At 73.6% G+C, this 115,343-nt stretch carries 90 protein-coding genes (2 of these 90 only partly in view); 55 read left to right on the top strand and 35 right to left on the bottom strand.

The genetic code is table 11. The features are described from left to right. Both SCA03_RS02795 and SCA03_RS02800 read right to left on the bottom strand, forming a co-directional pair. Nucleotides 1–846: the 5' portion of a lysozyme gene (locus SCA03_RS02795; protein ID WP_030874833.1), read on the bottom strand. Its footprint begins 6 nt before the window's first position; only the first 846 of its 852 coding nucleotides appear in the window; it begins with the start codon at nucleotides 844–846; the stop codon falls past the left edge of the window. Between the two features lie 439 nt (nucleotides 847–1,285). Beyond that, nucleotides 1,286–1,753 (bottom strand): hypothetical protein, encoded by a 468-nt coding sequence (locus tag SCA03_RS02800; protein ID WP_051855503.1) that lies wholly within the window; start codon nucleotides 1,751–1,753, stop codon nucleotides 1,286–1,288. Nucleotides 1,754–2,835: 1,082 nt separating this feature from the next. On the opposite strand from SCA03_RS02800, the gene SCA03_RS02805 reads away from it, so the two are divergent. Together SCA03_RS02805 and SCA03_RS02810 are read left to right on the top strand one after the other, a co-directional pair. Further along, on the top strand, nucleotides 2,836–4,563 hold the full coding sequence (locus tag SCA03_RS02805) for a BCCT family transporter (protein WP_212767192.1): 1,728 nt from the start codon (nucleotides 2,836–2,838) through the stop codon (nucleotides 4,561–4,563). Nucleotides 4,564–4,773: 210 nt separating this feature from the next. Further along, nucleotides 4,774–5,607 carry a DUF8017 domain-containing protein gene (locus tag SCA03_RS02810; protein ID WP_230988452.1) on the top strand — a complete coding sequence of 278 codons (834 nt, stop codon included), beginning with the start codon at nucleotides 4,774–4,776 and terminating at the stop codon, nucleotides 5,605–5,607. A 57-nt stretch (nucleotides 5,608–5,664) separates the two neighbouring features. Here SCA03_RS02810 and SCA03_RS02815 read toward each other — a convergent pair whose 3' ends face one another. From SCA03_RS02815 to SCA03_RS02830, 4 genes are all read right to left on the bottom strand, one after another. Further along, complete coding sequence (locus tag SCA03_RS02815) at nucleotides 5,665–6,648, bottom strand: aliphatic sulfonate ABC transporter substrate-binding protein (protein ID WP_086817455.1); 984 nt, start codon at nucleotides 6,646–6,648, stop codon at nucleotides 5,665–5,667. A gap of 74 nt (nucleotides 6,649–6,722) precedes the next feature. After that, complete coding sequence (locus tag SCA03_RS02820) at nucleotides 6,723–7,502, bottom strand: ABC transporter ATP-binding protein (RefSeq protein WP_030874823.1); 780 nt, start codon at nucleotides 7,500–7,502, stop codon at nucleotides 6,723–6,725. Next, on the bottom strand, nucleotides 7,499–8,314 hold the full coding sequence (locus SCA03_RS02825) for an ABC transporter permease (protein ID WP_030874822.1): 816 nt from the start codon (nucleotides 8,312–8,314) through the stop codon (nucleotides 7,499–7,501). Before SCA03_RS02825 ends, SCA03_RS02820 begins: the two co-directional genes overlap by 4 nt. A 112-nt stretch (nucleotides 8,315–8,426) precedes the next feature. Next, complete coding sequence (locus SCA03_RS02830) at nucleotides 8,427–9,689, bottom strand: ROK family transcriptional regulator (RefSeq protein ID WP_030874818.1); 1,263 nt, start codon at nucleotides 9,687–9,689, stop codon at nucleotides 8,427–8,429. A 270-nt stretch (nucleotides 9,690–9,959) separates the two neighbouring features. Between SCA03_RS02830 and SCA03_RS02835 the strand changes: the two genes are divergently transcribed. From SCA03_RS02835 to SCA03_RS02845, 3 genes are all read left to right on the top strand, one after another. Beyond that, nucleotides 9,960–11,480 carry a sulfatase family protein gene (locus SCA03_RS02835; protein WP_230988453.1) on the top strand — a complete coding sequence of 507 codons (1,521 nt, stop codon included), beginning with the start codon at nucleotides 9,960–9,962 and terminating at the stop codon, nucleotides 11,478–11,480. Next, nucleotides 11,480–12,436, top strand: a complete 957-nt coding sequence (locus SCA03_RS02840; RefSeq protein ID WP_086816067.1) for a formylglycine-generating enzyme family protein — start codon at nucleotides 11,480–11,482, stop codon at nucleotides 12,434–12,436. The genes SCA03_RS02835 and SCA03_RS02840 overlap by 1 nt, the downstream gene beginning before the upstream one ends. A 122-nt stretch (nucleotides 12,437–12,558) precedes the next feature. Further along, nucleotides 12,559–12,837, top strand: a complete 279-nt coding sequence (locus SCA03_RS02845; protein ID WP_030874813.1) for a metal-sensitive transcriptional regulator — start codon at nucleotides 12,559–12,561, stop codon at nucleotides 12,835–12,837. 26 nt (nucleotides 12,838–12,863) lie between these two features. Here SCA03_RS02845 and SCA03_RS02850 read toward each other — a convergent pair whose 3' ends face one another. Together SCA03_RS02850 and SCA03_RS02855 are read right to left on the bottom strand one after the other, a co-directional pair. Beyond that, a complete protein-coding gene (locus tag SCA03_RS02850) occupies nucleotides 12,864–13,865 on the bottom strand; it encodes a CobW family GTP-binding protein (RefSeq protein ID WP_141275182.1) in 1,002 nt (333 codons plus the stop codon). A 25-nt stretch (nucleotides 13,866–13,890) separates the two neighbouring features. Next, on the bottom strand, nucleotides 13,891–15,315 hold the full coding sequence (locus SCA03_RS02855; protein WP_141275183.1) for an amidohydrolase family protein: 1,425 nt from the start codon (nucleotides 15,313–15,315) through the stop codon (nucleotides 13,891–13,893). Between the two features lie 323 nt (nucleotides 15,316–15,638). Between SCA03_RS02855 and SCA03_RS02860 the strand changes: the two genes are divergently transcribed. The 5 genes from SCA03_RS02860 (at nucleotide 15,639) to SCA03_RS02880 (ending at nucleotide 23,150) form a co-directional block, all read left to right on the top strand. Further along, nucleotides 15,639–17,141: a nucleobase:cation symporter-2 family protein gene (locus SCA03_RS02860; protein ID WP_086814467.1), complete on the top strand. Its 1,503-nt coding sequence runs from the start codon at nucleotides 15,639–15,641 to the stop codon at nucleotides 17,139–17,141. Between the two features lie 16 nt (nucleotides 17,142–17,157). Further along, complete coding sequence (locus tag SCA03_RS02865) at nucleotides 17,158–17,898, top strand: GntR family transcriptional regulator (protein WP_051846324.1); 741 nt, start codon at nucleotides 17,158–17,160, stop codon at nucleotides 17,896–17,898. 136 nt (nucleotides 17,899–18,034) lie between these two features. Then, a complete protein-coding gene (locus SCA03_RS02870; RefSeq protein WP_086814465.1) occupies nucleotides 18,035–20,278 on the top strand; it encodes a molybdopterin cofactor-binding domain-containing protein in 2,244 nt (747 codons plus the stop codon). A gap of 96 nt (nucleotides 20,279–20,374) precedes the next feature. Continuing rightward, nucleotides 20,375–21,310 (top strand): amidohydrolase family protein, encoded by a 936-nt coding sequence (locus SCA03_RS02875; protein ID WP_051855498.1) that lies wholly within the window; start codon nucleotides 20,375–20,377, stop codon nucleotides 21,308–21,310. Between the two features lie 430 nt (nucleotides 21,311–21,740). Beyond that, a complete protein-coding gene (locus SCA03_RS02880; protein WP_086814469.1) occupies nucleotides 21,741–23,150 on the top strand; it encodes a UbiD family decarboxylase in 1,410 nt (469 codons plus the stop codon). Nucleotides 23,151–23,196: 46 nt separating this feature from the next. Here the strand turns inward: SCA03_RS02880 and kilB are convergent, their stop codons facing one another. After that, a complete protein-coding gene (gene kilB / locus SCA03_RS02885) occupies nucleotides 23,197–23,664 on the bottom strand; it encodes a plasmid transfer protein KilB (RefSeq protein WP_030874800.1) in 468 nt (155 codons plus the stop codon). A gap of 229 nt (nucleotides 23,665–23,893) precedes the next feature. Between kilB and SCA03_RS02890 the strand changes: the two genes are divergently transcribed. From SCA03_RS02890 to SCA03_RS02905, 4 genes are all read left to right on the top strand, one after another. Then, the gene (locus SCA03_RS02890; RefSeq protein ID WP_086814464.1) at nucleotides 23,894–25,990 is read left to right on the top strand and encodes an aconitate hydratase; all 2,097 of its coding nucleotides are present in this window, start codon (nucleotides 23,894–23,896) and stop codon (nucleotides 25,988–25,990) included. Between the two features lie 141 nt (nucleotides 25,991–26,131). Further along, nucleotides 26,132–26,914, top strand: a complete 783-nt coding sequence (locus SCA03_RS02895) for a dienelactone hydrolase family protein (RefSeq protein WP_086814463.1) — start codon at nucleotides 26,132–26,134, stop codon at nucleotides 26,912–26,914. A gap of 50 nt (nucleotides 26,915–26,964) precedes the next feature. After that, entirely contained in the window at nucleotides 26,965–27,636 is a 672-nt protein-coding gene (locus tag SCA03_RS02900) for a phosphoribosyltransferase (RefSeq protein WP_230988454.1), read from the top strand. A gap of 187 nt (nucleotides 27,637–27,823) precedes the next feature. Continuing rightward, on the top strand, nucleotides 27,824–30,199 hold the full coding sequence (locus SCA03_RS02905) for an ATP-binding cassette domain-containing protein (RefSeq protein ID WP_030889864.1): 2,376 nt from the start codon (nucleotides 27,824–27,826) through the stop codon (nucleotides 30,197–30,199). A gap of 78 nt (nucleotides 30,200–30,277) precedes the next feature. On the opposite strand, the gene SCA03_RS02910 is transcribed toward SCA03_RS02905, so the two are convergent. Together SCA03_RS02910 and SCA03_RS02915 are read right to left on the bottom strand one after the other, a co-directional pair. Next, nucleotides 30,278–30,778 carry a DinB family protein gene (locus SCA03_RS02910; RefSeq protein ID WP_086818440.1) on the bottom strand — a complete coding sequence of 167 codons (501 nt, stop codon included), beginning with the start codon at nucleotides 30,776–30,778 and terminating at the stop codon, nucleotides 30,278–30,280. A 165-nt stretch (nucleotides 30,779–30,943) separates the two neighbouring features. Beyond that, the gene (locus SCA03_RS02915; protein ID WP_030874787.1) at nucleotides 30,944–31,690 is read right to left on the bottom strand and encodes an HAD family hydrolase; all 747 of its coding nucleotides are present in this window, start codon (nucleotides 31,688–31,690) and stop codon (nucleotides 30,944–30,946) included. Between the two features lie 294 nt (nucleotides 31,691–31,984). On the opposite strand from SCA03_RS02915, the gene SCA03_RS02920 reads away from it, so the two are divergent. Next, entirely contained in the window at nucleotides 31,985–33,037 is a 1,053-nt protein-coding gene (locus tag SCA03_RS02920) for a lactonase family protein (protein WP_141275184.1), read from the top strand. 91 nt (nucleotides 33,038–33,128) lie between these two features. On the opposite strand, the gene SCA03_RS02925 is transcribed toward SCA03_RS02920, so the two are convergent. From SCA03_RS02925 to SCA03_RS02940, 4 genes are all read right to left on the bottom strand, one after another. Further along, a complete protein-coding gene (locus tag SCA03_RS02925; protein WP_170298221.1) occupies nucleotides 33,129–34,085 on the bottom strand; it encodes a sirohydrochlorin chelatase family protein in 957 nt (318 codons plus the stop codon). Nucleotides 34,086–34,204: 119 nt separating this feature from the next. Then, nucleotides 34,205–35,239 (bottom strand): N-acetylglucosamine kinase, encoded by a 1,035-nt coding sequence (locus SCA03_RS02930; RefSeq protein ID WP_230988455.1) that lies wholly within the window; start codon nucleotides 35,237–35,239, stop codon nucleotides 34,205–34,207. Further along, the gene (locus SCA03_RS02935) at nucleotides 35,236–35,913 is read right to left on the bottom strand and encodes a uracil-DNA glycosylase (RefSeq protein WP_030874779.1); all 678 of its coding nucleotides are present in this window, start codon (nucleotides 35,911–35,913) and stop codon (nucleotides 35,236–35,238) included. Before SCA03_RS02935 ends, SCA03_RS02930 begins: the two co-directional genes overlap by 4 nt. Before the next feature lie 49 nt (nucleotides 35,914–35,962). Further along, nucleotides 35,963–36,739, bottom strand: coding sequence for a WD40/YVTN/BNR-like repeat-containing protein (locus tag SCA03_RS02940; protein WP_086814601.1), 777 nt, complete (start codon nucleotides 36,737–36,739; stop codon nucleotides 35,963–35,965). Between the two features lie 200 nt (nucleotides 36,740–36,939). On the opposite strand from SCA03_RS02940, the gene SCA03_RS02945 reads away from it, so the two are divergent. Next, nucleotides 36,940–37,608, top strand: coding sequence for a DUF6214 family protein (locus SCA03_RS02945; protein WP_230988456.1), 669 nt, complete (start codon nucleotides 36,940–36,942; stop codon nucleotides 37,606–37,608). A gap of 55 nt (nucleotides 37,609–37,663) precedes the next feature. Here SCA03_RS02945 and SCA03_RS02950 read toward each other — a convergent pair whose 3' ends face one another. Then, on the bottom strand, nucleotides 37,664–38,365 hold the full coding sequence (locus SCA03_RS02950; protein ID WP_078874127.1) for a TetR/AcrR family transcriptional regulator: 702 nt from the start codon (nucleotides 38,363–38,365) through the stop codon (nucleotides 37,664–37,666). 331 nt (nucleotides 38,366–38,696) lie between these two features. Here SCA03_RS02950 and SCA03_RS02955 point away from each other — a divergent pair, with 331 nt between their 5' ends. After that, complete coding sequence (locus SCA03_RS02955) at nucleotides 38,697–39,503, top strand: SAM-dependent methyltransferase (RefSeq protein WP_030892028.1); 807 nt, start codon at nucleotides 38,697–38,699, stop codon at nucleotides 39,501–39,503. A 132-nt stretch (nucleotides 39,504–39,635) separates the two neighbouring features. After that, nucleotides 39,636–40,445 (top strand): thioesterase family protein, encoded by an 810-nt coding sequence (locus SCA03_RS02960; RefSeq protein ID WP_030889836.1) that lies wholly within the window; start codon nucleotides 39,636–39,638, stop codon nucleotides 40,443–40,445. Between the two features lie 33 nt (nucleotides 40,446–40,478). Here SCA03_RS02960 and SCA03_RS02965 read toward each other — a convergent pair whose 3' ends face one another. The 4 genes from SCA03_RS02965 to SCA03_RS02980 all read right to left on the bottom strand — a co-directional run bounded on the left by SCA03_RS02965 (nucleotide 40,479) and on the right by SCA03_RS02980 (nucleotide 43,504). Then, the gene (locus SCA03_RS02965) at nucleotides 40,479–41,192 is read right to left on the bottom strand and encodes a phosphatase PAP2 family protein (RefSeq protein WP_086814596.1); all 714 of its coding nucleotides are present in this window, start codon (nucleotides 41,190–41,192) and stop codon (nucleotides 40,479–40,481) included. A gap of 38 nt (nucleotides 41,193–41,230) precedes the next feature. Beyond that, on the bottom strand, nucleotides 41,231–42,169 hold the full coding sequence (locus SCA03_RS02970; protein WP_030889830.1) for a M56 family metallopeptidase: 939 nt from the start codon (nucleotides 42,167–42,169) through the stop codon (nucleotides 41,231–41,233). Nucleotides 42,170–42,363: 194 nt separating this feature from the next. Then, nucleotides 42,364–42,963, bottom strand: coding sequence for a DUF5134 domain-containing protein (locus SCA03_RS02975; protein WP_086814599.1), 600 nt, complete (start codon nucleotides 42,961–42,963; stop codon nucleotides 42,364–42,366). Nucleotides 42,964–43,111: 148 nt separating this feature from the next. After that, complete coding sequence (locus SCA03_RS02980) at nucleotides 43,112–43,504, bottom strand: VOC family protein (protein WP_030889823.1); 393 nt, start codon at nucleotides 43,502–43,504, stop codon at nucleotides 43,112–43,114. A 41-nt stretch (nucleotides 43,505–43,545) separates the two neighbouring features. Here SCA03_RS02980 and SCA03_RS02985 point away from each other — a divergent pair, with 41 nt between their 5' ends. After that, entirely contained in the window at nucleotides 43,546–44,097 is a 552-nt protein-coding gene (locus SCA03_RS02985) for a GNAT family N-acetyltransferase (protein ID WP_030892017.1), read from the top strand. 43 nt (nucleotides 44,098–44,140) lie between these two features. Here the strand turns inward: SCA03_RS02985 and SCA03_RS02990 are convergent, their stop codons facing one another. Next, complete coding sequence (locus SCA03_RS02990) at nucleotides 44,141–44,824, bottom strand: glycerophosphodiester phosphodiesterase (RefSeq protein WP_086814595.1); 684 nt, start codon at nucleotides 44,822–44,824, stop codon at nucleotides 44,141–44,143. A 400-nt stretch (nucleotides 44,825–45,224) separates the two neighbouring features. On the opposite strand from SCA03_RS02990, the gene SCA03_RS02995 reads away from it, so the two are divergent. The 6 genes from SCA03_RS02995 (at nucleotide 45,225) to SCA03_RS03020 (ending at nucleotide 51,712) form a co-directional block, all read left to right on the top strand. Next, a complete protein-coding gene (locus tag SCA03_RS02995; protein ID WP_030889814.1) occupies nucleotides 45,225–46,625 on the top strand; it encodes a DUF6421 family protein in 1,401 nt (466 codons plus the stop codon). Nucleotides 46,626–46,665: 40 nt separating this feature from the next. Continuing rightward, complete coding sequence (locus tag SCA03_RS03000; protein ID WP_030889811.1) at nucleotides 46,666–47,448, top strand: SDR family NAD(P)-dependent oxidoreductase; 783 nt, start codon at nucleotides 46,666–46,668, stop codon at nucleotides 47,446–47,448. Beyond that, complete coding sequence (locus SCA03_RS03005) at nucleotides 47,427–48,554, top strand: threonine aldolase family protein (RefSeq protein ID WP_230988457.1); 1,128 nt, start codon at nucleotides 47,427–47,429, stop codon at nucleotides 48,552–48,554. Before SCA03_RS03000 ends, SCA03_RS03005 begins: the two co-directional genes overlap by 22 nt. Before the next feature lie 81 nt (nucleotides 48,555–48,635). Next, the gene (locus SCA03_RS03010) at nucleotides 48,636–49,217 is read left to right on the top strand and encodes a transglutaminase-like domain-containing protein (RefSeq protein ID WP_086814594.1); all 582 of its coding nucleotides are present in this window, start codon (nucleotides 48,636–48,638) and stop codon (nucleotides 49,215–49,217) included. Between the two features lie 180 nt (nucleotides 49,218–49,397). Further along, nucleotides 49,398–51,239, top strand: coding sequence for an asparagine synthase (glutamine-hydrolyzing) (gene asnB, locus SCA03_RS03015; RefSeq protein WP_086814593.1), 1,842 nt, complete (start codon nucleotides 49,398–49,400; stop codon nucleotides 51,237–51,239). 29 nt (nucleotides 51,240–51,268) lie between these two features. Continuing rightward, nucleotides 51,269–51,712, top strand: coding sequence for a MarR family winged helix-turn-helix transcriptional regulator (locus tag SCA03_RS03020; protein ID WP_030889802.1), 444 nt, complete (start codon nucleotides 51,269–51,271; stop codon nucleotides 51,710–51,712). Between the two features lie 248 nt (nucleotides 51,713–51,960). Here SCA03_RS03020 and SCA03_RS03025 read toward each other — a convergent pair whose 3' ends face one another. Then, on the bottom strand, nucleotides 51,961–52,680 hold the full coding sequence (locus SCA03_RS03025; RefSeq protein WP_030891280.1) for a lysophospholipid acyltransferase family protein: 720 nt from the start codon (nucleotides 52,678–52,680) through the stop codon (nucleotides 51,961–51,963). A 343-nt stretch (nucleotides 52,681–53,023) separates the two neighbouring features. On the opposite strand from SCA03_RS03025, the gene SCA03_RS03030 reads away from it, so the two are divergent. The 3 genes from SCA03_RS03030 (at nucleotide 53,024) to SCA03_RS03040 (ending at nucleotide 55,367) form a co-directional block, all read left to right on the top strand. After that, nucleotides 53,024–53,344: a TlpA family protein disulfide reductase gene (locus SCA03_RS03030; protein ID WP_086814592.1), complete on the top strand. Its 321-nt coding sequence runs from the start codon at nucleotides 53,024–53,026 to the stop codon at nucleotides 53,342–53,344. 196 nt (nucleotides 53,345–53,540) lie between these two features. After that, complete coding sequence (locus tag SCA03_RS03035; RefSeq protein ID WP_030891274.1) at nucleotides 53,541–54,326, top strand: electron transfer flavoprotein subunit beta/FixA family protein; 786 nt, start codon at nucleotides 53,541–53,543, stop codon at nucleotides 54,324–54,326. A 78-nt stretch (nucleotides 54,327–54,404) separates the two neighbouring features. Then, nucleotides 54,405–55,367, top strand: coding sequence for an electron transfer flavoprotein subunit alpha/FixB family protein (locus tag SCA03_RS03040; protein WP_030891271.1), 963 nt, complete (start codon nucleotides 54,405–54,407; stop codon nucleotides 55,365–55,367). A 46-nt stretch (nucleotides 55,368–55,413) separates the two neighbouring features. On the opposite strand, the gene SCA03_RS03045 is transcribed toward SCA03_RS03040, so the two are convergent. Beyond that, the gene (locus SCA03_RS03045; protein ID WP_086814591.1) at nucleotides 55,414–55,914 is read right to left on the bottom strand and encodes an FBP domain-containing protein; all 501 of its coding nucleotides are present in this window, start codon (nucleotides 55,912–55,914) and stop codon (nucleotides 55,414–55,416) included. A gap of 198 nt (nucleotides 55,915–56,112) precedes the next feature. Between SCA03_RS03045 and SCA03_RS03050 the strand changes: the two genes are divergently transcribed. After that, nucleotides 56,113–56,598 (top strand): hypothetical protein, encoded by a 486-nt coding sequence (locus SCA03_RS03050; RefSeq protein WP_371863890.1) that lies wholly within the window; start codon nucleotides 56,113–56,115, stop codon nucleotides 56,596–56,598. 54 nt (nucleotides 56,599–56,652) lie between these two features. Here SCA03_RS03050 and SCA03_RS03055 read toward each other — a convergent pair whose 3' ends face one another. Both SCA03_RS03055 and SCA03_RS03060 read right to left on the bottom strand, forming a co-directional pair. Then, nucleotides 56,653–58,398, bottom strand: coding sequence for an adenine deaminase C-terminal domain-containing protein (locus SCA03_RS03055; RefSeq protein WP_030896477.1), 1,746 nt, complete (start codon nucleotides 58,396–58,398; stop codon nucleotides 56,653–56,655). A gap of 93 nt (nucleotides 58,399–58,491) precedes the next feature. After that, nucleotides 58,492–59,874 carry an NCS2 family permease gene (locus SCA03_RS03060; protein ID WP_030891259.1) on the bottom strand — a complete coding sequence of 461 codons (1,383 nt, stop codon included), beginning with the start codon at nucleotides 59,872–59,874 and terminating at the stop codon, nucleotides 58,492–58,494. A gap of 165 nt (nucleotides 59,875–60,039) precedes the next feature. Between SCA03_RS03060 and SCA03_RS03065 the strand changes: the two genes are divergently transcribed. The 9 genes from SCA03_RS03065 to SCA03_RS03105 all read left to right on the top strand — a co-directional run bounded on the left by SCA03_RS03065 (nucleotide 60,040) and on the right by SCA03_RS03105 (nucleotide 71,869). Then, nucleotides 60,040–61,023 carry a LacI family DNA-binding transcriptional regulator gene (locus SCA03_RS03065; protein ID WP_086816683.1) on the top strand — a complete coding sequence of 328 codons (984 nt, stop codon included), beginning with the start codon at nucleotides 60,040–60,042 and terminating at the stop codon, nucleotides 61,021–61,023. Between the two features lie 635 nt (nucleotides 61,024–61,658). After that, complete coding sequence (locus tag SCA03_RS03070) at nucleotides 61,659–63,065, top strand: cytosine permease (protein ID WP_051846995.1); 1,407 nt, start codon at nucleotides 61,659–61,661, stop codon at nucleotides 63,063–63,065. Next, on the top strand, nucleotides 63,062–64,381 hold the full coding sequence (locus SCA03_RS03075; protein WP_086816682.1) for a M20/M25/M40 family metallo-hydrolase: 1,320 nt from the start codon (nucleotides 63,062–63,064) through the stop codon (nucleotides 64,379–64,381). Before SCA03_RS03070 ends, SCA03_RS03075 begins: the two co-directional genes overlap by 4 nt. Nucleotides 64,382–64,561: 180 nt before the next feature. Next, nucleotides 64,562–66,127 carry a hydantoinase/oxoprolinase N-terminal domain-containing protein gene (locus SCA03_RS03080; RefSeq protein WP_086816681.1) on the top strand — a complete coding sequence of 522 codons (1,566 nt, stop codon included), beginning with the start codon at nucleotides 64,562–64,564 and terminating at the stop codon, nucleotides 66,125–66,127. Further along, on the top strand, nucleotides 66,120–67,184 hold the full coding sequence (locus tag SCA03_RS03085; protein ID WP_030891244.1) for an S-methyl thiohydantoin desulfurase family protein: 1,065 nt from the start codon (nucleotides 66,120–66,122) through the stop codon (nucleotides 67,182–67,184). The genes SCA03_RS03080 and SCA03_RS03085 overlap by 8 nt, the downstream gene beginning before the upstream one ends. A gap of 25 nt (nucleotides 67,185–67,209) precedes the next feature. Then, nucleotides 67,210–68,346, top strand: coding sequence for an S-methyl thiohydantoin desulfurase family protein (locus SCA03_RS03090; RefSeq protein WP_086816679.1), 1,137 nt, complete (start codon nucleotides 67,210–67,212; stop codon nucleotides 68,344–68,346). Beyond that, a complete protein-coding gene (locus SCA03_RS03095; RefSeq protein WP_086816677.1) occupies nucleotides 68,343–69,917 on the top strand; it encodes a helix-turn-helix domain-containing protein in 1,575 nt (524 codons plus the stop codon). The genes SCA03_RS03090 and SCA03_RS03095 overlap by 4 nt, the downstream gene beginning before the upstream one ends. A gap of 38 nt (nucleotides 69,918–69,955) precedes the next feature. Continuing rightward, on the top strand, nucleotides 69,956–70,723 hold the full coding sequence (locus SCA03_RS03100; protein ID WP_051846997.1) for an HpcH/HpaI aldolase family protein: 768 nt from the start codon (nucleotides 69,956–69,958) through the stop codon (nucleotides 70,721–70,723). A gap of 84 nt (nucleotides 70,724–70,807) precedes the next feature. Further along, the gene (locus SCA03_RS03105; protein WP_086816675.1) at nucleotides 70,808–71,869 is read left to right on the top strand and encodes a threonine aldolase family protein; all 1,062 of its coding nucleotides are present in this window, start codon (nucleotides 70,808–70,810) and stop codon (nucleotides 71,867–71,869) included. Nucleotides 71,870–71,936: 67 nt separating this feature from the next. Here the strand turns inward: SCA03_RS03105 and SCA03_RS03110 are convergent, their stop codons facing one another. Then, nucleotides 71,937–72,659, bottom strand: coding sequence for an aspartate/glutamate racemase family protein (locus SCA03_RS03110; RefSeq protein WP_086816672.1), 723 nt, complete (start codon nucleotides 72,657–72,659; stop codon nucleotides 71,937–71,939). 212 nt (nucleotides 72,660–72,871) lie between these two features. Further along, nucleotides 72,872–73,972 (bottom strand): tetratricopeptide repeat protein, encoded by a 1,101-nt coding sequence (locus SCA03_RS03115; protein ID WP_086816670.1) that lies wholly within the window; start codon nucleotides 73,970–73,972, stop codon nucleotides 72,872–72,874. 723 nt (nucleotides 73,973–74,695) lie between these two features. Here SCA03_RS03115 and SCA03_RS03120 point away from each other — a divergent pair. After that, the gene (locus SCA03_RS03120) at nucleotides 74,696–75,457 is read left to right on the top strand and encodes a hypothetical protein (protein ID WP_030891223.1); all 762 of its coding nucleotides are present in this window, start codon (nucleotides 74,696–74,698) and stop codon (nucleotides 75,455–75,457) included. Between the two features lie 245 nt (nucleotides 75,458–75,702). Next, on the top strand, nucleotides 75,703–76,266 hold the full coding sequence (locus SCA03_RS03125; RefSeq protein WP_086816668.1) for a hypothetical protein: 564 nt from the start codon (nucleotides 75,703–75,705) through the stop codon (nucleotides 76,264–76,266). A gap of 85 nt (nucleotides 76,267–76,351) precedes the next feature. On the opposite strand, the gene SCA03_RS03130 is transcribed toward SCA03_RS03125, so the two are convergent. Further along, nucleotides 76,352–76,861: a DinB family protein gene (locus tag SCA03_RS03130; RefSeq protein ID WP_030891219.1), complete on the bottom strand. Its 510-nt coding sequence runs from the start codon at nucleotides 76,859–76,861 to the stop codon at nucleotides 76,352–76,354. Nucleotides 76,862–76,939: 78 nt separating this feature from the next. Continuing rightward, complete coding sequence (locus SCA03_RS03135) at nucleotides 76,940–77,365, bottom strand: pyridoxamine 5'-phosphate oxidase family protein (protein ID WP_086816663.1); 426 nt, start codon at nucleotides 77,363–77,365, stop codon at nucleotides 76,940–76,942. 193 nt (nucleotides 77,366–77,558) lie between these two features. Here SCA03_RS03135 and SCA03_RS03140 point away from each other — a divergent pair, with 193 nt between their 5' ends. Next, entirely contained in the window at nucleotides 77,559–78,236 is a 678-nt protein-coding gene (locus tag SCA03_RS03140) for an ArsR/SmtB family transcription factor (protein WP_086818471.1), read from the top strand. A gap of 39 nt (nucleotides 78,237–78,275) precedes the next feature. Next, a complete protein-coding gene (locus SCA03_RS03145) occupies nucleotides 78,276–78,527 on the top strand; it encodes a hypothetical protein (protein ID WP_030892298.1) in 252 nt (83 codons plus the stop codon). Between the two features lie 62 nt (nucleotides 78,528–78,589). Here SCA03_RS03145 and SCA03_RS03150 read toward each other — a convergent pair whose 3' ends face one another. Both SCA03_RS03150 and SCA03_RS03155 read right to left on the bottom strand, forming a co-directional pair. Beyond that, complete coding sequence (locus tag SCA03_RS03150; protein WP_212766974.1) at nucleotides 78,590–79,045, bottom strand: NIPSNAP family protein; 456 nt, start codon at nucleotides 79,043–79,045, stop codon at nucleotides 78,590–78,592. Then, nucleotides 79,026–80,750: an amidase gene (locus tag SCA03_RS03155; RefSeq protein WP_230988458.1), complete on the bottom strand. Its 1,725-nt coding sequence runs from the start codon at nucleotides 80,748–80,750 to the stop codon at nucleotides 79,026–79,028. The genes SCA03_RS03150 and SCA03_RS03155 overlap by 20 nt, the downstream gene beginning before the upstream one ends. Before the next feature lie 153 nt (nucleotides 80,751–80,903). On the opposite strand from SCA03_RS03155, the gene SCA03_RS03160 reads away from it, so the two are divergent. From SCA03_RS03160 to SCA03_RS03195, 8 genes are all read left to right on the top strand, one after another. Beyond that, on the top strand, nucleotides 80,904–81,980 hold the full coding sequence (locus tag SCA03_RS03160) for a GlxA family transcriptional regulator (protein ID WP_086814737.1): 1,077 nt from the start codon (nucleotides 80,904–80,906) through the stop codon (nucleotides 81,978–81,980). 61 nt (nucleotides 81,981–82,041) lie between these two features. After that, nucleotides 82,042–82,488, top strand: coding sequence for a TIGR03618 family F420-dependent PPOX class oxidoreductase (locus SCA03_RS03165; protein WP_030892289.1), 447 nt, complete (start codon nucleotides 82,042–82,044; stop codon nucleotides 82,486–82,488). 279 nt (nucleotides 82,489–82,767) lie between these two features. Next, complete coding sequence (locus SCA03_RS03170) at nucleotides 82,768–83,619, top strand: endo alpha-1,4 polygalactosaminidase (RefSeq protein ID WP_086814738.1); 852 nt, start codon at nucleotides 82,768–82,770, stop codon at nucleotides 83,617–83,619. 332 nt (nucleotides 83,620–83,951) lie between these two features. After that, the gene (locus SCA03_RS03175; protein WP_030892283.1) at nucleotides 83,952–85,289 is read left to right on the top strand and encodes an ABC transporter substrate-binding protein; all 1,338 of its coding nucleotides are present in this window, start codon (nucleotides 83,952–83,954) and stop codon (nucleotides 85,287–85,289) included. A 9-nt stretch (nucleotides 85,290–85,298) separates the two neighbouring features. Then, complete coding sequence (locus SCA03_RS03180) at nucleotides 85,299–86,381, top strand: carbohydrate ABC transporter permease (protein ID WP_078874141.1); 1,083 nt, start codon at nucleotides 85,299–85,301, stop codon at nucleotides 86,379–86,381. Then, entirely contained in the window at nucleotides 86,378–87,283 is a 906-nt protein-coding gene (locus SCA03_RS03185; protein ID WP_086818371.1) for a carbohydrate ABC transporter permease, read from the top strand. The genes SCA03_RS03180 and SCA03_RS03185 overlap by 4 nt, the downstream gene beginning before the upstream one ends. A gap of 53 nt (nucleotides 87,284–87,336) precedes the next feature. Beyond that, entirely contained in the window at nucleotides 87,337–88,410 is a 1,074-nt protein-coding gene (locus SCA03_RS03190; RefSeq protein ID WP_176602524.1) for a carbohydrate kinase family protein, read from the top strand. Then, the gene (locus SCA03_RS03195; protein ID WP_030884560.1) at nucleotides 88,410–89,732 is read left to right on the top strand and encodes an alpha-glucosidase/alpha-galactosidase; all 1,323 of its coding nucleotides are present in this window, start codon (nucleotides 88,410–88,412) and stop codon (nucleotides 89,730–89,732) included. The genes SCA03_RS03190 and SCA03_RS03195 overlap by 1 nt, the downstream gene beginning before the upstream one ends. A 465-nt stretch (nucleotides 89,733–90,197) precedes the next feature. Here SCA03_RS03195 and SCA03_RS03200 read toward each other — a convergent pair whose 3' ends face one another. After that, on the bottom strand, nucleotides 90,198–90,902 hold the full coding sequence (locus tag SCA03_RS03200) for a ribonuclease H family protein (RefSeq protein ID WP_230988459.1): 705 nt from the start codon (nucleotides 90,900–90,902) through the stop codon (nucleotides 90,198–90,200). A gap of 197 nt (nucleotides 90,903–91,099) precedes the next feature. Further along, nucleotides 91,100–91,726: a TetR/AcrR family transcriptional regulator gene (locus tag SCA03_RS03205; RefSeq protein ID WP_086815663.1), complete on the bottom strand. Its 627-nt coding sequence runs from the start codon at nucleotides 91,724–91,726 to the stop codon at nucleotides 91,100–91,102. A gap of 159 nt (nucleotides 91,727–91,885) precedes the next feature. Between SCA03_RS03205 and SCA03_RS03210 the strand changes: the two genes are divergently transcribed. Both SCA03_RS03210 and SCA03_RS03220 read left to right on the top strand, forming a co-directional pair. Further along, the gene (locus tag SCA03_RS03210; RefSeq protein WP_086815665.1) at nucleotides 91,886–93,340 is read left to right on the top strand and encodes an amidase; all 1,455 of its coding nucleotides are present in this window, start codon (nucleotides 91,886–91,888) and stop codon (nucleotides 93,338–93,340) included. A gap of 831 nt (nucleotides 93,341–94,171) precedes the next feature. Continuing rightward, entirely contained in the window at nucleotides 94,172–94,720 is a 549-nt protein-coding gene (locus SCA03_RS03220; RefSeq protein WP_030884571.1) for a hypothetical protein, read from the top strand. A 67-nt stretch (nucleotides 94,721–94,787) separates the two neighbouring features. Here the strand turns inward: SCA03_RS03220 and SCA03_RS03225 are convergent, their stop codons facing one another. Both SCA03_RS03225 and SCA03_RS03230 read right to left on the bottom strand, forming a co-directional pair. Then, nucleotides 94,788–95,207: a hypothetical protein gene (locus tag SCA03_RS03225; protein WP_230988461.1), complete on the bottom strand. Its 420-nt coding sequence runs from the start codon at nucleotides 95,205–95,207 to the stop codon at nucleotides 94,788–94,790. A gap of 363 nt (nucleotides 95,208–95,570) precedes the next feature. Next, nucleotides 95,571–95,819: a hypothetical protein gene (locus tag SCA03_RS03230; RefSeq protein ID WP_030884576.1), complete on the bottom strand. Its 249-nt coding sequence runs from the start codon at nucleotides 95,817–95,819 to the stop codon at nucleotides 95,571–95,573. Between the two features lie 720 nt (nucleotides 95,820–96,539). Here SCA03_RS03230 and SCA03_RS03235 point away from each other — a divergent pair. From SCA03_RS03235 to SCA03_RS03245, 3 genes are all read left to right on the top strand, one after another. Beyond that, nucleotides 96,540–97,313 carry an FkbM family methyltransferase gene (locus SCA03_RS03235; protein WP_030884579.1) on the top strand — a complete coding sequence of 258 codons (774 nt, stop codon included), beginning with the start codon at nucleotides 96,540–96,542 and terminating at the stop codon, nucleotides 97,311–97,313. Nucleotides 97,314–98,345: 1,032 nt separating this feature from the next. Beyond that, nucleotides 98,346–106,889 (top strand): SDR family NAD(P)-dependent oxidoreductase, encoded by an 8,544-nt coding sequence (locus SCA03_RS03240; protein WP_086814605.1) that lies wholly within the window; start codon nucleotides 98,346–98,348, stop codon nucleotides 106,887–106,889. Nucleotides 106,890–106,905: 16 nt separating this feature from the next. Beyond that, nucleotides 106,906–115,343: the 5' portion of a non-ribosomal peptide synthetase gene (locus tag SCA03_RS03245; RefSeq protein ID WP_086814604.1), read on the top strand. 1,033 nt of this gene lie beyond the right edge of the window; 8,438 of the gene's 9,471 nt are visible here — the first part of the coding sequence; it begins with the start codon at nucleotides 106,906–106,908; its stop codon lies beyond the right edge, outside the window.

A 115,343-nucleotide genomic window follows, 5' to 3' on the forward strand; every position in this document is an offset into this window, starting at 1 on the left:
GTTGGCGAGCGCCTTCAGCCGGTCCATCGACCCGTTGAAGCTGTTGTGGTCGCCGACGATGGGCCCGGTCGAGGTGTACTGCCAGAAGGTGTAGAAGCCCCACCCGGCGGGCAGTGCGCCGGGGCCGCTGGCGTACCGCGCGATCCACAGCGGGTTGGTGGAGCCGAACCCGGCGTTGTTGCCGGTGCACTGGGTCCACCAGTCGGTGGTGGTGTAGATGACGGCGTCCCGCCCCGTACGGCTCTTGTAGGTGGCGGTGAAGTCCTTGATCCAGTTGACCATCGCGGACTGGCTGAGCCCGTAGCAGGTGGCGCCGTAGGGGTTGTACTCGATGTCGAGCACACCCGGCAGGGTCTTGCCGTCCTTGCTCCAGCCTCCGCCGTAGTCCACGAAGTAGTTGGCCTGGGCGGCGCCGCTGGAGCTGCCGGGCAGCGCGAAGTGGTAGGCGCCGCGGATCATTCCGATGTCGTAGGAGCCGTTGTACTGCTGGGTGAAGTACTCGTTCCGGTAGCCGGTGCCCTCGGTGGCCTTGACGTACGCGAAGCGGGAGCCGCTGTCCCACAGCGACTTCCAGTTGACGTTGCCCTGGTGTCCGCTGACGTCGACGCCCTCGACGGACGCGGCCAGGTCGGGGCTCCGGTCGTTCTTCCATCCCTTGTGCACGGCGATCCCGGCGCCCATGTACGCCTCGCCGGGCTGGAGTTGACGGTCCGGACCGGGCTGCGCCGCGCCGGCGGCACCGGCGGACAGCCCGCACAGAGCGAGGGACAGCGCGGCCGCGAGGAGGACGCGCTTGCCGCGTGGGGTACGGGCGGTGCGGGTGACGCGGAATCTGTCACTGGGCATGCCTGTCTCCAAGGCTCGTTGGTGGGGGGCGCAGTGGCGGACCGGACGGGTATCCGGCGGCCGGGAAGACCGCACGGCATCGGCCTGCCACGTGCATGCCAACAATGAGGCATGGTTCGCACCGGTGAGAAGAGGGCCAGACCACTGCCGTTGGTCCAACCTTTGGCAGAAGCTGCCGGGCCGCCGCGCGGCGGTGACGGCCCGGCAGCGGAGGCGGTTCCTCCGTCACCCGATGTTCATCCCGAACGTGGACGTCGTGTCCCCGGAGTCCTCCGCGTCGTTCCGCGGGGCCGGGCCCGGGCCCGGGAACGACCCGCGGGGCCGGGCCCGGGAAACGTCGTCCCGCGGGGCCCGTCCGGGGGCGTCGCGGCGCGGGGCCGGTCCGCGGAACGACGCCGGATCGAGGGCCGCCGGGCCTCGGTTCCCGGGGGCCGGAGGGCTACCGGACGAGCCCCGCCGCCAGTGCCGCCGCGGCCAGGGCGAGCACCACCCCGGCCGTCCACCGGGCCCGCCTCCTGCGGGAGTCGCCCGACCGGGCCGACCGGCGTGCGCCGCGCTCCGCACGGTCCGGCGCCGGATGCCGGGCCGGCGCCTCCGGCGCCCCGCCGCCGGCCGTCTCGGCCAGTAACCTGCGGCAGACGCCCGCCAGTTCGCCGAGGCCGCACTCGCGCGGAACGACGGCCTCCGCGCGGGCGGGGGCCGTGGTGCCGCCCTCCAGCAGACGCCCGGCCCGGACGTGCAGTTGCCGGGTTCCGCCGGCCGAGAGGCTGATCCACCGGGCCACGTGCTCACCGCGGATGACGATGCCGCCGTTGCGCTCCCGGTAGATGCTGTGCTGCCGCCACAGCAGTCCGGCCAACTGCCCGCCGAGGGTGCGCAGATCCTGCGCCCGGGTGCCGCCGCTCATCCGCGCACCCGTCCGGCCCGTCCGGCCTGCCCGGCGCCGCCGCGTGCCGCACGGCCTTCCGCCGGGGCGCGGCCGGGCCCGCCCGCGCGGCCTCGGACGGCACCGGGAACGGCGCAGCGGCCGGGGCCCGCCGCGGAAGGGTGCGGGGCCGCGGCCGCCGCGGGACGGGCAGGGTGGCGCGTGGTGCGTCGTCGCACCCGTATCGGGGTGTGCTGCTCGGACATCGTCGTTCCTCTGTCGTCGGTGCTCGGATGGGTCGGGCCGCGGCGGGGCCGCCGGGCGGGCGGCCCGGCGGACACGGCCCAAGGCGTACGCCGTCCCCGGACGGCGTGGGGCGGACGGGGCGGCGGCCGCAGGAGCCGCACCGGCGCGGCGGAGCCGTCACAACCCGTGCCGCACGGGAGGGCGACCCGTCCGGGCCCCGCTCGCAGGTCGTCGCCCGCGCCGGCGGGACGGCACAGCGTATGCCCAACACCCGGATTCCGCCGAAAGTTTGACGGGCAGTCACAGGTGCGGTGGCCGCCCGCGGGGGCACCGCGCACCGGGCCGTGTCCGCGCTCTCCCCGCTCTCCACGTTCTCCGCGCTCTCCGTGCGCTGCCCGCGCCGTGCACACCGGGCGTGCTCTCCCGGTTCTCCGCGCCCTCGCCCTTCCCTGCGTTTCCTGCGTTTCCCGCGTTCCTCGCGTTCCCCGTGCTCCCGGCGGTCTTCGTGTTCTTCTGTGTCCTCTTCCGGCAGGCACCCGGTTCCTCTCGACAGACTGGTGTCGCGCCGCGAGACTTCCTGGGGCGCCGTGAGATCGCCAGGAAACCGGACATGAGCGAACAGGTAACCCATGTCGTACATGGCGGACGTGAACCTGATCACAGTTGTCCGCAGAATGATCACGATCGCATTCCGGAACTGGGCGCGCATATCCGGCCCGTTCGCCGTCGAAACCGCTCTGACCTGGGCGTTTGACCATGCCGCCGTTGGCTAGCAGCCTTCCCCTTCGGCCCGCGCACCGGCGGTCGGCGCCTTCCGAGCGCGGGCGTCCTGTTGGTGTGCCGCTGCCCGCAAGCGCAACCCACCAGCAAGGAACCTCATGCCGACCCTCCCCGCCCGATCCGCGACCGGCCCGGCCGCCTCCACCGGAACCGAGCCGTCAGCGGACAGCGACGACGAGTGCCATACCGCGGCCGGACCGCCTCCGGCCGGCCGGGGACGTACCGACATCCCGGTGCTCGCCCTCAGCGGCGGACTGCTGCTGGCCTTCGTACTCGCCTCGCTGATCGCGCCCACGGCCACGGGCGACGCCGTGGACACCGTGTGTGCCTTCGTGGCCCGCTGGTTCGGCCCGATGTGGCAGGTGCTGCTCCTGTGCACGTTCGGCGTCGCCCTGTGGCTGGGCTTCTCCCGGTACGGAAAGGTGCGGCTGGGCGGCGCTGGTGCCCGCCCCGAGTACGGCCGGTTCCAGTGGGTCGCGATGATCATGTCGACGCTGCTCGCCGGCGGCGGTGTCTTCTTCGCCGCGGGTGAGCCCGTCCAGCACTACATCGAGACCCCGCCCTTCTACGAGGGCGTCAAGAGCGGCACCCACCAGGCGACCGAAGCGGCGCTCTCCCAGAGCTTCGCGCACTGGGGCTTCCTCGCCTGGGCCGTCCTCGGCACCCTCGCCTCGATCGTGATGATCCGCGGCCAGGAGCGCGGTATGCCGCTGCGGCCCAGGACGCTGCTGTACCCGCTGCTCGGCGAGCGGGTGCGCCACTCCCGGCTGGGCGCGGCCGTCGACATCGTCTGTGTCATCGCCGTCGTCGCCGGGACCGTCGGCCCGATCGGCTTCCTCGGCCTCCAGGTCTCCTACGGGCTCTCGCAGGTGTTCGGCATCCCCGGCGGCTACCCGGTACAGCTCGGCGTCATCGTCCTGCTGACCGCCGTCGCCGTCCTGTCCGTCGCCAGCGGCGTCAGCCGGGGCATCCAGTTCTTCAGCCGGGCCAACGTCTGGCTCGCCGTGGCGCTGATGGCGGTCTTCCTCGTGCTCGGCTCCGTCGGCTTCGTGCTCGACTCCTTCCTCGGCGGGCTCGGCCAGTACGTGAGCGACTTCGTGCCGCTCGCGCTCAACCGGAGCGACCACGCCTGGCTCGGCTCCTGGACGGTCTTCTTCTTCGGCTGGTTCCTCGGCTACGGGCCGCTGATGTCGATCTTCGTGGCCCGTATCTCCAAGGGCCGCACGGTGCGTGACCTCGTGGTCTCCACCGCGATCATCCCGCCGTTGGCGACCATGTTCTGGTTCACCGTCTTCGGCGGCACCGGCATCTTCCTCGAACAGCAGCACCCCGGCGCGATCTCCGGCCCGCTCAAGGAGGTCGGCATGGACGCCGCCGTGATCTCCATGGCCGAACGGCTGCCGATGGGCGCCGTCGTCGCGGTCGCGCTGCTCCTGCTGACCGTCACGTTCGTGGTGACCACGGCCGACTCGATGTCGTACAGCATCGCCGCCGCCGGCACCCGGACCGGCGAACCCACCCCGCTGGTACGCGCCTTCTGGGCGCTGCTCATGGGCGCCGCCGCCGCTGTGCTCATCCTCGTCGGCGACGGAGGCATCAGCGCGCTCCAGTCGTTCATCGTCGTCACGGCCGTGCCCGTCGGCTTCCTCATGCTGCCGACGCTGTGGACCGCGCCGCGCGTGGCGAAGGAGATGGCCCGGGAGCAGGGCGTCGTCCCCGCGCCCGCACAGCCCGCGGCCCCCGGCACGGAGGACGACGACGAGCAGCGGGCCGGGCGGCCCGAGCCCGTCCCCGCGCCGGCCGGGGCGGACGGTCCCCGGAGCTGACCGCTCCCGGGCCCCGTGCCCCCGCGCACGCCTGCCGGCGCGCACCCGCGCCCGGCCGCCGTGCGCGGGTGCGCGGGGACACCTCCCGCGGGTCCGTGAGAGATCCCGCGGCGGCCACGGCCGCCGGGATGTCACGGCCCGGTGTACGTCCCGTCGCGGACCGTCCACCTGGTGCGGGGGCCCGGACAGCGGTCACCTAGAGTGCCGATCATGTCTCGACCCACGCTCTTCTCCCGCACCACCCCGCAGCCCCGGCACACCCGGACCCCGTTGCGCCGCACCCGGCGGACCCTGGTCGCGGCCGTCGCTCTCGGTATGGCCGTCGCACTGAGCGGCTGCAACGACGACAGCGGCGATGCCGGGGCCGCGAAGGACAAGGACACCGACGCCGCCGCCTCGCAGTCGCCGGCGGACGGCTCGTCCTCCGGGGCCCGCACGGACGACAAGCCGTTCGTCCAGGGCTGGCAGACGCAGACCTCCAAGAAGCACCGCTTCCGCTACGACGTGCCCGGCAAGGCCGACAAGTGGAACGTCCTCGACGAGGACACCGCCCTGTCCTACACCGACGGCAGCGGCAAGCCGATCGTCGTCATGACCTCGGGCGCCCACTACCGCGAGGGCGGCTGCCCGTCGAGCCCCAACCCGAAGGCGTTCGGGGAGGCCGGCAAGGGCCAGATCGCCACCGTCGGCACGACCGGCGGCGGCAAGGACGGCTCCCTCAAGGAGAACGCCCGCAACTGGGCGGGCAATTGGGGCTTCGCCGCCTACGGGGGCGAGGACCACAAGCCGAAGATCAAGGTCGGGGAGCCCGAGCCGTGGAAGCAGAACGGCATCGAGGGGTACACCGCGACCGCCGAGGTCACCGTCACCCACCGCCCGGGCACGTGCGTGCCGCCCAAGGCGGTCGTGCACAGCATCGCCCAGAAGCTGCCCGACGGCACCATGCACGGCTGGGTGCTCTACGCGGATCAGGGCGTCCCGCACGCGCTGACGTCCGACGACATCAAGCAGATCATGAACACCGTGCGCACCACGGGCAGCTGACGGCCCCGGCAGGCCGCGCGGGACCGCCCGGCGAACGGGGCGCACGGTGCCGGGCGGTCAGCCGCCGTGCACCTTCCGGTAGAGGTCGCCGGCGTAGTAGTCGGACGGGTCGGGGTTCTTCTCCAGCTGCTTGTTGCGGACGAAGAAGTCGCCGAGCTTCTTCAACCGGCGGTCCATGGCACCGCTTTCGGTCTGCGCGGCCAGTTCGTCGGTCGACAGGGTGCGCACGTGCGAGGCGTCGGCCGTGGCCTGCTCCCGGGTGACGTGCAGCATCTTCGCCGCGAGCGCGATGGACTCCTCGGGGTGCTGCGCGCGCCAGTCGTTGGCCTGCTGCAACACCTTGATCACCTTGGTGTTCTTCTTCTCCGGCACCCGGTTGCCGGCGACGAACGCGGTGGGGAAGACGTCCCCGGTGTCCTTCGTGCTGGCCACCTCTTCCATCTTCGGGACCTTCTTCTTGATGGTGTCGATGGAGGGGTAGAAGATGCCGGCGCCGTCGATCTTCCCGGAGGTGAAGGAGGAGACGACGGTGGACGGGTCCATGGCGATCTTCTGGATGTCCCCGGTGGTCATCCCGGCCTTCTCCAGCGCGATGTTGAGGATCATGTCGCCGGAGGTGCCCTCGGGCACCCCGACCCGCTTGCCCTTGAGGTCCCGCATCGAGGTGATGCCGGGCTGGGCGATGACGCGGTCGGCGTAGGTGAAGGTGTTGACCGCGACGACCTTCGCCTTGCCGGAGGCGGGCAGCCACATCGCGCCGGGGCCGATGTAGCCGTAGTCGAGGTCGCCGGAGCCCAGCGCCTGGATCTGCACGGGGCCGTTGTTGAACACCTTCGTCCGCGCGGTGAGGCCCTGCTTCTTCCACAGTCCCTGCTCCTGCGCGATGGCCAGCAGGCTGGCGCCGTTGTAGTCGCTGATGTAGCCGAAGTCGACGGTGTCGTCGTCCTGTCCGGCGCCGGTGGAGCAGGCGTTCGTGGCGAAGGTGAGCACCGTGGCGGCGAAGAGCGCGGACAGGGTGCGGCGGATGGTGCTTCCGGGCATGGCGGGGTGTTCCTCTCGGGGAGGGCCGGGGCCGGAACGCCGGGGCCGGGCCGGGCGGCTGCGGCGGGCAGCGCTCAGGCGGCGGGGGCGGCGGGCTCCTGGTGGTAGACGGAGGTCCACACCGTGTTGCGGATCTTCCGGAACTCCGCGGAGAGCCGGATCTCCTCGGTGCGGGGATAGGGGAGGTCCACGTCGACGACGCGGTGGATGCGGCCGGGCCGGGCGGCCATGACCACCACCCGTCCGGCCAGGTGGACGGCCTCGTCCACGTCATGGGTGATGAACAGCACGGTGCGCCTCTCCCGGCTCCAGGTCGCCAGGAGCTGCTCCTGCAACTGCACCCGGGTGAGCGCGTCCAGGGCCCCGAACGGCTCGTCCATGAGCAGCACCTGCGGATCCACCGCGTAGGCGCGTGCGATGGCGCAGCGCTGCTTCATCCCGCCGGACAGCGTCTTGGGCAGCGCGTCCGCGAACTCGTCGAGGCCGACGAGCGCGATCGCCCGGCCGGCCCGGCGGTGCCTCTCGGCGGCCGGTACGCCGGCGAGCCGCAGGCCGAACTCCACGTTCTGGCGCACCGTCAGCCAGGGGAAGAGCGCGTACTGCTGGAAGATCACGCCGCGGTCTGGGCCCGGCCCGGTGACCTGCCTGCCGTCCACCAGCACCCGCCCCGAGGTGGGCTCCTGGAGGCCGGCGGCCATGCCGAGCAGGGTGCTCTTGCCGCAGCCCGAGGGGCCGACGACGGTGACGAACTCCTCCTCGGCGATGTCCAGGGACACCCCGTCCAGGGCGGTGAACTCCGTGTCCTTGAGCGGGAAGGACTTCACCACGTCCTGAAAGCTGATCTTGCTGTTCATCGTCGCTCCTGCCAGCCGGTGAGCCGTCGTTCGGCGAGCAGCAGCAGCCGGTCCATGAGCAGCCCGAGCACGCCGATGGTGATCAGGGACACGAAGATCGTGTCCATCTCGAACCAGGTGGACGCCTTCTGCATCCGGTAGCCCAACCCCTCCTGGGCGCCGATCAGTTCGGCCGCGACCAGCGTCGCCCAGGAGGCGCCGAGCCCGATACGCATGCCGACCAGGATGAACGGGGTGGAGGCGGGGACGACCACCCTGGTGAACAGGACCCGGTTCGAGGCGCCCAGGACCCGGGCGGCGTTGATGAGGGTGCGGTCCACGTCGACGACGCCCTGGAACGAGGAGACGACGCAGGCCATGAAGGAGGCGAGGCAGATCACCGCGATCTTGGGCAGCTCGCCGATCCCGAGCAGCACCACCGTCAGCGGAATGAGCGCCAGCGGCGGGATGGTGCGGAAGAACTGGATGTAGGGCTCGACCACGGCGCGCACCGCCGGGTACCAGCCCATGAGGAAGCCGACGGGCACGGCCACGACCACGCCGAGGGCGTAGCCGAGGAAGACCCGGCGCAGGCTGGCGAGCGTATCGGTGGCCAGGGTGCCGTCGGCGGCCATCTCCCCGGCCTTGTCCGCGACGGCGAGCGGCGTCGGCAGGTTCTCCACCCAGCCGAGCGCGGCCACGCCCGCCCAGACGAGGACACCGGCCACCACCGCGAGCGTCCCCAGGACGAGCGGCCGCCGCCGGGAGCGCGGTGCGGTACGCCGCGGGGCCTGTCCGGCGGCGCTCTTCTCCTCGGGCACGATCACGGCCATCACCGGCTCACCGGCCCCATCGGACGTACCGGCCTCTCGGGCCCCCGGGACGCCCCGGGCCTGGGCCTCTCGGGCCTCTCGGGCCGCCTGGGCCCCACTGCGGTCACTGCGGTCACGCGGGCTCCTCGGTCACGGGCTGCGGGTAGCGGGAGAGCAGGGGCGATTCGTGCAGGACGAGGGCGATGCCGCCCAGCGCGCTGCCCGCCTCGCCGAGGGCGGCACGGCGCACCTGCACCCGGTCGCGGGCCCGCGGCATCACATGGGCGTGCAGCGCCCGTTCGACGGGCTCGGTCAGCGCCGAGCCGGCCTCGGCCAGCTCGCCGCCCAGGACGATGACGCCCGGCCCGACGGCGTTGCACACGGCGGCCAGCACCGTGCCGACCTCGGTCCCGGCCTGCTCCAGCACGGCGTGCGCACACCGGTCCCCGGCGGCGGCAGCGGCCAGGAACTCCGCGAAGTCCCCGGCGTCGCCGCCGGCGGCGCGGTGCCGGCGCAGCACGGCGTCGAGGGAGGCGACCGTCTCCAGACAGCCGGTGCCGCCGCACTCGCACGGCGCGCCCTCCGGATCGACGGTGATGTGCCCGAACTCGCCCGACATGCCGTCCGTTCCCCGGTGCAGCGAACCGCCGACGACCAGCCCGCCGCCCACCCCGTGGGACAGCCGCAGATACAGCACGTCCCCGCCGTCCCGGGCGGCACCCCACACCGCCTCGGCCAGGGCGGCGAGCCGGGTGTTGTTGTCGAGCAGCACCGGGACGCCGAAGCGCTCACGCAGCACCCCGGCCAGCCCGTCGGCGCCGTCCGTGCCGTCCACCGGGGCGTCCGCGGTGCCGGGGTCGGTGACCGGGCCGACGACACCGACGCCGATCGCGCTGAGCGAGCCGAGCCGGAGCGTGCCGCGCCGCGGCCCGCGGCCGGCCGCCGCACCGGCGGGGGAGGACCCACCGGACGGGCCGCCGAGCGAGGCGAGGAGGCGTTCGGCGATATCGGCGCGTTGCGACCAGGTGAGCCCCGGCGGGTGCGCCTCGCTGGCCGAACCGACCATCTCGTGGGCGACGTTGAGCGCCGAGACGTGCACGGCCCGGCGGGCGAAGTCGATGCCGACGGCCTCGCCGGCGTGCGGATCGAGACTGAGCTTCTCGACCGGCCGGCCGCGCCTGCGGACCTGGGCCCGCGGGGTGGCGGCGACCACGACGCCGTTCTCGACGAGTCCGGCGACGATGTCGTACAGGGTGGTGCGCGACAGTCCGCTGTGCGTGCCCAACTCGGCCCGGCTGAGCGGGCCGTGCCTGCGGAGGAGATCCAGCACGGACTGCTCGTGGCTCCTGCGCAGCCGCGTCAGCGGACCGTCGTGTGCCTGCATGCCGCACAGCATGGGGAGCCCCGGGTTTTTTCGTCAATGAGCCGGAACAAAGGAATTCCGGGCCCGCTCGGGTGCCAACAAGCCCTTGCTGCCGCTCTGTTCAGGGCCATTGCCGCCGCGGCCGGAGAGGTGCGCTGCTCTCGGCACGGCATTTTGTTCGCACCATTGACATAAATCTCGCACGGGCCGGAGCATTCCTCGCACGGCACCGGCCGTGGTGCCCACCGGCCCCGGGCCGGCCGAAGCGAAAGGGTCCCCGTGCGCCCCAACATGCTCTTCCTGATGACCGACCAGCACCGGGTGGACACCCTCGGTGCCTACGGCAACCCGCACGTCCGCACCCCCCACCTGGACCGGCTCGCGGCCGAGGGCACCCGGTTCACCCGCTGCTACACCCCCACGGCCATCTGCACCCCGGCCCGCGCCAGCCTGCTCACCGGCGCCGCACCGTTCCGCCACAAGCTGCTGGCCAACTACGAACGCAACGTCGGCTACCAGGAGGACCTCGCCGAGGACCAGTTCACCTTCGCGCAGCAACTGCGCCGCGAGGGCTACCGGCTGGGCCTGCTGGGCAAGTGGCACGGCGGAGTGCGGCGGACCGCAGCCGACTACGGCTTCGAGGGCCCCGACCTGGCCGGCTGGCACAACCCCGTGGACCACCCCGACTACCTCGCGTACCTGTCCGAGTCCGGCCTGCCGCCCTACCGCATCACCGACCCCGTGCGCGGCACCACACCCAACGGCAGCCCCGGCAACCTCCTCGCGGCCCGGCTGCGACAGCCCGTCGAGGCGACCTTCGAGCACTACCTCGCCACCCGCACCATCGAGATGCTGCGCCGCTGGGCGGCCGAGGGCACCGGGGTGCCGCCACAGCAGCCGGGCGCCGCGGCGGACCGGCCGTTCTTCCTGGCCACGCACTTCTTCGGCCCGCACCTGCCCTACATCGTGCCGGACGCCTACTACGACATGTACGACCCGGCGCTGGTCGAGCTGCCGGCCTCGGTGAGCGAGACCTTCGCCGCCAAGCCGCCCGTGCAGCGCAACTACAGCAGGCTGTGGGCCTTCGACACGATGCCGCTGGAGGAGAGCCGCAAGCTGATCGCCGTCTACTGGGGCTATGTGACCCTCATCGACGAACAGATCGGCCGGATCCTCGACGCGGTGCGCGAACTGGGCCTGGAGGAGCACACCGCGGTGTTCTTCACCGCCGACCACGGCGAGTTCACCGGAGCCCACCGGCTGCACGACAAGGGCCCCGCGATGTACGAGGACATCTACCGGATACCCGGCCTGCTGAAGGTCCCCGGCGCACCGGCCGGGCAGGTCCGCGACGAGTTCGTCTCGCTCACCGACTGCACCGCCACCATCCTCGACCTCGCGGGCAGCGACCCCGGGCCCGCCGTCGACAGCCGCAGCCTGCTGCCGCTGGCCGCCGGCGAACGGCCCGAGTGGGCCCCGCACCACCTCGCCGAGTTCCACGGCCACCACTTCCCGTACCCTCAGCGGATGCTGCGCACCCACCGCTACAAGCTGGTGGTCAACCCCGAGTCGCACAACGAGCTCTACGATCTGCACACCGACCCCGACGAGCTGCACAACCGCTACGGCCACCCCGAACTGCGGGACGTGCGGGCCGAGTTGGTGCGTACCCTCTACCACCTGCTGCGCGAACGGGGCGACAACTTCTACCACTGGATGACACCCATGTACGACGTGGAGACCGACTACGACACCACGCTCTCGGCGTTCGAGAGCGCGCCCGGCACCGCTCCCGGGTCCGGCCGCGCGGGCGCCGGACGTTGATGCCCGCCGCGGACCCCCGGCCCGGCGCCCCCTCGTGCTGCGCCCCGGCACGCCGGCCGGACGACGCCGGGACGCCGGAGCCCGGCGCGCACACACCGGTACCCGGCGTGCCCGACGGTGCGGCCGCGGCCCACCGCGAACGGATCCCGCTGCCCGGCGGCACCTTCCGGATGGGCAGCGAGGACGACGACGCGAACCCGGGCGACGCCGAGGGCCCGGTGCGCGAGGTCACCGTCGCGCCCTTCGCCGTCGACGCGTACGCCGTCACCAACGCGCGCTTCGCCGCCTTCGTGGCGGCGACCGGCCACCGCACCGAGGCCGAACGCTTCGGCTGGAGCTATGTGTTCGCCACGTTCCTGCCCGGGCGCCTGCGCAAGGTGTCACCGCGCCCGGACGCCACTCCGTGGTGGTGCGGGGTGGAAGGAGCCCGCTGGGACGCGCCGGAGGGGCCCGGCTCCGGCCTGGAGGGGCGCTGGGACCATCCCGTCACCCACGTCGGCTGGGCGGACGCGCGCGCCTTCTGCGCCTGGGACGGCGGGCGGCTGCCCACCGAGGCGGAGTGGGAGTACGCCGCCCGCGGCGGGCTGGACCAGGCCCGCTATCCCTGGGGCGACGAGCTGACCCCCGGCGGAGCGCACCGCTGCAACATCTGGCAGGGCAGCTTCCCGTCCCGGAACACCGCGGAGGACGGCCACCGGGGCACCGCCCCGGTGCACGCCTACCCGCCCAACGGCTTCGGGCTGTACAACGTCGCCGGCAACGTCTGGGAGTGGACGGCGGACACCTGGCGCCCCGGCGACCCGGGGCAGCGGGCGATGCGCGGCGGCTCCTATCTGTGCCACGCCTCCTACTGCAACCGCTACCGCGTCGCGGCACGTACCGCCAACACCCCGGACAGCACCACAGGCAACGTCGGCTTCCGCGTGGTCCGCGACGTGCCGCCCGACCGCAGCTGAATTGCGCACGGCCCCGCCGCCGGCACCGGGCGGCCAGGTCCCGCGGCAACGGCGGCAGGCGTCGTCCCGGGCGGTCCGCAGCACCCGTTATGATACCCGCCGGGGTATTCATGGGAGGTTGCGTGGAACTGGACATGTCCGCCGACGAGCTGAAGTCGGCGCTGAACCGGCTGCGCCGTGCGCAGGGGCAGCTCGCGGGCGTCATCAGGATGATCGAGGAGGGCCGGGACTGCGAGGACGTCGTCACACAGCTGGCCGCCGTCTCCCGGGCGCTGGACCGGGCCGGCTTCTCGATCATCGCGACGGGCCTCCAGCAGTGCATGGCCGACGGCGACCCGGCGGCCCGGGACTCCGCACAGATGCGGGCCCGCCTGGAGAAGCTCTTCCTGTCCCTGGCCTGAGCCCGGCCCGCGCCCGGGGCGCGGTCTCACCCGGCCGGGACGCGGCCCCGTGCCGCACAGCCGAGCAGCCCGGAGGTCAGCTCCTCCCGGTCGAGGCCCTTGCCGATGAACACGGCCCGGCTGACGCGGGGCTCCCCGCGCCACGCCGAGGCCGGTTGCAGCTCGAACATCCGGTGGACGCCCTGGAGGACGAACCGGCGCGGATGGTCGTCGAGCGCGACGATGCCCTTGAGCCGGTACAGATCCCCGCCGCGCGCCCCGACCAGCCCGGACAGCCAGCTCTCGAAGGCCGCACGGTCCAGCGCGCCGTCGAACTCGACGCTGACGGAGGCCACTTCGGGATCGTGGTGGTGCTCCCGCTCGTCCTGCCAGCCCGGGTCGACGGCCATGGTGTGCGCCAGATCGAAGGCCCCCACACCGAGGATCGCGGTGAGGTCGACGTCGGCGTGGCTGGAGGTGAGGACCTCGGCCGTGGCGTTGATGCCCCGCAGCCGCTCCGTCAGCGCGGCGATGTCCGCCGCGTCGACGAGATCGGTCTTGTTGAGCACGATCCGGTCGGCGAAGGCGATCTGGTCGACGACCTGGTGCCCCACCCCGTCCGCCGTGTGCCGGTCGAGATGCGTACCGACGTGCTTGGCGTCGACGAGGGTGACGACGGCGTCCAGCGCGTAGTGCGCGCTCACCTCCTCATCCACGAAGAAGGTCTGGGCGACCGGGTTGGGGTCGGCCATGCCGCTGGTCTCGATGAGGACCCGGTCCACGCGGTCGCGTGCGCGCAGCGTGCGCAGGATGTCGATCAGGTCGGTGCGCGCGGTGCAGCACAGACAGCAGCCGTTGGACATCTCGAAGATCTCCTCGTCGGTGTTGACGACGAGCCCGTTGTCGATGGGCACATCGCCGAACTCGTTCTCCACGACGGCGATGCGCTGTCCGTGGTGCGCGGTGAGGATGTGGTTGACCAGCGTCGTCTTGCCCGCGCCGAGAAAGCCGGTCAGAACGGTCACGGGGGTCTTCTCGCTGCTGCTCATCGGCGTCCTTCCGAGGGCGTCGGACTCATCGGGTGGGGCGGGGCGCGGGGGAGGGGCCGGCCGGCCCGGCCGGAACGCCGGCGCGTGCGAGCAGCTCCCCGGCACGCTGCCGCACCTCGGCCGCCGCGGCCCGCTCGTCCACGCGGACGCAGTGCCCGTCCCGGTGGACGATCCGTCCGTCGACGACGGTGAGCACCACGTCGGAGCCGCGCGCCGCGTAGACCAGCGTGCTCTCCACGTCGTGCACCGGCTGGAGATGCGAGCGTTCCAGATCGACCGCGATCACGTCGGCCAGCCGCCCCGGCTCCAGACGGCCCGCGTCGACGCCCGCGTAACGTGCCCCCTCCCGGGTGGCCATCTCCAGCGCGTCCCGGGCGCGGAGCACGGTCGGATCGAGGGTGTGCAGACGCTGGTTGAGCACCGTCTGCTTCATGCATTCGAACAGGTCCTGGCGGTGCCCGCAGGCCGGGCCGTCGCTGCCGAGCGCCACGGTCGCGCCGGCCGCCCGCAGGGCACCCAACGGGGCCGTGCCCGAGGCCAGATAGGCGTTGGAGACCGGGTTGTGCGCGACGCCCGCGGCGGCGGCGCCCACCTGCGCGATCTCCCGCTCGTCGAGCCACACCGCGTGCGCCAGCGTCGCCCGCGCGTCCAGCAGGCCCTGCGCCGCGAGCCAGGCGACGGGCCGGACCCCGTACTCCTCGGCGTACCCGGCCGGATCGCCGCTGCCCTCGCAGCAGTGGGTGTGCCAGCGGGTGCCCAGCTCCTCGGCCAGCTCCACGGCCGCCCGGACCAGGTCCTGGCCGACATAGGTGAGGTTGAGCGGCGCCGGCCAGACCTCCACCTTCGAGCCGGGCGGATGCCGGCGCACGGCCTCCCGGGTCAACTCCAGCTCCTCGGCGGACGAGTGGCGGAAGAGGGCGTCCGGCTGGCCGCGCCGGGCGGCGAGCGGGGTCCGCTCGCCGACGATGCCGCGCGCCACCGCCCCGCGCAGCCCCGCCTGTTCGACCACGGCCGCCACCCGCAGCACCGTGGCGAGGTCCGTCGGCGCGTAGTGGTTGTCGACGACGGTGGTGATGCCGGCGCGCAGTGCCTCGGCGGCGGCGAGCCGGGCACCGGCCTCCGCGTCCTCGCCGGTGACGGCGATCGAGACCGGCCACATGAACGTGCACAGCCACGGGACGATCGACAGCCCCTCGCCGAGCCCGCGGAACAGGGCCTGGTAGAGGTGCGTATGGCCGTCGACCAGGCCCGGCAGCACCGCCTGCCCGCGGCAGTCGACGACCTGGCGGGCCCGCAGCCCGGCCAGGCGGTCGGCCGGGCCCACGGCGGTGATCCGGTTGCCGGTGACGGCGACCGCGCCGGGCCGGTGGATCGTGTGCCGTGCGTCGACGGTGACGACCGTGCCGCCCGTGAGCAGCAGATCGCAGTCCGGGTCTTCCGTAGCAGTCATGCGGCTCCTTCGCTGGCGCCGGGGCGCGGGCTCGGCCGTGCATCTGCCTGAAACATGTAATGCGCCGGTGCGCGACGGTGTCAAGGGAGCGGGAGCGTCGACAAACCGGCTTCGTGTGTACCGAGTTGACGGCCTGCCAGGGCACACGGGCAGCGGAAAACGCACGTCAGCAGGGGAGTTCGGGCCGGTTGCCGGGCATGCGGCCACACATGGGGCCGGTGCGCGACGCCTTGACAGACCCCGGGGCGACCCTATGTTGCATGCAATGTTTCGGGCGCGACAAGGGGCATCCGCCGCCGTGCGGTGGAGGAGGGAGAACCCGTATGTTCCGCTTCCGACCGGGCCGCACCGCACGGCCCCGTCCCCTCCCGGCAGAGGGCCGCGACCCCGTCGAGGAGGTGCCGCCCGTCTGGCGACTGGCCGTCTACGGGTTCCAGCACGTGCTCGCCTTCTACGCGGGGGCCGTCGTCATGCCGCTGCTGGTGGCGGAGGGCATCGGGCTGCGGGGCGCCGACGTCGCCGCCCTGATCAACGCCTCGCTGCTGGCCTGCGGCATCTCCACGATCCTCCAGTCCGTCGGGCTGCCCGGGGTCGGCATCCGGCTGCCGGTGGTGCAGGGCATGTCGACCACGGCCGTGCCCTCGCTCGTCTCCGTCGGAGTGGCCGCGGGCGGCGCGCGGGCCGGGCTGCCGACCGTCTTCGGCGCCGTGATCGCGGCGGGGCTCGCGATGTTCCTGATCGCGCCCGTCTTCAGCCGGCTGGTGCGGTTCTTCCCGCCCGTGGTCACCGGATCGATCCTGGTGGTGATCGGTGTGACGCTGCTGGCGGTGGCCGCACGGCAGGTCGGCGGGGGAGACGCACAGGCGCACGACTTCGGCAGCCCGGCCCATCTGGGCTTCGCCGCCGTCCCGTTGGCGGTCATCGTGCTGCTGAACAAGGTCTCGCGCGGGTTCCTCGCCACCGTCGCGGTCGGCATCGGGCTGGCCGTCGGCACCCTGCTCGCCGCGCTGGCCGGGCGCGCCGACTTCTCCGGGATCGGGGACGCCTCCTGGATCGGCGCGAGCGCGCCCCTGCACTACGGAGCGCCCCGCTGGGACACGATGGCGGTGCTCTCCCTGCTGCTCGTCATGGTCATCATCGCGGCCGAGAGCATCGGGCAGTTCTTCGCGGTCGGCCGGATCGTCGGCCGGGACCCGGACGGCCGCCAGATCGTCCGGGCGCTGCGCGCCGACGGGCTGGCCACGGGCGTCGCCGGGGTGCTCAACTCCTTTCCGACGACGGTCTATTCGCAGAACATCGGCCTCATGCGGCTCACCCGGGTACGCAGCCGCTGGGTCGTGGCGGCCTCGGGTGTGCTGATGCTGGTGCTCGGGCTGATGCCGAAGATCGGTGCGGTGATCGCCGCCATGCCCGCCTCGGTGCTCGGCGGCGCGACCCTCGTGCTGTTCGGGACGATCGCGGTGGTGGGCGTGCAGATCCTGCGCCGCGCCGACCTGGCGGACCAGCGCAACACCATCCTCGTCGCCGCCAGCCTGGGCATCGGCTTCCTGCCCACCGCCTATCCGCAGTTCGCACAGCGGATGCCGGGGGAGCAGCTGCATGCGCTCTTCGAGAGCGGCATCATCCTGGGCACCCTCTCCGCCGTCCTGTTCAACCTGTTCTTCCACCATGTGCCGGTGCCGTGGCGGCGCGGGAAGCCGGACCCCGAGAGCGCCGCACAGGACGAGGCGGACCCGGCAAGTACACCAACCGGCCCCGTACGTACGGGCATTGACGCCCCCGAGGATTACATGCAACATGAAACCCCAGTGCGAGAGAAGACGTGACCCGAGGATGGCGACCATGCCGACGGAGCGAGCCGTCAACCCCGTCACCGGGGGGAGCCTGCTGGCGGACCGTGCGTACGAGGAGATGAAGGGGGCCGTCCTGGCGAACCGCCTGCGGCCCGGGGACTCCCTGTCCGTGCCGGCCCTGGCGGTGCAGATGGGGATCAGCCGCAGCCCGGTGCGGGAAGCCGTGCAGCGCCTCATCCACGACGGCCTCGCCACCCATGTCCCGCACCGCGGTGCCGTCGTGGCCACGGTGGACCTGGAGGACGTGCGCCAGCTCTACACCGTGCGCGAGGCCCTGGAGGGGCTGGCGGCCCGGCTGGCGACCGAACGGCTCGACGCCACGAAGGTCGCCGAACTGCGGGCCCTGCTGGAGGAGCACGAACGCCTGGTGGCCTCCGGATACGACGAGAAGCGGCACATCGAGATGGACATGGCCTACCACCGGCTGATCCGCGAGGTCGCGGGCAACACCCATCTGAGCGCCGCCCTGGAGAACATCCACGGCAAGGCGCATCTGGCGCTGCACTCCCTGTGGCGCAGCCCCGAGGCGGCACGGCTCGCGGTCGAGGAACACCGGCGCGTCTTCGCCGCGATGACCGCGGGTGACGCCGAGGCCGCCGAACGGGCCGCGGGAGAGCACATCCGCCGGCTGCGCATCCGGCTCTCCCAGGCGGTCGCCGCCGGCCCGGAACCCCGGCCCGACCGCTCCACCGTGCGGCCCCTGCCCGAGGAGGCCGCGCCGGAGAGCTAGACACGGCACGGCACGACACGGCACAGAAAGATGTAATCCGGCGGTCGGCCTCGCGTCGCCGTCCGGGGTGCCTCCCGCCGTCTCCCGCTCAGCGCACCACCCGTATCACCGCCAGTGAGAAGGGAAGTGACCGCCAGTGAGCACCACCACCGGGGTCCGCGCGCCCGCCGGGGCCGTGGGCGGGAACGCGCTCCGGCCGGACGGCGCCCTGAAGGTCACAGGGGCCTTCGCCTACGCCTCCGACATGCGGTGGGACGGCATGGTGTGGGGCGCCACCCTGCGCAGCCCGCACCCCGCTGCGCGGATCGTGCGCCTGGACACCGCACGCGCCCTGGCGCTGCCCGGTGTGCTCGCCGTCCTCACCCACCGGGACGTGCCCGGCCGGCCCCGGTACGGGATGAAGGTCGCCGACCAGCCCGTGCTCGCGGCCGACCGGGTCCGCCACCAGGGCGAGCCGGTGGCCCTGGTGGCGGCCGACCACCCGGAGACCGCACGCCGTGCCCTGCGGCTCATCGACGTCGAGTACACCCCGCTGCCCGCGCTCACCGACCCCGAGGAGGCCCTGCGCGGCGCGGGCCCGCTCGTCCACGAGGAGCGCGTCGACGGGCGGCGCGGCAACATCGTGCGGCACGTCCGCATCCGGCACGGGGACACGGCCGGGGCCCGGCGGCGCGCCGAGGTCGTGGTGAGCGGCGTCTACGAGGTGGGCATGCAGGACCAGGCGTTCCTGGGCCCGGAGTCGGGCCTGGCCGTGCCCGGCGAGGACGGCGGCGTCGACATGTTCGTCTCCACGCAGTGGCTCCACGACGACCAGCGGCAGATGTGCGCCGCGCTCGGACTGCCGCCGGAGAAGGTCCGGTTGACCCTCTCCGGCGTCGGCGGCGCCTTCGGCGGGCGCGAGGACGTCTCGGTGCAGATCCACGCGGCGATGCTGGCGCTGCACACCGGGCGGCCGGTCAAGATGAGCTACAACCGGCAGGAGTCCTTCTTCGGCCACGTCCACCGCCACCCGGCGAAGATGTGGTTCGAGCACGGCGCCACCCGCGCGGGCCGACTGCTCTTCGTACGCGCGAAGTTGCTGTTCGACGGCGGCGCCTACACCTCCACCTCGCAGGTCGTCATCGCCAACGGCTCCTACTTCGCGGCGGGTGCCTACGAGGTGCCGCACGCCGAGATCGACGGCTACGCCGTCTTCACCAACAACCCGCCGTGCGGCGCGATGCGCGGCTTCGGCGCCGTTCAGTCGTGCTACGGCGTCGAGTCCAATCTCGACAAGCTCGCACACGCGCTGGGCACCGACCCTGTGGAACTCAGGCTGCGCAACGCCATGACGACGGGCACCGTGCTGCCCACCGGCCAGCCGGTGGACGGCCCGGCGCCCGCCGCGCGGCTGCTGCGCCGGCTGCGCGACCGGCCGCTGCCGCCCCGGCCGGACCCGGCGGCCGACCCGTTCGGCCTGCCGGGCGGGCAGGGCCGCACCACACGCGGCGAGTCCGTGCACCGCGGCGTCGGCTACGCCCTCGGCGTCAAGGCCATCGGCTTCTCCGGCGGCGTCGACGACAGCTCCACCGCACGGGTACGGCTGTCCCTGGCCGGCGGCGAACCCGTCGCCGAGATCCACACGGCCGCGGCCGAGTGCGGCCAGGGCATCGTCACCGTGCAGGCCCAGATCGCCCGTACCGAACTGGGCGTGGAACGCGTCGTGGTGCTGCCCGCCGACACCACGGCGGGGGACGCCGGATCCTCCTCCGCCTCGCGCATCACCTGGATGAGCGGCGGCGCCGTGCAGGGCGCCTGCAAGGTCCTGCGGGAGAAGCTCACACACCTGGGGGACGGGCCCGTCGCGGCCGTGCTCGCCGAACACGGCCCGCTGGAGGCCGAGTTCACGTACCGGCACCGGCGCACCCACCCCATCGACGACGAGCGGGGCCAGGGCGATGCACACATCGCCTTCGCCTTCGCGGCGCACCGTGCCGTCGTCGAGGTCGACACCGAACTCGGCCTGGTGAAGGTCGTCGAGCCGGCCACCGCGCAGGACGTCGGCAAGGCCGTCAACCCGCGTGCCGTGGAAGGGCAGATCGAGGGCGGCAGCGCGCAGGGCCTCGGGCTCGCGCTCATGGAGGAACTGCACGTGTCCGGCGGCCAGGTACGCAACCCCTCCTTCACCGACTACCTCATCCCGACCATCGCCGACATGCCGGCGGTCCCCATCGACCTTCTCGAACTGCCCCACCCCGACTCCCCGTACGGGCTCAACGGGGTGGGCGAGCCACCGACCCTGTCCTCCACACCGGCCATCGCCAACGCCCTGCGCGCCGCGACGGGCCTGGAGCTGGCCAGGGTGCCGGTGCGCCCCGAGGACATCGCGGAAGGGAGGTGAGGCGGGCCCGCAGGGTTCACCGGACGGTTCGGCACGGCCCCGCCACGCGGGGGGCGACCGCGCGCACCGCGGACCAGACCCAGGGAAGGACAGCACATGATCATCGACACCCATCTGCACCCGACGAACGTCGTCGACCAGGCATGGCGCCACGACGGGGAGCCGTTCACCGGCGAGCGGATGCTGGAGATGATGGACAAGCCGTACCTCATCAACGGCAAACCCCGCCGCATCGACTACGGCTGCATCATGCCGCCGCCCGGCAACAGCGTCTGGCAGGAGGGGATGCGCACCGGCCGCGAGGGCATCCGCGACTACATGGCGTACATCACCGAGCTGGTGACGACCTACCCCGACCGGTTCATCGGCAACTTCATGTACAACCCGCGCTTCGGACCGGAGAACGGCGCCAAGGAGCTGGCCTTCCATGTGAAGGAGTACGGCTACAAGATGCTCAAGCTCCACGCCAACATGCACGCCTACCGGCCGGACCGGGCGCTGGACTGGCTGCGGCCCGTGCTGCGCGTCTGCGACGAACTCGGCGTCGTCGTGCTCATCCACACCGGCGACGGCCCGTACTCCATCCCCACGCAGTTCTACCCGATCATCCGGGAGTTCCGGAACGTCAACTTCATCCTGGCCCACTTCGGGGTGCAGACCGGCGGCGTCTACTGCTTCGAGGCGCTGTACATGATCCTCGACAGCCCGAACGTCTACGGCGAGTCCGGGTGGCTGCTCCAGTCGCGCATCGTGGAGTTCGCCCAGCAGATGGAGCGCCACCAGATGGTCTTCGGCACCGACTCGCCGCCCAACGAACCCGGCATGTGGGCACGCGAGCTGGAGGTCCTGTGCGGGCCGCCGCCCCAGGGCATGCACCTGTCCGAGGACGACCTGGAGGGCTACCTCGGCAACAACATGGCCAGGCTGCTCGGTATGGAGCCGACACCGCCGCCGCGCGACCAGGCCGAGGCGCAGCTCCGGCTGAAGGACACCTACGCGACGGCCGGACCGGCGTCCACCGCCCGGACCTGACCCCGCCCTCCGGCGCGCCCGGAGAACGGGGGCGCGCCGGAGCCCGCTTGCCGGAGCCCGGAGTCATGTGCCGGAGTCCGGAGTCCGGAGCCCGTCTGCCGGGGTGTGGGAGCCCGGAGCCCGCTTGCCGGAGCCCGGAGTTCACTCGCTGGCCCGGAGCCCGGAGCCCGGAGCCCGGAGCCCGGAGCCCGGAGCCCGGAGACCAGAGCCCCGAACCCGCTTGCCGGCGCCCGGAGTTCACGTGCCCGGGCCCGCGGAGCCCGTCCGCCGGGATCGCGGGGAGCCGGGAGCCCGCACACGGGGCCCGCAGCGGGCCTGCCAGGTGCCCGGCCCGGCGCCCGGTCCCGGCGCTCCCGCCCCCGGCGTCCGCGCGCTCCCGCCCTCGGCGTCCGCGCGCACCGTCGCGGCCGAACCCCAGGAGCCGATGCCCATGCGCCCCAGCCGTAGCGACCCCCAGGATCTGCACACCTTCCTCGACGAGAGCACCGGCCCGGGCGGCGCGGAGGTGCTGACCGTCCGGGAGCGGATCGCGGGGGAGGACGTGGCCGCGCTCGTCCTCGAACTGGCCGCGCGTGGACGCACCGACATGCTCGTCTGCCCCGACGTCGAGGGCCTGGACGGCACCGTGCTCGTCACCAACGTCTTCGCCTCCCGCAGCCGTGTCGCCCGGCTGCTGGGCACCGGCCCCGCCGGGCTGCACACCGCCTACCAGGCCGCCGCCGCACGGCGTACCGAGCCCCGGGTCCTGCCGCACGGACCCGTGCTGGACCACCGCACCGAGGGCGCGGACATCGACCTGGCCGCGCTCCCGCTCATCCGGCACTTCGCCTCCGACCGGGGCCCGTACCTCACCAGCGGCATCATCGCGGCCGAGGCGCCCGCCGGGGTGCCCGGGCGTGCCGGGAACCTCAGCTACCACCGGGCCATGGTCGACGGCCGCGACACGCTCGCGACGAGTCTGCACTCGCGCGGGCACCTGTGGCAGCTGCTGCGGCTCGCCGCCGAGCGGGGCGAGCGGCTGCCCGTCGCCATGGTGATCGGCGGCCATCCGCTGTTCATGCTCGCGGCCTCCGCCCGCGTCGGCCCGTCCACCGACGAACGCGACATCGCCGGCGGCCTGTTCGGCGCGCCGCTCGACGTGGTGCGCACCCCGCGGTACGGCATCCGCGTCCCCGCGAGCGCCGAGTGCGTCCTGGAAGGCTTCATCGATCCCGAACTCCACGCCGAAGAGGGTCCGTTCGGCGAGTTCTCCGGCTACTCCTCCGACCGCTCCACGCACAACGTCCTCACCGTCGAGACCGTGCTGCGCCGGAACGACGCCGTGCTGCTCGACGTCGTGGGCGGGAACAGCGCCGAACATCTCAATCTGGCCCGGATCCCCCGCGAGTCGGAGATGGCCGAGAAGCTCACCGCACGCTTCCCCGAGGTCACCGCCCTGCACTATCCGACCTCCGGCACCCACTTCCACGCCTATGTCGCCCTGCGGCCGGGACGGCCCGGCCAGGCCCGGCAGATCATGCTCGGCCTGCTCGGCTGGGACCCGTATCTGAAGACGGTGGTGGCCGTCGACGACGACGTGGACGTCACCCGGGACGAACAGGTGCTCTGGGCGATGGCCGCCCACACACAGCCGCACCGCGACGTGTTCGTCGTCGACGGCCTGCCCGGCAGCCCGCTCGACCCCTCCTCGACGGTCGACGGCACCACCTCCCGCATGGCCGTCGACGCCACCCGCGGCCCCGGCTTCGACGGCACCCGCATCACCGTCTCCCCGAGCAGCACCCGCACGGCCCGGCGCCTCCTCGACTCTCCCGCGGGACCGGCGCGCCCGCCCGGCTGAGCCGCCCGCGCCGCCTCCCGGGCACGGCGCACCCCGGCCCGCCGGCTCAGCGGACCAGCGGCGACGCCCGCGCGACGAACGCCTCGACGGCGCTCCGGGCGCGGGCGTCCCGTTCGTTGCGCTCGCCCCGGTCCCGGGCGTGCGAGACGTCACGCGCGCACGCGTAGGCGTGCTCCGCCGCGGCGATCACCTCCCGGTCGGCGGTGAGCAGCTCGACCCGGTAGAGCGCCTGCCGGGCCACCGTGCGCAGCCGGTGCGCCTCGTCCCTGGCCTCGGCGTACGCCTCGGCCGCCGGGTCCTCCTGCAAGCGGAACCAGCGCTCCGCCTGGCCGCGCCGGTAGTCCTCCACGGCTCCGGCGAACGCGCTGAAGGTGGTGAGGCGTTCCTGGCGCAGCGACTCGGCCCGGGCGAACGCCTCGCCGCGCCGGGACTCGACACGCTGGAAAGCGTGTGTGATCACCGCGCCCAGCAGCGTGCCCGCGACCGCGACCACACTCGTCCAGATGGCTTCCACGCACCCAGCCGACCACACAACCGGCCCACCGCGCCCCCGAGTTCGGGCGTCGCACCGCGCGGCGGCGGACCCGGTCCGGAGGTGCCCGCCGACTCCGGTACGCACAGTGGCCACCGCCCTGCGGACCGTGGCGGTGCGTCGTCCGCCGCGGCACGGGTACCCGGACGGCGCCGACGCACGGAGCAGCAGGACGACCGTGCGCGACGGTGCGAGAGCGGGAGGTGGCCGTATGCAGGAGCGGGACCGTCGGCAGCCCGGGCAGGGCCGCGAGCAGGCAGCCGGCGCCAACGGCAGCGTGGCGCATCAGCTGATCGCCGCGCACCTGGTCGAGGGCACCCTGGAACCGGGCGGCGACATCGGGCTGCGGGTGGACCAGACGCTCACCCAGGACGCCACCGGCACCCTGGTGATGCAGGAGCTGGAGGCCATCGGGCTGGACCGGGTGCGCACGGAGGTCAGCGTCCAGTACGTGGACCACAACATCCTCCAGACCGACGAGCGGAACGCCGAGGACCACGCCTTCCTGCGCTCGGCGGCCCGGCGCTTCGGGCTGTGGTACTCCAAGCCCGGCAACGGCGTCTCGCACCCGGTGCACATGCAGCGCTTCGGCATCCCCGGCAAGACGCTGGCCGGCTCCGACTCGCACACCTGCGCCGCCGGCTCGCTGGGCATGTTCGCCGTCGGAACCGGCGGCCTGGAGGTCGCCCTGGCCATGGCGGGCCGGCCGCTGCGGCTGACCATGCCGCAGATCTGGGGCGTCCGGCTGACCGGCCGGCTGCCCGACTGGGTCAGCGCCAAGGACGTCGTCCTGGAGATGCTGCGCCGCCACGGCGTCAAGGGCGCGGTCAACCGGGTGCTGGAGTACCACGGCCCGGGGCTCGCCTCGCTCAGCGCCATGGACCGGCACGTCATCGCCAACATGGGGGCCGAACTCGGCGCCACCACCAGCGTCTTCTCCGCCGACGACACGGTACGGGCCTTTCTGCGCAGCGAGGGCCGCGAGGACGCCCACCGGGAGATCACCCCCGCCGCCGACGTCCGCTACGACCTCACCGAGGAGATCGACCTCTCCTCGCTCGAACCCCTGATCGCGCGGCCCACGTCCCCCGGCAACGTCGTCCCCGTGCGGGAGGTCGCCGGTGAGCCCTGCGACCAGGCCGTCATCGGTTCCTCGGCCAACCCCGGTCTGCGCGACTACGCGGTGGCCGCCGCCATGGCCAAGGGCCGCCAGACCCCGCCCGGCGTCAGCTTCGACATCAACCCCACCTCCCGCGAGACGCTCACCGACCTCACCCGCGCCGGCGACATGACCGCCCTCATCCAGGCCGGCGCCCGCGTCCACCAGGCGGGCTGCCTCGGCTGCATCGGCATGGGCCAGGCCCCCGCCGCCGGACGCAACTCCCTGCGCACCTTCCCGCGCAACTTCCCCGGCCGCTCCGGTACCGAGGACGACGCGGTGTGGTTGTGCTCGCCCGAGACCGCCGCCGCCTCCGCGCTCACCGGAGCCGTCACCGACCCGCGCGCCTGGGCCCGGCAGGCGGGGCTCTCCCCGCCCGACGTCCCCACGCTGCGCCGGGAGCCGGTCAACCGCACCATGCTCCAGGAACCGCTGCCCGCCGAGGAGGCCCTGCGCGTGGAGCTGGACCGCGGCCCCGGCATCTCCGCCCTGCCCGAACTCGGGCCGCTCCCGGACGAGTTGGAGGTCCCGGTGCTGCTGAGGACCGGCGACGACGTCTCCACCGACGAGATCTCACCGGCCGGTGCCCGCGCCCTGCCCTACCGCTCCAACATTCCCAAGCTCGCCGGATTCACCTTCACCCGGATCGACCCGACCTACCCGGAGCGGGCGGCCGGGCACCGCGACTCCCACCCCGCCGACGAGGCCCGGGGCGGCCACGCCGTCGTCGGCGGCGACAACTACGGGCAGGGCTCCTCACGGGAGCACGCGGCGCTCACCGCACGCTATCTCGGCCTGCGGCTGGTGATCGCCAAGTCGTATGCCCGGATCCACTGGCAGAACCTCGCCAACTTCGGTGTGCTGGCCCTGGAGTTCGAGGATCCGGCCGACCACGACCGCATCGAGCAGGGCGACGTCCTGCACCTGTCCGGCCTGCACGCCGCGCTCGCCCCCGGCGCCGAACCCCGGCTGGTCGCCCGGAACACCACCCGCGGCGAGGAATACCGGCTCCGCCACCGGCTGCCCGCCGGGCGCCGCGCCTCCGTCCTGGCCGGCGGCATCATCCCCGCGCTCGCCGCCGAGGAGGCCGGCGACGGCAGCACCGGCGCACAGCCCGGCGCCGACCAGGCAGCGGACCCGGACGCCTGACCGCCCCGCCCCCCCCCGCGTCCGTGGTTGAGCCGCGCACCCGCTGGGCACCCGCGTCGGGACGTGGGCGCAGCCCCGCGACGGCGGCAGGCGCGCCGCCGGGCCCGCCCGCGCACCCGGACCCGGCGAGGGGAAACAGCGATGGCCGAGGAAGCCCCGGAAGGGAAGAGCGGCGCCCAGGCCGACGAGGCCGGCCGGGCGCAGAGAGCCGGCGGAGCCGACCGAGCCGCTGGAACCGACGGAGCCGCGCCGGCCGACGGCGCCCGGGAGGCCGAGGAGACCGTGCACGTCGACGCCGACGGCGCCCTGCTCACCGGCGACCTGGAGCTACCGCCCGGCGCACGCGGCTGTGTGCTGTTCGCCCACGGCAGCGGCAGCTCGCGGTTCAGCCCCCGCAATCGCGCCGTCGCCCGGACCCTGCGCGAGGCGGGCCTGGGCACGCTGCTGCTGGATCTGCTGACCGAGGACGAGGAGCGCGCCGACGCCCGGACCGGCCGGCACCGCTTCGACATCCCGCTGCTGGGCCGCCGCCTCGTGGCCGCCGTCGACATGCTGGTGCACGACGCGCGCACCGCCGCCGTGCCGGTCGGCCTGTTCGGCGCGAGCACCGGCGCCGCCGCCGCGCTCACGGCCGCCGCCGAGCGCCCCGAGGAGGTACGCGCGATCGTCTCCCGCGGCGGCCGCCCCGACCTGGCCGGGGACGCCCTGCCCCGGGTCAGGGCGCCGGTGCTGCTCATCGTCGGCGGCGACGACCAGCAGGTGCTCCGGCTCAACGAGGCGGCCGCCGCCCGGCTCACGGCCGGGCACCGGCTGCACGTCGTCCCCGGGGCCACCCACCTGTTCGAGGAACCCGGAGCGCTGGAAGCCGTGGCGGCCGAGGCGGCCGGCTGGTTCACCGCACCGCCGCCGCGGACCGGCCCTTGACCCCGCACCCGTGCCCCGCCCGCCCCGGCGGAGCCAGAAAGGAGCCGGACATGACAGGCATGACGGGGAATCTCCGCTACACCGACCGCACCGAGGGAGGCCGCCGGCTGGCCCGGGAACTGGAGGAGATGCAGCGCGCCGACGGCCTGCCCGATCCGCTGGTCCTGGCGCTGCCCCGCGGGGGCGTACCCGTCGCCCAGGAGGTCGCCCGCGCGCTGCGGGCCCCACTGGACGTGGTCGTCGCCCGGAAGATCGGCCTGCCCGGCCGTCCCGAGTTCGGCATCGGCGCCATCGCGGGCGAGGACCCGCCCGTCTTCGACGCGGACGCGCTCCAGATGCTCGGCCTGACCGAGGACCGGCTCAGCGCCGAGGTGGCACACGAACGCGGCGAACTCCACCGGCGCGAGAGGCTCTACCGCGGCGACCGCCCCGCACCCCGCACCGCACAGCGGACCCTGGTCGTCGTCGACGACGGTCTGGCCACGGGCGTCACGGCCCGCGCGGCGCTGCGCCATCTGCGCCGCCAGCGCCCGGAACGCCTCGTCCTGGCCGTGCCGGTCGGCGCGCCCCAGTCGGTGACGGCGCTGCGCGAGGAGGCCGACGTCGTGATCTGCCCGCAGCAGCCGGAGCCGTTCGAGGCGGTCGGCCTGTGGTACGAGGACTTTCCGCAGACGTCCGACGAAGAGGTCGTCGCGGCGCTCCACCCCACCACGGCCCGGTGACCGGGCGCCCCGCGGCCGCGGCCCGGCCCCCGTGCGGAACCGGTCAGGAACGGAGAAGCGGCCGGCCCCCGGTGCCCGTACCGTAGGGCCCGCACCGGACCACCGAGGGGGAGCGCCGGACGACCGTCGGGCGGTTCACCCGGCCTGGTGGGAAGCGCGTCCGGTCCCGTGAGCAGAAAGAGACACGATGACGGACCCGCAGCCGCCCGCCGCGCACCCGGCCGACAGCCACGACCTGATCCGCGTCCGCGGAGCACGCGTGCACAATCTCCGCGACATCTGCGTCGACCTGCCCAAGCGCCGGCTGACGGTGTTCACCGGCGTCTCCGGTTCCGGCAAGACCTCACTGGTCTTCGGCACCATCGCCGCCGAGTCGCAGCGGCTGATCAACGAGACCTACAGCGCCTTCGTACAGGGCTTCATGCCCACGACGGCGCGGCCCGAGGTGGACGTCCTCGACGGGCTGACGACCGCGATCGTCGTCGACCAGGAGCGGATGGGCGCCGACCCCCGCTCCACCGTCGGCACCGCCACCGACGCCAACGCGATGCTGCGCATTCTCTTCAGCCGGCTCGGACAGCCGCACATCGGCTCGCCCAACGCCTTCTCCTTCAACGTCCCTTCCGTCCGCGCGAGCGGCGCCATCACCGTCGACCGCGGCGGCAAGAAGACCGAGAAGGTGAGCTTCACCCGCGCCGGCGGCATGTGCCCGCGCTGCGAGGGCCGCGGCACGGTCTCCGACATCGACCTCACCCAGCTCTACGACGAGACCCGTTCGCTCGCCGACGGCGCCTTCACCATCCCCGGCTGGAAGTCGGACAGCTTCTGGACCGTGCGGCTGTACGCCGAATCCGGCTTCCTCGACCCGCACAAGCCGATCCGCGACTACACCGAGCAGGAGATGCGCGACTTCCTGCACCACGAGCCGGTCAAGGTGAAGGTCGACGGCGTCAACCTCACCTACGAGGGCCTCCTCCCGAAGATCCACAAGTCGTTCCTGGCCAAGGACCGGGAGGCGATGCAGCCGCACATCCGGGCGTTCGTGGACCGCGCGGTCACCTTCACCGCCTGCCCCGAGTGCGACGGCACCCGGCTCAGCGAGGCGGCCCGCTCCTCGAAGATCGACGGGGTCGGTATCGCCGACGCCTGCGCCTTGCAGATCAGCGACCTGGCCGCCTGGGTGCGCGGCCTGGACGCACCGTCCGTCGCCCCGCTGCTCACCGCGCTGCGGCGCACGCTCGACTCGTTCGACGAGATCGGCCTGGGCTACCTCTCGCTCGACCGCCCCGTGGGCACCCTGTCCGGCGGCGAGGCGCAGCGCGTCAAGATGATCCGCCACCTCGGCTCCTCGCTCACCGACACCACCTACGTCTTCGACGAGCCCACCGTCGGCCTGCACCCGCACGACATCCAGCGGATGAACGCCCTGCTGCTGCGCCTGCGCGACAAGGGCAACACGGTGCTCGTCGTGGAGCACAAACCGGAGACGATCGCCCTCGCCGACCATGTCGTCGACCTCGGCCCGGGCGCCGGCACGGCGGGCGGCACCGTCTGCTTCGAAGGCACCGTCGAGGGACTGCGGTCCGCCGGCACGGTGACGGGCCGCCACTTCGACGACCGCGCCGCCCTCAAGAAGACGGTGCGCACCCCCACCGGCCGGCTGGAGATCCGCGGCGCGACGGCGCACAATCTGCGCGACGTCGACGTCGACATCCCGCTCGGGGTGCTCACCGTCGTCACCGGCGTCGCCGGCTCCGGCAAGAGTTCGCTCGTGCACGGCTCGATGCCCGCCGACGCGGGCGTGGTGTCCGTCGACCAGAGCCCCATCCGCGGCTCCCGGCGCAGCAACCCGGCGACCTGGACCGGCCTGCTCGACCCGGTCCGCAAGGCGTTCGCCAAGGCCAACGGCGTGAAGCCGGGGCTGTTCAGCGCCAACTCCGAGGGCGCCTGCCCGAACTGCAACGGCGCCGGCGTCGTGCACACCGATCTGGCGATGATGGCCGGGGTCGCCACCACCTGCGAGGAGTGCGAGGGCAGACGCTTCGAGCCGTCGGTCCTCGAACACCGCTTCGGCGGCCGCGACATCAGCGAGGTGCTCGCGATGCCCGTGGCCGAGGCCGAGGAGTTCTTCGGCACGGGCGGGACCCGCGTCCCGGCCGCGCACCGGATCCTGCGCCGGCTCGCCGACGTCGGCCTCGGCTATCTCACCCTCGGCCAGCCGCTCACCACCCTGTCCGGTGGCGAGCGGCAGCGGCTCAAACTGGCCACGCACATGGCCGAGCAGGGCGGCGTCCTCGTCCTGGACGAGCCGACGAGCGGGCTGCACCTCGCCGACGTCGAGCAGCTCCTCGCCCTCCTCGACCGGCTCGTCGACTCCGGCAAGTCGGTCATCGTCGTCGAACACCACCAGGCCGTCATGGCGCACGCCGACTGGATCATCGACCTCGGCCCCGGCGCCGGCCACGACGGCGGCCGGATCGTCCACGAGGGCACCCCAGCCGACCTCGTCGCCGCCCGCTCCACCCTCACCGGGGAGCACCTCGCGGCCTACGTCGGCGCCTGACCCGGGACGGGCGGCCCGGCGCCGGGAGGGCGGGGGAAGGGCGGGGGGAGAGCAGGGCGGGAGGCGGACAGCGGGACGTCAGCGGCCGGTCGCGCCGTCGAGCTGCTCGCGGAGGATGTCGGCGTGACCGGCGTGCCGGCCGGTCTCCTCGATCAGGTGGGTGAGCGCCCAACGGACGCGGGGCGCCGGGCCGTTCGGGCGGGGGACCGGCGCGCCGAGGTCCGTGCACCCGTCGAGCACCTTGTTCGCCTGCCGCACCGCCTCCCGGTAGCGGGCGACGACCTCGGCCACGCCGTCACCGGGCGCCGCCCGGAACGTCTCCTGCCAGTCGGTGATCCGCTCGCCCAGGAACGTGGCCCGCTCGACGCATGTGAGGTGGTGGAGCAGCCCGAGCAGATTCGTCCCCGAGGGCACCCCGGGGGTGCGGACGCCGGGCTCGGGCGCGCCCTCCGTCTTCGCGGCCACCGAGGCCCGCAGATGGTCGAGGAAACCGCGCAGGACCTCGGCCTCGCTGTTCCGGGTGCGGGGCGGCGGGGCGTCGCCCGTGCGGGCGCGGCGGGGAGTGGCGGACGTGCTCATCGAAGGACTCCTTCGGCCGGGGACGGCGTCCGGCGAGTCTCACCCGGCCCGCCCCACCGGGCACGGAACCATGCGGTTCCGGCAAAACAGCCCGCCCGGCCCGCCGGAGCGTCCGGCCCGCGATCCCGGGGGAGCGACGCCCCGCCGCGGCCGGGCGTCCGGCCCTCACCCGTCCCCGGTGCGCCCGTCTTCCGGCTCCGCGCACGCGCCCCGGCCCGCGGACGGCAGCTGCTCAGCGATCCAGTCGAGCACGCGCTGCGCGTCGAACTCCCGCTGGCCGCCCGGGAAACACAGCCCGGCCGAGGCGAACGCCGGGTCGGACACCGTCCCGTGCACATACGGGACCGCCACACACCGCATCCCGGCCCGCCGGGCGGCCTCGGCGCCGGGCGGTGCGTCCTCCAGGACGACGCACCGCTCCGGCGGAACCCCCAGCCGGCGGGCGGCCTCCAGGAAGACGTCCGGCTCGGGCTTGCCCGCGCGGACCTCCTCGGCCGACACCCGCACGGGGAACAGACCGTCGAGCCCGCCGGCCGCGAGCACGGTGTCGATGGCGGCACGGGACGAGCCGGAGGCGACGGCCAACGGCACCTCCGCCGCGTGCAGCCGCTCGACCAACTTCCGCATCTCGGGGAAGACCTCGGTACCGTCGGCGGCCAGATCGAGGTAGTGCCGGTTCTTCTCGGCGAGCAACTCCTCGACGGGCGCGGCCAGTCCGTGCTCCCGGCGCAGCGTCTCCAGGGTCTCGCGGGTGCCGATACCGATGAAGCGCGCGTGCTCCTCCCAGGTGAAGCCGGGCACCCCGTGCGCCGCCAGCAGCCGCCGCCCCGCCTCGAAGTAGAGGGGCTCGCTGTCGACGAGAGTGCCGTCGAGGTCGAAGAGAACAGCGGGACCGCCCGGCGCGTGGATCATGCCCCCAGCATGCCAAACCGCCCCGCCCCACCGAGCGCCAGGGCAGCCGCGGACCCGGGCCGCACCCAGCCGGTACCGGCCCCGCGCCGCCCCGCCTCCGGGCCGCCCCGCCTCCGCACCGTGCGGCGCCGCCCCGACCGGGCGGGCCGGGCCGGTGCACCGCCCGCCCGGCGCCCCGTTCCCGGGCAGGCCGCGTGCCGTGCCCGCCCGTACGGAGCCCCGGCGGGGAGGGCGGGCCAGGGGGCCTGCTGCTAACGTCGTGCCTCCATGCGGACCGGCGAAGGGGGCGGCGCGATGGCCGACCGAGCAGACAGCCGACACCGGGCCTTCATCGGCTCCTTCACCTCGGCGGGCGGCCGGGGCATCACCACCGCCGCTCTCGACCCGGACACCGGAGCCCTGACGGTGCGCTCCCACACGGACGCCGTGGCCGACCCGTCCTTCCTGGCGGTCGATCCCGCGCGCCCCCTGCTGTACGCGGTCTCCGAGACCGATCCCGGGGCCGTCGCCGCGCTCTCCACGGCGGACCCCGCACAGCCGCGGCTGCTCGCCGAGCCGGCCCCCGTGGACGGCGCCGGCCCCACCCATGTGACCCTGGCCGCCGGAGCCGTGTGGACCGCCGACTACGTCTCCGGCAACGTCAGCGCGCTGCCCCTGGACGGCGCCGGCGTGCCCGTCCCGCCCGCCCGCACCCACCAGCACCGGGGGAGCGGCCCGGACAAGGAGCGCCAGGAGGGCCCGCACGCGCACGCGGTCGTGCCCGACCCCTCGGGCCGCTGGCTGCTGTCCACGGACCTGGGCACCGACTCGGTGTGGATCCTCGATCTGCGCGGTGCCCCGGGCGACGCCCTGCGCCCCCACGGCGAAGTGCCCCTGCGTCCCGGCACCGGCCCCCGGCACCTGGCCTTCGCCTCGCCGGACCGGGCTCTGATCGTCAACGAGCTGGACTCCACCGTCACCAGCTGCCGTTGGGACGCCGACGGCGGCACGCTGGAGCCGGTGGAGGAGACACGGGTGCTGCCCGCGGGAACCCCGGGCGGGGACAACTTCCCCTCCGCGCTGGTGATCTCACCCGACGGCCGCTTCGCGTGGGTGGCCAACCGGGGGGACGACAGCATCGCCGTGCTGGCCCTGGACACCGCCGGACGCGCCGAACTCCGCGGCACCGTCCCGTGCGGCGGTCACTGGCCCCGGGACCTGGCCGCCCACCCCTCCGGCCGGCTGCTGTACGCCGCCAACGAACGCTCCGGCGACGTCACCTGGTTCACGGTCGACGAGGCGACCGGAACTCCGCGCCGGGCCGGCTCCCTCGCCGCCCCGGCCGCCTCCTGCGTGGTCTTCGGCTGACGGGCACGGCCCCCGCGCCGCGCGACAGCGGGGAGGGGGCACGCCTCCGGCACACGGAACGGGCCGCCCGGACGGCGGCCCGGACGCGGGCTCACCGTACCGGCATGCCCTCGCGTGCCTGCTGCCGGCCGATGCCCGCCTGCGCGGCGAAGGTGGAGGCCACCAGCTTGCCCAGCGCGGTGTAGGCACCGAGCGGCTCGGCGGTCGCGCAGCCCGCCTCGGTGGCGGCCGCCTCCAGCAGCCCCTCGGGCACCTCCGGCCCGATCAGGCAGGGAGCGATGGCCAGTTGCCGCGACCCGGAGGAGCGCAGCTGCTCGGCGATCCGGCCGACGGCGCCCTCCTCGTCCAGCGCGGCGGCGAGCACCGGCACCGCCAGCCGCGCCGCCAGCAGCATGCCGGTGATACCGGCCGCCTGCACGGCCTCCTCGCCGCCGACGGTGGCCAGGATGATGCCGTCGGCCGCCGTCGCCACGGTGAACAGCCGCGCCCGGTCGGCACGCGCCAGCCCGGCCTCCGACAGCCGGACGTGGACGCCCTCGGCCAGCAGCGGGTGCGGACCGAGCACATCGGTCAACTCGGCGCCGCAGCCGCTGTCCAGGACCTCCTGCCGGATGCGCCGCATGTGCGAGGCGTCGGGCCCGGCCAGCAGCGGAACGACGACGGCGGGCAGACCGTCGTCCTGCCGGGCCTCCTGCGGTTGTGCGGCCTCCGCGCCCTCGGGGGCGGGGGACTCGCGCAGCATGCGCAGCCGTGCGTCGCGCTCGGCGACCGCCTGGATCAGCGCGGACCGGATGCCCGGGAACTCCTCGTCGTCGCCCTCGGTGAAGGCGATACGCGCGTCGAGCCCCGGCAGTTCGGAACGGGCGATGCTCAGCGTCTCCTCGGCGAGACCGCGACTGCTGCCGGAGGGTGCGCCGGGCACGGCCAGGACCAGCGCGGGGGCGTTCTCGGGTGCCACGACGGGCTCCGGCCGGCGGTGCCTTCCGGGCTGGCGTGGACGCGGCATTCGTACTGGCAGGCCGTTGTCCGGCCCTGTGGGGGAGCTCATGCGCCCGCATGCTAATGCCTTGCCCGGCGCGCCTGTTCGGCCGGGGGAGACCGGTGGGTGTATGTCCCGATTCGCCCGGGCGTAATGCGGCGGTCTGCGCCCCCGGCCGCCGGGGGGCGTCAGCCCTGCCGCGCGCCCGGCCCGGTCACCGTCAGCAGTGCGGGGTCCCGGGGCAGCGCGAGCCGGTCCGCCGCCAGCTCGTGTGCGAGCAGCACCGCGCCGTCCAGCGGGTCACCCGCCGCCTCGACGACGTCCACGCCCGGCAGCCGCGCCGCCAACCCCGCACGCACCGGCCCCTGAAGCACCTCGCCCAGCCGGAACAGCCCCCCGGTGCACGCCACGACGGCCGTACCGGTCGCGTCGGTCGCGCCGCCCCCGCCGTCCTGTGCCGGGCAGACGGCGGCGGCGCTGTCCGCGATCTCCTCGGCCGCGGCCCGCACGATGCGGGACGCCACCGGATCGCCCTCCGCGCAGCCGTCCGCGACGTCCGGCGCGAACGAGGCCAGCACGGCCGCCCGGTCGGCGCGGGGGTACAGCTGTGCGGGCAGCCCGGACAGCGGAGCCCCGAACCGTTCCTCGGCCCGGGCGCGCAGCGCCGCCGAGCCCCCCGGCCTGCCGTCGACGGCGCGCAGCGCGGCGTCGAGACCGGCCCGGCCGATCCACGCCCCGCCGCCGCAGTCGCCGAGCAGATGCCCCCAGCCGTCGGCCCGCCGCCAGCGGGACAGATCCGTGCCGGTGGCGACCATCCCGGTGCCCGCCGCGACCACGGCGCCGGGCCGCTGGCCGAGCGCCCCGGCGTACGCCGTCACAGCGTCCGCGGCCAGCACCAGCGCACGCACCCCGCAGCCCTCCCGAAGGAGCCCGGGCAGCCGGGTGCGCAGCGACTCGCCGAGCGTCGCCATCCCCGCCGCGCCCACACACGCCGCCGCCACCGGTTCGCCGCCGGCCCCGGCCGCCGCACACAACTCCCGTACGGCCGGGAGCAGTTGCTCCGCCATGTGGTCCGCGTCGATCCCCGCGGGCCCGGTACGCACCGGCTCAGCGCACCGGACGCCGCCCAGCACCCGCGGGCCCTCGGCGCCGGGCGACCGCCGTGCCAGGGTCACCCGCAGCCCGGAGCCGCCCGAGTCCACACCGAGCACCAGGGCGCTCACGGCAGACGCCAGTCCACCGGCGCCGCGCCCTGCTGCATCAGCAGTTCGTTGACCTTGCTGAACGGCCGGGACCCGAAGAAGCCGCGGTCCGCCGACATGGGGGAGGGGTGCGGGGACTCCACTGCGGGCAGCCCGCCGAGCAGCGGACGCAGATTGCGGGCGTCCCGCCCCCACAGCACCGACACCATCGGCCGCCCCCGCGCCACCAGCGCGCGGATCGCCTGCTCGGTGACCTCCTCCCAGCCCTTGCCCCGGTGCGCGGCCGGCTGGCGCGGCGCCGTCGTCAGCGCCCTGTTGAGCAGCAGCACCCCCTGCCGCGTCCACGGCGTCAGATCGCCGTTGGAGGGCCGGGGCAGCCCCAGGTCGTCGTGCATCTCCCGGAAGATGTTCTCCAGGCTCTTCGGAATCGGTCTGACGTCCGGCGCGACGGCGAACGACAGCCCCACCGCATGCCCCGGCGTCGGATACGGGTCCTGGCCGACGACGAGGACCCGCACCTCGTCGAAGGGCTGCTGGAACGCCCTCAGCACATTCGCGCCGGACGGCAGATAGGTACGCCCCGCGGCGATCTCGGCACGCAGGAAGTCGCCCATGGCGGCGACCCGTTCGGCGACCGGCTCCAGCGCCTTCGCCCAGCCGGCTTCGACAATCTCGTTCAACGGTCGTGCAGTCACGGGCCGTCACTCTACTGGTCCAGTGACCGCTCCGCCGGGCCCCGTTCGCTCAGCCGAGCACCGCCGCCCGTACGCACAGCACATCCGGCAGATGGGACGCCAACTGCTGCCAGCTGTCGCCCTCGTCGGCGCTCGCGTACACCTCGCCGTTGCGGTTGCCGAAGTAGATCCCGGCCGGCTCGGCGTCGTCCGTGCACAGCGCGTCCCGCAGCACCGGACCGTAGTGCGCGCCCTGCGGCAGCCCGCTGCCCGGCGCCTCCCAGCTCTCCCCGCCGTCCCGTGTGCGGTAGACCCCGCCCGTGGAGACGGCCACCGTCACACGCCGGGCGTCCCGGGGGTCGACGAGGACCGTGTGCAGCCCCAGACCGCCCCCGCCGGGCGCCCAGTCGCGGCGCGTCGGATGCTCCCACAGCGGCCGGACCAGCTCGAAGGACTCCCCGCCGTCCACCGAGCGGAACAGCCCGCCCGGCTCGGTGCCCGCGTACACCACGCCCGGCTCGCTCTCCCCGCCGGGCTGCAACTGCCAGACGCGCTCCAGCGAGGTACCGGTGTCCCGCGGGTACCTGATCGGAGGGTCGGCCGGCTCCTTCCAGGTGGCGCCCAGATCGTCGGAGTGGAACACCGACGGGCCCCAGTGCGCGCTGTCCGCACCGGCCAGCAGCCGGGGCGGGCCGTCGCCGCGCCGGTCGATGCTGAACGCGTACACCGCCTGCGCTTCGAAGTGCGGGCCCGTGAACTCCCAGCCCCGCGCCGCCCGCTGCCCGACGGGCCAGCGGGAGAGGAACAGACCCTTGCGCGTACCCACCGCCAGCAGCACTTCCGCCATGCCGGTCACCGCCTCCAGGACGTCGTTGTCTCGGTAGGCGGACAGTCTGCCCCGGCCCTCTGACAACGCCCGGGCGACGTGGCGCGATCGGCCCGGGCGTTGTCAGAGGGGAGGTGGCGCAGTGCGGCATTGGGGGACAGCTGGGCACACCGGTGCGTGCCCCGGCGGTGCGGACGGCGGGCCGGGCTACGGTGCCGAAGGTGTCGGAGAGATCCTCTTGTTCGTCGCACCGTCCCCGCCGGCCGGGCCTCGTCCCGCCGCCGCCCGCCGGCCCGGCCCGCGCCCGCCCCGTCTGGGAACTGCGCGCCTACGGCACCGGCGTCCCGCCGCGTGAGAGCCCGCGGACCGCGGCGCACCCGCCGCACGGTCCGGCGCACGAGGGGCTGCCCGGCTGGTTCGACGTCCGGTTCACGCTCGACGACGGGACCCGGGTCGATGTGTTCGCGGCCGTCGTCGAAGGCCGTGTGCACGTCGAGGAGTTGCGCACCGAGCGGCCGCTGCCGCCCCGGGGCCTCGCCGGGCTCGCGGCCCGCCTCGGGGAGTCGCTCGACGCCGCCTGCCCCGCCGCGCTCCGCCCCCGGGGCACCGCGCCGACGGTGCGCGGTCTGGGAGCCTGCCCGCTGCCCGTGGCGGCCGCGCCCCGCGCCGCCGACGCCCGCCGCGAGACGGAGCACCCGGCGGCCGGCCGGCTCCGGGGGCGTGCGGCCGTGCAGCGGGCCGCCGCCGAGGCGTACCGCCGGGCCCGGGCCCGGGGCGGCGACCCCGTCGAGGCGGTGATGTCCGCCACCGGGTACGGCCGGCGCAAGGCGCTGCGCACCATCGCCGGTGCCCGGGACGCCGGTCTGCTGCCCCGGCACGCGCGCCGCTGACGGCCGCCCGCGCCCGGTGCGCGCGGCGGGAGTTGCCGCCCCCGGCGTGCACCGGTCAGGGACGCTCCGGGCCGGGTGCCTCCCGCTCCCTGCTCGCGGCGCCCGTCATGGCAGCGCGCGCCCGCGCACGGGGCAGGACGGGCGCGGCGTCGTGCCCCGGGGGCGGGACGCCCAGCTCCCACTCCAGTTCGTAGCGGGCGAACAGCTCGGCGCGGAGGTGCTCCAGCGGTGTGGGGGCGCCGGGGATGAGGATGGCGAAGACGGCGCCCATCAACTGGGCCCGCAGCAGCGGATAGTCGGTGTCCGGGTCCGGCGAGCCGTAGCGGGAGACGGTCGAGCGCAGCAGGGCGGCGAGCCGTTGCTGTTCGTCGCACTGCACGAAGCCCTCCTGCTGGAGGATCCCGGCCATGTGCGCCCGCATGAGCACGGGGCGGTCGCGGGCCAGCCCGAGGATGGCGTCGATGGCCCGCGCCAGCAGTTCCCGCCCGCCGAGCGGGCCGTCGGGCAGCGCGCCCCGGTCGAGCGCCTCGGCGAGGGTCAGATGCATCTGGCGGTGCACGGCCGACTGGAACAGCTGGCGCTTCCCGGGGAAGTAGTACGAGATCAGACCCCGTGCGGACCCCGCCCGGTCCGCGATGTCGCCCAGCTTCGTCGCCTCGTAGCCGCGCTCGGTGACCAGCTCGACCGTCGCCTGGAGCAGGCGCTCGCGCGAACGTCGGCGCAACTCTTCATTGACCGATGCGCTCCGAGGGGACATGCTGTAACTCCTGCGTTGACTGGCTCGGAGCCAATATACTCAGCACAGCTTCGGGTGCTCGCGTGACCCCACGCCTGTGCCCGGTGAGCAGCCGATATCGGGGCGACGCGGGGGATCGCCCCGATATCGGCGCACGAACCCGTGGCCGGCCGGCGGGCCCGAATCCCGCGGCCGGCCACGGGTGTCGGGGCCCCGCGACCGCTCCCGCCGTCCCGCTGCTCCGTTCTCTCTCTCCCCCCCCGAGTCGGGCCGCGTCCCGGGCTTGGCCGCGGGGACCGCGTCGTGTGGGATGTGACCGACCCAAGACGGCCGGTACGCGGGAGGGGAAGAGATGGCGGACAGCACGGACCGTGCTCTGGCGGAGATCGACGAGACCGTGCCGCACTCGGCACGCATCTGGAACTACTGGCTCGGCGGCAAGGACCACTACGACGTCGACCGGCAGGTCGGTGACGGCATCGCCCGCGCCAACCCCGGCATCGTGACGACGGCCAGGGCACAGCGCGCCTTTCTGTGCCGCGCCGTACGGCACCTGGCGACCGAGGCCGGGGTACGGCAGTTCCTCGACATCGGCACCGGACTGCCGACCGTGGACAACACCCACGAGGTCGCCCAGCGCGCCGCGCCCTCATCCCGGATCGTCTACGTCGACCACGACCCCCTGGTCCTCACCCACGCCCGCGCCCTGCTGACCAGCACGCCCGAGGGCGTCACCCAGTACATCCAGGCCGATCTGCGGGACCCGGCCGCCATCCTGCGCGGCGCCGCCGGCACGCTCGACCTCTCCGAGCCCGTCGCCCTGATACTGCTCGGCGTCGTGGCCCACATCACCGACGAGTCCGCCTACGAGATCGTCGGTACGCTCCTCGACGGCCTGCCCTCCGGCAGCCATCTGGTGTTCAGCGACTCGGCCGAGGTCGTCAACCCCCAGGCCGTCCGCGACATGGTGCGCCAGTGGAACCGCACCAGCGACAACCCCCGGGTCAACCGCACCCGCGAACAGATCGCCGGCTTCTTCGACGGGCTGGAACTCCTGGAGCCCGGGCTGGTGTCCGTCTCCCGCTGGCGGCCCGAGGCCCTGCCGTTCGGAGAGCCGGACGAGGTCGACAACCTCGGCGGCGTCGCCCGCAAGCCGTAGCGCCTCCCGGCTCCTGCCGTCGCGGGGGCCCGGCCGCTTCCGGTACGGGCCCCCGCGACGGCGCGGACGGTGCCGCATACATTGGCCCGGGAAACAATCGATCTTCGCCCCTCGCCGTCCAGGAGTGACCCGTTGAGCGCCAACACCCCGGCCACGCCCAGCTACTTCGAGCGCATCGATGACCACCGGTACAAGCCCACCCCGCACGTGGGCGGCGCCTGGGACACCGCGGAGCAGCACTTCAGCCCGCTCGGCGGGCTGATCGTCCACGCCATCGAGCGCGAGCGGGCCGGCCGCCCCGGCACCGGCATGGTGCTCAGCCGGGTCAGCTTCGACATCCTCGGCCGGCTCGCCACCGACGAGTGCGAGATCCGGGTGGAGACCGTACGGCCCGGCCGCACCATCGAACTGGTCGAAGCCACCGTGCTGATAGCCGCCCGGCCCGTGGTGCGGGCCCGCGCCTGGTACCTGACGGCCATCGACACCTCCGCGGTCGCCGGCGGCGGAGCCGCACGCCTCACCCCGCCCGAGGAGGTCGCCTCCTGGCCCATGGCCTCCGTCTGGCCCGGCGGGTACATCGCCTCCCTGGACGTGCGGCCGCTCGCCCCTCCGCAGCCGGGCCGCGCGACCGCCTGGCTCTCCACCGGGACGGACCTCGTGGCCGGCGAGACGGCGAGCCCGACGGCCTCCTGGATCGCGCTCGTCGACACCGCCAACGGCATCGCCGTCCGCCACTCGCCCGAGGAGTGGATGTTCCCCAACGTCGATCTGACCATCCACCTCCACCGGCTGCCCGAGGGCCGCTGGACGGGGCTGGACACCACCGTCGTCTTCGGCCCCACCGGGCAGGGCCTGACCAGCACCGTGCTGCACGATGTCGCGGGGCCCGTCGGCCACGCGCAGCAGATCCTCACCGTCCGCCCGCAGCCCGCCGCCGGGTGAGAGCGCCGGGCCACCGGGACGGCGCGGCCGCCCTCACCGCCGCTCGTCCCGCGCCCCGTCCGGGAGCCGGGCGGCCGGGCTCCCGCCGGCCCGGCCCCGCCACGCCCCCCAGAGCCCGGCCGACGCCAGCCCGAGCGCCGCGCCGAGCAGCGCCCCCACCACGGTGTCGGTCAGCCAGTGCACCCCCAGCCACACCCGGGTGAACGCCACCCCCGGCACCGACAGACCCGCCACCACGAGGCCCGGCCGCCACAGCGCGGCCACGACGGCGGGGGAGCCGAGGGTGCGCAGCAGCCACAGCAGCAGGACGCAGGCGACCGCCGCCGTCATGACGTGCCCGGAGGGCATCGCCGCGTACTCCGCCGAGTCGACCGGCTCCCGCCACCGCGGCCGCTCCCTGCCGAGCGCCCCCTTGAGCCCCTGCTGAACGGCCGTGCCCACGGCGGCGGTCAGCGCCGTCCAGCCCGCCGCGGCACGCTGCCCGTACCACCACAGTCCGACGACGGCGCAGGCCAGGAGCGCGCGGAACGTCCACGGGTCCCACACCCAGTCGGTCAGGATCCGCTGGGCCCGGGTCCACCCCGGGTGGTCGAGCGCCGGCCTGTGCAGCCACCGGGACACGGCGCGGTCGGCGTCGAGCAGCGGGCCCCAGCCCGCTTCGACGAGAACCATCAGGACGACGGCGCACGCCCCGAGTGCGCAGGCCGCCCGGAAGAGCCGCGGCGGAAGGGGAGTTGGACCGGCCATGCGCCGATCATCCCCCGTCGGGGGCCGCGGCGCACGGCTCAGCGCAGCGCGGAGAGCCCCGGCGCGAAGGCCACCAGCACGGGGACGACGGGCACCAGCGCGGCCACGGCCGTGACCCGCAGCCGCCGCGCGACCGGCAGCCGCTGCGCCGGGGTGAGCAGCCGGTGCACGCGCTGCGGCACCAGCGCCAGGGCGGTGGGACAGGGCCCGAACACGCCCCGCTCCTCGTTGAGGCCGACCAGCGCGAGGGCCGTCGTCAGCCGGCCGTGGCGGCGCGAGGCGACGTCGTCGGCGGCCAGTTCCACCAGCCGGTGCACCTGGTCGCGGAAGCCGGCGAAGACCGGGACCCGGGAGAACCCGGTCGCCAGCGCGGCCGAGCAGTGCAGCAGCCAGTCGTGCCGGGCGCGCGCGTGCCCCTGCTCGTGCTCCACGACCGCGTCGAGCTGCCGGCCCTTCAGCCGCCGCAGCGCCCCCGTCGTGATGACCAGCTGGCCGGAGCCGCCGGGCATCCACCACGCGTCCGGCCGCTCGTCCTCCAGCACCACCAGCCGGTCGCCCGACTCGGGCTTCTCGCCGGGCAGTTGGGGCGCGCGTGCGCGCAGCTCGGCGCGGCGCCGGCGGCGCCTGGCGCGCGCGTCCCGGATCTCCCGCGCCAGCATCGCGCCGGTCCACGCGCCGCCGCACGCCAGCAGCACCGACAACGCACCGGCCCACGGCGCCCCGCGGCCCGTTCCGTACGCCTCGACGACCCCGCGCGGTGCCCCGGCGAAGACATGGCTGCGCACCACCTCGAAGGCCGCAGCGCCGGAGAGCGCCATGGCCAGCAGGCAGCACAGCAGGACGGCCCCCACGACGCACTGCCAGACCCACAGCGCGAGCACGGGTTCGCGGTCCGGCCACGAGCAGCGGGTCAGGACGCGGGGCGCGAGGCCCGCGGCGAGCAGGGCGAGCGCCATCAACGCGAGCGGGACCATCATGGGCACAGCCTAGAAGGCGCCGGGGAGGGGGAGATACGCTCCCCCGACCAGAAGTGAGCCGCGTCACGATTGCGGCGCGCCGTATGTGCCCCGCGGATGCGGCCCGTTGGGCACCACGAGGGAGTGCCGGGCGCGAAGTACCGGGTGCCCGGGGGCGCCTGAGAGGCGCGGCGCCGCGGTTGCCCGTCCGGCCGTCACATGGTCAGCAGCATCGCGCACATGCCGGTTCCCATGGCGAGCCGGCAGGCGGCCGCCATCCCGGCCGCGGGGGCGGCGCCGACGACGGTGCCGTGGGCACCGGCGGGCAGCAGCCGGACGCCGGTGCGCAGCACGGAGCCGGCGAAGTACACCAGCAGGGCGCCGGTCAGCAGCGGGAGTCCGGCGCCCGGGGCGCCGTGTCCGGTGTGGCCCGCCGTGTGGCCGGCGGGGGAGGAGAACGCCATCGCCGCGGCCAGGTAGCACATCGCCGCGGCGCCCACCGTGTGGTGCAGATGGCGCTCGCGCGCACCGCGGCCGTGCCCGTCGTCCCGTGCGCCGCGCGCGTGCCGCGCTCCCGCCACCGTCAGCCCGCCGAACAGCAGGGCGAAGACGGCGGCCGTGCCGTCCGGGGCCAGGGGGCGGCCGGTCCACAGGGCCGGCACGGCCATCGCCGCCATGGCGAAGCCCATCACGGCCTCGTGCGCGGCCTCGGCCCGTTCGGGGCGGCCGGCCCGCCGGGTGCGCAGGACGCAGGCCAGCCCGGTCACCGCGCACAGTGCCGTCATCAGCCAGCCGACCGTCGCCGGGCCGTGCATCCTGCCCACCTCCCCGCGGGTTCCTGCGGGGAGGATGCCCGGGCGGCCCGCGCACAGGGGAGCGCACGGGCGCACCGGGGGTGCACCGCCGGAGCCGGAGGGCTCGCCGGATCCTCGCGGGAGCGTCGCCGGACGCGGCAGCGGTGGGTCAGATGCCCGGCCGGTAGCGCAGCGGATGGTCGTCGGGCACCTGGACGAGGACGAGACGGTGCCCGTCCGGGTCGGCGATCCACATCTCCACCAGGCCCCACGGCTCCTTCACCGGCGGCCGCAGCACCTCGGCACCGGCTGCCGTCAGCTCGGCGTGCGCCGCCCGGACGTCGGCCACCTGGAGCCAGAGCTGGAGCGTCGGCCCGGCGTCGCCCTCGGAGCGGCCGGAGACCTCCAGGAAGCCGCCGCCCAGGAAGTAGACGGTGCCGCGTTCCGGACCTGTGCCGAACTCGCGGGAGATCTCCAGGCCGAGGGTCCCGCCGTAGAAGGCGCGGGAGCGGTCGGGGTCGCGGGGGCGCAGCAGCACCCTGCTGCTCAGTACGTGCACCATCCCCGCACTGTAGTTCCGCCCGCCCGGTTAGGCTTCCGGGCATGAGCACGACCGCACAGCGGGGCCCGGGCCCCCTCACCTTCCGGCAGGCCGTCGAGGCCGACGTCCCGGCGCTCACCGCGCTGGTCGAGTCCGCCTACCGCGGCGACTCCAGCCGGGCCGGCTGGACCACCGAGGCCGACCTGCTGGAGGGGCAGCGCACGGACCCGGAGGGCGTGGCCGCCATCGTCCGGGACGCGGACAGCATCCTGCTCGCGGTGGAGAACGAGGGCGGGCTTGTCGCCTGCTGCCAGCTGGAACGCCAGGACGAGGACGCCTACTTCGGCATGTTCGCCGTCAGCCCGTCCCTCCAGGGCGCCGGCCTGGGCCGGGCGGTGCTGGCGGAGGCCGAGCGCACCGCGGCGCGCACCTGGGGCGCGCGCCGGATGCGGATGCAGGTCATCCGGCAGCGCGAGGACCTGATCGCCTGGTACGAGCGGCGCGGCTACCGGCGCACCGGCGAGCTGAGCCCGTTCCCGTACGGCGACGAGCGCTTCGGCATCCCGCAGCGCCCCGACCTCGCCTTCGAGCTGCTCACCAAGCCGCTGGACTGACCGGCGCCGCGCCTCGACCTGCCGGCCGGACGCGCCGCGCGGCCTACGGCAGGGCGCGCGCCGCGCGGGCGATGTCCGGCATGTCGGTCACGACGCCGTCCAGCCCCAACTCCTGGACGCGCGCGAGGTCTTCGCGGGTGTTGACCGTCCAGCTGATGACCCGCAGCCCCTCGGCGTGTGCGCGCTTGACGATGTCGGCGTCCACGTGTTCCAGCTCCAGCGAGATCATCCCGGCGCCCAGCTCCACGGCGCGTTCCGGAGCGGTGGGGGAGGAGCGCCCGGCGACCAGCACCAGCGGGATGCCGGGGAGCAGGGCCCGGGTCTCGCGCAGGGCCTCGGCGTGGAAGGAGATCACGGTGACGCGCTCGTGCAGCGCGCGCCGCTCGATCGTGCCGGCCAGCACCCGGGCCGCCGCGGTGTCCTTGATCTCGGCCTGGAGCGGACCGGACACCGCGTCGACGACCTCGTCGAAGACCGGGACGCGCTCGCCCTCGCCGGCGTCCAGCTGCCGCAGTTCGGCGAGGGTGAAGCCGCCGATGGGGCCCTCCGCGTCGGTGGTCCGCGTCACCTCCGCGTCGTGCATCACCACCAGTTCGCCGTCCTTGCTGAGGTGCAGGTCGAGTTCGATGACGTCGAGCCCTTCGCGCTCGGCGCGGACGAAGGAGCGCAGGGTGTTCTCGGGCTCGACGCCCATCACTCCGCGGTGGCCGACGGTGAGCAGTGGCACGGTGGGCTCTCGCTTTCGTGCGGTGTAGGCGGTGTACGGGGTGTACGGGGTGGTGGACGGGTGCGACCGCGCGGGGCGCGGCGCGCGGTCGCCAGACTATCCGTCCGGCGTCCGTCCGGCGCCGCCGTTCCGTGCGCCCGCGCTCACCCGGATGCCGCAGGCCCGCCGGCGCCGGGGTGCGCCGGTGCGGGCGGGGGCGCGCGGCCCGCCGGGTGCCTCGTCCGCCGTGTGGCCGCGGCCGTGGCCGGGGAGAGATACCGCGCCGTCAGCGGGCTGCGGGAGGAAGATTCGCGGCGTCGGCAAGTGCTCCCCGGATAATCTCCTGTCATCTCCCCTTGAGTGGAGGACGCAACCGTGTATACGGTTCTTTGACGCCAGTTTCTCCTGTGGAGGGGTTGCCATGACGGAAATTCTTTCGCCACATCCCGTCGATGACGCCGATTCGCCGTCCGAGAGCGTGACCGGGCACGCGGCCTGGGCCACCCTCAAGGAGGCGGTGGAGGCCATCCGCCCCGCCCAGTCCAAGGACGGCTCGATCGACTTCGACGCCGAGGACGCGCCCTCCCGGCAGAGCGTCCAGGGGCATCTGGAGCGGGTGATCGCGGCCGTCGAGGAGCTGGCTCCGCTGCTGCCGCACGACGCGGCCTACCACCGGGCGCTGGTGGGCGATCTGCGCCGCTGGGCCGAAGAGGGCTTCGGCGTACCGGACTTCCTCGACTCGCTCCTGGCCTTCCAGCCGGCGCAGGACCGCCGCGACGGACTCCAGCACCTCGTCGTCTTCCCGATGTACACCCAGAACGGCAACCCCGACCGCAACCTCGAAGCGCTCGTGCTGCGCATGGTCTGGCCGGACTGGCTCGCCGAGCTGGAGCGCACCCGCTACGACAACCCGCTCTTCTGCGGCATCACCTTCGAGGACTTCACCGCCGGCTACGACACCCACTCGGCCGTGCTCTTCCCGGAGACGATCGCGGTCCGCGAGGCCCCCGAGCGGTTCACCTGGGGCGGCATCTTCTGCGACCGCGAGGCGGCCCGCTTCCGCCGGGTCGTCGCGGCGGCGTGCGAGGTCACCAAGCTCGAACTGCCCGAGGACGCCCGGGAACTCCTCGCCGACCAGCAGCGCTGCCAGCAGACGTTCGTGCTGTGGGACATGGTCCACGACCGCACCCACAGCCACGGCGACCTGCCCTTCGACCCGTTCATGATCAAACAGCGGCAGCCGTTCTGGATGTACGGGCTGGAGGAGCTGCGCTGCGATCTGACGGCCTTCCACGAGGGCGTGAAGCTGGAGGCCGACGGCTTCCCGCAGGGCCGGGACGTGCAGTACGCGATGATCCTGGAGCGCCTCTTCCGCTTCCCCGTCACCGGCGAGCGCAAGCGCAACTACGACGGCCTGGGCGGCCAGTTGCTGTTCGCCTACCTCCACCAGCACGACGCGCTGCGCTGGACCGACAACCGGCTCAGCATCGACTGGGACCGGGCCCGCGAGGTGACCGTCGCCCTCCGTGAGGAGATCGAGACGCTCTACCGCGCCGGTATCGACCGCCCCAAGCTCGTGCACTGGTTCCGCGCCTACGAGCTGGTCTCCCGCTATCTCGCCCCGCACCCGGGCTCCACCTGGGCCAAGGGCCCCGAGGCGCTGGATGTGAGCCTCCCGCCGCGCAAGCTCGTCGACGAGGTGCTGCCCGACGAGTTTCCGCTGAGCATGTTCTACGAGGCGCTCGCCAAGAAGCTGCGCGGTGTGATCGCATCGACACAGGGGATCACCGCACACAGCCCGGCCCAGCCGGTCGCCGCGTGAGCGGTCAGCACAGCGCCAGGTACGAGGAGGCAGAACGAGGATGACGGACGCGACGACGAAGCGCGGTTACGAGGGCGACGGCGAGGGCGGGCTCCAGGGCTCGGTGATCGCCGTCGCCGGTGCCGCGGGCCCGGCCGGGCAGGCGACGCTGCGGAAACTGGCGGAGGAGGGCGCCACCGTGGTCGCCTGCGACGCGGACGCCGAGCGCCTGGCGCAGTCGGTGGACGCGGCGCGGTTCGCACACGGCGGCGCCACCGTCACGGGCGACACCGTCGACCTCCTCGACCCGGCCGAGGCCCGGGCATGGGCGGAGAAGACGGAGCGGGAGTTCGGCAGGGTCGACGGCCTGGTCCACCTGGTCGGCGGCTGGCGCGGCTCCTCCTCCTTCGCGGAGACGGACCTGGGCGACTGGGACGTGCTGCACGACCTGCTGATCCGCACCCTCCAGCACACCTCGCTCGCCTTCGAGGGCCCGCTGAAGCGCTCCGGCAACGGGCGCTTCCTGCTGGTCAGTGCGCTCGGCGCGAGCAAGCCCACGGCGGGCAACGCCGCCTACGCCGCCTCCAAGGCCGCCGCCGAGGCGTGGACGCTCGCCCTGGGCGACGCCTTCCGCAAGGCGGGAGGAGAGGGCGCTCCGCCCGCCGCCGCCGTGATCCTGGTCGTGAAGGCCCTGGTGCACGACCAGATGCGCGCCGACCGGCCCAACGCCAAGTTCTCGGGCTTCACCGACGTCAAGGATCTGGCCGCCGCCGTGGCCGGTACCTGGAGCAAGCCCGCCGATGAGCTGAACGGAACCCGCCTGTGGCTGACGCCCGCGCCGTGACCGCCGCGAACCAGCCGTCCCGGCCCGCGTCGCCCGGCACCGACGCGCGCCGCCGGCACGACCCCGAGACCCGCGGCTTCGCCAGCGACAACTACGCCGGCGCCCATCCGGAGATCCTGGCGGCGCTCGCGCTCGCCAACGGCGGCCACCAGTCCGCCTACGGCGCCGACGTCTACACCGAGCACCTCCAGACGGTGGTGCGCAGCCACTTCGGGCGGCGGGCCGAGGCGTTCCCGGTCTTCAACGGGACCGGCGCCAACGTCGTGGCCCTCCAGGCGGTCACCGACCGCTGGGGCGCCGTCATCTGCGCCGACACCGCGCACATCCACGTCGACGAGTGCGGGGCGCCCGAGCGCGTCGGCGGTCTGAAGCTGCTGACCGTGCCGACCGAGGACGGCAAGCTCACGCCCGATCTGATCGACCGCGAGGCGTTCGGCTGGGACGACGAGCACCGGGCCATGCCGCAGGTCGTCTCGATCGCGCAGAACACCGAACTCGGCACGCTCTACTCGCCCGAGGAGATACGGGCGCTGTGCGACCACGCCCACCGGCACGGCATGCTCGTCCACCTGGACGGCGCCCGGATCGCCAACGCCGCGGCGGCGCTGGACATGCCGATGCGCGCCTTCACCAACACCGCGGGCGTCGACATCCTCTCGCTGGGCGGCACCAAGAACGGGATGCTCTTCGGCGAGGCCGTCGTGGTGCTCAACCCGGACGCCGTGCGGCACATGAAGCATCTGCGCAAGCTGTCCATGCAGCTGGCCTCCAAGATGCGCTTCATCTCGGTGCAGTGGGAGGCGCTGCTCGGCGGGGACCTGTGGCTGCGCAACGCCCGCCACGCCAACGCGATGGCGCAGCGGCTCGCGGAGGGCGTACGGACGGTGGACGGCGTGGAGATCCTCCATCCCGTCCAGGCCAACGCGGTCTTCGCCCGCCTCCCGAACGAGGTGAGCGAACGCCTCCAGAAGCGCTACCGGTTCTACTTCTGGGACGAGGCCGCCGGCGACGTCCGCTGGATGTGCTCCTTCGACACCACCGAGGGGGACGTGGACGGCTTCGTCGCCGCACTGCGGGAGGAGATGGCCGCGGACGGATTCCGCTGACCCGCCCGCCAGTTCGTATAGCTATACGGCCCGCCGCAAAGCGATTGAGCTGCGGCGGGCCGCGGCGTACGCTCCCCGGGCATGCAGCTGACACCCGTGACCGCTGACGAGTCCGCCTTCCTGGCCGCCGGCGCCGCCCTCGACCACACCCACCCCCTGGTCCGGGAGACCGCCGCCCGGCTGCGCTCCCGGGCCCCGGGCGAGGGGCCGGCCGGATACGCGCGCGCCGCCTTCGATTTCGTGTGCGACACCGTCGACCACTCGCTCGACGTGGGCGACCCGCGCATCACCTGGCGCGCCTCCGAGGTCCTTCAGCTGCGTACCGGGATCTGCCACGCCAAGGCGCACGCCCTCGTGGCGCTGTTGCGGGCCGAGGGCATTCCGGCCGGTCTGTGCTACCAGAAACTGGCCGTGCTGCACGGTCTGGTGGCGCTCAAGCTCCCGGGTGGCCGCTGGATCCGGCAGGACCCGCGGGGCAACAAGCCGGGCATCCAGGCCCGGTTCTCCCCGGACAGGGAGCAACTCGCCTACCGCGTCCGGCCGGAGAAGGGCGAGTGCGACTACCCGGTGCTCTACGACGAGCCGCATCCCGTGGTGCTGCGCGCCCTGCGCCGGGCGTCCGGCCACGGGCATCTCCTGCGGCTGCTGGATGCCGCGCTGTAGCGCCTTCCCGGTGGCGTGATCCCAACGATGTGATCTCCGTTCGTGTTTCGTGCCCGTCCTCGCGGTGAAAGATGGCTGTTACATAGGTGGCCGATACAAGTGACTTTCGGTCAAGCCTGTGTGACAACCAGCATCAGCACCGACGGCCGTCGTCGTCGACGGCCGGAACCGGAGGACGTCATGTGCGGAATCACCGGGTGGGTCTCCTACGGACGCGACCTGGGCAGCGAACGCGGCACGCTCGACGCGATGACGGAGACGATGGCCTGCCGCGGACCCGACGACACCGGTACCTGGATATCCGGGCCCGCCGCACTCGGGCACCGCAGGCTCGCCATCATCGACCTGCCCGGCGGCCGGCAGCCCATGACCGCCGAGACCCCCGACGGCACCGTCGCCCTCGTGTACTCGGGGGAGACCTACAACTACACCGAGCTGCGCCGTGAACTCGCCTCCCGCGGACACCGGTTCACCACCGACTCCGACACCGAGGTCGTCCTGCGCGCCTACCTGGAGTGGGGAGCGGCCCTCGCCGAACGCCTCAACGGCATGTACGCGTTCGCCATCTGGGACTCGCGCAGCCGGCAGCTCGTCATGGTGCGCGACCGCATGGGCATCAAGCCCTTCTACTGGTACGAGACCTCCGACGGGGTGCTGTTCGGCTCCGAGCCCAAGGCGATCCTCGCCAACCCGCTCGCCCGCCGCGAGGTCGGCCTCGACGGGCTGCGCGAACTGTTCGCCTTCGTCAAGACGCCCGGCCACGCCGTCTGGGAGGGCATGCGCGAGGTCGAGCCCGGCACCGTCGTCACCGTCGACAGCAACGGCCCGCGCACCCACACCTACTGGGAGCTGGAGACCCGGGCGCACACCGACAGCAAGGACGACACCATCGCGCACGTCCGCGAGCTGATGGACGACATCGTCCGCCGCCAGCTCGTCTCCGACGTGCCCCGCTGCACCCTGCTCTCCGGCGGCCTGGACTCCTCGGCGATGACCGCGCTCGCCGCCCAACAGCTGCGCGAGAGCGGCGAGACCGTGCGCAGCTTCGCCGTCGACTTCGTCGGCCAGACCGAGAACTTCGTCCCCGACGAGATGCGCGGCACCCCCGACACCCCGTTCGTCCACGACGTCGCCCGCGACTCACGCACCGACCACCAGGACATCGTCCTCAGCTCGGACGACCTCGCCGACCCCGAGGTGCGCTCCCGCGTCATCCGCGCCCGCGACATCCCCATGGGCTTCGGCGACATGGACGCCTCGCTGTACCTGCTGTTCAAGGCCATCCGCGAGCACTCCACCGTCGCCCTGTCCGGCGAGTCCGCCGACGAGGTGTTCGGCGGGTACAAGCACTTCTTCGACGAGGAGGCGCGCCGCGGGAAGACCTTCCCCTGGCTCACCCAGCTCTCCCACAGCCTCGGCGACGACGGGGACATCCTGCCGGGCGACCTCTCCCGTGCGCTCGACCTGCCCGGCTACATCCGCGACAACTACGCGGCCGCCACCCGGGACATCCAACGCCTCGACGGCGAGAGCGACTTCGAGTACCGGATGCGCCAGATCTGCTATCTGCACCTCACCCGGTTCGTCCGCGTCCTGCTGGACCGCAAGGACCGTGCGAGCATGGCCGTCGGCCTGGAGGTGCGCGTGCCCTTCTGCGACCACCGCCTCGTCGAGTACGTCTACAACACCCCCTGGTCGCTGAAGTCCTTCGACGGCAGGGAGAAGAGCCTGCTGCGCGAGGCGACCGCCGATGTGCTGCCCCGCTCCGTCTACGACCGCGTCAAGAGCCCCTACCCCTCCACACAGGACCCGAAGTACCACACGGCGCTTCAGGCGAACGTGAAGGATCTGCTGGCCAAGCCCTCGCACCAGGTCTTCGACCTCGTCAGCAGGGAGTGGATGGAGCAGGCGGTCAAGGTGGAGACCCCGCTCATCACCCAGGCGTCCCGGCGCGGTCTGGAGCGCGCACTGGACCTGGCACTCTGGATCGACATGTACGCCCCGACCCTTACACTCTCTTGACCTGAACAAGACGAGTACATGGGGGAGTCATGGGGACCCGCCACGACGCAGCACTGGAACTCGTGCTGTCCTTGCACCGGTTGTTGCGCTCGCTGCGCCGGGCGGGTCCCACGGGGGGACTCCAGCCCACCCAGCTGATACTGCTCTCCCAGCTGACCGAGGCCGGTCCCAGCCGGGTGGGTGTGCTCGCCGACCGCGTCCCCTGCTCCCAGCCGACCGCCACCGCCGCGGTCGCCGAACTCGAAGGCGCCGGCCTCGTGTGCCGGGAGCCCGATCCGACCGACGGGCGCGCGACCCGTGTCGCCATCACCGACAAGGGAACCGACGCACTGCTGGGCGTCGCCCACGGCGAGGCCGAGGCGCTCTTGCAGCGCCTCGGCTCGCTCGGCACCCCGGAGGCCGAACACGTCCTGGCGGCCGCGCCGTTGCTGCGCCGGCTCGCGGACACCTCCGCGCACCCCGACCGCGCCTAGGTCGTGTCTTCAAAGTCCCGCCTGCCTGGCGGCGCCTGGCACGCACGCTCGCGGCGTTGTCGTCGGTCGCCGCTGCTCCGCAGGGACTCCCTCCTCCGCCTTGCGAGCGCACGCACCAGACACCGCCAGGCCCGCCCTCCGGGCGGACGCCGCTACTTTGAAGACACTCCCTAGGGTCTCCCGGCTGCCCGTACCGTGCCGTCCGCGGGCGGGACCCCGGCGGGGCGTGCGTCAGCCGGGAGCGCCGCTCACAGGGCGCGGGCCTGCGCCGGGGTGGGCGCCGAACCGCCCAGGTGCGCGGGCTGCCACCACGCGCCCGCCGCGCCCGCAGCCGGCACCGGGTAGGCGCGCTGCGCCGCCTCCAGCAGATCGTGCACCCGCTCGCGCAGCCGCTCGGTCACCCCGACCGCCGTCTCGTCGCTCTCCGCCGGGACGGGCTCGCCGACGCGGATGCTGATGGGGAAGTGGTGGCGCCCGAAGTCCCTCTTCCGGCCCTTGGTCCACAGCCGCTGCGTCCCCCACAGGGCCATCGGCACCAGCGGGACCCGTGCCTCCTGCGCCAGCCGGGCGGCGCCCGACTTGAAGTCCTTGAGCGTGAACGAGCACGAGATCGTCGCCTCGGGGAAGACGCCGATGACCTCGCCGCGGCGCAGCGCGTCCAGCGCGTGGCCGTACGCCTGCTCGCCGCGGGAGCGGTCCACCGGGATGTGCTTCATCGCCCGCATCAGCGGGCCGGAGATCTTGTGGCGGAAGACCGACTCCTTGGCCATGAACCGCACCAGCCGCTTGGCCGGACGTGCCGCCAGGCCCGTGAAGATGAAGTCGAGATAGCTGATGTGGTTGCTCACCAGCACCGCGCCGCCACGGGCGGGCACGTGTTCGGTGCCGTGGATGTCGAAACGCAGGTCGAGCGCCTTGAACCACGCCCGGGCGGCGCCGATCACCGGCGGGTACAGAAGATCTGCCACGTCGGGGGGACCCTTCGTCTGTCGGTGCCTGGGGAGGGTTCTCCCGCCAGGAAGCCAGAACTTACGGGTGCGTAACTTCTGGCTCGCTCAGATCGTTCCCCAAAGCCGCACGCATGGCTACCCCGCTGCCCCCGGAGGCGCGAGATTCTCCTCACTGCCCACCGCCGGCGTCCACAGACCGGGAACCGGGCCTTCGCCTGTCGGTCCCCGGAGGCACACTGGTCGGAGCGCCCTCGCGTGCACATGCGCACGGCCGCGCGGCACGGAGCGGGGGCGGAGCCGGCGGACGACAGACGTCGGCGGACGGACGACGGGCTACGGACGACCGGGGAGCGGAGGCACGGTGTCGGGTGCGGAAGCGGTGAACGACTGGCTGGATCCCGCGGAGCGGGGCAGCCGCGCGACGCTGGTGCAGTTCTCCAGCGCCTTCTGCCAGCCCTGCCGCGCCACCCGCCGCACCCTCGCGGAGGTCAGCGCCATGGTGGAGGGCGTGCGGCACGTCGAGTACGACGCCGAGGACCATCTCGCGCTCGTCTGCGCTCTGGACATCCGCAGCACCCCGACCGTTCTCGTCCTGGACGCGGACGGCCGCGAGGTGCGCAGGGCGGCCGGACAGCCCCGCCGGGTGGACGTCATCGCGGCGCTCGGCGAAGCCGTCGCGTGAGCCATCTCCCGCCCCGTGGCCCTCGCTTCGCACCGCCCCGCGTGATGGAGTTGTCCGCACTGCTCATCCCGTTGGCAAGGTCACAGTTGCTGGATCTTGAGAACCGGGAATGTGCTGGGTGTACTGACGAGTAATATTGTGAGCGGACGCGGTCCACGAGACCGGAACCGTAAGTCGACGCAGTAGGAGAACCGGCGTGAGCTTGAGGATCGTTGTCTGTGTGAAGTACGTGCCCGATGCCGCCGGTGACCGGCAGTTCGCTGAGGACCTGACCACCGACCGCGAGGCGGTCGACGGTCTCCTCTCCGAGCTGGACGAATACGCGGTCGAGCAGGCGCTGCAAATCGCGGACGAAGCCGACGACGCCGAGATCACCGTTCTGACGGTGGGCCCCGAGGACGCCAAGGACGCCCTGCGCAAGGCGCTGTCGATGGGCGCCGACAAGGCCGTACACGTCGAGGACGACGATCTGCACGGCACGGATGCGCTGGGCACGTCCTTCGTGCTGGCGAAGGCCATCGAGAAGACCGGCTACGACCTGGTCGTGTGCGGTATGGCCTCCACCGACGGCACCATGGGCGTGCTGCCCGCGATGCTGGCGGAGCGGCTGGGCGTGCCGCAGGTGACGCTGCTGTCCGAGGTGGCCGTCGCGGACGGCAAGGTCACCGGCCGCCGGGACGGCGACGTGGCGACGGAGCAGCTGGAGGCGCAGCTGCCCGCGGTCGTCTCCGTCACCGACCAGTCGGGCGAGGCCCGTTACCCGTCGTTCAAGGGCATCATGGCGGCCAAGAAGAAGCCGGTGGAGTCGCTGGACCTGGACGACCTGGACATCGAGGCGGACGAGGTCGGTCTGGAGGGCGCGTGGACCGTCGTCGACGAGGCGGCCGAGCGGCCCGCCCGGTCGGCCGGCACGGTCGTCAAGGACGAGGGCGAGGGCGGCAAGCAGCTGGCCGAGTACCTGGCCGGCCAGAAGTTCCTCTGATGCCGCGGCCGCGGGCCCCGCGAGGCCCGCGGCGCACCCGTCAACTTCCCTCTATCTTCCGGCAGGAGAGCAATCACCATGGCTGAAGTTCTTGTCCTCGTCGACCACGTGGACGGCGCCGTCCGCAAGCCCACCCTCGAACTGCTCACGCTGGCACGCCGGATCGGCGACCCGGTCGCCGTGCACCTGGGCCCGAACGCCGCCGAGGCGGCCAAGACCCTCGGCGAGTACGGCGCGACGCGCGTACTCGCCCGTGACGCGGCCGAGTTCGCCGACTACCTCGTGGTGCCGAAGGTCGACGCCCTCCAGGCCGCCTACGACGCCGTCTCGCCCGCGGCCGTGCTGGTCCCCTCCTCCACGGAGGGCAAGGAGATCGCGGCCCGTCTGGCGGTGCGGATCGGTTCCGGCATCATCACCGACGCCGTCGACCTGGAGGCCGGCGACGAGGGCCCGGTGACCACCCAGTCGGTGTTCGCCGCCGCCTACACCACCAAGTCGCGCGTCACCAAGGGCACCCCCGTCGTGACGGTGAAGCCCAACGCGGTCGCCCCCGAGGCCGCCGCCGCGGCCGGCGCCGTCGAGGAACTGGCCGTGTCCTTCGGCGAGTCGGCCTCCGGCACCAAGGTCGTCTCGCGCACTCCGCGGGAGTCGACCGGCCGCCCCGAGCTGACCGAGGCCGCGATCGTGGTCTCCGGCGGCCGCGGCGTCAACGGCGCCGAGAACTTCCCGGTCATCGAGGCGCTGGCGGACGCGCTCGGCGCAGCGGTCGGCGCCTCCCGCGCGGCCGTGGACGCCGGCTGGTACCCGCACTCGCACCAGGTCGGGCAGACCGGCAAGACCGTCTCCCCGCAGCTGTACATCGCCGCCGGCATCTCCGGCGCGATCCAGCACCGCGCGGGCATGCAGACGTCGAAGACGATCGTGGCCGTGAACAAGGACTCGGAGGCCCCGATCTTCGACCTCGTGGACTACGGCGTCGTCGGCGACCTGTTCGCGGTCGTGCCCCAGCTGACCGAGGAGGTCAAGACCCGCAAGGGCTGACTCCGCACGCACCGCGCCGCCGGTGTGCCGGACGGGTCGTGTCCGCTCAGTCGACGCGCACCTTGGCCAGGAACTCCGCCAGATTGGTGTGCAGCCGCTCGACCTTCTGCTCCAGCGACAGCGTCTCCTGCGTGCGCAGCTCGCCACCGGTCCGCTTCCTGCCGCGTATGTAGAGGGAACACTCCAGATCGGCACAGAGATACGCGCCCACCGTGTTGCCCCGGCGCCCGGCCGTGCCCGCCCTCGGCGCCGCCAGCAGCGCGACGCCCGTGCCCGGGTGCGAGGTCACGCACACCGAGCACACGGTCGTCTTCGTGAAGCTGCGCCGGACCGCCGGCGCGGCACGCAGCGTGACCCCGACGAGCCCGCCGTCGTGTTCGGCGACGAGGAAGCCGCGGTCGGGAGCGCCCGGGTCCCGCCACCCGAAGAAGTCAAGATCCGCCCAGGGCCGCGTCTCCAGGTCCCGGGGGATGCTCATCCGGCGGGCTTCGCCCTTCGAGCAGTTGATGAAGCAGTCGCGGATCGAGCGCTCGGTCAGTGGTTCCATGAGCGGCGACGATAAGCACCACACGAACGGGTGTCACGGCGATTTCCGCCGGACACCGCGCCGGGCGCTTCCCGGCCGCTTCCCGGCCGCTCCCCGCGGAAGCGCAGCCCGCCTTGGTGGCCCCCGCTCCTCGCGCCTCCGCGATTCCCGCCGCCCTTGCGTTTCCCGCGTCCCCGCCCGGGAACCGCGAGGCCCATGATGCGCAACGTGCTCGCAGGAGCCGCGGCCGGAGCCGCCGGGACCACCGCGCTCAACGCCGTCACCTATCTGGACATGGTCGCGCGGGGCCGCGGCGGCAGCTCGGCACCGCAGCAGCTCGTCGAGCAGCTCAGCGACCGCACCGGCGTCCCCGTGCCCGGCGAGGGGGAGACCCGGGAGAACCGCACCACGGGCGTCTCCGCCGTGCTGGGCATGCTCACCGGCGTGGGCGTCGGCACCCTGTACGGGGCGGCCCGGGCGCTCGGCCGCGGCCCGGGGCCGCCGCTCGCGGGCCTGGCGACCGGCATGGCGGCGATGGCGGCCTCCGATGTGCCGCTGGCCGCGCTCCGGGTCTCCGACCCCCGCACCTGGCGCCCGGCCGACTGGCTCGCGGACCTCGTGCCCCATCTGACCTACGGCGCGGTCACGGCAGCCGTCTACGCCATGGCAGCGCCCGGGCACAAGGAGCCGTGCCCGGGCCGCTGACCGGCCCTCTGTGCGGCGTCTTGTGTGGCGCCTGGCGCGGCGCCTCCCACGGCGTCACACGGTGTGCGGCACCGGAGTACGGCTGACGACGTCCACCAGCGAACGGTCGGTGATCTTGAGGCTCGGGGAGACCGCCAGCGTCAGCGTGGACACGCTCATGAACGGGTTGAGGTGCCGCCAGCCCCACTCCTCCAGCGCCGAGCGGACCGCGCGCGCACCCTCGGCGACCTCTTCGGCGGCAGCCGGCGACATCACACCGCCCACCGGCAGCGGCAGCCGCGCCGTCACCGAGGTGCCGCCGTCCCCCCGCACCACGGCCACGCCGCCGCCGTCCCGGACGACCTGCGCGGTGGCCGCCGCCATGGCCGTCGGCGACGTGCCCACCGTCAGCAGATTGTGGCTGTCGTGCGCGTACGTCGTGGCCACCGCGCCGGCCCCCAGATCGGGGCCCAGCAGCGGCGCGAAGACCGTGCCGTCCCGTCCGTAGCGGTTGCGCACCCGCACCAGCGCGGTGCGCCCCTCCCACTGCACCTCGCCGTCGCGCACCGGGAGTTCGACCTGGGTCGCCTCGGTGTAGGTGTCGCGCGGATTGGTGCGCAGGGCGCGGAAGGTGTGCTGCCCGTCCGGCAGTGCGACGCGCCAGCGGAACGCGTCGGCGTCCGGCACCGGCGCCCGGACGGTGCCGGTCAGCGTCCCGCCCGTCGCGGCCCCGGAGGCGCCGCCGTCCGCGCCGTCCGGGTCGCGCACGGGATCCGCGGCCGCACCGTCGCGGGCGACGATCCGTCCCCCGGCGAGTACCACCGCCGGGTCGAAGTCGCCCAGCTCCCCGCGGAGCAGCACCAGGTCGGCGCGCTTGCCCGGGGCGACCACGCCCCGGTCGTGCAGCCGCAGCCGCTGGGCCGGCGTCCAGGTCATCGCCCGCAGCGCGACCGGCGCGGGCAGGCCCGCGCGCACCGCGACCCGGCCGATGTGGTCCAGGTGCCCGGCCCGCACGATGTGGTCGGCGGCCAGGTCGTCGGTGACCAGACACAGCGGCGGAAGCTGGGGGAGCGCCAGCAGCGCCTCGATCACCTCGGGCAGCAGGCACTTCTCCTGGAGCATCATCAGCATGCCCAACCGGGCCTTCTCCAGGACCACTTCGGTGCGGTTCTTGGTGTGGTCGGAGTCGACGCCCGTGGCCATGTACGCGCTCAGCTCGGCTCCGCTGAGGTTCGGGCAGTGGCCGTCCAGCAGCGCGCCCTCCTCGCGGGCCACGTCGATGATGCCGTGCATACGCGGCTCCGCACCGACCACGGCGCGGTAGTCCATCACCTCGCCGAGCGCGACCACGTCGGGCCAGCGCAGCATCGTGGCGATGTCCTCGGCGCTCAGCTCGGCGCCGGAGTGTTCGAGACCCTGTACCGCGGGCACGCACGACGGCACGCCCCACACCTGGGTCTGCGCGGTGCCGCGCCCCTCCTCGATCATCCAGCGCATCGCCTCGGCGCCCGCGACGTTGACGATCTCGTGCGGGTCGGCCAGGACGGTGGTGGTGCCGCGGGCCAGCGTGATGCCGGCGAACGTGCTGGGGGTCAGGAAGGAGCTCTCGATGTGCATATGGGCGTCCACGAAGCCCGGCGCGACCAGCAGGCCCGTCGCGTCCAGCTCGGTGTGCGCGGCCGCGGGCGTCCCGGGCGGGACCACACCGCTGATCGTCTCGCCCCGCACCAGCACATCGGCGGCGAACTCCTCGCCGGTGAAGGCCGATACGACCTTGCCGCCGCTGATACGGATGTCGTGGATGTCGTCGTGTGTGCTCATGGCCAGGGTTCCTGATTCGCGAGAGGCGGGACGGGGCGAGGGAGGGGAGAGGGAGGGGGGAGAGGAGGGCGAGCGGGGCGGCGCGGCCGGTGGCTAGACCAGTGTGTAGAAGTAGTAGCCGAGCGGGATCATGACCACCCACAGGCCCCAGGGGATCTCCTTGAAGCGGCCGGCGGCGGCCTTCACCAGCACGTGCGCGGCCAGCCCGACGGCGATGCCGGTGCCGAAGTTGCCGAAGAAGACGGTGGTGGCCACCAGCAGGGCCGCCGGGAGCGCGGCCGTCGGCTCGGAGAAGTCCACGTTCCGCAGCGCGCCGAGCATGTTGAGGCCGATGTACATCAGCACCGGCGCGGTCGCGGCCGAGGGGATCAGCGTGGCGAACGGGGTGATCAGCAGCAGCGCCGCGAAGCCGCCGGCGGCCACCACCGAGGACAGCCCGGTGCGCCCACCGCTGTCCGCGCCCGCCGAGGACTCCAGGTACGCGGTCATGCTGGGAGCACCCAGCCCGGCGCCGCCGATGACGGCCGCCGAGTCCACATAGAACGGCCGCCGCATGTGGGGCAGATTGCCGTCCGCGTCCAGCAGCTTCGCCCGGCCGGAGACGGCCAGCAGGGTGCCGGTCATGGAGAAGAACTCCGAGACGAAGAAGGCGAAGATGTAGGGGAAGTACTCGGGCTTGAGCGCGCCGAGCACATCGACGTGGAAGGCCACCGGACCGGGGCTGTCGGGGGCGCCGAAGAGATGGTCGGGCACCTCCGTCACCCCGGCGGGGATGCCCGCGATCGTCACCGCGGCCATGGTGATCAGGAAGGCGCCCGGCACCTTGCGTGCGGACAGCGCCGTCAGCAGGACGAGGCCGCCCAGCGCCAGCAGCCCGGGCGCCTCGGAGAGCGCACCGAGGGTGAGGCTGTCGCTGTCCGGCTTGGCGACGACCAGGCCGCTGTCACGGAAGCCGAGCAGCGCGATGTAGAGGCCGAGGCCCGCGCTGATCGCGTACTTGAGGTTGAGCGGCATCAGCCGTGTGATGAGGTCCCGGATGCCGAAGACCGTCAGCAGCAGGAACGCCACACCCGACCACAGCACCATGCCGAGCGCGGCGTCCCAGGGCACATGGTCCTGGCCGACCAGCGTCACCGCGACGAGCGCCACCCCGCCGAGGCCGGGGGCGATGACGAACGGCAGGTTGGCGATCAGGCCCATGCCGAGCGTCGCCAGCACGATGGCGATGATCACCGCGGTGGTCACCGGCCCGTGCGGCATCCCGGCCTTGGCGAGCTGGCCGGGGACCACGACGGCGGCGTAGGCCGTGGCGACGAACATCGACAGGCCGGCGATGACCTCGGTCCGCGGGGTGCTGCCCCGCGCGCGGACGGCGAACCAGCGCTCCCACCGGGGCGTGGCACCGGGCCGAGCGGCGCCGTCGCCGTCCTGCGAAGCGGTGTCCGGGCTCGGCGGCCTGCTGTCGGTGTGGGGCATCGCAACCTCGACGGTGGGCGGCGCCGCGGAGCGCGGCGGTGGTACGGGCTTGGCTCCGGTCTCTGCAACCGGTCTCTGAAACCGGTTGCAGAGACCGGTTGCAGATAGGATGACACGGGTCGGCCCGGGCGGGAAGAGCCGGAACTCCGGCGGAGGGGAGCGAGGGTGGCGACACTGGCGGACGTGGCCAGGGAAGCGGGGGTCTCCAAGGCGACCGCCTCCCGCGCGATGATGCGGCCCGACATGGTGGCCGCCCCCACCCTCGCACGCGTACGGTCGGCCGCCGAACGCCTCGGCTTCCACCCCAACCGCGCGGCGCGCGCCCTGACGACGGGGCGCACCGGCATGGTCGGCCTGATCGTCCCCACCCTCGCCAACCCCTTCTTCTCCCCGCTCGTGCTCGGCGCCCAGCGCGCCGCGGAGGAGACCGACGGCCATCTGCTGATCGGCGTCTCCGAGTACGACGCGGCGCGCGAGGCCGCGCTGGCGGAACGGATCTGCGAACAGGCCGACGGGCTGGTCATGGTGGCGCCCGTCGGCAGCGACCGCGAGCTGCGCGCCCGGGCCAGGCACCGCCCCCTCGTCCTCGTCGACCGCGGCGTCGGGCGGCTGCCCGCCGTCGTCCTCGACACCCCCTCCGGCACGGCCGAACTGGTGCGCCACCTCACGGGTCTCGGCCACCGCGAGATCGCCTACGTCTCCGGCCCGCGCGGCTCCTGGGCCGACGCCGCACGCCGTACCGCGGCCGAGGAGGCGGTGGGCGAGAGCGGCGGCCGGCTGCACACCCTCGGCCCGCTCCCGCCGACCTACGACGCGGGGACCGGCGCCGTGGGCGAACTGCCCCGCCGGGCCACGGCCGTCATCGCGTACAACAGCTATCTGGCGCTCGGCCTGCTGCACGGTCTGGCCGCCGCCGGAATACGCGTCCCCGAGGACATCAGTCTCGCGGCCGTCGACGACCTGACCGCCCTCGGCGCCACCACGCCGCCCGTCACCGCGCTCCAGGTCCCCGTCGAGGAGGCGGGCGCCCTCGCGGTCTCCCGGCTCGTCGAGGTCGGTTCGGGTACGCGCAAAACGGCCGCCACCCGGCTGCCCACCCGCGTCCAGGTCCGCGCCTCGACCGCCCCACCGCCCTCGCACACGAACTGATCCCGGGGGCGGGTCGTCGCTGCCGGCCCGTTGCGCGAGCGGGAAGGGCCGGAAGCGCCGTGGGGCACCGGGGCCACCGTGCGGCTGCTGCGCTGTGCGGCGGCCCGGGGCCCGGACCGCACGCCCTCTCAGGCGGCGTCGTCTCTCCGTCGGGACCGCCCCGCCCGCCCGTTCGGCCGCCGGGCTGAGACCCGTGCTCGGACGGGAGTTCGTGCCGGGCGACCCCGTGTTCTCTCCGGGCTCCGCCCGCTCTCTCCGGACCGCCTCCGTACACGGCGCGCACGAGTCGTCGCGTGCGGTGCCGCCGCTCCCGGGTGCGGTCCGTTGCCGTCGGTTGCCGTCGGTTGTCCTCGGCTGTCATCGGTACCGAGGGCGTGGGCGGCCGTGGGCGCCACGACATCTCATTATGCAGACGGCTGTTGCAGATAACGGGAAACCATTGCCAACAGCGCTGTTCGAGGCCGACGCTGCTCTGAGCGGCCGGCCCGGTGGACAACCCGGCCGGCCCGCACGGATCAGAGAGGCCCGCTCATGTTGAACTACGTGCTGGATGTCGCGGATCCGCAGGACGATCCCCGCGCCCACGGTGCCGACGTCCCCTCCGCGCCCGGCCGCCGCACCCGCGGGGAGTCCCGATGACGGCCCCCGCGCAGCCGGACCTCCAGGCGTCCGGCCAGGCGAAGACCGAGAACAAGCAGCTCGGCAGCGACGACTACTCGCTCTCCCGGGTCCCCGCCGACAAGCGGCTCGGCTTCTGGACGATGCTGTTGCAGTGGCTGGCCCAGTCCGGCTCGATCTCCCAGTTCACGCTGGGCGCGAGCATCGGGGTCGGCATGACGTTCAAGGGCGCCTTCCTGGCGTTCACCCTCGGCGCCGTCGTCCTGGAGATCGTGATCTTCGTGATCGGGCTGGCCGGTATGCGGGAGGGCCTGGCCACCCCGCTGCTGACCCGCTGGGTCGGCTTCGGCCGCAACGGTTCCGCGATCGTCAGCTTCGTGCTCGCCGTCAGCCTCGTCGGCTGGTTCGGCGTACAGAACTCGATCTTCGGTGACAGCGTCTCCGAACTGGTCGGCGGGCCGTCGTGGGTGTGGTGCGTGGTCGCCGGGCTGGCCATCACCGGTCTGGTCATCTTCGGCTTCCGCTACATGGCGCACTTCGCCAAGATCGTCACGCCGCTCTTCTTCGCGATGGTCGCCTGGTCCGTCACCAGCTCCCTGATGGACCACTCGGTCTCCGACCTCATCCACTCCCCGGCCCCGGGGGACGCGATGCCGCTGTCGGTCGCCGCGACGGCCATCGCGGGCGGCTTCATGACCGGCGCGATCGTCTCGCCCGAGATGACGCGCTACAACAAGAAGAGCTCCCACGTCTTCGTGCAGAGCGCCTCGTCGATGATCCTGTCCGAGTACATCGTCGGCATGACCGGTGTGCTCCTCGGCCACCTGGTCAAGAGCGACGCCGTCTCGCACATCGTGCTCTCCACGTCCGGTGTCTTCGGTGTCCTGGTCGTCCTGATGTCCACCGCGAAGATCAACGACTGGAACCTGTACGGCTCCTCGCTCGGCGTCGTCAACTTCTTCCAGGTCGTCTTCCGCAAGCGGCTGCACCGCGGCGTCGTGACGATCGCACTCGGCCTCGCCGGCACCCTGCTGTCCGCGATCGGCATGATGGACCACTTCACCGACTTCCTCTCGCTGCTCGGTGTGACCATCCCGCCCGTCGGCGGCATCATCGTCGCCGAGTACTGGGTGGTGCGGCGGATGTGCAAGCCGCTCGCCGAGACCCGCGCGTCCGGCGAGCTGCCGCGGACCGCGCCGACATGGGTGCCCATGTCGCTCGTGATCTGGGCCGCGGCGTTCTGCGTCGGCGAGTTCTACGACGGCGGCATCCCCGCGCTCAACTCCCTGATCACCGCGTTCGTCCTGTACTCCGTCCTCGGCCTGCTCGGCTGGGTCAGGACCTACGGCACCTCCACCCTCGACGAGGGAGAGCAGCAGGACGCCTCCCCCGCACCCGGCAACACCCCTGTAGGAGCGGCATGACCACCGACCACCTGGAAGAGGCACAGCGCGAAGTCGTCGACCTGTGCGCCGAGTTGATCCGCTTCGACACCTCGAACCCGACCAGCGACGAGCGCGCCTGCGCCGACTGGGTCGTCGCCCGGCTCGACGAGGTCGGTATGGACTCGACGCTCGTCGAGAGCGCGCCGGGGCGGGCCAGCGTCATCGCCCGCATCCCCGGAGCCGACCCCTCCCGCGGCGCCCTCCTCGTGCACGGCCACCTCGACGTCGTACCGGCCGACCCGGACGACTGGCAGGTGCCGCCGTTCTCCGGTGAGATCCACGACGGCTATCTGTGGGGCCGCGGCGCCATCGACATGAAGGACACCGTGGCCGTCATGCTGGCCACCGCGCGGTACTACGCCCGCACCGGACTCAAGCCCGCACGGGAGATCGTGCTCGCGTTCCTCGCCGACGAGGAGGCCGGCGGCAAGTTCGGCGCCCACTGGCTGGTCGAGCACCGGCCCGAGCTGTTCGCCGGGGTCACCGAGGCCATCGGCGAAGGCGGCGGCTTCTCCTACGCCCTCGACGACACCCGGCGGCTCTACCCGATCGAGAACGCCCAGCGCGGCATGGCCTGGATGGAGCTGACCGCGACCGGCCGCGCCGGGCACGGCTCGTCCCCCAACGACGAGAACGCGGTGACGGACCTGGCCGAGACCCTCACCCGGATCGGCCGCCACACCTTCCCCGTCCGCCTCATCGAGCCCGTCCGCGCCCTCCTGAAGGAGGCCGCCGACCTCCAGGGCGTCGACATCGACCTGGAGGTCGACGACGCCGGGAAGCTGGAGGTCGAACTGGCCAAGCTGGGGCACGTGGCCGACTTCATGCAGGTCGTGCTCCGCAACTCGGCGAACCCCACCATGTTCTCGGCCGGTTACCAGACCAACGTCATCCCCGGAAAGGCCACCGCCCGGGTCGACGGCCGGTTCCTGCCCGGCTACGAACAGGAACTCATCGACGCCGTCGACGCGCTGCTGGCGCCGTCCGTCACCCGCGAGTGGGTCAACCACGACATCGGCATGGAGACCTCCTTCGACGGACGGCTCGTCGACGCCATGTGCGCCGCCGTACGCGCCGAGGACCCCGACGGCCACCCCGTGCCCTACTGCAACCCCGGCGGCACCGACGCCAAGGCGTTCACCAAGCTGGACATCCGCTGCTTCGGCTTCAAGGGCCTCAAGCTGCCGCACGATCTGCCCTACAACCGGCTCTTCCACGGCGTCGACGAGCGCGTGCCGCTGGAGGGCCTGCGCTTCGGCGTCCGCGTCATGACCCGGCTGTGGCAGGACTGCTGAGCCACCGCCGACCCCCACCGCCCGTACGGCGCACCACGCGCCGTACGGGCGATGCTCTCTGCCCGGGCGGTGCGGTGTGCACCGTGCCCAGTCGGGCCACCGCCACACGGCATGGTGCCCGGTGACCACGCGGCGGACTGTGCCTATCGTCGCGGGAGCCCGCTCACGGAAGGACCCACGATGCTCAAACTCGGCATCGATGTCGGTGGCACCAACACCGACGCCGTACTGATCCGCGACGACCAGGTGCTGGGCGCCACCAAGGCATCCACCACCGCGGACGTCACCGGTGGCATCGTCACCGCGCTGCGCGACCTGCGGGAGAAGAGCGGCCTCGAACCGGCCGCCATCGGGGCCGTGATGATCGGCACCACGCACTTCATCAACGCCCTCGTGGAAGGCGGCTCCCTCGCCTCCACCGCCGCCATCCGCTTCGGCCTGCCCGCCACCCGCGCCCTGCCGCCGTTCGTCGACTGGCCGGAGCCGCTGCGCACAGCCGCCGGCGGACACAGCTACCTGTGCCACGGCGGCCACGAGTACGACGGCACACAGATCGGCCCGTTCGACGAGGCCGAATTCCGCGCCGTCCTGGACAAGGCCGTCCAGGCGGGCGCCGAATCCTTCGCCCTCTCGTCCGTGTTCTCGCCGGTCAACGCCGAGTTCGAGACCCGCGCCGCGCAGATCATCGCGGAACAGCTGCCCGGCGCGCCCGTCAGCCTCTCCCACGAGATCGGCCGCATGGGGCTCCTCGGCCGGGAGAACGCCACCCTCATCAACGCCGCGCTGCGCTCCCTCGCCGAGCACGTCACCGCGGGACTGACCCGCACCGTCGCCGAAGCGGGCATCACCGCGCCGGTGTTCCTCAGCCAGAACGACGGCACGCTGATGGACATCGACTACGCCCGCCGCTACCCCGTGGCCACCTTCGCCTCCGGCCCCACCAACTCCATGCGCGGCGCCGCCTTCCTCTCCCGCACCCGCTCCTGCGCCGTCGTCGACGTGGGCGGCACCACCACCGACGTGGGCATCCTCCAGAACGGCTTCCCCCGCGAGGCCTCCACCGACGTCAGCGTCGCCGGTGTGCAGACCAACTTCCGTATGCCGGACGTGCTCTCCATCGGCATCGGCGGCGGCAGCCACGTCGCCCACACCGCGGGCCGCACCGCCGTCGGCCCCGAGAGCGTCGGCTACCGGCTCACCGAACGCGCCCTCGTCTTCGGCGGCGACCAGCTCACCGCCACCGACATCGCCGTCGCCGCCGGCCGCGCCGACATCGGCGACCCCGCCCGCGTCGCGCACCTGGAACGCTCCCTGGTCGACGCGGCACTGGCCGGCATCGGCGAGCGCATGGCCGAAACCGTGGACCGGATGCGCGTCTCGGCCGAACCCGTCCCCGTCGTCGCCGTCGGCGGCGGCAGCATCCTCGTCCCCGAGGACCTGCCCGGCGCCTCACAGGTCGTCCGGTCCGAACACCACGCCGTCGCCAACGCCATCGGCGCCGCCATCGCCCAGGCCGGGGGAGAGGTCGACCGGGTCTTCTCCATCGGCCCCCAGCAGCGCGAAGCCGTCCTCGACGAGGCCCGCCAGGAAGCCGTCGACCGCGCCGTCGCCGCCGGCGCCCGGCCCGGCACCGTGGAGATCGTCGACATCGAAGAGGTCCCGCTCGCCTATCTGCCGGGCAACGCCGCGCGCGTACGGGCCAAGGCCGTCGGAGAACTGAGCCTGGGAGGCGACAACGATGCGTGAGATCACAGCGGACCACATGAAGGACATGGCCCGCGGCGCCGCGGTGCTCGGCACCGGAGGCGGCGGCGACCCCTACATCGGCCGCCTGCTGGCCCAGCAGGCACTCGAACGCAACGGGCCCGTCTCCCTCGTGGACGTCGACGAGGTGCCCGACGACGCCCTCGTCGTCCCCACCGCCTTCATGGGCGCCCCCACCGTCATGGTGGAGAAACTCCCCTCGGGCGAGGAGACGATCCGGGCACTGCGCGCCCTGGAGGAACTCCTCGGCCGCCCCGTCACCCACACCGTCTCCATCGAGGCGGGTGGGGTGAACTCGATGATCCCCTTCGTCGCCGCCGCCGAACTCGGCCTGCCCCTCATCGACGCCGACGGCATGGGACGTGCCTTCCCCGAACTCCAGATGCTGCTGCCCACCCTCGGCGGCATCCGCGCCACACCCATGGCGCTCGCCGACGAACGCGGCAACGACCTCACGCTGCGCACCGTCGACAACGCCTGGGCCGAACGCCTCGCCCGCTCCGCCACCGTCGAGATGGGTTGCAGCGCGGCCGTCAGCCTCTACGCGCTCACCGGCGCCCAGGTCAAGGAGCACATGGTGCGCGGCACCATGACCCTGTGCGAACGCCTGGGCACCACCATCCGGGAGGCCGCACGCAGCCACGCCGACCCCGTCCAGGCGGCGACCGACGTCCTCGGCGGACGCCGCGTCTTCACCGGCAAGATCGTCGATGTGCGGCGCGGCACCGCCGCCGGGTTCGTCCGCGGCGACGCCGTCCTCGACGGGCTCGACGAGGACACCGGGCACAGCCTGGAGTTCGCCTTCCAGAACGAGAACCTCGTCGTCCGCCGGGACGGCGAGATCCTCGCCAGCGTCCCCGACCTCATCTGCGTCCTCGACACCGACACCGGCGAACCCGTCACCACCGAGTTCCTCCGCTACGGCCTGCGCGTCAGCGTCGTCGTCGCGCCCTGCGACCCCCGCTGGCGCACCCCCGAGGGGCTGGCACTCGCCGGACCCGGCGTCTTCGGCTACGACCACCCGTACGTACCGGTGTGACCAGGGCACCTGCCATGATCCAACGGTGAACGGCACCCGGCGCACCAGCCCGCACCCCACCGCGGCGGCCCCCGCGGGCCTGAACCGGCTCACCCCCGCCGACCTGCCCGCGCTCGCCGCCGGAGCCACCCTCCTCGGCTCCGGCGGCGGCGGGGACGTCGCGCTGCCCGCCCGGCTGCTGCGGCACACCCTCGCGGCGGCGCCCGTGCCCGTCGTCCCCGCCGCCGCCCTCCCCGAGGACGCCCTCGTCGTCCACGCCGGCGAGGCCGGCGCCCCCGACGTGCTGTCCGAACGGCTGCCGTGCGCCGAGGACTTCGCGCGCGCCGTCCGCGCCGTCGAGACCGCCACGGGACGCACCGCCGACGCCGTCGGCATCATCGAGATCGGCGGGCTCAACGCCCTCGCCCCCGCCCTCGCCGCCGCCGAACTCGGCCTGCCCGTCCTCGACGGCGACCTCATGGGCCGCGCCCTCCCCCGTATCGACCAGACCACCCTCGCCCTCGACGGCCACCCCGCCTGCCCGTTCGCCCTGACCTCACCCGCCGGGGACACCGTGCTCGTGCCCACCTGCACACCCCGCGCCGTCGCACCCCTGCTGCACGCCGACATCGCCGCGCTCGGCGGTGCCGCCGCGCTCGCCCTCCACCCCGTCACCGCCGGCACCCTGCGCACCTCCGGCATCCCCGGCAGCCTCACCGCCTGCGTACGCCTGGGCGAGCGCTACCTCGCCGCCCGCGACGCACCCCCGGCGGAACTCGCCGCCCGGCTCGGGGCCCGGCTGCTGTGCGCCGGCCGGATCGACGAACTGCGGCCCCGGCACGGCGCCGAAACCGGCAGCGTCACCCTGCACGACCACCGCGACGGCGCCGTCGTCCGCGTCGACCTGCTGGACGAACTCCTCGCCGTCACCGTCGACGGCGAGACCCTCGCCGCCACCCCCGACATCATCGTCGCCGTCGACGCAGCGGGACACGCGCCCCTGCGCTGCGACCAGCTCCGCACCGGCCGCACCGTCCTGATCCTGCACCTGCCCGCCCTCCACCGGTGGCCGCCCGAAGCCGCACACCTCGTCGGACCCCGCGCCTACGGGCTCACCCTCACCCCGGCCACCGGAAAGACACCCGCCCCCGCCGGCGCCGCGCCGGAAAGGAGCAGCACATGACGGGCGCCTCCCGGATACGCGTCGCCGACCTGCTGGCCGACCCGCTGCTGCACGGCGCCGTCACCCTCGCCGGCCACGGCGGACTCGAACGGCCCGTCACCGACGTCTCCCGGCACACCGCCGACACCCCCGCCGCCGCGGCGGACGGCACCGGGGACGGCATCGCGGGCCACCTCCTCGTCTGCGACGACAGCCAGATCACCCCGCCCCACCGGCTCGACGCGCTGGTACGCCGCGCCCGCACCGCACACGCCGCCGGACTGCTGATCGCCGCCGGCGGCGGCCGGCCCCTGCTGTCCGCCGTCCGGCTCGCCGACCGTCTGGAACTGCCCGTCCTGTGGCTGGAGAACGCCGAACCCGCCACCCTCCTGTGCGAACTGGGCATCCGCGTACGCGCACACGAACTCACCCGGGCCCGCACCGTCCTCGCCCTCGTACGGCAGCTCGGCGCCAAGACATCCGGCCACGACATCCTCGCCTCCGCCCGGCGGACCCTGGCCGCGCCGCTCTCCCTCGTCACCTCCGACGGCACCCCGCTCCTCGGCGACCCCGTGCCGCTGCCCGCCGGACTCCGGCTCGACCTGCCCGTCCCACAGCAGACCGAGCACCTGCTCGTGCACCCCGTCCAGCCCCTCCACGAGGGCGACAGCCCCCGGGCCGCCGCCTGGCTGGCCGTCCCCCTGGAACGCGCCGACCCCGACCGGGCCGAGACCCTCGCCGTGTCCCTCGCCGTCGTCGAGCCCTTCGTCCGCTCCTGGCTCACCGGGCGGCGTGCCGGCGCCGACCGGGACGCCGTCTTCCGCGCCGGGCTGCTCACCGAGATCACCGCCGCACGCGACACCGTCAGCCGCGACACCGTCGAGAACGCCCTCTCCCTCGGCTGGCGACTCCAGGACTGGCACACCGGGATCCACCTCACCACCGACGACCCCCGCACCCGCGAAGACCTGGACAGCCTGCTCGCACCCCTGCGCTCCGAACTCGCCCGGCACCGCGTGCACATCGTCCGCCCGGTCGACAGCGGCGACGGCTGGGCCGCCTGGATCAGCAGCCCGGCCGAACCCCGCCCCGAGGAGGCCCGCCGGCTCCTGCGCGCCCTCCGCATCACCCTGGCCGCCCTGCCGCACACGCACGGCCCCGCCCTGGACATCGCCGGAATCGGACGCCCACGGCGGGGCCCCGCCGGGCTCGCCGACACCCTCGCCGAGGCCCGCGACGCCGCCTCGCTCGCCCGCAGCCACGCCTTCCGGCCCGCCGTCGAACACGCCGACGAACTCGGCGTCGCACGGCTGCTCGCCACCCTGCAACGCTCCGAGGTCACCCGCGCCTTCGCGGAGACCGCGCTCGCCCCGCTGCGCGACCCCGAACACACCCATCTGCTCGACACACTCCGGGCGTTCCTGGAGAGCGGCGGCTCCGCCGTCGCCGCCGCCCAGACCCTCGGAGTGCACCGCAACACCATCGGAGCGCGCATCCGCCAGATCCGCGAACGCCTCGGCATCGACCTGGACGACCCCAGCCGGCGCCTCGCCCTCCAGATGGCCTGCCGCGCCCTCGACCCGCACACCTGAACACCCCGTCGGACCGCACCCCAGGAGCAGAAGCACCGATGCACCCCGGCACGCACACCTTCGCCGAGACCCTCCGGCACCCCGGCAGCCCGCCACCGCCCCCGCGCCTCGGCCTGTGGGCGAGCTTCCTCGGCCCGTTCGCGCTGGAGGCACTGCGCGGCACCGGACTCGACTGGCTCGGCCTCGACCTCCAGCACGGCGCGCTCGAACCCGCCGACGTGCCCGGCCTGCTGCGCGTCGCCGACGCCTGCGCACTCCCCGTCCTCGTGCGGCTGCCCTCGCACGACGCGGCGCTCCTCGCCCGCGTCCTCGACGCGGGGCCCGCCGGAGTGATCGTGCCCGCCGTCGAGTCGGCCGAGCAGGCCGCCGCGCTGGTGCGCGCCGCACGCCTCCCCCCGCACGGCCGCCGCAGCACCGGCCTGACCCGCGCCGCGCTCACCCGGGGCGAACGGACCCCGCCGGAACCGCTGTTGCTGCCCATGGTGGAGACCGCCGACGGGCTGCGGAACGCCGACGCCATCGCCGCGACGACCGGCATCGACGGCCTGTTCGTCGGGCCGTACGACCTGGCGCTCTCCCTCGGCAGCACCGCGGCCGACGCCCCCGAGGTGGTGACCGCCGTCCGCGAGGCGCTGACCGCCGCGCACCGCAACGGCCGCGCCGGCGGCCTGTTCGCCGGCAGCACCGCGCTCACCCGGCAGCTTCCGCCCGTCGCGCTGCTGGCCGCCGACACCGACGCCGCCGCACTGCGCACCGGAGTACGCCGGACCCTGGACGCCTTCCGCGCACCCGCCGGGCCCGACTGACACCAGCGTCCCGGACCGACCGCCCGGCCCCGCACGGGCGGCGGCACACGCCCGCCCCGCCCCGGAACCCCGCAAGGAGCCCCCATGAATGAGGAGCCCACGGCTCCCGTCCTGCACGACCCGTCCCGGCACGACTTCGCCAGCGACAACTGGGCCGGCGCACACCCCCGGGTGATGGCCGCGCTGGCCGCTGCCAACGGCGGCCACCAGCCCGGATACGGCGAGGACGCCTACACCGCACGCCTGCGCGAGACGGTACGCCGGCACTTCGGCCCGGACGCCGAGCCCTACCCCGTCTTCAACGGCACCGGCGCCAACCTCGTCGCCCTCCAGGCCATGGCCGCCCGCTGGCAGTCCGTCATCTGCCCGGACAGCGCACACCTGCACACCGACGAGACGGCCGCACCCGAGCACGCCGGCGTCAAACTCCTGACCGTCCCCGCGCCCGACGGCAAACTCACCCCCGAGGCGCTGCGCCGCTACACCCGCGACCTGGGCAATATGCACCACGCACAGCCGGGTGTCGTCTCCGTCAGCCAGACCACCGAACTGGGCACCTGCTACACCCCGCAGGAACTCAAGGCGCTCGCCGCCGAGGCGCACGCGCACGGGCTCCGCCTCCACCTGGACGGTGCCCGGCTCGCCAACGCGGCCGCCACCCTCGGCGTGCCCCTCGCCCGGCTCACCACGGAGGCCGGAGTCGACGTCGTCTCCTTCGGCGCGACCAAGAACGGTGCCCTCTACGGGGACTGCGTCATCGTGCTCGACCCCGACGCCGTCTCGGGCCTCGCCTATGTGAAGAAGGCGACCACCCAACTGCCCTCCAAGGCCCGGTTCGTCTCGGCGCAGCTCCTCGCCCTCCTCGACGACGAGCTGTGGCTGGAGAACGCCCGGCACTCCAACGCCATGGCCACCCTGCTCGCCGACGGCCTCTCGACCGTCCCCGGCGTACGCCTGGCCCATCCCGTCGAGTCCAACGCGGTCTTCGCCGTCCTCCCCGACGAGCTGGCCCAACGGCTGTGCCGGCGCTATGCGTTCAGCACCTGGGACCCCGACCGCGGCCTCGTGCGCCTGATGACGGCCTTCGACACCACACGCCAGGACGTGGAGCGCTTCGTCGAGGCGGCCCGCGACCTGGCCGGCTGACCCGGGCCTCCGGTGGGCCGGCACCGGGCCCGGCGCCGGCCCACCGGAGGGGGACAGGCGCACATGTTCAGGGAACCCGGTGCTTGGCCGGCGGTTCCAGGTAGGTGGTCCGGCTGGGGCGCAGCCCGAGGCGGTGGGCGCGCTCCAGCCAGGTCACGGCGGCGGCCGTCGGATCCACCACGGGCACGGGCGCGCCCCCGTCGGCGAGCCGTGCGCGTACCGCCTCGGCGACGCCGAGCATGCCCGTGCAGCCGAGCACCAGCACATCGGCCTGCCCCCGCGCGACCGCCTCCCGGCCGCGTGCGGCCAGCAGCTCCACCAGCGCCTCGCCCTCGCCGTCCAGCCCGAGCACCGGCACGTTCACCACCTCGATGGCACCGAGCCGCGTCTCGACGCCGTGCCGGCGTGCCAGCGAGCGCAGCATCGGGACCACGTTCGGCAGCACGGTGAGCACGCCGACCCGCTCGCCCAGGCTGAGCGCGGTGAGCACGGCCGGCTCGAAACCGCCGACGACGGGGAAGCCGGCGATCTCCCGCGCGGCCGGCACGGCCGGATCACCGAAGCAGTCCACGAACACGCCGTCCACCCCGTCCTCGACGGCCTCGGCGACCCGCTCCAGGATGCCCGGCCCGGCCAGCGCCTCGTCGTACTCGGACTCGATACTGGCGGTGCCCCGTGCGAGCGTGACGACGTCGAACCGGGTTCCGGGCGCGGCCCAGTGGGCGACCTCGGCACGGACGGCTTCCACCAGGGAGTCACCGAGGACGGGAAGGATCACACGCAGATGCATGACGGGCTCCGATCACGGGCGAGTGGGGGAGAGGGACGGACCAGGCGGGGCGTGGACACACGGACGCGTACCGGGCGCGGGGACGAGCACTCCAGGGCCACGGACGGGCCCGCTCCCATCCGACGCTAGGTGCGCGCACCGCACGACGGAATGTGCCGACCGCCCGGTGCGTCACCCCGCGCTGTGCGACCCGCCCGGCCGGTGAGCCCGCCTCAACGCCCCGCGCCGCTGGTGGCGTCCGCGCGCTCGTACCGCTCCTCCGGCGCGGCGGACGCGGTGACCGGCTCCGGCGTCCCCGGCAGTTCGGCGAGCGCCTTGTCCACCATGTCGCGTGTGTGGCGCAGACCCGTCCCGCCGAGCGTGCGGCGCAGCCGGTGCAGATCTGCGGCCGTCTGCGCCGGGCAACGCCCGAGCCGGGCCAGGGACTTGAGCAGACCGAGCCGGGAGAGCGCCGCACCACGCGGTTCGTTCATCCCCTCGAACTCGGCGAGCGCCTGCTCGTACACCTCACGTGCCTGTCGGTAACGGCCGGAGCGGAAGAAGACGTTGGCCCGCATCTTGTGGTTGTAGGCCAGGGCGCTCGTCAACTTCATGCGGCGGCAGATCGCCTCACCCTCGGACAGCAGCTCCAGCGCCCGCTCCGGGGCCTCCCCGCGCACCGACAGGACGTCCGCGATCCCGCGCAGGGCCCAGGCCAGTCCCCGCTGGTCGTCGGCGCCCCGGGCTATCCCGGCCGCCTCCTCGAACATGGCGAGCGCCGTGTCGTACGAGCCGGTGTTCCGGTGCATCTGGGCTATGCCCTCCAGCGCCCACACCGTGTGGCGTGCCTCGCCCCGCTCGCGCGCCTCCGCGAGCAGTTGCTCGTGCAGCCGGTGCACCGAGGCGTAATCGCCCTCGATACGGCCCGTCTCGGCCATGCCGGCCAGGGAGTACCCGCGGGCGAGGACGTCACCGCCGCGGTCGCCCAGCTCCGCCGCATGGCTCAACAGGCGCCGGGCCAGGGGGAGTCGGCCGCGCTGCCGGGCGAGTGTCCCACCGCTCCACAGGGCCCAGGCCATCGCGCTCTCGTCCGTGGCCGTGCGGGCCGAGCGGTAGCTCGCCTTCCAGGCCCGGTCCGCTTCCCGGATGCGGCCGAGCCGCCGGTTCGCCTCCGCCACCGCGAGCCCGGCCCGGGCCACGTCCCCCGCCGAGCCGGAACGCTCGGCGGCGCGGAGCTGTTCGGTGCCCTTCGCGAGGACGTCGGCGAGCGAGGAATTCACCGAGAGCGCGGTGAGCGCGCCCTGGTACTCGGGTGCGAATGCCTTGGTGTACATAGCAGCCTTTCTGTTCTCCCCGTCCGGCCCACCGCCGTGCGACCCCGGGTGCGCACGGGTGCCCGGCGGCCGGGCGCCCGCGCAGCCGTCGCCGGTGCGGCCCACGCGTCACGGTGCGGTGTGCCGACCGGAACCACTGTACACCAGGTGTATACACGCGGTGTATAGCCACTTTCGTGGCGCCCGGAACGGGGCGTGGAGGGGTCGGTGCCGCCGCGCAGCGGGGCGGGTCCGTGTGTGAGCTGTCGTTCTGTTGTCGATCAAGAAGACCTGTTGTTGATCAAGACGACACACGAGGCGCTGACGTTGAGCGGAACCGGCGATCGATTCAACCCGGGCTCGTGCCAAGGGCGTTGTCGGCCTCCACCTCCGGCGCGGAACCCCCGGCGGCGAGCCGGCCGCCGGAGCCCCGGGGAGCGAGGCGACCCGTCGGGCCGGTGGCGGGAGCGGTACAGGAGTCCAACCGCGGACCCGGATTAGTCCATGGCGCAGCCCCCGGGCCCGCCGCACAATTCCACCAGGCCGGACACCCGCGGAGCCCGGTGCCTGTGCGGTGCCGCAGCCCCGGCCGGACCCCGGGCACGTACGCCCGCCCGCCGGCCGGGTCCCGGCCGGAGGTCAGGACCACGGCCCCCGGCCTCCGGGGCGACGCCGCAGCCGAGAGGGCCCCGACGCACGGGTGAATCCGCCTGTCTCATCCCCCACATGGAGACGAGGATCCGTATGTCTGTAGTCGGTACGCTCCGGCGGTGCGCCCTGCCCGTCGTGGCGGCGGGGCTGCTCGCGGCCGTGCCCCACACGGCGCTCGCGGACGTCGGCGGCGGGAACGTGTCGGTCAGCTGGTCGATCGACGGGACGCCGTCCGCCGGGCTGAGCAACGTCACCTTCCCCATCACGGTCAACCCGGACACGGCCCACCAGGAAGGCATCTACTTCGCGCAGCAGTACAGCTTCGCCGACGGCATGGGCTACACCGGCCTCCAGCCGAGGGAGAACAGCGGCGGCAGCGAACGCCTCTCCGCCCGCTTCTCCACCTTCACCGAGGGGGCCACGACCTCCGATCCGCTGTGCCACGAGGGCGCCGACGGAGGCCCCGGCGTCACCTGCGCCGTCGACTTCGACGCCGTCTACGGGCACCGCTACGACATCAAGGTCGAACGGACCGGCACGGACACCTGGACCGGCACCGCGAAGGACGCGGTGACCGGCGAGTCCACCCATCTGGGCACCTACACGCTGCCCGAGGGCAGCGGCGGCATCCAAGGCTCCCAGGGCGGCTTCGTGGAGTACTACCTCGGCATCCCCAGCTGCGCCGAGATGCCCAGGTCCGACGTGACCTTCGGCGGCCCCAGCTCCACGGACGCCGGCGGGCTGAGCGGTACCGCGAGAGCCAACTACGAGTACAGCGACTGCGTCGGCGAGTCCAACTACAAGGCAGAGGACGACGGTTCGGGCACCCATGTGACCCGCGGGTTCGTCTCGTAACCTCTTCCGCGGACTTCTCCGCCCGTCCACGAGCCGCCCGCCGCAGCCGGTGGGCGGCTCGTCGCGCGACGGGCGCGCGTTCCCCGGCCCCGGGGTGCGCGCTGCGCCGGGTGCGCCGCCTGCGCCGGCAGAGGCTCCCCGCCTACGCAACCCGGCTGGTTCGCGGCGTAGTCGACGTCCGGACGACGGCCGTTCCGGGCACACTCCCGGAAAGCAGCGCAGTCCGGGGGATGCGGGGGAGCGGCATGGCCGGCAGATTCCGTCACCATCGCGAAGAGGAGATCCCCGACGACGCCTGGATCCGCCGGGAGACCCGCGCGCTGGTGGAGATCGTCGTCCGCGAGCATGCGCGGGCGGGCGGCATCGCGGCGCACGCGCGCGAGCCGGCCGTCGACGAGATCACCCGCCGCTGTCTGCCGCGGGCCCTCGCCGACACGGCCCTGCTGGACAGGGATCCCCGGGCCTACTTCGACAAGCTGGTCGCCCGGATCCTCCGGGAGGCGGACGCCCTTCTCCTGCGCGGCGAACCTCCGCACGAGCCACCGGAGGAGAGGCGCGCCCGGCGCGAGCGGTACCTCGCGGGATTGCAGGAGGAGATCGAGGCGGCGCGGTCGACCACGGCCGGTCCGGCGGTCGTCCACAGCATCGGCGAGGCGCTGCGGCGCAGGGGGAAGCTGACCCCGGAGAACGTGCGGGCGGCCGTGGCGTCCTACGAGGCACGCGCCCGGTACTACCTCGCCCACCCCGACCCGCACCGCTCCTGGCCGCACGCGGAGGAGGTCGTCGCCTCCCTCTTCGACCCCGGATGAGCCCGGACCACCGCGGCCAGGAAGCGGCTCCCACGGCGCGAACGAACGGAAACGCGGGGAAGGTTGAGCCCTCCGGCCCGGAGTGTCAGGCGCCCACGGTCCCGTCGACGCCCTCGCGCAGCAGATCCGCGTGCCCGTTGTGCCGGCCGTACTCCAACAGCACGTGCAGCATCACCATCCGCAGCGACACCTCCCGCTCCCACCTCGGCTGGTATCCGGTCCGCTCCAGGGACACGGACTCCCGCTCGATGCGGCGCGAGTGGGCCACCTCGGCCTCCCAGGCGGCGAACGCCTCGGACCTGCTCGACGTGGACGCGTCGTACGCGGCCTGGAAGTCGAACCGGTCGGACCACACCAGGGGCACGTCGTGGTCCTCGAACACCCGGCGGAACCAGGTGCGTTCGACCTCCGCCAGATGGCGCACCAGGCCGAGCAGCGACAGCGTGGACGGCGGCATCGACCGCTGCCGCAGCTCCTCGTCGCCGAGCCCTTCGCACTTCATGGCGAGGGTGGCCCGGTGGTAGTCGAGAAAGGCCCGCAGTGTGTCGCGTTCGCTTCCCGCTGTGGGCGGTCCCGTGCGGTGGTCGCCGGTCATCGGCCGTGCTCCTCCCCGGTGGCTGTCGGCAGGGCCAGTATCACCCCCGCGTCGTCCGCCTGCCCCGCCCGGTGGCCCTCAGTGCGCCACCCCGTCCAACAACCAGCGCCGCACCGGCACTTCGATCAGCAGACGTTCCTCGCCCGGCCTGCGCACCGCGGCGGCGTCCCAGGCGTACTTCTCGGTGAACGCGGCCGTCACCGCGGCGGGGAAGGGTGCCCGGTGCACACGGGCCCGGCCCTCCGCGACGACGGGCCACCTGCCGTCCTCCAGGGCGAGCGAAACCCAGGGCGACCGGCCGATGTTGCGCACCTTGACGGAGCCGCCGTCCACCCCGATCCACCAGGTGCCGGACAGGAAGACGAACCACACCGGCGTCACATGGGGCGTACCGTCCGGCCGGACCGTGCACATCCACACATGCTTCTCCCCGGCCAGCCGCTCCACGACCCCGTCGCCCGTAGGCCACACACCCGAACCCGCCACTCCCGCACGCACATCCATACCCCCATCCCACTCCACCCCACCCCCGCCCCACCTCGGCCACCCGAACCCCGACTCCTGGTCCTTCGGGCCTACTTCCGGGCGGGGGGGCTTCGCGGAGGGGTGAGCACACGGACGGGAGAAGACCACCGTGGCGCGGGGGAGTTGCAAAGAAGGCGTTGCAAAGCTTTCTTTGTATGCGTAGGTTGAGGGCATGCAGCGTGACGACTCGGCAGCAGCCCCGGCGGCCCGGCAGGGACCGACGCCGGGGGAGGAGATCCGGACGCTCGACCCCCGGTCGCTGCGCGCCCTCTCGCACCCCCTGCGGATCCGGCTGCTCAACGCACTGCGGGAGTACGGGCCGGCGACCGCGTCCCAACTGGGCGCGCGCCTGGGGGAGTCCAGCGGCGCCACCAGCTACCACCTGCGTCAGCTCGCGGCCCACGGCTTCGTCGTCGACGCCCCCGAGTACAACAGCGGCCGGCAGCGCTGGTGGAAGGCGGCCCACCGGGGCACGGTCCTCAACGTCGGGCAGCTGCGAACCGACCGGGACCCGGAAGTGCGCGGCGCGATGGACCTGCTGCTGCACGAGATCGCCACCATGCACGCGCAGGAGCTGGGCACCTGGCTGGGCACGATGAACGAGTGGCCCGCCGCATGGCACTCCAGCTGGGAGATCAGCGACCAACTGCTGCGGCTGACACCGGAGCGTGCCCGGGCGCTGACCCGTGAACTGAACGCCGTCGTCGAGCGCTACCGCCAGGGCGCGGACAGCGGAGCGGGCTGCGGCACGGATGCCGGTACCGGCGACGACTCCGGCACCGGTGAGGACGTGCCGGCGTCGCCGTTCCGGGTCCACATCCACGGCTTCCCCCGCGCGGAAGAGTCCTGACCCGCACCCCGGGCCGGCCACGAGAAGGAGCACGCGGCGATGCACAGCGACATCCACGCACATCTGATGCTGCACGCCCAGCGGGCGGCCCAGCTGCGCGCGGAAGCGGCCGGCTTCCACCCGGGCCCGGGCCCCACCGCCCGTCTCCGCCGGGCCGTGGGCGAGTTCGCCCGGCCCGGGCTGGTGCGGCTGCGGCAGCGGTTCGCCTGGGTTCTCATCGAGGCCGGACTCCGGCTCCTCGGCTCGGCGCTGTCCGGCAGGACCCCGCCCGGGCGGGCCCCCGTCCGCTGAGCCGCACCTCCGCCGTCACGGTCGCTCCGGCCCGTTCGCCCGCGTCCCGCAGCCGCCTCACGTCAGCGGTGAGAACGCGGTGGGCCAGGCGATGGTCGAGGTGGCTTCGAGGATGTGGTCCGGGGCGCCGGGGGTGGCCACACGCCGTCGGTGTAGAGGGTCCGGCGCAGGGCGACGCGTTCGTCGAGGCTCTCGAACGGCCAGATCTGGACGATGCGGTCGGGGCCGTCTAGGGCGTACATCACGACGGTCAGCGGATCGACGCGGTGCCGCGCGGGCAGGGCCCGGCGCCAGCCCGCGAGGGTCGCCGGCAGGCCGCCCGGCCGCAGGTGGTAGTCGCGGACCTCGTAGACGGGCCCGAACGCTCCCGTCCGCACCGGCGGTACGAAGGGGAACGGGGCGAAGCTCTGCTGGGTCAGATCGGTGAGGTGCTCTCCCGCGCCGAACGGATGCCGGCTGCCGCGGGCGCGCATCCGCTCGCGGGCCAGCTCGGCGTCGTCACGGAAGGCGCGCAGCACGGTCAGCCGTCCCAGCGAGCCGTTCTCCGTCTCCCAGCAGCCCAGGAGGCGGCCGTGTGCGTCCGGGGCCTCGACCCACGGCAGGACGCCGGCCGCGGCCTGCTCCGCGTCGAGCAGGTGGAAGGCGAGGGTGGCGATCTCGTAGCGGATGTTCTGCTGTTCCCGGTCGAGATCGTCTCCCGTGATCGGTGCGGGACGCGTCCTCGTCGTCTTCATCGTCGTGCTCCTCTGCTCGGGATCGGTGGCCGCCGGCGGGGCGGAGACAGGGCGGTGTGCGGCGCGGGGGCGGGACGGTGCACAGGGCGGGGCGGCGGTCGCGGACCGGGCTGCGGGCCTCCAGCCGGCGGCCGAGGTCCAGCACGGTGGCCTCGTCGTACCAGCGCGCGACGAGCTGCACGCCGATGGGCAGTCCGGTGCCGCTCGCCCCGAACGGGAGCGAGAGTGCGGGCAGGCCGGTGAGGTTGAAGGGAACGGTGGCGCGCATGATGCCCCGGGCCGGCACCGACGTCCCGTCGACGGTGAGGGCGGCCTGGTCGTGCGGCGGTGCGGGCACGGGGCACACCGGGCACAGCAGCGCGTCGTAGCGGGCGAAGTGGTCGGCGAACAGGGCGGACAGCTCCTCGGTCCGGCGTCGCGCCCGCTCCAGGGCGTCGGCGGGGACGGCCGCTGCGGCCAGCGTGCGCCGGGCGACGGGGTGCAGCTCGACATCCCGGCCCGCGAGGTGACGGCGCAGGTACGGGACGATCTCGGCCGGGTAGAGCACGGCGCTCAGTTCGGTGGCGTCGCACCGCGCCAGCTCGGCCGACCGCACCGGCGCCACGTCGCAGCCCGCGTCGGAGAGCGCCTCGGCCGCGGCCGCCACCGTGGCCCGCACCTCGGGATCGACCGGCCCGAACTCCGGGGAAGTGCACCAGCCCACCTTGGGCCGTCCGCCGTCGCGGCGCGCGGGGCCGCCGGCGGACGGTGCCGGGACGGCGTAGCGGTCGGCACCGTCCGGTCCGGCCAGCAGCTCCGCCGCGGTGGCGACGTCCCGGACGCTGCGCGCCAACGGGCCCACGTGCCAGTAGCGCAGCGGCACCGCGGGCCAGTGGCCGGTGGCCGGGACGCGGCCCCGGGTGGCCTTGAGCGCGACCACGCCCGAGTCGTGCGCGGGCCCGCGCAGCGAGATCGCGACATCGCTGCCGAGGCCGAGCGGCGAGAGGCCGGCGGCGACGGCGGCGGCCTCCCCGCCGCTGGAACCGCCGGCGGTCCGCGACGGGTCGTACGGGTTCACCGTCCGGCCGGTGACGAGGTTGTCCGTCTCGGTCCAGTAGGAGAACTCCGGGACGTTGGTCTTGGCCAGCAGGACGCCGCCCGCCGCCTTCCACCGGGCGACGCCCGTCGCGTCCGCGGCCGGGACATGCCCGGCGAAGAGCCGGGAGCCGCGCCGGGTCGGTACACCGGCGGTGTCCAGCGAGTCCTTCACGGTGAACGGCACACCGTGCAGCGGGCCCCACCACTGCCCGCGGGCCGACGCGTCGTCCGCCGCGGCCGCCGTCCGCAGCGCCTCCTCCTCCCGCAGCGTGGTCACCGCGTTGACGGCGGGGCCGACGGCGGCGATGCGGTCCAGGTGTGCGCGGACGACCTCCGTCGAGGAGACCTGCCCCGCGCGGATCAGCGCGGCCAGTCGTGTGGCATCGGCGAAGCAGAGCTCTTCCTGGGGCATCGGGTCCTCCGTCGCTGGGCTCGTCGGAACGACGAGGGGTGGAGGCCGCGGCGGGGGCCCGCGTCGGCCCCGGCGGTCGCGGCTGTGTCCAGCGTCGGGCACCGGGAAGCGGCGAGCCATGGCACGATCGTCAGCTTTCGATAGGATCGTGCCATGGCTCGTCCTCATCGCGTCGTCGTGCTGGCCCTCGACGGGGTCTACCCCTTCGAACTCGGCATCCCGAACCGGGTCCTCGGCGTGGCGGACGGCCGGTACACGGTGCTGACCTGCACCGTCGACGGCCGTCCCGTGCGCACCAGCGCCGACTTCTCCGTCGCCGTGGAGCACGGGCCGGAGGTCCTGGCCACCGCCGACACCCTGGTGGTCCCGCCCACCGAGGCGTCTCGCTGCACACCGGAGTTGTCGCCCGCCGTCGCGCGGGCCCTGGAGTCGCTGCCGTCCGGTGCCCGCACCGTGTCGATCTGCACCGGCGCGTTCGTGCTGGCCGGCGCCGGGCTGCTGGACGGGCGGCCCGCCACCACCCACTGGGCGCTGGCCGACCGCTTCCGCCGCTGGTTTCCGCGCGTGGCCCTGGATCCGGATGTGCTCTTCGTCGACGACGGTGACGTCCTCACCTCGGCGGGCGCCGGAGCGGGCATCGATCTGTGCCTGCATCTGCTGCGGCGCGACCACGGCAGCGAGGTCGCCAACCAGGTCGCCCGCCGGTGCGTGGTCCCGCCCTGGCGGGAAGGGGGACAGGCGCAGTACATCGAGCGGCCGGTGCCCCGGGACTCCGCGAACAGCACGGCAGCCGTGCGGGAATGGGCGCTGGAGCATCTGCACGAGCCGCTGACCCTGGCCGACCTCGCCGGCCGGGCACGGATGAGCCGGCGCACGTTCGCGCGCCGCTTCCAGGAGGAGGTGGCGACGAGTCCCGGCCGGTGGCTCATCCAGCAGCGGGTGGCCCGTGCGCGGCATCTGCTGGAGTCCACCGGTCTACCGGTCGACGAGATCGCGGGCCGGGTCGGCTTCGCCACCGGGACGTCCCTGCGGCAGCACCTGCGCGCGGCCATCGGCGTCACACCGCTCGCCTACCGCCGGACGTTCGCCGGAGCCGGAGCCGGAGCCGGAGCCGGAGCCGGAGCCGGAGCCGGAGCCGGAGCCGGAGCCGGAGCCGAGGGTGGGGGCGGGGGCGGGGATCCGGCGTCGGATTCCGGTGGGCGGGTGCCCGGCGCGCGGCCCCGTGTCTGACGGCCGGATCCCGCGGCCCCCGGAGGCGTTCGGGCTGCTCACCGTTGGTACGGTCGCGGAGATGACTGCGACATTCGACGAAGCCGTCCGGGCCCGGTTGCAAGCCCCCAACATCTGGTACGTCGGCACCGTGTTCGCCGACGGGGCGCCCCAGGTCAGCCCGATGTGGGTCGATCTGGAGGGCGAGGACGAGCTGACCTTCAACACCTCCGTGGGCCGGGTGAAGGAGGAGAACCTGCGCCGCGACCCCCGCGTCTACCTCTCGCACGCGGACGCCGCCGACCCCTTCGACCGGGTCCAGATCAGCGGCGAGGTGGTCCGCTTCATCGAGGGGCAGGAGGCGCACGACCGGATGGACCGGCTGGCCCGCAAGTACCTGGGCAGCGAGCGCTTCGAGTGGATCATGCCGGGGGAGGAGCGGGTCGCCGTGATCGTGCGCCCGGTCAAGGTGCGGCACATCGTCGGCGTCGAGCGCTTCCGTCCCGGCGGGCCCGTCCCCGCTTCCTGACGCCACCGCACACACACGCCGCACCGCACCGCGGTCGGCAGTCGGCACAGCGGAAGCCACTGCGTGAAGCTGTGCGAAACGAGCAAGTTCCGTACAGCTTCACGCTCTTGACACCGGGTGTGGACAGTCGGTTTACTCCAGGCACGTCGTAGCCGAGCGCTCGACGTCAGAGGTACGCCCAGCCGGTATGCGGCCCAGCCGCGAGCCCGGACTGAGTCGCCAGGGGCCCCAGGGGCTTCCGAGGCGGGGACGTGCCCTCCATTTCTCTGGAGCTCGACGATGCATGCTGACCGTCGACGTCCGTACAGGGCTCTCGGCGTCGCCATGGCCGGGGCGGCGCTGCTCCTGACGGCCGTTCAGGCATATTCCTCTCCGGCGTCGGCCGCGCCGGAACACCATCCGCCCCGCGAGCAGGCGCAGGACGTGGAACTGCCCACGCCGCACGCCGGTTTCGACTACCAGATCGGCGGTGCCTACACCCCGCCCGACGGTGTCGGGGTCGTCAGCCGCGACCACTCGGACGAGCCCGCTCCGGGCCTGTACAACGTCTGTTACGTCAACGCGTTCCAGGCGCAGCGCGGCGCCGAGGGCGACTGGCCCTCCGATCTGCTGCTCAAGGACGCCTCCGGCGAGATCGTCTACGACGGCGACTGGAAGGAGGCCCTGCTCGATCTGCGCACCGAGAAGAAGCGCGAGCGGATCGCCGACAAGGTCGGCAAGTGGATCGACTCCTGCGCCGACAAGGGCTATCAGGCGATCGAACCCGACAACTTCGACAGCTACGAACGCTCGAAGAAGCTGCTGACCGCCACCCAGGCCCAGAAGTACATCCGGCTGCTGTCGAAGCGCGCCCACGCGGCCGGGCTGGCCGTGGGCCAGAAGAACACCAGCCAGCTGGCGGGCGCCCACGAGAAGAACGGGCTGGACTTCGCCATCGCCGAGGAGTGCGGCGAGTGGAAGGAGTGCGGCAGCTACACCAAGGCGTTCGGCGATCACGTCCTCGTGATCGAGTACACCGACGCCGGTATGGCCACCGCCTGTTCCCGCTGGGGTGACCAGCTCAGCGTCGTCCGCCGCGACCGGGACGTCTCCGTCCCCGGCGAGGACGGCTACGTGCGCGAAACCTGCTGACACCACGTCAGCCGCCGGGGCGCCGGGCCCGCTTCGGGCCCGCCCCCGGCCACCCTCCCCCCCCCCGATCACCTCCCTCGCACGGGCAGGCGTCCCGCCCTGCCCGGGGCCCGTCCTGCCCGGCGGAACCCGTCCTGCCCGGCGCCCCGGCCCCCGTCGGCCTCCCGCCGACACCCCGCCCGCGGCCCGGCGCGCCCCGCCCCGCTGACGCTGCCGCGTCCGCGCCGCGCCAAGTGGGGCCCCACGCGGGCCCGTTCACCACGACACACCCCTCCCGCGCTCCTCCCGGTCCGCGTGATCCCGCGCCGGACCCCCTCCTCGGAGGTGTACAGATGGCCGTTCCCCCCAGCGTCCCCCTCCCGCAGCCCACACGCCGCCGGCTCCTGCGCGGCGGTGGCGCACTCGCCCTGGGCGCGCTGCCCGCGCTGACCGCGTCCGGCTGCGGCACCGACACAGCCGACGACGGGGTCGGCGCCGACGGACGCGTCACCATCGAACTGTGGCACGGCCAGGCCGACACCGCGCGGGCCGCGCTGCGCCGCCTGGTGGCCGAGTTCCACCGCACCCACCCGCACATCCGGGTCGACATGGGCGGCGGCGTCCTCGCCGACGCGATGCTCCAGAAGATCACCGCGGCGCTGGCCTCCGGCTCCTACCCCGACATCGCCTACGTCTTCGGCTCCGACCTGGCCAACGTCGCCCGCAGTCCCCAGGTCGTCGACCTGACCGGCACCCTCGGCTCCGCCGGCACCCCGTGGAAGAACTACTGGGCGCCCGCGCGCGAGGCCGTCACCCTCAACGGCCGGGTGCGCGCCGCGCCCGCCGTGCTCGACGCCCTCGCCGTCGTCTGCAACAAGAAGGTCTTCGCCCGGGCCGGACTCCCGCTGCCCCGGCCCGGCTGGCGGTGGCACGACTTCCTCGCCCTGGCGAAGAAGCTCACCGACAGACAGGCCGGACGCTTCGGCACCGGCTGGCCCGGCGCCGGCGACGAGGACACCGTCTGGCGCCTGTGGCCCATGATCTGGGACCTCGGCGGGGACGTCATCGGCGACGACGGCCGCAGCGTCGGCTTCGACCGCCAGGGGGAGCGGGCGCTCCAGGTCGTCGAAGCCCTCGCCCGCGACCGCAGCGTCTACATCGATCCCAAGTCCGGCAGCGAGCAGATGTACCAGGTGTTCCTCTCCGGCCGGATCGCCATGGTCGTCACCGGGCCGTGGCAGCTTCCCGACATCCGCCAGGCCGATGTCGACTACCACGTGGCGCCCCTGCCCAGCTTCTCCGGCCGCCCCCTCACCATCTCGGGGCCCGACACCTGGACGGTCTTCGACAACGGCCCTGCCCGGGTCCGCGCCGCCCGCACCTTCGTCAACTGGCTCGCGCGGCCCGCACAGGACGTCCGCTGGGGCGTGGAGGCAGGCAGCCTCCCACTGAGCCGGAAGGCCGAGGCGCTGCCCCGCTGGCAGCGGGAGACCCGGCACACCGAGGGGTTGGCCACCTTCACCGAAGCGCTGGCATCCGCCCGGGTCCGGCCCGCGCACCCCGCCTACCCGGAGATCTCCCAGGCCCTCGCACAGGCCATCACCTCGGTGCTCCTGGGCCGCAGCAGCCCCCGCTCCGCGTTGCGCGCATGCGTGGAGGAGGCCAACGCCGCCCTCCTGATCCCTCGTTGAGGAGCTTCGATGCCACACCACCCCGCGCCCCTCACGGTGGCGGGCCCGCCCGCCGGCCGCCCACCGGACGGCGACCGCCGCGCCGCCCCGCCCAAGTCTCCGTCCCGCGGCCCGCGTGCGCGCCGCCGCCGGGAGACGGCCACCGCATGGGGCTTCGTCGCCCCGGCCGTCGTCGTCATCCTCGGGCTGAGCGTCCTGCCGGTCATCTGGTCGCTGCTGCTGTCCTTCCAGGCCAACGACCTGGTCACGCCGAGCCGTTGGGTGGGCCTGGACAACTACCGCGCGCTCGCCGCCGACCCGCACTTCGCACAGGCCGTCCGCAACACGCTGCTGTACACGGTGTTGTACGTACCGCTCAGCCTCGTCGGCGGGCTGGGCCTCGCCCTCGCCCTCAACCGGCGGATCCGGCTCGTCGGCCTCTACCGGACGTTGATCTTCGTCCCGTTCGTCGTGTCCGCGACCGCGCAGGGCGTGCTGTTCTCCTTCATCCTCGACCCCGAGTTCGGGGCCGCCAACTCGCTGCTGACGCGGCTGGGCCTCACGCCGCAAGGCTTCCTCACCGACCCGGCGCAGGCGCTGCCCGTGCTCGTCGCCGTCACCCTGTGGAGCGGCGTCGGCTTCTGCGTCGTCGTCTACCTGGCGGCGCTCCAGGACGTGCCCCAGTCACTGATCGAGGCGGCCCGGCTGGACGGCGCCGGCCGCCGCCACATCCTGCGGCACGTCACCCTGCCCGCCCTCACCCCCGTCACCGTCTTCCTCGTCCTGTGGCAGATCATCGAGTCCCTCCAGGTCTTCGACCTGGTCTATGTCACCACCAAGGGCGGACCGCTGGGCTCCACCACCGTGATCGTCTACTTCATCTGGGAGCAGGCGTTCAAGAGCTTCACCGCCGGATACGGGGCGGCGGCCGCCTACGTCCTCGCCCTGGCGCTGGGCGTGACCGGGCTGGCCATGCGCCTCGTACGCGGCCGCGCCGGCCGGAAGCCCGGCTCCACCCGCCGGTCCCGGACGGCACGGCGCACCGGCGCCCCGCCGCCGCACACCCCCGGCCGTCCCGCGACGGCCGCCGGCACCGAGGGGGCCGCACGATGACCCTCACCCGCCCCGGACCGCGCACCGCCTCGCCCACCACGTCACCGGCACCGGCCACGGCTCCGGCTCCCGACGGGAAACGCCGCGGATTCCTGCCCTTCAGCGGATGGCATCTGCTGCTGGCGCCCCTCGCCCTGCTGTTCGCGATACCGCTGGTGTGGCTGCTGCTCAGCTCCGTGATGAGCGACGCCGAGATCAACCGCTTCCCGCCGGCGCTGTGGCCCTCCGGCATCGACCTGGGCGGCTACCGCTACGTCCTGGGCAACGCCCTGTTCCCGCGCTGGTTCACCAACTCGCTCATCGTCTCGGCCGTCGCCGTGACCACCAACCTGCTGTTCGGCGCGCTCGGCGGCTACGCGTTCGCGCGGATGCGGTTCGCCGGCTCCAAGGCACTGCTGGTGCTGATGCTGGCCACCATGGCCGTGCCCTTCCAGCTCACGATGATCCCCACCTTCATGGTGATGAAGCGGCTCGGGCTCATCGACACCCTCGGCGCGCTCGTCCTGCCCTCCCTCGTCACCCCGTTCGCCGTCTTCCTGCTGCGGCAGTTCTTCCTCTCCCTGCCGCGCGAACTCGAAGAGGCCGCCTGGCTGGACGGCTGCTCCCGGATGCGGGTCCTGTTCACCATCGTCCTGCCGCTGTCCCGGCCCGCGCTCAGCACCGTCGCCGTCCTGACGTTCCTCACCACGTGGAACGACCTCACCTGGCCGCTGATCGCGATCAACCACGACACCCACTACACCCTGCAACTCGGGCTCACCACCTTCCAGGGCCAGCACCACACCCGGTGGTCCGCGGTCATGGCAGGCAACGTCCTCACCGTGCTGCCCGTCCTGCTGGCCTTCCTCGGCGCACAGAAGTCGTTCATCCGCTCCCTCACCTCCACCGGCCTCAAGGGCTGACCGGCCCCGCCGCCCCGCCCCGGCCACCGCACACCTCCTGACCGGAAGGACCCATGCCGCACAGCTTCGACCTGCTCGTCCTCGGCGACGCCAATCCCGACGTCGTCGTCGGGCCCCTGGACGACCCGCTCGCCTTCGGGCAGCGTGAACAACTCGTATCCAACGGCACGCTGACGCTCGGCGGCTCCGCCGCGATCATGGCCTGCGGGGCCGCCCGGCTCGGCCTGCGGGTGGCCCTTGCCGGCCGCGTCGGCGACGACGAGGCGGGGCACTTCGTCCGCGACGCCCTCACCGCCCGCGGCGTCGACACCGCGGCGCTACGGATGGACCCCACGCTGCCCACACCGCTGACCGTGGTCGTCACCCGCGGCGGACGGGACGGCGACCGGGCCGTTCTCACCAGCCCGGGCACCCTCGCCGCCACCAGCGGCCAGGACATCCCCCGCGGAATGCTGACCTCCGTACGGCACGTGCACGCCGCCTCCTACTTCCTCATGCCCCGCCTCGCCGCCGCGCTGCCCGAACTGCTGCTCACCGCCCGCTGCCACGGCGCCACCACCTCGCTGGACACCAACGACGACCCCGCGGGCCGCTGGGACCCCGACGGGCTGCCCGCCGTGTACGCCGCCACCGACTTCCTGCTGCCCAACGCCGCCGAGGCCATGGCCCTGGCCGGCCCGGACGGCGACGAACCCGGCCGCGCCGCGGCGCTGTTGGCGGCGCGCGGCCCCGTCACCGTCGTCAAGAACGGCGCGGACGGAGCCCTCGCGCACGACGGGCGTGCCCTGCTGCACACCCGTGGACCCGTCGTCGTCCCCCGGGACACCGTCGGCGCGGGCGACAGCTTCGACGCCGGGTTCGTCGCCGCCACCCTCGCCGGTCTGCCGCTGCCCGAAGCCCTCCGGCTGGCCGCCGTCTGCGGCGCGCTCTCCACCCGCGCACCCGGCGGCACCCCCGCCCAGCCCACCTGGGAAGAGGCCCGCGCCCACGCGGCACCGCTCCGGCCCGCAACCCCCGTCGCCCCCGCCACCACCGCACCGCCCGGTGCCCCCGAACCACCACCCACCACCGCCGGATCCCCCGCCCCCGCCGAGAACCGCACCGCACCCGACCGGAAGAACGCGTGATGACCACCACCAGCACCGCCCCCAAGATCACCTTCATCGGCGCGGGCAGCGTCGTCTTCACCCAGGGCCTGCTCGCCGACCTCTTCGCCTTCCCCGAACTGCGCAACGCCCGGATCGCCCTGCACGACATCGACCCCGAACGCCTGGACACCGCGGAAGCGGCCGCCCGGCACATCGCCCGCACCCTCGACGCCGCACCCCACATCACCGCGCACGCGGACCGCCGTGCCGCCCTGACCGGCGCCGACTTCGTCATCAACATCGTCCAGGTCGGTATGCGCGAAGCCACCCGCACCGACTTCGACGTCCCCGCCCGCTTCGGCGTACGGCAGACCATCGGCGACACCCTCGGCGTCGGCGGCATCTTCCGCGCCCTGCGCACCTTCCCGCTCCTGCGCGGCCTGGGCGAGGACATCGCCGCCGTCTGCCCCGAGGCATGGCTGCTCAACTACACCAACCCGATGGCCATGAACGTCCAGTACCTCGCCCAGGCCACCGGGCTGAAGCGGGTGGTGGGCCTGTGCCACTCGGTGTTCTGGACGGTGCACGGCCTGGCCGAACTCGTCGGCGTGCCCTACGAGGAGGTCACCTACCGGGCCGCCGGCGTCAACCACCAGGCGTGGCTGCTGGAGTTCGCCCACGACGGCTCCGACCTCTACCCCAGGCTCGACGCGCTGATCGAGCAGGACCCCCAACTGCGCCGCCGCACCCGCGTGGACCTCTACCGCAGGCTGGGCTACTACCCGACCGAGACCAGTGAGCACTCGGCCGAGTACGTTCCCTGGTACCTCCACCACGACAGCGAGATCAGCCGGCTGCGGCTGCCCGTCGGCGCCTATCTGGACATCGTCGACGAGAACGTGGCCGCCTACGAGCAGACCCGCGACGCGCTGGCCGAGGGCCGTCCGGTGCCCGTCGAGGGCACGATGGAGTACGCGCCGCAGATCATCCACAGCATCGTCACCGGCACGCCCCGTACCGTCTACGGCAACGTGCCCAACCACGGCCTGATCGGCAACCTGCCGGCCGACGGCACGGTCGAGGTGCCCTGCCTCGTCGACGCCACCGGCGTCCAGCCCACCAGGACCGGCCCGCTGCCCGCCCAGTTGGCGGCGCTCAACCGCACCTATCTGAGCACCGCCGACCTGGTCGTCGGCGCGGCCCTGGAGGACGAGCCCGCCCGCATCCGGCAGGCGGCCATGACCGATCCGGCCACCGCGGCGACGCTGCCGGTCGAACGGATCTGGGAACTGTGCGACGCCATGGTCGAGGCACACGGCGACCGCCTCCAGCCGGGGCTGCGGGCCAAGCTGGGCAGCTGAGGCGGGGGCCGGCGCCGGGCAACCGAGGCCCGGGGGAGGCGCGTCCTCCTGAAAGCGGAGGACGGCCTCCTGGCCTCCTGGCCGCCTGAAAACCGGGGGCGGCCGTCGTGCCGGATCGCCGTCGTAGCGGGAGCCGTTGTGCCGGTCGCAGCCGCATCGGCCGACCCCTGGGGTGCCAGGCGCAGTCGCACCGGGCGCCCCTGTGCCGGGCGCACCCCGGTACCGGTCGCAGCCGCACCGGGCGCACCCGAGCCCGGGGCCCCGGTGCCGGGTGCCCCCTCGTGCCCGGCACTGCCGAGCCCGGCGTCTTCGTCCCGGCTACCGCCGTTCCGTGCACCGCTGTTCCATGCACCGCCGTTCCGGCCACCCCCGTTCCGGGCGGGAAGGCAAGGCCCGGTACGACGGACGGCCGCGCCGTGTGCCCCGCCCCGCCGCCCGGCAGGTGTCACGGCACCCCGTCTGGCGTCACACCGTGGCCGGGACGGCGTCACGGCAGGCGCGGTGGCCCCAGCCGTCCGCGACCTTCGTGATCTCCTCGCCCTTCTCGTAACGGGAGCGGCAATGGCCGCAGCGGCCGGGGAACTTGGCCTTGATCACCGGCGCGGGCCGGCCGCTCGACGACCGTCGCTTCGACGCCCCGGCGGCACGCGCCGGGCGCGGCTTGTCCTCCGTCTCGGGGCTGGGCTGCGGGACGTCGGTGGCGCCGTGCGCGGTACCGGCGGGCGCCTGCTCGGAGGCGGCGGTGCTGGCGGCGGCATCGGCGATGGCGTTGAGCGGATCGCCGTTCACCTGGTGGGCGCGTACGTGCCGGAAGGTGACGTCCCGCCCCTCCAGCAGGGCGTCGATACGGATGACCAGGTCCCGGTTGGCCACGGGCTTCTTCGACGCGGTCTGCCAGCCGTTCCGCTTCCAGCCGGCGATCCACTTGGTGACCGCGTTCATCGCGTACTGCGAGTCCATCCGGACCTCCAGCGGTACGGCCGGGTCCGTGGCCTCCAACAGCTCGGCGAGCGCGGTGAGTTCGGCCACGTTGTTCGTGGTGCGGCCGAGCGGGCCGGCTTCCCAGCGTTGCGGCACCTCGGAGGCGTCGGCGAGGACCCAGGCCCAGCCGGCGGGCCCGGGGTTGATCTTGGCAGCACCGTCACAGGCGGCGACCATCCGTTCTGACATACCCCGATCATGCCAGGCGGCTTCCGGGCCCCTGGATGTCCTGCCCCTGCTGGTCACGGCCCGCGGCGCGTGCCCTGCTCCCGCACCGTGGAGAGGCACACCGCCGGGGCGAGGCAGCCACGGTCGCGGCCCTGGGCACGATCGATGCGGAGGGCCCTCGGCGCCGTACCGGCTGACCGGGGCGGGCCGCGGCGCCTTCAGCCGCCGGCCGTCGGCGAGGCGCCGCCGGGGGAGCGGTGCCGGTCGAGGATCCCCTCGACGATCCGCATCAGCCGGTCGCCGGTCCGGTCGATGCTGCCGTTCTGCGTGCTCACCTGCGCACCCTCCAGCAGGAAGGTGATCTCGGCTGCGGCCTGCTCGGGCTCGGGCAGGCCCGCCTCGGTGCACATGCCCACCAGCCTGCGGGTCTGGTGAGCCTTGTGCTCCTCGATGACCTGCCGGGCCGGGTGGGAGCGGTCGGGCAGCTCGGCGAGGGAGTTGATGAACGGGCAGCCGCGGTGGGAGAGGCCGGGCAGCCCGTCGGCGATGAAGCGGGCGAGGGCCAGGATCTGCTCCTCGGGCCGGCCCGGATGCTCGGCCTCGGCACGGTCGAACGCGGCCTGGTAGTCGGCGGCGAGGATCCGCAGCCACTCCGCGACGAGCGCGTCCTTGGTCTCGAAGTGCCGGTAGATCGCCATCTTCGTCGTCTCGGCCTTCTCGGCGATGGCCTGGACGCCCACACGCCGGATCCCCTCGCTCTGGAAGAGCTCTTCCGCGGCGTCCAGGATCCGCTCCCGGGGCGGCAGCTTCGCCACCCTGCCCGGCCTGCTGACGGTCCCTGCCATGACACTGCTCCGTCTGTTGCGTGATGTCCGTGACGTCCCCGGGGTCGTACGGGCGGTCGCGGCCTCCCCGGCGCCTGCTACGGTACCAGTCCGTTCCATGTGATACCGATTGGTATCGTCAGAGACTCAGCGGTACCGTCTTGCCTCCCGGGAGTGACCATGAAAATTGCCGAATATGTACGCTTCGACGCCGTCGGGCTCGCCGAACTGGTGGCCGCGGGCGAGGTGACCCCCGCCGAACTCGAAACGGCCGCACGCGAGGCCGCACAGGCGGTCAACCCGCGGATCAACGCCGTCGTGGAGACCTGGCCGGCCGAGGACGCACCCGTCCCCGGCAGCACACCGCTGGCCGGAGTGCCCTTCCTGATCAAGGACATCGGCGTCTCCATGGCCGGACAGCGCATGGAACTGGGCAGCCGCCTCGCGGCCGGTCACATCGCCGCGGCCGACTCCGCACTCATGCGGCGCTTCCGCGACGCCGGCCTCGTGACGTTCGGCCGCACCACCGCACCGGAGATGGCCTACAGCATCACGACCGAGCCCGTGCTCCACGGCGCCACCCGCAACCCCTGGGACACCTCACGGAGCGCGGGCGGCTCCAGCGGGGGAGCGGGCGCGGCCGTCGCCGCCGGGGTGGTCCCCCTCGCACACGCCACCGACGCCGCCGGCTCGCTCCGCATCCCCGCCGCCTGCAACGGCCTCTTCGGACTGAAGCCGACCCGCGGCCGGGTCTCCATGGGCCCCGACGCCGACGAGGTCTTCAGCGGCCTGGCCGTCCAGGGCAGCGTGAGCCGCACGGTGCGCGACAGCGCCGCACTGCTCGACCGGATGCGCGGCCCCGAACCGGGCGACCCCTACTCGGCGCCGCAGCCGCCCCGCCCGTACCTGGACGAGGTCGCCCGGGACCCGGGCCCGTTGCGCATCGGCGTCCTGAGCCAGGCCTGGGGCGGACGCCGGACCAGTCCGCCGGTCGCCGACGCGCTGTCGCGCACCGTGGGCCTGCTGGAATCCCTGGGACACCGGGCGGAGGAGACGACGGCCGGACCCGGGGTGCACTGGGAGGAGTTCGTCCTGGCCACCGCGCGGCTGTTCACGGCGAACCTCGCGGCCTCCGTCGACGAACTGGCCGCCGCCACCGGCCGGCCCGTCGACGCCTCGACGCTCGAACCGGAGACCCTCGCCGGCTACCACTCCGGGCAGCGCGTCACCGCCACCGAGTTCGTCGCCGCCCTCGCCCTCCGCAACCGCGTCGCCCGGAGCCTGGCACGGCACTTCGAGGAGTACGACGTACTGCTCACCCCGACCCTGCCGGAACTCCCCATGCCCCTGGGCGCCTACGGAGAGGAGAGCCGGGGCCTGGACGGCCTCGCCCGGATCGCCCACCTCAACGACCGCTCGCCGTTCACCCTGGCGTTCAACGTGGCGGGCACACCCGCCATGACCGTCCCCGTGACGGCCGACAGCGCGACGGGCCTCCCGACCGGCATGCAGTTCGCCGTCGCCCACGCCCGCGAAGACCTCCTCTTCCGCCTGGCCGGCCAACTCGAACGCACACACCCCTGGTCGTCCCGCACCCCGACGATCTGGGCAGGCACCGTTTCGCAGGACCACTGACGCCCCCAACCCCGCCCACGGAGCGGAGAGTTCGCGGCTGAGCCCTGATCCCTGGGCGCTGTGCTGTGAGTTCTGAGCCCTGTTCCGTGCACCCGGAGCCGACTTGAGCTGCGGGTATGCGGCAGCTCGGTAGGTGCGTGGCGGAGAAGGCGACCCGCGTATCCTCGGTACCGTGCCGCGTCGCCCGCAGAAGCCCCGCCAACTGGTGGCGGACGGACGCGTCTACCTCTGGACGCTCCGCCACCGGCACCGGACGCCGGAACCCGGGCGTTACATGAACTGCCGCGTGACCCTCACGCTTTACCCGCAGCCGGCCGGGACCGGGGGCCCGCTGTGCATCGTCTTCGCCGAAGGCCCTGGCCGTTGTCTCCCGTGCGGGGCCGGGGCGGGGTCAGGGGATGTGGGGCAGGTCCGAGACGGCCGCCTGAACCTGCACGAGCCAGGTGCGGTGCGAGCACTGCTGGACGCGGCTTCGGCAGCCGGATGGCGGCCGGGGGGTCGGCGGTCGGAGGTGGACGGGTGGCCTCTGCTGAAGGTCGTCGCTGCCGCGCGGGCCGGAACCGTCCACCCGTCCGGCCCTTAGTCTCCGTGCTGCGCGGGGCCCTCGTCGACTGGTGCGGCCCCCCGGGCGGGCGCATGGGAACCGGACCTCCCAGTGGGAGCGGATTCCCAAGTGACGCTCTGCCGGGGCGGATTCGAACTCGGGGCCCGGGGTGGGAGCGGTGTTCCCATGGTGCTGTCTCGTACGGGTGATGGGCTCCGCGCGGCCTTCGCGGCCGTCTACTGTACGGAGACGCCGCACCGGCTCCGGCCGTATCCGAGGAGGAACCCGTGTTATCGCCCTGCGATCCCCAGTACGCGCCCGCCGGTGATGTGGGCGCGGCGCTGATGATGATCGACTCCCGGCTCAGGAGCATTCACGAAGGCAGGACCGAGGCCGATCCCGAACAGCAGGAACTGATCGAGCAGTTCGCTGCCTCGTTGGACTCCGAGGGCGCCAACGACGTGCTGGACGGTGCCTGCACGCTCATCTACATGTTCATGACCTGGCTGCGGAAGGCGCACGAGGACCACGACAAGGACGTCGTCGCCTACGTGGTGCCCAGCCTCGTGGCCACGATGCGCATGATGCCCAAGAGCGTCCCGCCGGAGACGATCCCCACCATGACCGGGCTGGTCGTCGCCGCGGGCACCGGGATGAGCCCCAGCCTGTGGCGCAAGCAGTACGGCTACTGGACCAAGGAGGAAATGACCCCGCTGGAGGTCACCGCCTTCCTCCTCGCCGAGCACATCAACCGCGTCACCGACGACCCCGACTTCGCCACGCGCATGATCAGCGAGGCCCTGGTCAGCGCGGACGAGGAAGCGGACGAGGACTGACCGGTACGGCACTCCGGTCCGAAAGCCGACAGCGCGACAGCGGCCCGACGGCGGGTCGGACAGGGGCTCAGTCGGCGGTGCGCCGGTGCGCCCGGTCGGCGAGATGGCCGCGGAGCAGCGGTGCGGTGGCGAGGACGAGGAGCGCGAAGGCCGTCAGGCGTTGCAGGCCGGGCTGGGCGAGGAAGCCGGTGTGCTGAACGCCGTACGCCGCATACCCGTTGGCGGCCAGGTCGGTCACCATGATGCCGCAGGCCAGATCGACCCCTCGCCGCTTCCCGCCGATCAGGAGCAGCGCGGCGAGCGGGTCGAGCACGGCGAGTGAAGACCAGTAGAGGTTGAGCCAGTCCGGCGCCCAGGGGTACGGGTGCAGGCCGTGCCGCAGGAGATCGGTGATGTGCGCGACGCTGCCGACGAGCAGCAGGCCCGCCGCGACGAGGCAGGCCACCATCACGACCCGGAGCGGGGCCCGGCGCATCCATCCGACCACGCGCCGGATCCTCTCAGGCCGCCCGCGGGAGCCTGCCGGAGCGGTCGCTTTCACGGCGAAGTCATGGCGGGCTTTCACGGCGAAGTCATGGCGGGGGAGGGGCCGTCCTTGCCGTGTGCCGGGGTGTTCGGCCTCCGCGTCGCCGGGCCGGGGCCGTCGCAGGGCCCGGAATCCCTGGGAGGGAGCGAAGTCGGGCTCCGCCGGCCGCGGCCCGGGGCGCACCGCCGGGGCCCGTCCCCGCGCGCGGTGGCGCGGGGACGGGCCCGGTTTCGTACGGTCAGCGGTCGCGCTCACGGTGTGCGCGCCGCCTCATGGAACCCCGTCGCACGGCCTGCTCGCGCCCAGCTCCGGGGCGGGCGTGGGTCACACCCGGACGTAGAGGTCGTACAGACCGCCGGCGTTGCGTACGCATTTGGCGTCGCCGGCGTAGGAGTCCCGCAGCTCGTAGCACGCCGACTGGGAGTACTCGCCCATGTATTCCCAGCCGGTGATGCCGGCGGGGGGAGCAGTGGTGGCACCGGTCGTGGCGGCGGAGGCTCCCACCGCGGCCATCATGACGATCGCCGCGCTGCCGGCGAGTGTGGTGATCACACGCTGTGCTGTGGTGCGCATGGTCCGTCTCCCTTCTCGGGGCGCCAGGAGGGGCCCTGGCTGCCGGCCAGCATCGGGGAGCGACGTACGGCGCTGCCAGCAATTCCCCTGTCCCGGACAGCCGTTGACCTGTCCTGCCTGGTGGGCGCCCGGACCGCGGGCTGTCCCGGACAGCCGGGGGAGTGGCCATGGCCCGGGGCGCCTCGTGCTCGGTCGCCCTTCCCCGCCGGGTGCACCGGCGCCGCGGGACGTCCGGGGGTCATTGCGTTGCTCCGTCCGAAGCCCGGTGCCGTGGACGGTCCGCTTCTACGGCCATACCGACCGGTCGGGCAACGGACGGGCCCCGAACGCGCGTCGAGCGGGCCGGGTACCGAACAGGGAGCCCGGGTGTGTTCCGGGACGCCGTCCGTGTGCGCCCCCCGTGGCTGGAATTGTGTCCTCATGTCGCAAGACTGTTACGGGGAAACAGAGTTGAGGGCGACGGCGGGGGAGGGGGCGGGTCGAGCGGTACGGGAACCCCCGTGTGTGCGGCCGTTGTTGGGCGAGTGCTCCCTCGCTGTTCAGCGGTGGGATGCGGCGTGGAGCGGCGCAGCTTGTAACAGTGCGCCCCGGGACCGGTGGCAATGATCAAGCCCCTTGGTATGCCTGTGCGTTGGCCATAGCATCACGGGATTAGGGTGTGCGTGTCGGCCGTTGTCCCGAGTGTGCCGGTCGGCTCTCTGCGAACCTGGAGGTCAGAGCATGCGGTCCTACCGGCTGGACGACGGTCGTCGCGTCTGGTGCACCAGCCCCGCCGAAGCCGGGCAGCTGTGGCGGGAGATGACGGCCGGAGACGGCTATTACCGGCAGGCGGCGGAGCGGCTGCGCCCCGGCGACACGGTGCTGGACATCGGCGCCAACATCGGGCTGGCCTCGCTGGCCTTCGCCGGCGCCCAGCCCCAGGCACATATCACCGCCGTCGAGCCGGTCCCGGCCCTCTTCGACTGCCTGGAGCGGAACCTCACCGAGCAGGCGCCGAACGCGCGGGCCCTGCGCGTGGCCGTGGGCGCCGCTCCCGGCACGGCGAGCATGGTGTACTACCCCGGCGCACCGGCCAACTCCAGCCTCTACGCCGACCGTGAGGCCGATGACCGGCTGAGCCGTACGTTCCTGCGCAACAGCGGCATCGACGAGGAGTCCACCGAGGTGATCGTGGGCGATCTGCATGCCAACGGCGAGACGATCGAGGTCGAGGTGACGACCGTCTCGCGACTGCTGCGCAGCGGCGGGCTGACCGAGGTGGCGCTGCTGAAGATCGATGTCGAGCGGGCCGAGCGCGATGTGCTCGCGGGCATCGAGCAGGAGGACTGGCCGAAGATCGGCAGTGTCGTCGCCGAGGTGGACAACAGCGCGGGGGACGGCCTGGAGGCGTTCTGCAAGCAGCTGCACGCACAGGGCTTCACCACCCGCGTCCGGCAGGACGAGTCGCTGCGCGGCACGGACATCCACGAGGTGGACGCGGTGCGCGAGGCGTGACCCGCGCGACCGGCGTCCCCGGGACAACCGGCGTTCGCCGCACGGCCGGTGTTCCCCGCGCGGCGGGGGAGCCGGCCGTACCGACCCGGACGCGGTGCGCCCGTCGGATACCGTCCACACGTCCGAGGTCTTCGTCCGATCGGAACTCCCGGATACCGGGCGATGCCCGTGAGTGGAATATCCGGGCCCCGCGAACAAAGGCCCGTTGAGCCGGCGGACCGAAGCAGGAGCCGACCACGCTTTCGCCGTGGTCGGCTCTTTTCGTTGCACCGCGCCGTTGCCTCAAGCCGTCGTCCGATCCGATGCTTGATCTGTGCATGGCGCCATGGGGTCGCCCGGTCAGCTGTAGACGCTTCTGTTTCTCTCGCGGTTCCCGCCCACGGGAAATATAGAAGTTTTTCCAAGGGCGGCTGTGCAGGGCAACCGATGTCGCCTCCGGATGTGAAGTACCGGGTCGGAACCGGTGGTTGCCAGTGAATGGTGGCGGAATCCTGTGTGGCCTTTTCACTCTCCGCTACTTGAAGATCACTGGCAGCGAAATTGATTAAGCGGGTATGCGGAGTCTTGCCTCCGAGGCATGCCCTTATTCCTTCTTTGGCTCCGCTGGCCTGCGGTGAATCGGCCCGACGGGTGTCGACGGACCGACCGGAAGGTCAAATTCCGGTGCGTCGGGGCGACTTGGGGAGCGGTTTGCCTTTCATTTTTCTGCGATTCATTGCACGCCCAAGATCGTTCCCGTAGGATCACCGTTGTACTTGCCATGAGACGGGGGCCGCGTACGCGGTGCTGGGCAATGCGACTTCTCGAACTCCGCCGCGTACAGCGAAGAACGGGCGGGTTCGGACGGTTCTTGTTCCAGAGGGCATGATTGCGTCAGCCGCCAGAGCAGCGGCACAGCGCCAAGAAACGGCGCAGTAACGCACAGAAGCCCTACTGGATCCCGCTGCCCGGGTACCGCCGTAGCGCAGTGACCCCTGTCTGGTTGCCCGGGACTTTCCCTCGGGTGCTCCGGGGTTCTGGGATGGATACTTGATGACCGAATCGCGCAGCTCCACCGATATCTTCACGGACACCTTCACCGTCACGGCAGACAACCCTCTGCTGCGCGGTCACGTCGTATACGAGCGCAGCCTGCTGCCCGGTGTCGGCTATGTGGACCTGGTGCTCCAGGTGCTCACGCGCCACGGGCTGCGTGCGCCGGACGTCGAACTGCGGAACCTCACCATCCTGGCGCCCCTGGTCGCCGAGGAAGGGGACCAGGTCCTGGTCACGGTGGAGGGCGCCCCCGCGGCGGCGGGCGGCTGGCGGGTCGAGGTCCGCAGCCGGCGCCCGCAGGACACCGCGGACGTCGTGCACGCCCTCGCGACCGTGCAGCGCCGTGCCGAACCGCTCGCCGACGACCGCCTGTCGCTGCCGGTCACCGGCGCGACCGAGACCATCCCGCTCGACCGGATCTACGCCTGGTGCGTCGAGCACGACCTGGTCCACTCCGGCCTGATGAAGGTCGAGGGCCGGGTGCACCGGCGCCCCGGGGACTGGGTCGCCGAGCTGGAACTCCCCACGGCCAACCACGACTCGGCCGACGCCTTCCTCTTCCACCCCGCGCTGTTCGAGTCGGGGCTGCTCGGCGGCGGCGTCGCCACCGGTCTGCTGCACGAGGGCGGCGACGACGGCCCGGGCATGTATCTGCCGCTGGCCTTCGAGTCGTTCCGCGCCGCGGCGTCCCTGGGCTCCCGCTGTTACGTCAGGGTCCCCGTCGACTCCGTGCACCGGGACGACGAACTCATCCGGATGCGGGTCGAGTTCTACGACCGGTCGGGTGCCCGCGTCGCCGAGATCGGCCGGTTCGTCGCCAAGCGGGTCCCGGCCGCGACCGCGCTCGACGTGCGGGAATCCCCCTCCGCGCCCGGCGCGGCGCACACCCCGGACGGCTCCGGCACCCCGGCGGCCGCGCCACGGGCCGCCGCCGGTTCCGCTGCCGCCCCCGCCGAGGTGGAGGACATCGTGCGGGAGCTGGTCGCCGCACGCCTGGGGCGGCCCGCCGCCGAGGTCGACGTCCGCGGCGGCTACTACGAACTCGGTCTCGCCTCCGTCGACCTGATGACCCTGGTGTCCGCGCTGGAGGACCGGCTGTCCTGCCAGCTGTCGCCGACCGTCGTCTTCGAGTACAAGACGATCGCCGAACTCGCGGCCCACCTCGCGGAGAACCATGTGGCGGCCGACGCGGTGGCCGGCCAGGCGCCGGACCCGGCCGCACCCTCCACCGGCGCGGCGGCGGGCTCCGCCGGAGGCGACGCGGCCCCCGGCGATCTGCCCGTCCACATCGAGACGGTCACCGCGGAGGTCGCGGCGCTGCTCGCCGTGGCGCCCGAGGACGTGGAGGACGACGCCGATCTGGAAGAGTTCGGACTCGGCTGGACCGAACTGGCCAAGCTGGCCGACCGGTTGAACGAGCACTACGGGCCGGGCCTCGTGCCCGACCTCTTCCGGGAGCACCGGACCGTGCGCGCCGTCGCCGTGCACCTGGCCGGCACCGGCGCGGGTACGGGCGCCGGGACGGCGTCCGCCGCGCACCTCCACCCGCTGCTGCACCGGCGCGTACCGGAAGCGGGGCAGGGCGAGGAGGCCGTCGTCCACGAGTCGCGGTTCACCGGAGACGAACCGTTCCTGGCGGACCACCGGGTGCGCGGCGGCCGGGTGCTGCCGGCGGCGGCCCAGCTGGAGATGGCACGCGCCGCGGTGGCACAGGCCGCGGCCGCTGCGGGAGAGGCACCGGGTCGGGCCGGGGCAGCCGATGAACTCGCCGGACGGGTACGGCTGGACGATGTCGTCTGGCTGCGGCCCGCCGTCTGCGACGAGACCGGTCTGCGGGTGCGCGTGGAGGTACGGCCGCGGGCCGCCGGCGGCTACACGTACACCGTGCTCAGCGTGGCCGGCGGCGAGGACACGCTGTGCAGCCAGGGCCGCGCGGGGCTGACGCGGCCCGAGGAGACCGCACGGGAACTGCCGTCCCTGGCCGAACTGCGGGCCGCGTGCGGCGCATCCGTCCACTCCGCCGCACACCTCTACGAGCTGTACACCCGGGCGGGCCTGGAGTACGGGCCCGCGCACCGCTCCCTCGTGGAGCTGGGCACCGGCACGGACGACGAGGGACGGCCCCAGGTGCTCGCGGAGCTGCGGCTGCCGGCCGAGGCACAGCCCGTGGGCCCCTACCGGATGCACCCCAGCACCCTCGACGGCGCGCTCCAGGCCACCATCGGGCTGTGGCTGGCCTCCCAGGCCCAGAACGCCCAGAACGCCCAGAACGCCGAGAACGCCGGGAACACCGGGGAGACCGGGAACGCCGAACCGGTGGGCGCCTCCCTGCCGTTCGCCGTGGGGCACGTGCTCTCGCCGGCCGTCGTGCCCGAGCGTGCCTACGCCTGGATCCGCCACCAGCGGGGCGGCGGAGCCCGCTCGGCCGGGCGCCTGGACGTCACCGTGCTGGACGAGGAGGGCCGGGTGTGCGCGGACCTGAGCGGCCTGAGCACCCGTGCCCTGGACCCCGGGCGCGGCAGCCCGGAGGCGCCGGCCACCACGTCCCGGAGCGCCACCGGCACCGCCGGCTCCGTGCGCGCCGGCACGCGTGAGCGGACCCCGGGGGAGAGCCGGACGCCGGGCCGTACGGACATCGCCATCGTCGGCGTCAGCGGCCGTTACCCGGAGGCCGCCGATCTCGACGAGTTCTGGCACAACCTGCGCTCCGGCCGCGACTGCACCCGGCAGGTCCCCGCCGAACGCTGGAACGGCAGCACGCCCCCGGACACCTGGCGAGGCGGCTTCCTCGACGGCATCGACCTGTTCGACCCGCTGTTCTTCCAGATATCCCTGCTGGAGGCCGAGTACCTCGACCCGCAGGAGCGGCTGTTCCTACAGACCGCCCACCACGCGCTGGAGGACGCCGGATACACCGGCGAAGGGCTCGGCAGGTCGGGCGACGTCGGCGTCTTCGTCGGCGTGATGTACCAGGAGTACCAGCTCTACGGCGCCCAGGCGCAGGAGCGCGGCGAGCCGGTGGCGCTCTCCGGCAGCGCCTCGACGATCGCCAACCGCGTCTCGTACTTCTACGACTTCCACGGGCCGAGCCTGGCCGTGGACACCATGTGCTCCTCCTCGCTGACGGCGATCCATCTGGCCTGCGAGGCCATCAACTCCGGCCGGTGCGAGGCGGCTCTCGCGGGCGGGGTCAACCTCACCCCGCACCCGAACAAGTACCTGATGCTCGGCCAGCGCCGGTTCCTCTCCAGCGACGGGCACTGCCGCAGCTTCGGCGAGGGCGGCGACGGCTACGTGCCCGGCGAAGGCGTCGGTGCCGTGCTGCTCAAGCCGCTGGAGAAGGCCGTCGCCGACGGCGACCACATCCACGGCGTGATCAAGGGCAGCGCGCTCAACCACGGCGGGCGCAGCCCGGGTTACTCGGTGCCCGACCCGGTGGCGCAGGGCGAGGTCATCGCGGCGGCGCTGTCCGCCGCCGGGGTCGACCCGCGCGCGCTCAGCTATCTGGAGGCGCACGGCACCGGGACCGCGCTGGGCGATCCCATCGAGATCGAGGGACTGCTCAAGGCGTTCCGCGCGGGCGGCTCCCCGCAGGAGTGCGCGATCGGCTCGGTGAAGTCGAACATCGGCCACGGCGAGAGCGCCGCCGGGATCGCGGGCCTCACCAAGGTGCTCCTCCAGATGCGCCACGGCGAACTCGTGCCGAGCCTGCACTCGGCCACGCTCAACCCGCACATCGACCTCGACCGCACACCGCTGCGTGTGCAGCAGGACCTTCAGCCGTGGCAGCGGCCGGTGCTGCGGGCCGGGAACGCCGAGAACGCAGGGGACGCCGGAAGCACGGAGCGCACGGCGCCCCGCCTCGCCGGGGTGTCCAGCTTCGGCGCCGGCGGCGCCAACGCCCACCTCGTCATCGAGGAGTTCGTCCCCGAGTCCGTCCCCGGGGCTGCCGCCGGCTCCGCCTCCCCGCGCCGCTCCGGGTCCCGTCCGGCCGATGTCCTGCCGGGCGGTACCGGGCCCGCGCTGCTCGTCCTCTCGGCCCGCAGCGAGGAACAACTCGCCGAACAGGCACAGCGGCTGGCCGCCCGGCTGGCCCGGCTCACCGACGACGACCTGCCGTCCGTCGCCTGGACGCTCCAGACCGGGCGGATGGCCCTGGAGGAGCGGCTGGCCCTCGCCGTCACCTCGCTCGCCGAGGCCAGGGCCCGGCTGGAGGCGTTCGCCTCGGACCCGGGGCGCCCGGGGCAGTGGGTGCGCGGCACCGTACGCGTCCCGGCACAGCGGGGCGCCGCCGGGGAACCGGAGGGGGCCCTGCGCGAGTGGGCGCGGGGCGGCCCGCCCGACCGGCTGCTCGCCCTGTGGGCCGAGGGCGCCGAGGTGCCGTGGGAGTCGGCCTACCCGGACGGCGCCCCCGTGCGCCGCATCAGCCTGCCCGGCTACCCCTTCGCCCGCGAGCGCTGCTGGCTCGACCTGGCGACCGGCGGCGTCCCCGCGGCGGAGACCGCAGCCGCGTCCCCGCGGCCGGCACGGAGCGGCGAGCAGGACACGGCGACGATGCTGCTGCGCCCGGTGTGGGAGCAGCGCGAGGCCGCACCCGCCGGACAGCAGCCGTACGCCGAGCACCATGTGCTGGTCGTCGGCCGGCTCACCGCGGGGGAGCGGGACGAACTGCGGGCCGCGCTGCCCGCCCCCGCCGTCTGCCGGTTCGTCCAGCTCCCGGACGGCTCACCCGACCGCTGGTTCCCCGAGGCGGCCCGGGAACTGCTCGCCCTGGCCCGCGGCATCCTCGAACAGGGCCCGCGGCGGCCGGTCCTCCTCCAGGTGGTGCTCGCCGGCGCCGCCGAGGCGGGCGCACCGGACCGTCTCGCCTGCGCCGCCGGACTGGCGGGCCTGCTGCGGACGGCGGGCCTGGAGAACCCGGCGCTGCACGGCCAGTACATCGAGTGCCTCGACGGCGCTTCCCCCGCCGGTCTCGCCGCCCGCCTGACGACGGAAGCGGCCGCCGCCGCTCCCGAGCCGGAGGTCCGCTACCGCGACGGCGCCCGGTACGCCCCGGCGCTGGAGGAGATCACCACGCCCCGGCCCGCGCCGGCACCGTGGCGCGAGAACGGCGTCTACCTGCTGACCGGCGGAGCCGGCGGCCTCGGCCTCGTCACGGCGCGGTCCATCGCCGCCTCCGTCGACCACGCCACCGTCGTCCTCGTCGGACGCTCGCCCCTGGACGACGAGCGGCGGTCCGCGCTCTCGGAGCTGCGCGAGGCCGGACTGACCGTCGACTACCGGAGCGCCGACGTGGCCGACCGCGAGTCGCTCGCCGGCGTACTGGCCCATGTGGCCCGCGCGCACGGCCCGTTGACGGGCATCGTGCACGCCGCCGGGGTCGTCCACGACGGCTTCATCCTCCGCAAGACCCCCGAGGAACTGGCCCGGGTGCTCGCCCCCAAGGTCGCGGGGCTCGTCCACCTCGACGAGCTGACCCGGGACGAGCCGCTGGAGACCTTCCTGTGCTACTCGTCCGCCAGCGGCGCCTTCGGCAACCCGGGCCAGGCCGACTACGCCGCGGCCAACGCGTTCATGGACGCCTACGCCGAGCACCGCGACCGGCTCGCCGCCGAGGGCCTGCGCAGCGGCCGGACCGTCTCCGTCAACTGGCCGCTGTGGGAGGAAGGCGGCATGGGCGCCGGGGGCGAGGCGGAGGAGCAGCTCCGCGGCCTCGGCATGGCTCCGCTCGCCACCGACCGCGGACTGGAGGCGCTGCGCTGCGCACTGGCGCCCGAGGACAACGGCCTCGGCAACGGCCGTCTGATCGTCCTCTCCGGACGGCGCGACGCCCTGCGGGAGCTGACCGCGGGCGGGACACGGCCCACCGGGGACGGGACCACGGCGCAGGCGCAGCCGGCGGACGGCGCGGGCGCGGAGCCCGCCGCGGCGGACGGGGAGCGCGCGCTCGCCGACCGTGCCGTGAGCCGGCTGCGGCGCCGGCTGGCGAGCGTGCTGAAGATCGCCCCCGAGCGGCTGGACCCGGACGTGGCGCTGGAGCGCTACGGCATGGACTCCGTCATCGCGGTGAGCGTCGTCTCCCAGCTCGAAGAGGACTTCGGCGAGCTGTCCCGCACGCTCCTCTTCGAGGCGCCGACCCTGCGCGAACTGGCCGAGTACTTCGCGACGGAGCACACCTCGGCCCTGCGCGCCCTGGTCGGCGCGCCCGAGCCGGCCGCCGCGCCCGCCGCGCCCCCGGTGCCGGCCGCGCCCGCGCGGCCCGCCGCCCGGGCGCCCGAACCCGCCGGGCGCGGGACCGGGGCCCGACGCCCCGGCGCGGGCGAGGAGATCGCGATCATCGGCCTCAGCGGACGCTACCCGCACGCGGAGGACCTGGACGCCTTCTGGGCCAACGTCCGCGACGGCAGGGACTGCGTCACGCACATCCCCGCCGACCGCTGGGAACGTCTCTACGGCACCGACCCCGAAGCCGCCGGAGCCGAGCGGATGTGGGGCGCGTTCCTGGACGGCATCGACCGCTTCGACCCGCTGCTGTTCGGCATCTCCCCGCGCGAGGCCGCGGCCATGGACCCGCAGCAGCGGCTGTTCCTGGAGACCGTGTGGCAGCTGCTCGAAGGCAGCGGCGTCACCCAGGAAGCCGTCGAGCAGCGCTACGGGCGCCGCGTCGGCGTGTACGTGGGAGCGGCCTACCAGATGTACCGGGCCGACGGCGCCGACCCCGGCCTCGCGGCGCTCACCTCGGCCGCCTCCTACAACCTCATCGCCAACCGGGTCTCCTACTTCTTCGGCCTCGAAGGCCCCAGCCTGGCCGTGGACAGCATGTGCACCTCCTCGACCATGGCCGTGCACCTGGCCTGCGCCGACCTGCTCAGGGGCGAGGCCGAACTGGCCATCGCCGGAGGCGTCAATCTGACGGTCACCCCGGACAAGTTCCGGGCGCTGTCCGAGATGGAACTGCTCGGCAGCCACCCGGGCAGCCGCAGCTTCCGCGCCGGGGACGGCTACCTGCCGGCGGAAGCCGTCGGAGCCGTGCTGCTCAAGCCGCTGGACGCCGCCCTGCGGGACGGCGACACCGTGCACGCCGTCATCACCGGCACCGCCTCCGCGCACGGCGGCCGGGCCACCGGCTTCATGACGCCGAGCCACCGGACCCAGGTGAACGTCATGCGGCGGGCCCTGGAGCGGGCGGGCGCCGAACCCGGCTCCGTCAGCTACGTCGAGGCCGCCGCCAACGGGGCGCCGCTCGCCGACGAGGTCGAGGTGTCCGCCCTGCGGGAGGTCTTCCGCGAGGCGGACGGGCCGGTGGCCGTGGGGACGGTCAAGTCCGGCCTCGGCCACCCCGAGGCGGCCTCCGGCATCGCCCAGCTCACCAAGGTCGTCCTCCAGATGCGGCACCGGCAGCTGCCGCCGCTCGTGGCCGCCGGAACACCCAACCCGAACGTGGACCTCGACGGCACCCCGCTGCGGCTCTGCGAGGAGCCGGCGCCCTGGCCGGCCGGCGAGGACGATCCCACGGCGCCCCGCCGGGCGCTCGTCAACTCGGTGGCCGCCGGGGGCAGTCACGTCAGCCTCGTCGTCCAGGCGCCGCCGGCCGAGGCCACGGCGCCGGTCACGCGGGGGACGGGCCCCCAGCTGGTGCTGCTGTCCGCGCACACGCCCGAGCGGCTGCGCACGGCGGCGCACCGGCTGCACGACGCGCTGGACGGCGAGCCGGACGGCGACGCCGGGATCGACCTGGCGGACCTCGCGTACACCTCGCAGCTCGGCCGCGAGGCGTTCCCCGAGCGCCTCGCCGTACAGGCCCGCACCGTCACCGAGTTGCGGAACGCCCTGGCGCACCACCTGGCGGACGGCACGGACACGGCCGACCCGGGCGTGCCGGTCCACCGCGGCAACGCCGAGAAGGGCGCGGGCGTGCTCGCCACGCTCCTCACCGGAGCACGGGGCGAGGCGTTCCTGTCCGGCCTCGTCGAGGACGGCGATCTGGAACAGCTCGGCGAGCTGTGGGTGCGCGGCGTCACCGTGCCGTGGCGCGGACTGCACCGCGGGCCGCGCCGGCTGCTGCCGGTACCGGCGACCGTGTTCGCCGAGGGCAGCCACTGGCTCGGCCGCGTCGCCCCGCCGGCGGCAGGACCACCCGGCGCCGCACAGCGGCAGGACCCCGCCGCGCCCCCCGGCGACGGAACGCTCGACGCCGAGCAGACCGTGGCCGCCGCCTGGGCCGAACTCCTGGGCGTCGACGCGGCCGAACTCGGCGCCACGAGCAACTTCTTCTCGCTGGGCGGGAATTCGCTGCTCGCCACCCGCCTCGGCAATCTGCTGCGGCAGTGGACCGGCGCGGAACTGCCCGTGCAGGCCGTCTTCGAGGCGCCGCGCCTCGACCAGCTGGCCGCCGAGGTGGAGCGCCGCAGGCCGGCCGGCGCCCGGCAGCCGGACGGGGCGGACGGGGGAGACCTCGACGTCGGCCTGGTCCTCGAAAGCATCGACCTCGTCGAGCACATGAGCGACGAGGAATTGCAGTCCCTGACCCACGAGAGCTAGCGCACAGGGGGAACCAGTGAGCGTCACCCGCCAGGATCTGATCGACAGGATCCGGTCACTCCCCGCCGACCGGCAGCGTGCGCTGATCGCGCTCCTCGGCAAACAGGGCGTCGATGTCTCCGGCCTCGACCCCGCCGGCACCGCCGGCACCGCCGGTCCCGGCTCCACCGCCGGGACCGCCGGGACCGCCGGCGCCGCCCGCACCGTGCCGCGCGTGCCCCGCTCGGCCGACGACCCCGTCCGGCTGTCGTTCACCCAGCAGCGCCTGTGGTTCCTGGCGCAGCTGGAACAGAGCGGCTCGCACTACAACATCCCGATGGGCATGCGGCTCACCGGCCCCCTGGACCGCCCGGCGCTGCTGCGGGCCCTCCACGAGGTCGTCCGCCGGCACGAGGTGCTGCGCACCCGCTTCGTCGACCACGACGGCGTGCCCTACCAGCACATCGAGGACGGCGCGGACTTCGAGATCCGCGAGGAGGAGCTGGCCGGCCCCGGCGAACTGCCCGGCATCTGCGCCCAGGAGACCACCGCACCGTTCGACCTGGAGCAGGGCCCGCTCATCCGGGCGCGGCTGCTGCGGCAGTCCGAGCAGGAACACATCCTGCTGGTGACGATGCACCACAGCGTCTCCGACGGCTGGTCGGTCGGCGTCTTCGTCCGCGACACGACCGCGCTGTACGAGGCGTTCAGCGCGGGCCGCCCCGACCCGCTGGAGCCGCTGCCCGTCCAGTACGCCGACTACGCGCACTGGCAGCGCACCTGGCTCGACGGCGAGGTCCGCTCCCGGCAACTGGGCTACTGGACCGAGCAGCTCGCCGGCGTCGACCCCACCCTCTCCCTGCCCGCCGACCGGGACCGCCCCGCCACCAAGACGTACAACGGCGACCGCGAGACGTTCCACTGCCCGGCGGAACAGCTGGACGCACTGCGGAAGACCGCCGCCCGGCACGGCGCCACCCTCTACATGACGCTGCTCGCGGCCTACACCGCGCTGCTGCACGGCTACACCCGCCGCACCGACGTGGCCGTCGGCACCGTCGTCGCGGGCCGCGGACTGCCCGAGGTCGAGCAGCTCATCGGCTTCTTCGCCAACACCCTCGTGATGCGCGCCGACCTGGAAGGCGACCCGTCGTTCACCGAGCTGCTGGCCCGGGTCAAGAAGACCGCGCTGGACGCCTACGCACACCAGGACGTCCCCTTCGAGGCCGTGGTGGACTCCCTCCACCTGGACCGCAACCTCAGCCACTCGCCCGTCTTCCAGACGATGTTCGTGCTCCAGGAAGCCCTCACCGAGCGCGAGTTCCAGGTGGGCGACCTGTCCGTCACCCCCGTCGAATTCGACGTCGACCAGACCGAGTTCGACCTCACGCTCGACCTGCGCGAGACACCCGACGGGCTGGCCGGGACCGTCGAGTACAACACCGACCTGTACGAGCGCGACACCGTCCGCCGCTTCATCCGGCACTACACCGCGCTGCTCTCCGCCGTCACGGCCGACCCCACGGCACCCCTGTCCCGGCTCGGCATGCTCGACGACGAGGAACGCCACCAGGTCCTGCACACCTGGAACGACACCGCCCGCCCCTTCTCCGACCACAGCTGCCTGCACGAACTGTTCGAGGAGCGGGCGGCACGCCACCCCGGCCGCACCGCCCTGGTGGACGCCGAGGGCTCCTGGACCTACGCCGAACTGAACGCCTGGGCCAACGGCATCGCCCACGGGCTGCGCCGGCACGGCGTCGGCCCCGACGCACCGGTCGGTCTGTGCCTGGAGCGCTCCGCCGAGATGGTCGCCGGCATCCTCGGCGTCCTCAAGGCCGGCGGCGCCTACATGCCGATCGAGCCCTCCTACCCGGGCAGCCGCATCGCCGAGATGGTCGACGGCTCCGGCACCGAGGTCGTGCTCACCCAGCCGCACCTGGACAGCGGGGACCTGGCCGGCGCCGCGCACGTGCTCACCCTGCACCGCGACGGCACCCTGCGCGACCCGGCCGGAGAGGACGTCACCGGGCAGCACACCGACGACCTGCCCGCCGCCGAGACCGGTCTGACACCCGGGCACCTGGCGTACGTCATGCACACCTCCGGGTCCACGGGCCGCCCCAAGGGCGTCATGATCGAGCACCGGGCCGCCGTCAACCGCATCGAGTGGATGCAGAACGAGTACGGCCTCACCGAGGACGACGTCGTCCTCCAGAAGACGCCGTTCAGCTTCGACGTGTCGGTGTGGGAGTTCTTCTGGCCGCTGCTCGCCGGCGCACGGCTGGCCGTCCTGGAGCCGGAGGCCCACCGGGACCCGGCGCGCCTGCTCGACGCCGTCGAGCGGTTCGGCGTCACCACGCTGCACTTCGTGCCCTCCATGCTGCGCCAGATCGTGGCCGAACCCGGCTGGCCGTCCTGCACCTCCGTCCGGCACGTGTTCAGCAGCGGCGAGGCCCTGCCGCCCAGCGTGTGCGCCGACCACGCCGCACGCCACACCGCGCCCCTGCACAACCTCTACGGGCCCACCGAGGCCGCCGTCGACGTCAGCCACTGGACCTGCCCCGACGGCCCGCCGCCGCGCACCGTGCCGATCGGCCGGCCCATCCAGAACATCCGGCTCTACGTCCTCAACGACGCCCGCCGGCCGCAGGGCGTCGGCTGCGCCGGCGAGCTGTACATCGCCGGCGCCGGACTGGCCAGGGGCTACCTCCACCAGCCGGAGCTGACCCGGGAGAGGTTCGTACCCGACCCGTTCTCCGACGAGCCCGGCGCCCGGATGTACCGCACCGGCGACCTGGCACGCTGGCTGCCCGACGGCACCCTGGAATACCTCGGCCGCGCCGACGACCAGGTCAAGCTGCGCGGCTTCCGCATCGAACCCGGCGAGATCGAGCGGCGGCTGGCCGAACACCCCGCGGTGCGCGACTGCGCCGTACTCCTGCGCGAGGACCAGCCAGGCACCTCCCGCCTGGTCGCCTACACCGTCCTGCGCGACGACCGGCAACCGGGCGAAGCCCGCGCCGAGTTGGCCCGGCACTGCGCCGCGACCCTGCCCGACTTCATGGTGCCCAGCGCCTTCGTCACGCTGGACGGCCTGCCCGTCACCGCCAACGGCAAGCTCGACCGCAAGGCGCTGCCCGCGCCCGGCATCGAATCCTTCGCCCGGCAGGACTACGTCGCACCGAGCACCCCGACCGAACAGCTCCTCGCCGCGCTCTGGGCCGAACTGCTCGGCTTCGAAGCCGAACGCGTCGGCGCCGCCGACAACTTCTTCGCGCTCGGCGGACACTCCCTGCTCATCACCGTGCTCGTGGCGCGGCTGCGCGGACACGGCCTGCCCGCCACCGTGCGCGCCGTCTTCGGCGCGCAGACCCTCGCCGACCTGGCGGCCGAACTCGACGCCGCAGAGAGCGGCACGGGCTACGACGTCCCCGAGAACCTGATCCCCCTCGGCTGCGCCCGCATCACCCCGGACATGCTGCCCCTCGTCGACCTCAGCCAGGAGCAGACCGACGCGATCGTGGCCACCGTGCCCGGCGGCGCACCCAACGTCCAGGACATCTACCCGCTGGCCTCCGCGCAGGAAGGCATCCTCTTCCACCACCTGCTCGACCCGGCCAACGACCCGTTCCTGGTGTCCATCCTGATGGCCGCCGACGACGAGGACACCGCCGCCCGGTTCGCGCACGCCGTCCAGGCCCTCATCGACCGGCACGACGTGCTGCGCACCGCCGTGCTCACCACCGGCCTGCCCGAACCCGTACAGGTCGTCCACCGCACCGCACGCCTCACCGTCGAACGCACCCGGCTCGACCCCGGCGAGGACGCCGAACGCCAGGCCCGCGCCCTGCTGGAACGGCTCGACGGCATGGCCGTCGACCGGGCGCCGCTGCTGCGCCTCGTCATCGCCGAGGACCCCGGCTCCGAGCGCCGCTACCTGCTGCTGACCGCCCACCACCTCATCGAGGACGCCACCTCGCTGCGGCTGACCCTGGAGGAGCTGGCCGCCCAGCTGACGGGCCGCGCCGAACTGCTCGCCGCACCCGCGCCCTACCGCGACTTCGTCGCCCACACCCAGCACCAGCTCGCCTCCGACGACGCCGAGAGCTACTTCCGCGCCGTCCTCGGCGACGTCACCGAGCCGACGACACCGTTCGGGCTGACCAACGTGCGCGGCGACGCCCACCGCTACCCGCAGCTGCGCCGGCCCCTGCCCGCCGAGCTGACCCGGGAGATCCGCGCCCAGTCGCAGCGGCTGCGCATCAGCCCCGCCTGCCTCTTCCACGCCGCCTGGGCGTGCGTCGCCGCCGCCACCAGCGGACGCGACGACGTCACGTTCGGCACCGTCATGTCCGGCCGCCTCCAGGGCGTGCCCGGCGTGGAGCGCATGCTCGGCAACTTCGTCAACACCCTGCCCCTGCACGTGGCGTTGACCGGCCGCAGCGTCCAGGACCTCGTCGCCGACGTCGACTCCGGGCTCCAGGAACTGATCGCCAGGGAGCAGAGCCCGCTGAGCCTCGCGCAGCGCGGCAGCGGCATGGACAGCGACACCCCGCTGTTCAGCTCCGTCATCAACTTCCGGCACTTCGAGCGCGGCGGCGCCACCGCGCCCCGCATCGAGGACCACGGGCTGCGCTGGCTCGGCGAGGCCGACGCCATCAACTACCCGCTGACGGTCTCCCTCGACGACTTCGGACACGAGCTGTCCCTGCACGTCATCGTCGAGGACGCCGTCCCCTGCGAGACGGTCGCCGGGCACGTCGAGACCGCGCTGGCCGGCATCGTCCGGGCCCTGGCCGAGGACGACGGCGCCACCACCGGCGCCCTCGACGTCGGCATCCTGCCCGAGGACGAACGCCGCCACCTGCTCCAGGAGTCCAACGCCCTCCCGCCGGGCCTGAGCACACCCGACCTGTGCCTGCACGAGTGGTTCGAGGACATGGCCGCCCGGATGCCCGACGCCGAGGCCGTGGAGTACGCCGGCACGACACTGACGTACGGCGAACTCGACGCCCGCGCCAACCGGCTGGCCCGGCATCTGCGCGAGCTGGGCGTCGGCCCGGACGTGCTGGTGGCCGTGTGCCTCCCGCGCAGCGAACAGATCGCCGTCGGCGTCCTCGCGGCCTTGAAGGCGGGCGGCGCCTATGTGCCGCTCGACCCGGCCCTGCCCACCGAACGGCTGGAGTTCGTGCTGCGGGACAGTGCCCCGCACGCACTGCTCGTCGACGGCGCCCTCCCCGACGGCCTGACCGCCCCCGACCTGCCCGTGATCGACGTGCGGGACGACACCGAGTGGGCCGGGCAGCCGGACGACGGCCTCACCCGCGCCGAGACGGGCTCGGCACCCACCGACCTCGCCTACGTCATCTACACCTCCGGCTCCACCGGCCTCCCCAAGGGCGTCCTCGTCGAACACCGCAACGTGACGCGGCTGTTCACCGCCACCCGCGAGTGGTTCGACTTCGGGCCCGCCGACGTGTGGACCCTCTTCCACTCGTTCGCCTTCGACTTCTCCGTGTGGGAGCTGTGGGGAGCGCTGCTGCACGGCGGCCGCCTCGTCGTCGTCGAACAGGCGGTGACCCGCAACCCGGCGGAGTTCTACGCACTGCTGTGCTCGGCCGGTGTCACCGTGCTCAACCAGACGCCCAGCGCCTTCCGGCAACTGACCGCCGCACAGGGCGAGAACGGCGCCCCGCACCGGCTGCGCACGGTCGTCTTCGGCGGCGAGGCGCTGGACGTCGCGGCGCTCAAGCCGTGGATGTCCCGCCCGGCCAACCGGGACACCCGGCTGGTCAACATGTACGGGATCACCGAGACCACCGTCCACGTCACCCACCGGCCGCTGACCGAGGCCGACACCGACGGCTCGGCCAGCCCCATCGGCCGCCGCATCCCCGACCTGCGCACCTATGTGCTCGACCACCACCGCAGGCCCGTACCGGCCGGCGTGGCGGGCGAACTGTACGTGGGCGGCGCCGGTGTGGCCCGCGGCTACCTCAACCGCCCCGAGCTGACCGCCGAACGCTTCCTGCCCGACCCGTACGCCGACGCGCCCGACGGGCGGATGTACCGCACCGGCGACCTGGTGCGGCAGCTGCCCGACGGATCGCTGGAGTACCTCGGCCGCAACGACGACCAGGTCAAGATCCGCGGCTTCCGGATCGAACTGGGCGAGATCGAGGCGGGCCTCTCCCGCCACGAGGCGGTCTCCCACGCCGTCGTCGTCCCGCACGAGGCCACCGACGGGGGCCGCGCGCTCGTCGCCTACGTGAGCCCGACCGGCACCTGGCTCGACGGCGCGGCCGAGGACATGAACGCCGACCTGGTCGGCCAGTGGCAGGGCGTCTTCGACAACCAGTACGGCAAGGCACCGCAGGACACCGCCGACGACCTCAACCTGGCCGGCTGGGACAGCAGCTACACCGGCGAGCCCATCCCCGAAGCCGACATGCGCGAGTGGATCGACGGCACGGTCCGGCGCATCGAGGAACTGCGCCCCAAGCGGCTGCTGGAGGTCGGCTGCGGCACCGGGCTGCTGCTCTTCCGCTACGCCGACAGCTGCGAGTCCGTGCACGCCCTCGACCTGTCGGCGACCGCGCTGGACGCCGTACGGCGCGGAGTGGAGCGCCGCGAGTGGTCCCACGTCACCCTGACCGAGGGCGACGCGCTCACCGCCGAGGAGCTGCCCAAGGGCGCCTTCGACACGATCGTCGTCAACTCGGTCGTGCAGTACTTCCCCAACCGGCCCTACCTGGAGGACGTCCTCGCCCGGCTGCTGCCGTGCCTGGAGGACGGCGGCCGCATCCTCATCGGCGACGTCCGCAACCTCGACCTCCTGCCCGCGCACGACGCCGCGGCCGAACGCAGCCGCAACCGGGGCCGCACCACCGCCGGCGCGCTGGCCGCGCAGGTACGGCGCCGCCGCCGGCAGGAGACCGAACTGCTGCTCAGCCCCGCCTACTTCGACCGGCTGCCCGAGCGGTTCCCCGAACTCGGCGCCGTCGACCTGCTGGTCAAGCGGGGCACCGGCGACAACGAGATGCTCGCCTACCGCTACGACGCGGTCCTCACCAAGGGCACCGCCCCCGCCGCCGAGCCGCACGGGCCCGGCTTCTGGCGGCAGGCGGCCGACGCCGCCGGGCTGCGCGCCCTGCTGGACGACGACGCGCCCGACCACTTCGGCGTCACCGGCCTCACCAACCCGCAGGTCGCCGACGACGTCCGGATCGCCGAGGAGCTGACCCGCCTCTCGCCCACCCGCGAGATCGAGCCGCTGCACGACGGCGTACGGCTGACCGCGCAGGCGGCCGAGGAGGTGCGCGCCCTCCAGGACGCGCTGGCACACGCCGAGGAACTCGGCTACCACGTGGCCGTCACCTGGTCCCAGGACCGGCTCGACGGGCTCGACGTGGTCCTGCGCAAGGGCGAGCCGCCGCGCGCACGGGCCCGCGCCCCCTACCGCGCCACCCACCTCGCCAACTTCCCGCAGATCGGCGACCTCGGCCCGGCCATGGCCCGCACCCTCAAGGACCACCTGTCCGCCGCCCTGCCGGACTACATGGTGCCCAGCGGGTTCGTCCTCCTCGAAGAGCTGCCGCTGACCCCCAACGGCAAGGTCGACAAGCGGGCGCTGCCCGAACCGGACGAGGACGACGTGGCCAAGGAGGTCTACGTCGCCCCGCGCACCGAGGCCCAGAGCACGCTCGCCGCGCTCGTCGCCGACATCCTCGGCCACAGCCGCGTCGGCATCCGCGACAGCTTCCTCGACATCGGCGGGGACTCCCTGATGGCCGTCCGGCTCAGCATGCGCGTCAAGAAGGAGATGGGCGCGGCGCTCTCGCTCCAGCTCGTCCTCTCCGGCGCCACCGTGGAGGAGATGGCCGAGTCCCTGAAGCCGACCGAGCCGACGGAGCCGACGGAGCCGACGGAGCCGGCCGCACCGAAGCAGCCCACACCCCCAGCAGAGCCGGCACAGCCCCCGGAGGCGACGCAGCCCACCCGGGCCGCCGACACCGCCCGGCCCGCCGCACAGGACGGCACACCCGACGACACCCCGGAACAGCACACGGCACCCGGCGGCCCACACCCCGCAGGCCGGAACCTGCCCGAACTCCCCGAGGCCGACGACACGTTCGACGGCGACGAGGCCCCGCTGCTCCCGCAGCAGCGCGACCTGTGGTTCCTCGACCGGCCCGCACACCTCGGCAGCGCACACGACAACGTCCAGATCGTCTTCCTCGTCGAAGGCCCCCTGGACCGCGACGCCTACGCACGCAGCATCCGCGCCCTCGTCGAACGCCACCCCGCGCTGCGCACCGGCTACGTCCAACGGGACGGCGCCGTCCTCCAGCGCGTCCACGAAGCCGACGGCTTCGAGGTGCACCTCCTGGAGACCGGCGACATCGGCGACGACGCCGTCGCCGCATGGCTCCAGGCCGAACGCGCCCGCCCGTTCGCACCCGAGGGCCCCCA

Origin of the sequence: Streptomyces cacaoi, from assembly GCF_006539165.1 — a bacterium.
GTDB lineage: Bacteria > Actinomycetota > Actinomycetes > Streptomycetales > Streptomycetaceae > Streptomyces > Streptomyces cacaoi.

Coding starts and splice junctions, on each gene's coding strand:
- SCA03_RS02900 (WP_230988454.1), top strand. CDS start 26,965: ATGACAGGCATGACGGGGAATCTCCGCTACACCGACCGCACCGAGGGA.
- SCA03_RS03145 (WP_030892298.1), top strand. CDS start 78,276: ATGCACAGCGACATCCACGCACATCTGATGCTGCACGCCCAGCGGGCG.
- SCA03_RS03195 (WP_030884560.1), top strand. CDS start 88,410: ATGACCACCACCAGCACCGCCCCCAAGATCACCTTCATCGGCGCGGGC.
- SCA03_RS02815 (WP_086817455.1), bottom strand. CDS start 6,648: ATGCCCGGAAGCACCATCCGCCGCACCCTGTCCGCGCTCTTCGCCGCC.
- SCA03_RS02850 (WP_141275182.1), bottom strand. CDS start 13,865: ATGAGCAGCAGCGAGAAGACCCCCGTGACCGTTCTGACCGGCTTTCTC.
- SCA03_RS02950 (WP_078874127.1), bottom strand. CDS start 38,365: ATGTCCCCTCGGAGCGCATCGGTCAATGAAGAGTTGCGCCGACGTTCG.
- SCA03_RS03190 (WP_176602524.1), top strand. CDS start 87,337: ATGCCGCACAGCTTCGACCTGCTCGTCCTCGGCGACGCCAATCCCGAC.
- SCA03_RS03185 (WP_086818371.1), top strand. CDS start 86,378: ATGACCCTCACCCGCCCCGGACCGCGCACCGCCTCGCCCACCACGTCA.
- SCA03_RS03100 (WP_051846997.1), top strand. CDS start 69,956: ATGCACCCCGGCACGCACACCTTCGCCGAGACCCTCCGGCACCCCGGC.
- SCA03_RS03235 (WP_030884579.1), top strand. CDS start 96,540: ATGCGGTCCTACCGGCTGGACGACGGTCGTCGCGTCTGGTGCACCAGC.
- SCA03_RS03115 (WP_086816670.1), bottom strand. CDS start 73,972: ATGTACACCAAGGCATTCGCACCCGAGTACCAGGGCGCGCTCACCGCG.
- SCA03_RS03230 (WP_030884576.1), bottom strand. CDS start 95,819: ATGCGCACCACAGCACAGCGTGTGATCACCACACTCGCCGGCAGCGCG.
- SCA03_RS02840 (WP_086816067.1), top strand. CDS start 11,480: ATGCCCGCCGCGGACCCCCGGCCCGGCGCCCCCTCGTGCTGCGCCCCG.
- SCA03_RS02985 (WP_030892017.1), top strand. CDS start 43,546: ATGAGCACGACCGCACAGCGGGGCCCGGGCCCCCTCACCTTCCGGCAG.
- SCA03_RS03110 (WP_086816672.1), bottom strand. CDS start 72,659: ATGCATCTGCGTGTGATCCTTCCCGTCCTCGGTGACTCCCTGGTGGAA.
- SCA03_RS03040 (WP_030891271.1), top strand. CDS start 54,405: ATGGCTGAAGTTCTTGTCCTCGTCGACCACGTGGACGGCGCCGTCCGC.
- SCA03_RS02830 (WP_030874818.1), bottom strand. CDS start 9,689: ATGCTGTGCGGCATGCAGGCACACGACGGTCCGCTGACGCGGCTGCGC.
- SCA03_RS02895 (WP_086814463.1), top strand. CDS start 26,132: ATGGCCGAGGAAGCCCCGGAAGGGAAGAGCGGCGCCCAGGCCGACGAG.
- SCA03_RS03240 (WP_086814605.1), top strand. CDS start 98,346: ATGACCGAATCGCGCAGCTCCACCGATATCTTCACGGACACCTTCACC.
- asnB (WP_086814593.1), top strand. CDS start 49,398: ATGTGCGGAATCACCGGGTGGGTCTCCTACGGACGCGACCTGGGCAGC.
- SCA03_RS02810 (WP_230988452.1), top strand. CDS start 4,774: ATGTCTCGACCCACGCTCTTCTCCCGCACCACCCCGCAGCCCCGGCAC.
- SCA03_RS02925 (WP_170298221.1), bottom strand. CDS start 34,085: ATGAGCTCCCCCACAGGGCCGGACAACGGCCTGCCAGTACGAATGCCG.
- SCA03_RS03105 (WP_086816675.1), top strand. CDS start 70,808: ATGAATGAGGAGCCCACGGCTCCCGTCCTGCACGACCCGTCCCGGCAC.
- SCA03_RS03165 (WP_030892289.1), top strand. CDS start 82,042: ATGACTGCGACATTCGACGAAGCCGTCCGGGCCCGGTTGCAAGCCCCC.
- SCA03_RS03125 (WP_086816668.1), top strand. CDS start 75,703: ATGGCCGGCAGATTCCGTCACCATCGCGAAGAGGAGATCCCCGACGAC.
- SCA03_RS03205 (WP_086815663.1), bottom strand. CDS start 91,726: ATGGCAGGGACCGTCAGCAGGCCGGGCAGGGTGGCGAAGCTGCCGCCC.
- SCA03_RS03210 (WP_086815665.1), top strand. CDS start 91,886: ATGAAAATTGCCGAATATGTACGCTTCGACGCCGTCGGGCTCGCCGAA.
- SCA03_RS03060 (WP_030891259.1), bottom strand. CDS start 59,874: ATGCCCCACACCGACAGCAGGCCGCCGAGCCCGGACACCGCTTCGCAG.
- SCA03_RS02980 (WP_030889823.1), bottom strand. CDS start 43,504: ATGGTGCACGTACTGAGCAGCAGGGTGCTGCTGCGCCCCCGCGACCCC.
- SCA03_RS02835 (WP_230988453.1), top strand. CDS start 9,960: ATGACCGACCAGCACCGGGTGGACACCCTCGGTGCCTACGGCAACCCG.
- SCA03_RS03050 (WP_371863890.1), top strand. CDS start 56,113: ATGCGCAACGTGCTCGCAGGAGCCGCGGCCGGAGCCGCCGGGACCACC.
- SCA03_RS02915 (WP_030874787.1), bottom strand. CDS start 31,690: ATGATCCACGCGCCGGGCGGTCCCGCTGTTCTCTTCGACCTCGACGGC.
- SCA03_RS03020 (WP_030889802.1), top strand. CDS start 51,269: ATGGGGACCCGCCACGACGCAGCACTGGAACTCGTGCTGTCCTTGCAC.
- SCA03_RS03070 (WP_051846995.1), top strand. CDS start 61,659: ATGACGGCCCCCGCGCAGCCGGACCTCCAGGCGTCCGGCCAGGCGAAG.
- SCA03_RS02805 (WP_212767192.1), top strand. CDS start 2,836: ATGCCGACCCTCCCCGCCCGATCCGCGACCGGCCCGGCCGCCTCCACC.
- SCA03_RS03075 (WP_086816682.1), top strand. CDS start 63,062: ATGACCACCGACCACCTGGAAGAGGCACAGCGCGAAGTCGTCGACCTG.
- SCA03_RS02940 (WP_086814601.1), bottom strand. CDS start 36,739: ATGGCGGAAGTGCTGCTGGCGGTGGGTACGCGCAAGGGTCTGTTCCTC.
- SCA03_RS02970 (WP_030889830.1), bottom strand. CDS start 42,169: ATGATGGTCCCGCTCGCGTTGATGGCGCTCGCCCTGCTCGCCGCGGGC.
- SCA03_RS03080 (WP_086816681.1), top strand. CDS start 64,562: ATGCTCAAACTCGGCATCGATGTCGGTGGCACCAACACCGACGCCGTA.
- SCA03_RS03085 (WP_030891244.1), top strand. CDS start 66,120: ATGCGTGAGATCACAGCGGACCACATGAAGGACATGGCCCGCGGCGCC.
- SCA03_RS02800 (WP_051855503.1), bottom strand. CDS start 1,753: ATGAGCGGCGGCACCCGGGCGCAGGATCTGCGCACCCTCGGCGGGCAG.
- SCA03_RS03120 (WP_030891223.1), top strand. CDS start 74,696: ATGTCTGTAGTCGGTACGCTCCGGCGGTGCGCCCTGCCCGTCGTGGCG.
- SCA03_RS03000 (WP_030889811.1), top strand. CDS start 46,666: ATGACGGACGCGACGACGAAGCGCGGTTACGAGGGCGACGGCGAGGGC.
- SCA03_RS02820 (WP_030874823.1), bottom strand. CDS start 7,502: ATGAACAGCAAGATCAGCTTTCAGGACGTGGTGAAGTCCTTCCCGCTC.
- SCA03_RS02890 (WP_086814464.1), top strand. CDS start 23,894: ATGCAGGAGCGGGACCGTCGGCAGCCCGGGCAGGGCCGCGAGCAGGCA.
- SCA03_RS03130 (WP_030891219.1), bottom strand. CDS start 76,861: ATGACCGGCGACCACCGCACGGGACCGCCCACAGCGGGAAGCGAACGC.
- SCA03_RS02865 (WP_051846324.1), top strand. CDS start 17,158: ATGCCGACGGAGCGAGCCGTCAACCCCGTCACCGGGGGGAGCCTGCTG.
- SCA03_RS03010 (WP_086814594.1), top strand. CDS start 48,636: ATGCAGCTGACACCCGTGACCGCTGACGAGTCCGCCTTCCTGGCCGCC.
- SCA03_RS03140 (WP_086818471.1), top strand. CDS start 77,559: ATGCAGCGTGACGACTCGGCAGCAGCCCCGGCGGCCCGGCAGGGACCG.
- SCA03_RS02880 (WP_086814469.1), top strand. CDS start 21,741: ATGCGCCCCAGCCGTAGCGACCCCCAGGATCTGCACACCTTCCTCGAC.
- SCA03_RS03055 (WP_030896477.1), bottom strand. CDS start 58,398: ATGAGCACACACGACGACATCCACGACATCCGTATCAGCGGCGGCAAG.
- SCA03_RS02860 (WP_086814467.1), top strand. CDS start 15,639: ATGTTCCGCTTCCGACCGGGCCGCACCGCACGGCCCCGTCCCCTCCCG.
- SCA03_RS02825 (WP_030874822.1), bottom strand. CDS start 8,314: ATGGCCGTGATCGTGCCCGAGGAGAAGAGCGCCGCCGGACAGGCCCCG.
- SCA03_RS03170 (WP_086814738.1), top strand. CDS start 82,768: ATGCATGCTGACCGTCGACGTCCGTACAGGGCTCTCGGCGTCGCCATG.
- SCA03_RS03155 (WP_230988458.1), bottom strand. CDS start 80,750: ATGCCCCAGGAAGAGCTCTGCTTCGCCGATGCCACACGACTGGCCGCG.
- SCA03_RS02955 (WP_030892028.1), top strand. CDS start 38,697: ATGGCGGACAGCACGGACCGTGCTCTGGCGGAGATCGACGAGACCGTG.
- SCA03_RS03160 (WP_086814737.1), top strand. CDS start 80,904: ATGGCTCGTCCTCATCGCGTCGTCGTGCTGGCCCTCGACGGGGTCTAC.
- SCA03_RS03135 (WP_086816663.1), bottom strand. CDS start 77,365: ATGGATGTGCGTGCGGGAGTGGCGGGTTCGGGTGTGTGGCCTACGGGC.
- SCA03_RS02875 (WP_051855498.1), top strand. CDS start 20,375: ATGATCATCGACACCCATCTGCACCCGACGAACGTCGTCGACCAGGCA.
- SCA03_RS03180 (WP_078874141.1), top strand. CDS start 85,299: ATGCCACACCACCCCGCGCCCCTCACGGTGGCGGGCCCGCCCGCCGGC.
- SCA03_RS02855 (WP_141275183.1), bottom strand. CDS start 15,315: ATGACTGCTACGGAAGACCCGGACTGCGATCTGCTGCTCACGGGCGGC.
- SCA03_RS03045 (WP_086814591.1), bottom strand. CDS start 55,914: ATGGAACCACTGACCGAGCGCTCGATCCGCGACTGCTTCATCAACTGC.
- SCA03_RS03095 (WP_086816677.1), top strand. CDS start 68,343: ATGACGGGCGCCTCCCGGATACGCGTCGCCGACCTGCTGGCCGACCCG.
- SCA03_RS02995 (WP_030889814.1), top strand. CDS start 45,225: ATGACGGAAATTCTTTCGCCACATCCCGTCGATGACGCCGATTCGCCG.
- SCA03_RS02905 (WP_030889864.1), top strand. CDS start 27,824: ATGACGGACCCGCAGCCGCCCGCCGCGCACCCGGCCGACAGCCACGAC.
- SCA03_RS02910 (WP_086818440.1), bottom strand. CDS start 30,778: ATGAGCACGTCCGCCACTCCCCGCCGCGCCCGCACGGGCGACGCCCCG.
- SCA03_RS03175 (WP_030892283.1), top strand. CDS start 83,952: ATGGCCGTTCCCCCCAGCGTCCCCCTCCCGCAGCCCACACGCCGCCGG.
- SCA03_RS02975 (WP_086814599.1), bottom strand. CDS start 42,963: ATGCACGGCCCGGCGACGGTCGGCTGGCTGATGACGGCACTGTGCGCG.
- SCA03_RS02965 (WP_086814596.1), bottom strand. CDS start 41,192: ATGGCCGGTCCAACTCCCCTTCCGCCGCGGCTCTTCCGGGCGGCCTGC.
- SCA03_RS03200 (WP_230988459.1), bottom strand. CDS start 90,902: ATGTCAGAACGGATGGTCGCCGCCTGTGACGGTGCTGCCAAGATCAAC.
- SCA03_RS02920 (WP_141275184.1), top strand. CDS start 31,985: ATGGCCGACCGAGCAGACAGCCGACACCGGGCCTTCATCGGCTCCTTC.